Raw genomic sequence first — 112,546 nt, forward strand, 5'->3', positions numbered from 1 at the left:
AATAGAGGTCGTCGAAGGCGGTGGCGACGGACGGGCCGCCGACGATGACGCCATGATGGGCCAGGAAGACGATATCGGCCTTCTGATCCGACTTGGCCGAGCTGGCGATGCGCTCGCCTTCCTTCTCGCCCGAGGCGAAGCCGCCGAATTCGTCGTTGTAGGCGGTGCGGCCGTAGAAGCGGGCGGCCGTCTGATGCGCCATTTCGAGCCGGCCCCCTTCGATCATGGTGAGGCTGGTGGCCCAGGGCATGTGGGTGTGCAGCAGGCAGAGATGGCGCGGATTGGCACGGTGGCCGGCAATGTGGATGTTGCGCGCCGTCGCCTCCAGCTCGCCTTCGCCCTCCAGAATCTGCCCCCGTCCATCGACGAGAAGTAGATCGGCCGGCCGCATCTCCGACCAGTGGACCCCATAGGGATTGAAGAGATAGCGCTCTTCGGCGCCGGGGACCTGCACAGAGAAGTGGTTGCAGATGCCCTCATTGAAGTCGAACTTCGCGGCGAGGCGGAAGGCGGCCGCGAGTTCGCGGCGATAGACGTCGATATCAGGCATTGCATTTGTCCGATCACGGGATGGAAAGCTTCCTTATCCCGTGATGCCAGGCGAACGGCAACGGCTATGTTGCCGCATTGCCCTATGTGGCCGTCCGGCCGCCCCTACTGGCTGCCGATCAGGATACCGGTGAGCAGCACCAGGATGCCTCCGAGGACGACCTGCACGATCGCGGAGGTGAAGGGCGTGGCCATGAAGCGGGTACGGATCCAGGCGATGGCGATGAGCTCCAGCACGACCACGCAGCCGGCGACGCCGGTCGCCACCCAGAAATCGGGGATGAGGTAGGGCAGGGTGTGGCCGAGGCCGCCCACCGTGGTCATCACGCCGCAGGCCGCACCACGTACCCAGGGATGGCCGCGCCCGGTGATCTCGCCATCGTCCGACAACGCTTCGGTCAGGCCCATGCTGATGCCGGCGCCGATCGAGGCGGCAAGGCCCACCAGGAAGGCGTCCCAGGAGTTCAGGGTGGCGAAGGCTGCGGCGAAGATCGGAGCGAGGGTGGAGACCGAACCGTCGATCAGGCCGGCCAGGGCAGGCTGCACGATCTGCAGCACGAACAGGCGCCGGGAGGTCTCGTCCTCGCTACGCTTCTGGTCGGCGGGAAGCTTGGACTCCAGTGTCTCGGCCAGGCTTTCATGGCGCTTTTCCTCTTCGGCGAGATCGGCCAGCAGGGTACGGATTTCGACGTCATGAGCCCGTTCCGCCGCCTTGGCGTAGAATCGGGCGGCTTCCAGCTCCATGGTCTCGGCCTGCTCGCGCACGGTCTCGATACGCAGATTGTCGAGCAGCCAGATCGGGTTGCGCTTGAGGAAGCCGCTGACGTCCTGGCGGGTGATGTAGGGCAGGGTATCGCCGAACTTGGCCGTATAGGTCTCCAGCAGGCGGTGGCGATGGCCATGCTCTTCCTGCGCCATCGCCTCGAAGATCTTGGCCGAGCCGGGAAAATCGGCGCGCAGGCGATTGGCGAATTGTAGGTAGATGCGCGCATCCTCCTCCTCGTTGGAGATGGCGAGCGCCAGGATCTCGGCCTCGTTCAGGTCGGAAAAGCGTTTCATGGCGAACTCAGATTAGAATAATTCTAAATTAAGCCTCTTCTACCCCGCCAGTCGGTTTCTGTCGAGACAAATCCCTCATCCCGGGAAACCAGGCTGCACGAGCAACGCCGCCAGCATCGAGCCCACCAGATAATTGAGGAGCAGGCCGATCAGCACCACCGCGATCGTGTAGATCGGCGCCTTCATGGCGGGGAGCCGCATCAGCACGGGAGCGCCGATGAACAGGAGATAGACGCTGTAGAGACCGACGATGGCGAGCAGGGCCAATGCCGGAATGATCGTGAAGATGTTGGCGAGCCAGGCCGCCGTCATGCTGTAGGCGGCAAGCTTGAAGGCGCTGAGGAAGTCGGACCTGCCGCCGAAATGGGGCGCCAGCCGGTCGATCACGATCGCCATGACATGGAGCATGGCAAGGGTGATCCCATAGCGCAGGACGGCCAGCAACAGGCCGCTGGCCAGGCCGATGCGGGCGCCTGCGATGCCGATCAGCGAGGTGCCGATGAAGCCTGCGATCGGCCCGATGGCAGCGAGATAGAGGACATAATCCCGATAGATGCGCTCGACGCTGGTCGCCTCGCCGGCGATATTTCGCCATTCCGCTCCCGGCGACAGCAACAGGTTTCGGGCTCGCGCCACGATATCCATGACCATGGGGATGACATCTCCGATCGACCGCTCCCTCTGCATAGCACGGGGCGCGGCGACGTCATGGTCCGTCGCGGGTGCTTGGGGAGTTATCCAATACCGTTCAGGGCGCAGAGCAGCTTCATGCGATGGGCCGCCTTTTCGGGATCGATGAGGAGCTGGGCCTTGTCCGCCAGCCGGAAGATGTCGGCGTAATGCGCGATGCCGCGCGCCGATTCGGCGCCGCCCACCATGCGGAAATGCGACTGGAAGCCGTTCAGCCAGGCCATGAACACCACGCCGGATTTGTAGAACTGAGTCGGCGCCTCGAAGAGGCGGCGCGCCAGGCTCACGGTCGGATCGAGGATGACGCGATAGCCTTCCTCGTTGCCGGCGGCGAGCCGGTCCATCGCCGCGGCGGCGGCCGGTGCGATCGGATCGAAGATGCCGAGCAATCCATGCGAAAAGCCCTGCAGGTCGCCCTGGATCAGTTCGGCATAGTTGAAATCGTCGCCGGTATACATCACCACGCCCTCGGGCAGCAGCCGGCGCAGGGTGATTTCCTTTTGGGCGTCGAGCAGGGAGATCTTGATGCCGTCGATCTTGCCGGCATGGCTGCGGATCAGTTCGAGCACCGTCTGCATTGCGGGCTCGAAGGCCTGCGAGCCCCAATAGCCTGCGAGCGCCGGATCGAAGGCTTCGCCGAGCCAATGCAGGATGACCTTGTCGCTGACCTGGCCGATCAGGCGGCCATAGACGGCGAGATAGTCGTCGGGGCCCTTGGCGACACGGCAGAGCGCCCGGCTTGCCATCAGGATGATGCGGCCGCCATGCTTCTCGACATGGGCGATCTGCTCCTCATAGGCGCAGATGACGTCGTCGAGCGTCTCGGCGCCCTCGGGGGCGAGCTGGTCGGTGCCGGCGCCGCAGGCCAGATCCGCCCCAGGAACGCCCCGAGCCTCGGCCAGCGAACGCTCGATCAGCTCGGCGGCGGCGGGCCAGTCCAGGCCGAGACCGCGCTGGGACGTATCCATGGCCTCGGCGATCTTGAAGCCGAGCCCCCACAGGTGATGGCGGAAACGCAAGGTCGCATCCCAGTCGATCGCCGGTTTGCGCCAGGGATCATCGAGCCGGCGAGGATCGGCGACGACATGGGCGGCAGCGTAGAGGGTGCGCGGGAAATTGCCGGCATGGACGAGGGGATAGGGAGAGGAGGGGCCATAATGGTAGGCCTCCAGCCCGCCATCGACAGTGGGCAATATCAGTGCGCTCATCGGGCTCTCCTCGTTCCTCTCTCATCCGGCTTCTTCGACGTCCCGGCGATTTTACCGGTCGCGGGATTGTCGCGCAGAATCTGCTCGAAAGCAGGATCCAACACATCGTCCCAGGATGTCGGTGAAAATTGGCCAAGGCGTCGCGACCTTGGGGACAAACATGTCAATTAGAACGTTCCAAAGTCAAGAATATTTCACTTTGGATAAGATTTATGCTTTTGCATCAATAGGTTCCCCTCCAATCGAAAGCGGTATTGACAGAGCTGTAGGAACGTTCCAAAAATATTGCTCACCGGCCCGGTTAGAGGCCGGCCGAGGGAGCGCGAGGATGGGCGGAGGCAAGCGCGGCGTAAGCCGGGCCACGACGATCATCGATATTGCCAGGGCCGCTGGCGTGTCGAAATCGACCGTGTCGCTGGTGCTCAAGGAATCCCCGCTCGTCAAGTCGGCCACGCGCGATCGCGTCATCAGGGCCATCGACCAACTCGGCTATGTCTATAATCGCTCGGCCGCAAGCCTGCGCACCGCCCGTTCGAGCTTCGTGGGCATGGTGATCTCCGACCTGATGAACCCCTTCTTCACCGAGCTTGCCGTCGGCATCGAGGACGGGCTGCACAATATGGGCTTCGTGCCCATCCTGGCCAACACCAACGAAGACGTCGAGCGCCAGACCCGCGTGCTGCAATCCCTGCGCGAGCATGGGGTTGCCGGCATCATCATGAGCCCGGCTCGCGGTACAGATGTCTGGTCGCTGGCCGAGACCCTGCCGCGCTCCCTGCCGATGGTGCTGACCATGCGCCGCGTCGAGGGCAGCAGCCTGCCCTATATCGGCCCCGACAACCGCACCGGCGCGTGCGAGGCCGTGAGCCACCTGATCAATCTCGGCCATCGCTCGATCGCCTTTCTCGGTGGCTTCGGCACCATGACCACCCAGAATGAACGCATTTCCGGCTATCGCGACGCGATGATCGCAGCCGGCCTGCCGCTGCGCGACGAACTGATCTTCGAAGCGATGCCGACGCGTGCCGGCGGCGCCGAGGCGATCACCGCGGCCTTGGCCAGCATCCACAAGCCGACCGCCGCCTTTTGCTACAACGACATCGTGGCGATGGGAGCGACCCGAGCCCTCGGCTTGCGCGGCATTCGTGTCGGCATCGACTTCGCCGTGATCGGCTTCGACGACATCGTCGAGGCCGAACACAATGCGCCGCCCCTCACCACCGTCAATGCCGATACCAGGATCATGGGCACGCGTGCGGCCCGCAGCCTGCTGGGCCTGATCGACGGAGCCGATCCCGAGGCGATGTCCTTCATCGGCACGACCCGCCTTGTGGTCCGTGAATCCTGCGGCGCTCATGGACGTACCATCCTCAAGGAGACGGCATAATGGCCCAAGGCGTAACGAGAAGAGGCTTGCGCTGGGGAATCGTCGGCGCCACGACGATCGCCAAGGAATGGATGATCGGGGCCATCCGCGAGACGGGCGGCGAGATCGTCAGCGTGATGTCCTCCGATGCCGAGCGCGGCAAGGCCTATGCCAAGGCAAACGGCATCCCCCACTCGACCCGAAGCCTGGCGACCCTGCTCGCCAAGGATATCGATGCCGTCTACATCGCCACCACCAACGAAAAGCACAAGGCGCAGACCCTGGCCGCTGCCAAGGCCGGTATCCACGTGCTGTGCGAGAAGCCGCTGGCGCTCAAGCTGTCCGATGCGCACCGCATGGTCGCCGCCTGCAGGGAAGCCGGCGTCGTCATGGGCACCAACCACCATCTGCGCAATGCCGCCGCCTTCCGCGCCATGCGCGAGGCCGTCGCCTCCGGCAAGATCGGCAGGCCGCTGTTCGCCCGGGTCTTCCATGCGGTCTATCTGCCGCCCCATCTGCAGGGCTGGCGCATTAGGGATGCCAAGGCCGGCTCCGGCGTGGTGATGGACATCACCGTGCACGACGCCGACACGCTGCGTTTCGTGCTCGGCGAGGAACCGGTGGCCGCGACGGCCTTTACCCAGCAGGGCGGCATGGGCGGCGCCGGCATCGAGGACGGCGTCATGGGCGTGGTGCGCTTCGAAAGCGGGCTGCTGGCTCAGTTCCATGACGCCTTCACCACCGCCTACGCCAATACGGGCTTTGAAGTGCATGGCAGCGAGGGCTCGCTGATCGGCACCAATTGCATGACGCAAAAACCCGTCGGCGAGGTCGTGCTGCGCAATGCGTCCGGCGAACACAAGCTGCCGTTGGAACCCGAAAACCTCTATGTCCGCAGCGTCGCCAATTTCCAGAACGCCGTGCGCGGCAAGGGAACGCCGTCGGCCACCGGCGAAGACGGCATCCGCTCGATGGCACTGGCCCTGGCCGTGCTGAAATCGGCCCAAACCGGCCGCGAAGTCGCCGTCGAGCCGGGGCTCTGATCCGATGGCCTTCCCGAAAGTCCTTTCCGCCGACCAGGCTGCCGCGCTCATTCCCGACGGTGCCGTGGTGACCGTGTCTTCCTCCTCCGGCCTGGGCTGCCCGGACACGATGCTCGCCGCCATCGGCCGCCGCTTCGATGCAACAGGGCACCCGCGCAACCTCACCACGTTGCACCCCATCGCGGCCGGCGACATGTGGGGCATCAAGGGCGTCGATCATATCGCCAAATCAGGCCTGCTCGCCCGCATCCTCGGCGGCTCCTATCCGTCCGGCCCCTCTTCGGCCGAGCCGCCGGCGATCTGGAAGATGATCACCGGCAACGAGATCCCCGCCTACAACATCCCCTCCGGCATTCTGTTCGACATGCATCGCGAGGCGGCTGCCAAGCGGCCGGGCGTGCTCACCAAGATCGGCTTGGACACCTTCGTCGATCCGGCTCGCGAAGGTTGCGCCATGAACGAGCGGGCGGCCGAGACGCCGATCGTGCGCAAGGTCGAGTTCGACGGCGAGGACTGGCTCTATTTCAAGACCATCGTGCCCGAGGTCGCCATCATCCGCGCCACCACGGCCGATGAGCGCGGCAATCTCTCCTATGAGCATGAAGGCGGCTATCTCGGCCCGCTCGACCAGGCGCTGGCCGTACGCAACAATGGCGGCATCGTCATCGCCCAGGTGAAGCGCCTTGCCGAAAGCGGCACGCTCAAGCCCCAGAATGTGCTGGTGCCGGGCGTCCTGGTCGATACCATCGTCGTCGCGCCGGACCAGATGCAGACGACGCAGACGCCCTACGAGCCGGCAATCTCGGGCGAGATCTTCCGCCCCCTGTCGAGCTTCGAAATCCCCGAATTCGGCGTTTCCAAGGTGATTGCCCGCCGGGTGGCGCAGGAATTGCGCCATGGCGATGCCGTCAATATCGGCTTCGGCATTTCGGCCAATGTGCCGCGCATCCTCATCGAGGAGGGGCGGCATGGCGAGGTGACCTGGGTGATCGAGCAGGGCGCCGTCGGCGGCGTGCCGCTGCTCGATTTCCAGTTCGGCTGCGCCTCCAATGCCGAGGCGATCATGCCGTCGCCCTATCAGTTCACCTATTTCCAGGGCGCCGGCTTCGATGCCTCGCTGCTCTCCTTCCTGCAGATCGACCGCGAGGGCAGCGTCAACGTCTCCAAGCTCGGCGTGCGCCCGCATGTGACGGCGGGGGCGGGCGGTTTCGTCGACATCACCGCGCGGGCCCGGCGCATCATCTTCTCCGGCTTCTTCACTGCCGCGGCCGGCCTTGCCGTCGAAAACGGCGCGCTGGTGATTTCCAGGGAAGGCAAGGTCAGGAAGCTGGTCGAGGCCGTGGAGCACGTCTCCTTCTCCGGCCGCCGTGCGGTCGCGCAGGGACAGGACATCACTTATGTCTCCGAGCGCTGCGTGCTCAAGCTGACCGATAAGGGGATCGTGGTCACGGAAATCGCGCCCGGCGTCGACCTCCAGCGCGACGTGTTGGCCCAGGCCGAGTTTCCGCTCGGTGTCGCCGACGGCCTCAAGGTGATGGATGCTGCGCTGTTCCGGCCGGAGCCGATCGGATTGGATCTGGGGGGAGGACAGCTGTGATGGGTCGGCGTTTTCACCCTTCATCCCCCTGCCGGGACCTTCTCCCGCAAGGGGAGAAGTCATTGGATTGGGTAGGGTGGTCGCGTTTGGTCGGCTTTCAACCTGCTTTTCGCCATCCAAATAAACCTCCTTCTCCCCTTGCGGGAGAAGGTCCCGGCAGGGGGATGGGGGGTGTGAGCGCGACACCGTCGAGGATTCGATATGTCTGACCCCATCCGCCTCGACATCGAAGACAGCATCGCCATCATCACTTTGGCGCGGCCCGAAAAGCTCAACGCCCTCGACGAGGCGATGATTGCCGGCCTTGCGGCAGCGGCCGAGCGTATCGATCGGCACGGCTCCATCCGGGCCGCGATCCTCACCGGTGAGGGCAAGGGCTTCTGCGCAGGCGGCGACATTGCCGCCTGGGGCAAGGTTTCGCCCCTCGACATGGGCCAGCGCTGGGTGCGCGACGGCCATCGTGTCTTCGACGCCCTGACACGGCTGCGCGCGCCGCTGATTGCCGCGATCAACGGGCATGCGCTGGGCGGCGGCCTCGAACTGGCGGCAACGGCCGATATCCGCATTGCAGAGGAACAGGCCAAGTTCGGCCTGCCGGAGACCGGTATCGGCATGGTGCCGGGCTGGTCCGGTACGCAGCGCCTCGTCACCCGCTTCGGCGCGGCCGCGGTGCGCCGCCTTGCCCTGACCGGCGAGATCGTCACGGCCGAGCGGGCCCTGCAACTCGGCCTGATCGACGAGATCGCACCCAGGGGGCACGGGCTCGAGCAGGCCCGCGAACTCGCGCGCAAGATCTCGGCGCGCGCGCCCGTCGCCAACGCCGTGGCCAAGCAGATGATCAATGCGGCGGAGGGCGAGGATGCCGCCGCCGCCATCGAGATACTCGCCGGATCGCTGGTTTCCTACACCGACGATCTCAAGGAGGGCGTCGCCAGCTTCGTCGAGAAGCGCCCGCCCCAGTTCAAGGGACAATGACCGTGACGATCGCCGTCCGCCTCGACAAGGCCCGTTTCGCCGCAGCGCTCGCCGGCATTCCCCGCGAGCATCAGCTTTTCATCGCCGGGACCTTCGGGCCTGCCGCCGAGGGGAAAACCATCGAACGTCTCAGCCCCGGCCATGGCGAACGGGTGGGCCTCTATCCGCAGGCGGGCGCCGCCGATCTCGATCGTGCCCTGGCTGCCGCGCGCAAGGCCTTCGACGAGGGGCCGTGGCCTTCGATGACCGGCGCCGAGCGCTCGCGCCTCATCCATAAGGTGGCCGACCTGATCGAGGAAAGGCTCGAGATCTTCGCCACGCTCGACAGCCTGGAAGCCGGCAAGCCGATCAGCCAGGCCCGCGGCGAGATGGCCGGCGCCGTCGACATCTGGCGTTATGCGGCAGGCCTAGCCCGCGACCTGCATGGCGAGAGCTACAACACCATCGGTGCCAACAAGCTCGGCCTGGTGATGCGCGAACCCATCGGCGTGGTCTCCATCATCACGCCCTGGAACTTCCCGTTCCTGATCGTCAGCCAGAAGCTGCCTTTCGCCCTTGCGGCCGGCTGCACGGCGGTGGTCAAGCCGAGCGAGATGACCTCGGGCTCGACCCTGCTGCTCGGCCATCTGCTGGCCGAGGCCGGCCTGCCCGAAGGTGTGGTCAACATTCTCTCCGGCTACGGCCCCGAGATCGGCGGGCCTATGACCACGGATCACCGTGTCGACATGGTCTCCTTCACCGGCTCCACCCGGGTGGGCAAGGCGGCGATGGCGGCGGCCTCCGGCACGCTGAAGAAGCTCTCGATGGAGCTCGGCGGCAAGAATCCGCAATTGATCTTTCCCGATGCCGATCTCGACGCGGCGCTCGATGCCGCCGTGTTCGGCTCCTATTTCAATGCCGGCGAATGCTGCAATGCCGGCAGCCGCCTCTTGGTGCACCACGACGTCGCGGCCGAGTTCGAGGCCGAATTCGTCAAGCGCTCGCGCGAGGTCGTGGTCGGCGACCCGCTGGATCCGGCCACGCTCGTCGGCGCGCTGATCTCCCCGCAGCATCTCGCCCAGGTCGAGGGGCATGTCGCCGCCGCCAGGGCGGAGGGGGCCGAGATCGCGCTGGGAGGCAGCCGGCTCGAGAGTGATGCCGGCCAGTTCATGGCGGCCACGGTCGTCGCCGGCGCGCGCGCCTCCATGGCGATCGCCCGCGACGAAGTGTTCGGGCCCGTGGCGACGGTGATGCGCTTCGCCCGTGCCGAGGAGGCCATTTCCATCGCCAATGGCGTGGATTACGGTCTGTCGGCCAGCGTATGGAGTCGGGATTTCGACACGGCGGTCGGGGTCTCCAGGCGACTCAAGGCCGGCACGGTATGGACCAACACCTTCATGGACGGCGCTGCCGAGCTGCCCTTCGGCGGCTTCAGGCAATCGGGGATCGGACGAGAACTCGGCCGCAATGCCGCGGCTGACTACACCGAGGAAAAGACGATGCATCTTCATTGCGGACCGCGTACGGCCTGGTGGCTGCCACGGTAGGCGATTGAGACGTCGCCGGAACGTATCCGGCAATCATGGTCATGGGAGGATTAGATGACCGTTCGTACCAAACTGATCGCAGGCGTGGCGCTTGCCGCTGCAAGCCTTGGACTTGCGAGCCTGGGCCTTGCCGGCGCGGCGCAGGCGCAGACCAAGGAAGTGCAGATGCTGCACTGGTGGACCTCCGGTGGCGAGGCCGCGGCCCTCAGCGTGCTCAAGAAGGATCTCGCCGCCGAAGGTTATGCCTGGAAGGACGTGCCGGTGGCAGGCGGCGGCGGTGACGCTGCCATGACCGCGCTGAAGGCCATGGTCGCCAACGGCAACAACCCGACCGCATCGCAGATGCTCGGCTATACCGTGCTCGACTATGCCGCCGCCGGCAAGATGGGCGACCTGACCGAGCTTGCCAAGTCCGAAGGCTGGGACAAGGTCGTGCCGGCGCCGCTGCAGAAGTTCGCCGTTTCCGACGGCAAGTGGGTCGCGGTTCCCGTCAATGTCCATTCGGTCAACTGGCTGTGGATCAACAAGGCGGTGATGGACAAGATCGGCGGCACCGAGCCGAAGACCTTCGACGATTTCATCGCGCTGCTCGACAAGGCCAAGGCGGCCGGCGTGACGCCGCTCGCCCTCGGCGGCCAGGATTGGCAGGAAGCCACCATGTTCGACTCGGTCGTGCTCTCCACTGGCGGCCCCGAGTTCTACAAGAAGGCGATGAACGACCTCGACGAAGCCTCGCTGAAGTCGGACACCATGAAAAAGGCCTTCGACAACCTGGCCAAGCTCAAGGCCTATGTCGATCCGAACTTCTCGGGCCGTGACTGGAACCTGACCACCGCCATGGTGATCAAGGGCGATGCCCTGGTGCAGGTGATGGGTGACTGGGCCAAGGGCGAGTTCAAGGCTGCCAGCAAGACCCCGGGCACCGACTATATCTGCATGCGCTTCCCCGGCACCGACGGGAGCGTCGTCTACAACTCCGACATGTTCGGCATGTTCGCTGTTCCGGACGATCGCAAGGAAGCCCAGGTCGCGCTCGCCAAGGCGACGCTGTCCAAGTCTTTCCAGTCCTCCTTCAACGTGGTCAAGGGCTCGGTTCCGGCTCGTACCGACGTGCCGGATACCGACTTCGACGCCTGCGGCAAGAAGGGCATCGCCGATCTGAAGAAGGCCAATGACGGCGGCACCCTGTTCGGTTCGCTCGCCCAGGGTTATGGCGCCCCGCCCGCCATCGCCACTGCCTACAAGGACGTCGTGGACAAGTTCTTCAACGGCCAGATCAAGACCTCGGACGAGGCCGTCGCCCAGCTCGTCAAGGCCATCGACGAAGCCAAGTAAGCGTGGCCGAGAGCTCTTGTGACATCGAGAGCCACGGAATTCGAGATCGTCATCCCGGCGCCACCTGCGGTGGCGCCGGGATGACAGCGCGCCTTTTGCGGGTTGGGCTCAAAGAACAAAAAGCGGGGAACCTTCATGACATTGGCTACGACGAGCGCGCCGCCTCGCCCGGGCTTGCGCGAGAAACTTCAGGACGCCTTGCCCAAGATCGTGCTGGCCCCGAGCTTCGCCGCGATCCTGGTGTTCGTCTACGGGTTCATCCTGTGGACGATCTATCTGTCCTTCACCAATTCCAAGACCTTCCCGAGCTATGAGCTGACGGGAGGCCTCGCTTATCAGCGCCTGTGGGGCTGGACCTTCGAAAGCGATCCGCCGTCCAGCTGGTATTATTCGATCACCAACATGGCGGTCTTCGGCGTGCTCTATGTCGGCATCTGCATGGTGCTCGGCCTGTTCATCGCCATCCTGCTCGACCAGCGGATCAGGGGCGAGGGCATATTGCGCCCGATCTATCTCTATCCGATGGCGTTGTCCTTCATCGTCACCGGGGTCGCCTGGAAATGGTTTCTCGACCCCGGCCTCGGCCTGGAGGCGACCCTGCACAATCTGGGCTGGACCAGCTTCCATTTCGACTGGATCAAGAACAAGGACCGGGTGATCTACACGGTGGTGATCGCCGGCGTCTGGCAGGCTTCCGGCTTCGTGATGGCGATGTTCCTGGCCGGCTTGCGCGGCGTCGACGGCGAGATGCTCAAGGCCGCCCAGATCGATGGCGCCTCGACCTTCCAGGTCTATTGGCGCATCGTCATCCCGATCCTGCGCCCGGTCTTCCTGTCCGCCTTCATCGTGCTCGCCCATATGGCGATCAAGTCGTATGACCTTGTGGTCGCCCTGACCTCGGGCGGGCCGGGGGGCTCGGCCTGGCTGCCGTCCAACTTCATGTATGAGTACACCTTCAAGCGCAATCAGATGGCGATCGGCTCGGCCAGCGCCGTGATCATGCTGATGACGATCAGCGCCATCATCGTGCCCTATCTCTATTCCGAGTTGCGGGAGAAGAAGTGATGAGCGCCGCCACCCGGGACGTTTCGGGGCCGGTCGGCTCCAATTGGGTCAGCCGCGTCGTGATCTACGGCCTCCTGCTGATCTTCGCCTTCGTCTATCTCGTGCCCCTGTTCGTGATGCTGACCACCTCGTTCAAGACCATGGACGAGATCCAGGGCGGCAATATGCTCGCTCTGCCGACGTCACCGACGGTGCAGCCCTGGTTGAAGGCCTGGAACGAGACCTGCGTCGGCCTCACCTGCGCGGGGATCAAGGGCTATTTCTGGAACTCGATCAAGATGGTGGTTCCCGCCGTGGCGATCTCCACCATACTCGGCGCGCTCAACGGTTACGTGCTGACGAAATGGCGGTTTCCCGGCCACAAGCTGGTCTTCGCCATGATGCTGTTCGCCTGCTTCATCCCGTTCCAGTCGGTGCTGCTGCCGATGGCGACTGTGCTCGGCAAGTTCGGCGGTGTCGGCTCCTTCCTGCAGTCGGCCATCGGCACCTCGCTCGGCTTCGGCTCCTCCACCTTCAACCTCGTCTTCGTGCATGTGGTCTATGGCCTCGGCTTCACCACCTTGTTCTTCCGCAATTACTACGAGGCGTTCCCCAACGAGCTCGTGCGGGCGGCGATGGTCGACGGCGCCTCTTTCTTCCAGATCTTCCGGCGCATTCTCCTGCCTAATTCGATCCCGATCTTCGTGGTCACGGTGATCTACCAGTTCACCAACATCTGGAACGACTTCCTGTTCGCCTCCGCCTTCGCCGGCACCGGCGACGTGATGCCGATGACGGCGGCGCTCAACAACGTGGTCAACACCACCACCGGCGCGGTCGAATACAACGTCAACATGGCGGCCGCGATGATCGCCGCCCTTCCCACCCTCTTCGTCTATATCGTCGCCGGCCGCTATTTCGTGCGTGGCCTGATGGCGGGCGCTGTGAAAGGCTGACCCAATGGCGTTCCTGGAAATCAACAATCTCAAGAAGCGCTACGGCGCCGTCGAAATCCTCAAGGGAATCAATCTCGACCTCGACAAGGGCGGCTTTCTCGTGCTGGTCGGCCCCTCCGGCTGCGGCAAGTCGACCCTGCTCAACACCATCGCGGGGCTGGAGAACATCACCGAAGGCGAGATCCGGGTCGACTCGAACAAGATCAACGACCTGCATCCCTCCAAGCGCGACATCGCCATGGTGTTCCAGAGCTATGCGCTCTATCCCAACATGACGGTGGGGCAGAACATCGCCTTCGGCATGGAGATGCGCGGCGTTCCCAAGCCTGAGCGCGACAGCGCCGTGGCGCAGGTCGCCAAGACGCTGCAGATCGGCCATCTGCTTGACCGGAGGCCCTCGCAGCTGTCGGGCGGCCAGCGCCAACGTGTCGCCATGGGCCGGGCCCTGGTGCGCGATCCCAAGCTCTTCCTGTTCGACGAGCCGCTCTCCAACCTCGATGCCAAGCTGCGTGTCGACATGCGCGTCGAGATCAAGCGCCTGCATGCCACCACCGGCAAGACCATCGTCTACGTGACCCATGACCAGATCGAGGCGATGACGCTGGCCACCAAGATCGCCGTGCTCAAGGATGGCGAGTTGCAGCAGGTGGGTACCCCCGCGGAGATCTACAACAAGCCCAACAACCTCTTCGTCGCCGATTTCATGGGGTCGCCCGCCATGAACCTGATCCAGGCCAAGGCGGCGCGGGAAAACGGCCGGACGGTGCTGAAGATCCTCAACAAGAGTGGAGGCGGCGTCAGCCTGCCGGTGCCCGAAGAGATCGCCGGCGAGCCACTGGAGGATGGCCGCGAGCTGATCTTCGGCATCCGGCCCGAAGCGATCACCGACCATGACAGCGCCGATCGCAATTCCAGGGCGATCGAGACGGTGAGCGCGGTGGTCGACGTGGTGGAACCTGCGGGGGCCGACACCTTCGTCGTCACCCATCTCGGCGGCAAGGAGGTGACGGCGCGCATGCGCTCCGACGCCGCGGTGGCGCCGGGACAGGAACTGCCCTTCGCCTTCAATCTCGACAAGGCCGTGGTGTTCGATCCGGCGAGCGGGAAGAGGCTGTAATTCACTCGTTACACCACTTCCATGCGGATACGAGGTAGCTGAAGGGTTGAGCGAGATGGCAGGCCAAAGAATATGGCTGGACGTTTGCGCCTCCTCGCCCCGTTTACGGGGAGAGGATAGAGGTGAGGGGCTGCGCAATCCTCTATTCTGCACGCGCTATAAGGCCCCTCATCCCTCGCCCTTGCGAAGCAAGCGCGGACTTCTCCCCGCAACAACCGGGCGAAGGACGCGGCCGGCGTCGCGTTCTTCATCACCTGCGAGCGCCGATTGGAATCTGCATGCCTTCGCCTGATATCGTCATCATTGGCGCCGGCATGGGCGGAGCGACGATCGCTCATGCCCTGGCGCCGAGCGGGGCGGAGATCCTCATTCTCGACAAGGGTGGCCAATTGCCGGACAGGCCCGAGAACCGGGATGCCCGCGCCATCTTCCAGCGGGGTTTCTTCCGCCCCGAGGAGAGCTGGTACGACAGCGACGGCCGGCCGTTCAATCCGGGCAATTACTACTGCAATGGCGGCAACTCGAAATTCTACGGCGCGGTGCTGCTGCGCTACCGCGCCGAGGATTTCGACGGCATCGCCCATGCCGACGGCGATGCTCCTGCCTGGCCGTTCCGCTATGGTGAACTCGCGCCTTACTACGATGAGGCCGAGCGGCTCTTCAAGGTGCGCGGCAAGGCCGGCGAGGACCCCACCGAGCCGCCTCGCAGCGGCGACTTCGCCTTTCCGCCTGTGCCGGACGAGAGGGCGATCGCCGAAGTGCGTGAACGCCTTTCCCGCATCGGGCTGAAGCCGTTCTCCCTACCGCTCGGCGTCGATATCGACACCTGGCTCTCCCATGGCCGCACACCCTGGGACGCCTTTCCCGATGCGCGCACCGGCAAGATGGATGCGGAAACCTGCGCCCTGCTGCCGGCGCTCGAACATGCCAATGTCCGGCTGAAGAACCATTGCGAGGTGCGCCGCCTGATCCCGGCCTCCGACGGAAGGCGCATCGAGGCGGTGGAATATCGGGAGGCGGGTGAACTCAAGCGCGTCACACCGCGCCTCGTCGTGCTGGCCGCCGGGGCGGTGCGCTCGGCGGCGATCCTGCTGGCATCGTCGCCCGAGGGGCTCGCCAACCGCTCCGGCATGGTGGGCCGGCATTTCATGAACCACAACCTGTCGGCGATGATCGGCGTCGATCCGCGCTTCACCAACGATTCGATCTACCAGAAGACCTTCGGGCTCAATGATTTCTATCTCGGGGACGGCAAGGGCGGTCCGCCGCTCGGCAATGTCCAATTGCTCGGCCGCGTCTCCGGGACAATCCTGAAATCGGACCTGCGCAAGGTGCCCGAATTCATGCTGAACGCGGTTGCCCGCAAGACCATCGACTTCCTGATCATGAGCGAGGACCTGCCGGATCCCTCGAGCCGTGTCCGGCTGGACGGTGAGAAAATCGTGCTGGAATGGCGCCGCTCCAACATGACCGCGCATGAGGGGCTGAAGGGGGTGATGCGCCAGGCGCTGAAGCAGGCCGGCTTTCCGATCGTGCTTACCCACCTGTTCGATCGCAAGACCCCTTCGCATCAATGCGGCACCATCCGTATCGGCGTCGATCCCCGGGAGGCGCCGCTCGACCCCTTCGGCCGGGCCTTCGACCACCCCAATTTGTTCGTCGCCGATGCCTCGACCCTGGTAACCTCGGCCGCCGTCAATCCGTCGCTGACGGTGGCTGCCCTATCCCTGCGGACCGCCAAACATATTCGTGAACATGCATATTCGTGAAACGGAGCTGAACCGATGAGCCGTCCCGTTGTTCTCGTCACCGGTGCCCGTCGCGGCATCGGCCTTGCCATCGCGGTGGCCTTCGCCGAAGGCGGCTATGACATCGCCTTCACCGATATCGTCGACAATGACGACATCGACGATGCCGAGTTGGCGATCGGCCAGGCAGGCGGCGCGGCGCTGTTCTTCCAGAACGATGTCGCGGACCTCGCCAGCCATCAGGGCCTGGTCGACGAGGTGCTGTCGAGCTATGGCCGGCTCGACTGCTTCGTCTCCAATGCCGGCATCGGCTCGCCGGTCCGAGGCGACCTGCTCGACCTCGAACCCGGCAATTTCGACCGGGTGATGAACGTCAACATGCGCGGGGCGATGTTTCTCAGCCAGGTGGTTGCCCGCACCATGCTGAAGCTGCCGCCGCCGCAAAAGCCCGTGCGCAACCGCTCCATCCTGTTCATCACCTCGGTCAGCGCCGAAATGGCCTCGCCCGAGCGGGCCGACTATTGCGTCTCCAAGGCGGCGCTTTCGATGTGGGTGAAGAATCTCGCCGTCCGCCTGGCGCCGGACAGCATCCCCGTGTTCGAGATCCGCCCAGGCGTGATCCGCACCGACATGACGGCCGTGGTCGCCGACAAGTACCAAGCCGTGATCGACCAGGGCGTGGTGCCGGCCCGGCGCTGGGGGGAGGGCGCTGACGTCGCCCAGATGGCGCTGGCGCTCGCCGGCAGCTCCTTCGGTTTCGCCACCGGCAGCGCCATCGCCTGCGACGGCGCGCTCTCGATATCGAGGCTGTGATGACGCCCGGGTGCGCGGACATCTTGTCCGCCCTTCCAATCCACAAGCGCACCGTTTCCAAGAGCGGGCAAGATGCCCGCGCACCCGGAGAGCGCGCGCCATGACCGACTACATCATCGTCGGCGCCGGTCCCGCCGGCTGTGCCCTGGCGGCAAGGCTGAGCGAGGATCCGGGCGTCAAGGTCCTCTTGATCGAGGCGGGCGGGCGAGACAGCCACCCCTTCTTCCACATGCCGGCCGGCTTTGCCAAGATGACCAAGGGCATCGCCAGCTGGGGCTGGTCCACAGTGCCCCAGAAGCATCTGGATGGGCGGGTGCTCTGGTACACCCAGGCCAAGGTCTTGGGCGGCGGCTCGTCCATCAATGCGCAGATCTATACCCGCGGCAATCCGAGCGACTACGATCTGTGGGCCTATGAGCATCGCTGCGCCGGTTGGAGCTATGCCGAGGTCCTGCCCTATTTCAAGCGGGCCGAGGACAATCAGCGCTTCATCGACAGCTACCATGCGGCCGGCGGGCCGCTCGGCGTCTCCATTCCCATCAATCCGCTGCCGATCAACGAGGCCTTCATCCGGGCCGGCCAGGAATATGGCCTGCCCTACAATGCCGATTTCAACGGCGCCAGCCAGGAAGGCGTGGGGCACTACCAGGTGACGGTGCGCGATGCCAGGCGTTCCTCCGCCGCGGCAGCCTATCTTAAGCCGCTCAAGGGCAAGCGGCCGAATCTGAGCATCCGTACCGACGTGATGGTGACCCGCATCCTGGTCGAGAAGGGGCGGGCCGTCGGTGTCGAGATCGCCGGGCAGGGCGGCAGGAGCGAGCTGCGCTGCGAGCGCGAGGTCATCGTGTCCTCCGGCGCCATCGGCTCGCCGCGCCTGCTGATGCTCTCCGGCATTGGTCCGGCCGCGCATCTGGGCGAGGTCGGCATCGAGGTGGTGCACGATCTGCCGGGCGTCGGCGAGAATTTGCAGGACCATCTCGACCTCTATGTCATCGCCGAATGCACCGGCGACCACACCTATGACAATGTCGCCAAGCCGCACCGCACCGCCTGGGCCGGGCTGCAATATCTCTTGTTCAAGAAAGGGCCGGTGGCCTCCACTTTGTTCGAGACCGGCGGCTTTGCCTATGCCGACAAGGGTGCCCGTTCGCCCGACATCCAGTTTCATCTCGGTTCGGGTTCGGGCATCGAGGCGGGCGTCGCCCGGCTGCGCAATGCCGGCGTGACGCTGAATTCGGCCTTCCTGCAGCCGCGCTCGCGCGGCACCGTGCGGCTCAGATCCGCCGACCCGGCCGATCATCCGCTCATCGATCCCAATTACTGGTCCGATCCCTACGACAAGGCGATGTCACTGGAGGGGCTGCGCATGGCGCGCGAGATCCTGCGGCAGAAGGCACTCGCCCCCTTCATCCTGGCCGAACGCATGCCGGGCCCCGACAAGGTCAGCGAGGCGGATCTGAGCGACTATGCCTGCCGGACCTGCAAAACGGACCATCATCCCGCCGGCACCTGCAAGATGGGGATCGACGATATGGCCGTGGTGACGCCCGAACTCAAGGTGAGGGGGCTGGAAGGATTACGCGTCTGCGATTCCTCCATCATGCCGATCGTCAATTCCTCCAACACCAACGCGCCGACCATCATGATCGGTGAGAAGGGGGCCGATCTCATTGCCGGCAAGCAGCCGCTCCCCGCCGTCAATTTCGGACCCCAGCGTGTTTTCCAGAGATAGGCTTCTCGTTCAAGAAATCGCGTTAAAACAAAGAGTTAGAGAAAATGACGATTCGTGGAAAGTCATTTTGAACTGAGTAGGAGAGCACCATGATCCGCCATATCGTTCTGGCCCGGCTGCGGACGGATCTGCCGCAGGCCGAGACCGAGGCCTTGCAGGCCGCCATCCGCGGTATGAAAACCGAAATTCCGGGCATCCTGCAGATAGCGGTCGGTGCCGACAACAGCCCCGAAGGCCTGGCGCGTGGCTATGGCCACGCCTTCACCGTGGACTTCGTCGATGCTTCGGCCCGCGACGCCTATCTGCCCCACCCGCATCACGCCGAGGTGGCCAAGGCGCTCGTCGCCGCGACGCAAGGCGGTGTCGATGGCCTGCTGGTGCTCGACTTCGAAGCCTGATCGCGAGTTCGAGCCCGTCTCTATCCTCCGGCCGGGTACTCGGCCTGGCTGAGTGGAGTGCCGGGGCCACAACTCCCTGTTAACTGCGATATCAAGCGCCTCTCGCATTGCCGAGGGGCTTTTTGCGCTGGTTTCGGTGAATCTGGCGGGCGTTCTCGCGCGGATGTACGCCTTTCGCCTTATTTCCGCCGCTGCTTGAGAAGCATGATCCCGCCCGGTCGTAAGGGTGTGGCTTGGCTTCCTGCACAATCTCTGATAATGAGAATGAACGTTCATTCTCATTAGAGGTTGCGATAGTGGCGATCGAAGCAGGGGTGGCACCGCCGCTGCCCGCGGGTGCAAAGGGAATCGACGCGCGTCGAAATCACATTCTCGATGCCTTCGAGGTGTGCATCCAGCGCACCGGATTTCACCGCACCACCATGCAGGACGTTGCCAGGGAAGCCGGCATGAGCGCCGGCAATCTCTACCGCTACTTTTCCTCCAAGGAGGCTTTGGTGTCGGGCCTGATTGAGCGCGATCGCGAACGTTTCAGTGCCGATTTCATGAATGTGGCGCGTTCCAGCGATGTCATGGGGTCCTTCATCGCGCTGGGGCGCAAGCATTTCCTCGAAACGCCGCGCGAGCGCTGCGTTCAGTTCATGGAGATCTGGGCGGAAGCCAGTCGCAACCCGCAGGTCGCGGAGATGTGTGCGGCGGTCGACAGGGAGGTGAACGACTTCATGGTCGCGATCCTGAATGCGGCCAAGACCTCCGGCCAGATCCCTACATCGGTGGACAGCGCCGCCGTGATCACCGTGCTTTCGGCGATGGGAGACGGGCTGTTCACCCGCCGCGCCCTCGAACCCGATTTCGACGTCGAGGAAGGATTCCGGCTTTTGGTGAACGTCATGGACGCCTTGCTGTCGGGAAAGATCGAGCTCGACCGTCCTTTGTCTGCGATTTCAGATTCTTCGGGCGCACCGCCCGTTTCGGAAGGAAACCCTCATGTCCGCGGTTGAAAAGCAGAACCGGCCCGTGCGCGATGGCGAGCGGCAGCGGCGGGAGGAAGGCTATGCCGACGAGGCGAGCCTGGCGGCGATGCGCCTGTCCGGCCGGTCCCATGCGGAGGCGGGGGAATATCGCCGCACGCCTTGGTATACCAAGCTTACCATCCTGATGCTCGTCGTCATCATCGCGGCAGCGGTTCTCTATGCCTATCGCGAGCCGCTGATGGCCCGTCTCAACCCGCCGCCGCCGCCCGTGGTGGTCACCAAGCCGCCGGCCGTCACCGTAACCTCGGCCGTGACCGGCGCCATCACCGAGCATGCCGTGGTGACCGGCAATCTGGTGGCCCGCGAGGAAATCATGGTCTCTCCCCAGATCGAGGGCTATGCCGTCGACAAGATCATGGTGGAGGAAGGAGACCGCGTGAGTGAGGGCCAGGTGCTGGCCGAGCTCTCGACCACCACCATCGATACTTCGCTCGCCCAGAACGAGGCGCAGACCGCCAGGGCGGAGGCTGCGATCGCGCAGGCCGAGAGCGCCATCGCCGAGGCCAAGGCCAATCAGGACCAGACCGCCAGTGCCTATGCGCGTTCCAAGGCCCTGGTCCGGACCGGCAACACCACGGCCGAACAGCTCGACCAGCGCGAAGCCGCCGCCAAGATGGCGGATGCGCGGGCGGCATCGGCCGAACACGCTTTGACCGTGGCCAAGGCCGACAAGAAGCTCGCGGATGCCCAGCGTTCCGAATTGATGGTGCGGCTCGAGCATACCAAGGTGCGCGCGCCGGCGGCGGGCGTGATCAGCCGGCGGGCCGCCCGCATCGGCGCGATCGCCTCGGCTTCCGGCGACCCCTTGTTCCGTATCATTCGCGACGGCGACATCGAGCTCGAAGCGGATGTACCGGAGGCGACTTTGGCGCGGATGCGGCCCGGCATGACGGCCGAGGTCACCACCGCGGGTCGCAAGGAGCCTTTCACGGCCCGCGTGCGCCTGGTTTCGCCCGAGGTCAATTCGGTCACGCGCCTGGGCCGTGTGCGCATCGCCATCGACCAGGCCCCGGGGCTGACGATCGGTGCCTTTGGCCGCGCCAGCGTAGCGGTTGCCAGCCATACCGGCGTGCTCGTGCCGCAATCGGCGGTGCTCTATACCGAGGATGGCGCGACGGTGCAGATCGTGCATGACGGTGTCGTCGCGACCACCCCGGTCAAGCTTGGCCTGCGTACCGAAAAGCAGGCCGAGGTAGTCGAGGGCGTCAAGGCCGGCGACACGGTGATCGCCACCGCCGGCACCTTCGTGCGTGACGGCGACAAGGTCAGCGCCGTCGCGGTGGGCACCGCCCAGCCCGGCACCGAGTCCAAGTGAGGCGCCGATGTCTTTCAACGTCTCCGCCTGGTCCATCCGCAATCCGGTGCCTTCGATCGTCCTGTTCGTGGTGCTGATGGCGCTTGGCTGGGTCTCGTTCCAGAACTTGCCGATCACGAAATTCCCCAATATCGACATTCCCGTGATCACCGTGACGGTGACCCAGGTCGGCGCCGCGCCTTCCGAGCTGGAAACGCAGGTGACGCGCAAGATCGAGGATGCCGTCACCAGTGTCGCCGGCGTCAAGCATGTGCAGTCGACCATCACCGACTCCACCTCGACGGTCGCCATCGAGTTCTGGCTGGGCACCAACACAGACCGTGCCCTCGACGACGTCAAGGATGCGGTGACCAAGATCCGCACCGAACTGCCCCGCGACATCGAGGAGCCGGTGGTCGCGCGCCTCGAAATCGAGTCGCAGTCGATCATGACCTATTCCGCCACGGCGCCCGGCATGACGCTGGAGCAGCTGTCCTGGCATGTCGACAATGTGGTGAAGCGGGATCTGCAGAGCCTGCGCGGGGTGGGCCGCGTCGACCGTATCGGCGGCGTGACGCGTGAAATCCGCGTCGCCGTCGATCCGGATCGGCTGCTCTCGCTCGGCATCACCGCCGCCGACGTCAATCGCGTGCTGAAGGCGACAACGGTCGATCTGTCGGGCGGCAAGGGCGAGGTCGGCAATCGCGAGCAGGCCATCCGGACCCTGGCCGGTGCCCATACGATCGACGAGCTCAAGGAGACCAAGATCACGCTGCCCGGCGGCCGGCAGGTACGGCTCAACGAGATTGCCGACATCACCGATGCCTATGCCGACCAGACCTCGTTCGCGCGCATCAACGGCTCGACGCCGATCGTCGCCTTCTCGGTCTTCCGCTCCAAGGGCGCCAGCGACACCACGGTCGCGGCGGCCGTCGCCGCCAAGATCAAGGCCCTGCACGACGCCAATCCGGAAGTCAGCTATGCGGTGGTGGATGACGGTGTCGCCTCGACCTATGGCAATTTCGAAGCGGCGATGCAGACCCTGGTCGAAGGCGCCATTCTCGCCGTCATCGTCGTGCTGATCTTCCTGCGCGACTGGCGGGCCACGCTGATCGCAGCCATCGCCCTCCCGCTCTCGGCCATCCCGGCCTTCTGGGCGATGAGCATGATGGGCTTCTCGCTCAACCTCGTCAGCCTGCTCGCCATCACCCTGGTCACGGGCATTCTGGTCGACGACGCCATCGTCGAGATCGAGAACATCGTCCGGCACATGAAGATGGGCAAGTCGCCCTACCGCGCCTCCATCGAAGCGGCGGACGAGATCGGCCTCGCCGTGATGGCGATCACCATGACGATCATCGCCATTTTCGCGCCCGTGAGCTTCATGGGCGGCATCGTCGGCCAATATTTCAAGCAGTTCGGCCTGACGGTGGCGGTGGCGGTGTTCTTCTCGCTGCTGGTGGCACGCCTGATCACGCCGATGATGACGGCCTATTTCCTCAGGCCGCACGCCCATGTGGAAGCACGGGATGGCCGGATCATGCGGGCCTATACCCGCTTTCTGGAAATGACGCTGGCGCGCTGGTTCTCGCCCTACCTGACCATCGTCGCCGGCTTCGGGCTCCTGGTGGTGACGTTCGGCCTGATGGGCCTACTGCCTCAGGGTTTCATTCCGCCCGAGGACAACGCCCGCGTCGTCATCTCCGCCGAGCTTCCGCCGGGCGGCAAGCTCGAGAATACCCAGGCCAAGACCGACGAGGTGGTCGCCGCCATCCGCAAGATCCCGGAAGTCGAGCAGGTCTTCGTCATCGGCGGCACCTCGCCGACCGGGCAGCTCGACCCGCGGCGCGCCGCGATCTATGTCAAGCTCACCAAGCGGGAGACGCGTGCGCGCCATCAACTCGCCATCCAGGACGACATTGCGCGCATCCTCACCGCCATTCCCGACATGCGGGCCTGGCGCGTCAACGACAATGGCGAGCGCGACGTCAACCTGGCGCTAAAGAGCAATGATCCCAAGGCCCTCGCCTTGGCGTCGTCGCGCCTGGAAGGCGCCATGCGCCATGTGCCCGGCTTCAACAATGTCGCCGCCAATACCGGTCTCGAACGGCCGGAAGTGCGCATCCTGCCGCGAACCGACGATGCCGCCCGCTACGGCATCACCACTGAACAGATCTCGGAAGCGGTGCGCGTGGCGACCATCGGCGATATCGACGCCAATTTGGCCAAGTTCAATGCCGGGGACCGGCTGGTGCCGATCCGTGTGCAGCTGACGGAGGAGTCCCGCGGCAATCTCGGCCTGATCGAGGCGCTGAGCCTGACCACCGCCTCCGGCGGCAGCGTACCGCTGTCGGCGGTGGCGGATGTCGAGTTCGGCCAGGGGCCGACCTCGATCGAGCGCAACGACCGCGAGCGGCAGATCAAGATCGGCGCCGACCTGCGCAAGGGGCTCGAGATCGGTGAGGCGCTGGAATTGGCGATGGCCCTGCCGGAGGCCAAGAACCTGCCCAAGGGCGTGGTTTTCGCGCCGACCGGTGACGCCGAAGTGATGGCCGAGGTGTTCTCGGGCTTTGCCATGGCGATGGGGACGGGCCTGCTGATGGTTGCGGGCGTGCTTGTGCTGCTGCTCGGCAGCCCCTTCCACGCCATCACCATCCTGCTCTCGCTGCCGCTGTCGCTGCTCGGGGTGGTCCTGGCGCTGCTCGCCACTCACAACTCGATCTCGATGCCGGTGGTGATCGGCATCCTGATGCTGATGGGTATCGTCACCAAGAACGCCATCATGCTGGTCGACTTCGCGGTGGAGCGGGTCAAGCACGGCATGCACCGCCACGACGCCATCATCGATGCCGGGCGCAAGCGCGCGCGGCCGATCGTGATGACCACCATCGCCATGGTGGCCGGCATGGTGCCGACGGCCCTGGGGCATGGCGACGGCGGCGAGTTCCGGGCGCCGATGGCGATCGCCGTGATCGGCGGCCTGATCGTCTCGACCCTGCTGTCGCTGATCTTCGTACCGTCCTTCTATGCGGTCATGGACGATCTCACCCGCGGCATTTCCTTCCTCTTCGGCCCTCTGGTGGGGCCGAAGGACGAAACACCGGCAGCCGGTGCGCCGGCCGCCCTGGATGGCGGCCATGGCGGCAGGGGCACGGCCGCGGCGGCGGAATAGAGCGGAAACATCCAATGTCCTCCAGCCGCTTTGGACATTTCGTCGGCGCCCCGTTCGGGGCGTCGGTCATTACCAACTCCTCACGATTCGGCAGGCGCCGGCATCATCGAAAGCGACGATAGGGACTGTCATGAACTTCATGCCCTTGCCGGACCGCGATCCAACCCCTCGCGAAAGAGCTTATCTGACGGCCCTTGAAGCAGGGGAACTGAGGCCCTCCATCAGCGGGCAGGCCGGACATATGTGCCGGAAGTTCGGCTGGTGCGAGGCCGTCTTCCAGCTGCCGGATGGTTCGCGGAAAACACGATCGGAATTGCCCAGCCAGATGGATTCGATCGCGGTGATCAAGGCGGGCTACCGCGCCATCGGCTATTGCCTGACCCCGCGGGGCCGGGCGGCCCTGGCGAAGCCCGCCGCAAACAAATAGCGAATTTGCCGGCGGCTTGTCCTACAGCCAGTTCTTCCAGCGGAACAGCACATAGGGAGCGATGGCGACCACCACCATCAGGATCAGGGCCATCGGATAGCCATGCGCCCATTTGAGCTCCGGCATGTACTCGAAATTCATGCCGTAGATCGAGGCTACCAGCGTCGGCGGCATGAAGATCACGGCCATCACCGAAAAGAGCTTGATGATGTTGTTCTGTTCCAGATTGACCAGGCCGAGCGTGGCGTCGAGCAGGAACTGGATCTTGCCCGACTGAAAGGTCGCGTGCTCCTCGAGTGACTGCAGGTCGCGCAGCGTCATCTTGACCTCCTCGCGCAGTTCCGAGGGCACCTTGGCGGCCTTGAGGCCCGCCGAGAACCACAGCAGCACCCGCTCGATCGAGACCAGGCTTTCACGCGATTTCGAGACGAGGTCGCCATGCCGGCCGAGCGCCTGCAAGGTGCGCTGCAGGGTGGCGTTGCGATTGCTTTGCTTGACGGCATCCTTGAATACGCCGCGCGAGAGCGCATCGAGCCGCTCGCCGGTTTCCTGCAGCACCTCAGCCGCACGGTCGATGATGGCATCGATCAGCCCGGCCATGATCGCCTCGGGGCTGCCGCCGCAGCCGCCGGCCTTGACCGCGTGGCCGGTATAGGTGGTGAAGGATTTCGGCTCGCTGTAGCGCACAGTCACCAATACGTTGGCCGTGAGGATGAAAGTCACCGCCGAAATGTCCGGCTCGCTGGTGTTGACGTTCACCAGGAGACGGGTGGTCATGTAGCGCGTGCCGTTCTCCGACCAGATCAGTTCGGAAGGTTCGATATCGTCCATGTCCTCGTGGGTGGGTATGGCGATGCCGAGCAGCGTCTCGACCTGCTGGTCCTCCTCGCGCGTCGGGTTGAGCAGGTCGATCCACAGGACGTCCCCCGCGAGGGGCTCACCGGGTTGCAGCGTATGGGGCAACAGCCTGTCCTTGGTCGTCGGGCACAAGCGATGTGTGATGATCATGGCAGGCCCTGCGACAAGGGTATGAGGGTTGACCATCCCGCTAGCGGGGAAAGAGGGCGCCGGCGTGATTTCAATCGGTATCGGTCACGGCCAGCAGAAAAAGCCGCCGACAGCGCTTGTCAAGCACGACGAAAGTCTCATCCCAGGCAATGTCGTAGAACCAGTCGGTCCAGGCCTTGCCGCTGGTATAGACCGCGATCTCGTCGAAGCGCAGCTCGAACAGGGCATCGCAGAAGCGCAGGGCCAAGGTCTTTTCCGGCATGCCCGAGCCGGTGGCGTGCCAATAGGCGCCGCCATGGTAGAGCGCCCTGGCGAGCAAGCCGTCGATCTCCAGGGCGTCACGAGGTTCCAAGCCGATGTCGGGAAGCGGTACGGCAGTATCGATCCTCAGATCCGGCAGGCCGGCCCGGATGGCCGGGTGGACCAGGAGACGCGCTAGAATGCCGTCGAGATGCAGCTGGCCGCGTGCGACGTACCAATCCAGAGCCGGTTCGGCGCCGATCTCGAAAGCCGCAAACAGGGCGCCGCCATTGCAATGCGTCTGCCGAAACCGGGCGAGCACATCGTCGATCGCCGCAGCCATGTGGGTGATGGGCACGATCGCGACATCCGCCAGGGCACGCTCCAGCTCGGCTTTCGTCGGCCGCCGGCCGATATCTCCGGATCCCGAGGGTGTCAGGGTTCCTACCATGCTCGATTCCGTCGCATCATCTCCGCGCGGGGCGGCCTGCCGTCGATTCAGCAGCCGCCAGAATGAAGCACGATGCCGGGCCTGTCGCGCTCAATTTGCGCGAGGCGGCGTGCCCTTGGGCGTATTCTGAGGCTGGGACCCGCCCCTGAAGACTATCGGGAGCCGGAGCGAGAAGCTCTCTCCCGTCACATTGGCCGGCGGTTTGGGGAGGGGCGTGGCCCGCTTGGGCGCTTCCAGCGCGGCCTGGTCGAATTCGCTCCGGCCGGACCCCTGGATCACCGTGGCCGAATGCACCTGCCCGTTGCGGTCGAGGACAAACTGGATCGTGACCTGTCCGGATGGCAGGGGCGGAGGCACCTCTCCCTCCTTCAAGGGGGGCTGAGGCAGGTTCGGAAACCGGGTGCTGGCCGCCACCTGCCTGAGCAGGGCGGCATGCCAGCTCCTGGCATCGGTGATCGGCGGCGGGGCGGGAGCCGGCTTGGATCGGGCCCAAGCGGGAGAAGCGGCCAAAAGCGCTCCCTGGGGCGCTCCGAGCAAGGCCAGGATCAGCGCGTAACGTCGGAAGGCAGACATGGTTGTTCCGGGAAGCTGAAGCGCCTTGCGGCTGGCGAAATCGCCAAGGGTCGCAAAGACGCGTTGAACCGACGAGCGAGAGCAAAACAGCGTTTCCATCCAAACGCGCCATGCTCCGGGGAATACACCCTTGTTGCCTTTCCAGGGGAATTGCAAGCTTTTGATTTTACTATGGAATAATTCTCATCGGGGCGATCATTCGGCGAAAGCCGGTCATCCCTCGATTTCCTCGCGCAGCATTTCCAGGGTCAGCCATTCCTCCTCAGCCTGCGCCTTCTCGGCATCGAGTTTGGCGAGCTGCTGGCTGAGCTCGGCGAACTTTTTCGAATCCCTGGCGAAAAGATCGGGGTCGTCAAGCCGCTCCTGCAGGTCCGCGGCCTTGGCGGCAAGCTGGTCGATCTTGCCGGGCAAGGTCTCGAGAGCGTGCTTTTCCTTGAAGGAAAGCTTGCGCTTGCCGGTTCGCTCCGGTGCCGAACTGGGCGCCGCACGGTCCGCCGCAGCCGGCCTGGGCGTCTCGGCCTTCTCCGCCGCCTTGCGGGCGACGCCCGCACCGCGCTGGGCAACCATGTCGCTATAGCCGCCGGCATATTCCGTCCAGCGCCCGTCACCTTCGCTCATCAGGATCGAGGTCGAGACCCGGTCGAGGAAATCACGGTCATGGCTAATGACGATGACCGTGCCTTGATAGTCTCCGATCATCTCCTGCAAGAGATCGAGAGTCTCCAGGTCGAGGTCGTTGGTCGGTTCGTCCAGCACCAGGAAATTGGAGGGCTTGGCCAGGGCGCGCGCCAGCATCAGCCGGCCGCGCTCGCCGCCCGACAGCACGGAAACCGGCGTGCGCGCCTGCTCCGGCGGGAACAGGAAGTCGCGCATATAGCCGATTACATGCTTGCGCTCGCCGGCGACTTCGACATAGTCGGAGCCCCCGCCGGTGAGCGTGTCGCTGAGGGTGGTCTGTGGGTCCAGGCTCTCGCGGCGCTGGTCCAGAGTCACCATCTGCAGGCTTGCGCCCAGCTTCACCACGCCACTGTCCGGCGGGATGGCACCGGTCAGCAGGTTGAGCAGGGTAGTCTTGCCGGCGCCGTTGGGGCCGACGATGCCGATCCTGTCCCCACGGGCGATGCGGATGGAGAAATCCCTGACGATCGGCGGGCCGCCCCAGTCCTTGTTCACGCCGATCGCCTCGACGACGAGCTTGCCGCTTTCCTCGCCCTCCGTCATCGTCAGCTTCACCGCTCCGGTGACGCGACGGGCATCGCGGCGCTCCTGTCTGAGGGCGGCGAGATTGGCCATGCGGCGGACATTGCGCTTGCGCCGGGCGGTCACGCCATAGCGCACCCAATGCTCCTCGGCGACGATCTTGCGGTCGAGTTTCTGACGGTCGCGCTCCTCTTCTTCCAGCACCTGGTCGCGCCATTCCTCGAAAAAGGCGAAGCCGCGATCCGTGCGCCGGGTCTGGCCGCGGTCGAGCCAGACGGTCGCGCGTGACAGGTTCTCGAGGAAGCGCCGGTCATGGCTGATCAGCACCAGGGCCGAGCGCAACGAGCCGATTTCCTTTTCCAGCCACTCGATGGCCGGCAGATCGAGATGGTTGGTCGGCTCGTCGAGCAGCAGGATGTCCGGCTCGGGGGCGAGCACGCGGGCAAGCGCCGCGCGGCGGGCCTCGCCACCGGAGAGGTTCTCGGGGCTCTCCTCACCGGTCAGGCCGAGTTCGTTGAGCAGATAGAGGGCGCGATAATTATCGTCGCCCGGTCCGAGGCCGGCCTCGACATAGGCGAGCGTGGTGGCAAAGCCGCTGAAATCCGGCTCCTGCGGCAGATAGCGCACCGTGGCGCCGGGATGCACGAAGCGCTCGCCGCGATCGGCCTCGATGAGGCCTGCGGCGATCTTGAGCAAAGTCGACTTGCCGGAACCGTTGCGGCCGACGAGGCAGAGCCTCTCGCCCGGGGCGATCGACAGATCGGCTCCCTCCAGGGTCGGGGTGCCGCCGAAGGTGAGATGGACGTCGCGCAGGAAGAGCAGGGGAGGAGCCATGCGCGCCTTGTGCAGGCGGGCGCGGGACGGGTCAAGCCTTCATTGGCAACGCCATGCGCTCAAAGGCACATCGCATTCAACCTGCGGGGGGTAGATGAAGCCAATGTGAACGGACGGCCGTTCACGAGAACGCGATATAAAGAAATCCGGAACGTTGCAGCAAAGGCACAGCCGAACACTCAAGTCTTGCTTATTGTATGCGGCGGTTCTCCCGATCCCAGTAGGATGTGTAATGTCGTCTCTCTCCCGCCGCGCCTTTCTTGTGGGCGCTTCGCTAGCTGGACTGGGCTTCAGCCTGGCCAGTTGCGTGACCGATTCAGCCGCAATCAAGCCGGTGGTCGTCGCTTCGGCCGACCCGGCAACGCTGCCGGCGGTGCCGGTAGATGGCCGGCCGACCGATGAAATCACGCAGCCCGAACAGCCCCTCACCCCCGAGGGTACTTATGACTACAAGGCGATCTACGGTCAGATGACCGACGGTAAATTCGTCGTGCCGGCCGTTGATACCAAGCGTATCGGCCCGCAATTCTTGCGCGCCGAGGTCGATTATCCGACCAGCGAGCCGGCGGGCACCATCATCGTCGATCCCAGGGCGCATTATCTCTACTACGTCATGGGCGGCGGACGGGCGATGCGCTACGGCGTCGGCGTCGGCAAGCAGGGCTTCGGCTGGTCGGGCACGGCGGAAATCCGCTACAAGCGCGAATGGCCCGATTGGTATCCGCCCAAGGAAATGATCGCCCGCCGTCCCGATCTCAGGCCGAGCCTCACCCAGCTGCAGAGCGGTGTCGGTGTACGCGGCGGACCGCGCAACCCGATCACCGGACGTGCCATGTATCTGTGGCAGAACAACAAGGATACGCTCTATCGTATCCATGGCACCAACGAGCCCTACAGCATCGGGCACAATGCTTCCTCGGGCTGCATCCGCATGATCGTCCAGGACGCGATCGACCTTTACAAGCGCGCGCCTCTCGGCGGCCGGGTGGTGGTCCTCGGTCCCGGCATGTCGGAAGCCTGAGCGGACGTCGATTTCACCACATTGCTGTGTTTGTGCAAGGCCGGGCTTTATGTCCGGCCTTTGCCTTATGAGCTCGACCCTGCCTGCCGGGGCGTCTGAAGGGAGGGCGCAGATAGTCTCGCCTTTCTCTGGTGTACGTACATCAAATCGCCGTTGCGCAGTCCGGAAGGATTTGCCATGGTGAGGCAAGCCGAGGGACGGGTCAGACAAATGGTCCCAGGCCGAAGGGGCGAGCCAGCATGCCAGCGGCTCTGGACCTGCGGCCCGAAGGCATCACCTTAGGAGACGCAGCATGGCGGCCACGATCAAGGGACCGGCGATCTTTCTCGCCCAGTTCGCGGGCGACGCCGCGCCCTTCAATTCGCTCGATTCCATCTGCAAATGGGCCGCTTCGCTCGGCTATAAGGGTGTGCAGATCCCGAGCTGGGACGGTCGTCTGTTCGATCTGAAGAAGGCGGCTGAGTCGAAGTCCTATTGCGACGAGGTCGCCGGTATCGTGGCCAGGCATGGCCTCGCCATCACCGAATTGTCGACCCATCTGCAGGGCCAGCTCGTCGCCGTGCATCCGGCCTATAACGAAGCCTTCGATGGTTTCGCACCGCCGGAAGTGCGCGGCAAGCCGAGGGAGCGCCAGGCTTGGGCCGTGGAGCAGCTGAAAGCTGCCGCAACCGCCTCGCGCCACTTGGGCCTCGATGCCAGCGTTACTTTCTCCGGCGCCCTGGCCTGGCCCTTCGCCTATCCCTGGCCGCAGCGGCCGGCGGGCCTCATCGACGAGGCGTTCGGTGAGTTGGCCAAGCGCTGGAAACCCATCCTCGATGCCTATGACGCCGTGGGCGTCGATGTCTGCTACGAGCTGCATCCCGGCGAGGACCTGTTCGACGGCGCCACCTTCGAGCGCTTCGTCGACCGGCTGAAGGGGCACAAGCGCGCCAACATCAATTACGATCCGTCGCATTTCGTGCTGCAGCAGCTCGATTATCTCGCCTTCATCGACATCTATCATGAGCGTATCAAGGCCTTTCACGCCAAGGATGCCGAGTTCAACCCGACGGGGCGCCAGGGCGTCTATTCGGGCTATGCCTCCTGGACCGACAGGGCAGGGCGCTTCCGCTCGCTGGGCGACGGCCAGGTCGACTTCACCGGCGTCTTCTCCAAGCTCGCGCAATATGACTATGCCTCCTGGGCCGTGCTCGAATGGGAATGCTGCCTCAAGCACCCCGAAGACGGCGCGGCGGAAGGAGCGCCCTTCATCGCTGCCCATATCATCCGGGTGACGGAGAAGGCTTTCGACGATTTCGCCGGCGGCGGCACCGATCGCAAGGCGGTGCGGCGCATGCTCGGCCTTGGCCGGTAGGCGGGCGGTTATTTCAGGGAGACAGCAGATGGCGATCGAGGGCCGTTCGGACAGCAAGGCAGGCGGGCGCGTGCGCTATGGCATGGTCGGCGGCGGTGAGGGCGCCTTCATCGGTGCGGTGCATCGCCTCGCCGCGCGCATGGACGATGATTATGTGCTGGTGGCGGGCGCCCTGTCGTCCACGCCCGAGAAGGCCCAGCGTTCGGGCGAGGCACTTGGCCTCGATCCAGGCCGGATCTATCCCGATTTCGAGACGATGGCGCGCAAGGAAAAGCGCCGCAAGGACGGCATCGAGGCTGTCTCCATCGTCACGCCGAACCACATGCATGCGCCCGCCGCCGAAGCCTTCATCAAGGCCGGCATCCATGTCATCTGCGACAAGCCGGTGACGACGACGCTGAAGGATGCCTTGCGCCTGAAGAAGCTTGCCGCCGACAAGGGCGTGATCTTCGCGGTGACGCACAACTACACCGGCTATCCCCTCATCCGCGCCGCACGCGAGATGGTGAAGTCGGGGCAATTGGGTGCCATCCGCCTGATCCAGGTCGAATATCCGCAGGACTGGCTCACCACTCCCATCGAGCAGAGCGGCCAGAAACAGGCTGACTGGCGCACCGATCCCAAGCGTTCCGGCGCCGGCGGCGCCATCGGCGATATCGGCACCCACGCCTTCAACCTGGCCCAGTTCGTGGGCGGGCTGGAGGTTTCGGAATTGCTGGCCGAACTGACCACCTTCGTGCCCGGGCGGGCGCTCGACGACAACGTGCAGATCCTGCTGCGCTATGCCAATGGCGCCCGCGGTGCGTTGTGGGCGAGCCAGGTGGCGCCCGGCAACGAAAACGGCCTGATGCTGCGCGTCTATGGCGAGAAGGCCGGCTTCCATTGGCGTCAGGACAACCCGAACTATCTCTATTTCACCCCGCATGGCGAGCCGACCCGCATCATTACCCGCGGCTCGGCTGCAGCCGGCGAGGACGCCGCGCGGGTGACGCGCGTGCCGCCCGGCCATCCCGAAGGCTATCTGGAGGGCTTCGCCAATATCTATGCCGAGATCGCCCGTGCCATCCGGGCCGCCCGCAGCGGCGAGGCGCTCGATCCGGCCGTACTCTTCCCCGGCATCGACGACGGCATCGCCGGCATGGCGTTCATCGAGGCGGCGGTGAAATCCTCCAAGAAGGGCGGCGTCTGGGTGAAGCTGTAGGATGCCGTTCGCTTAACCGTTTTCGAATTGCACAACCTTGGTCATTGCCGGGCTCGACCCGGCAATTCAGCGCCTTGTGGCTTCTGGATAACCGGTCAAGCCCGGCTATAACAAATCGAAGCGCATTCCCGATACGTGAATCGCCCTACACCAATGACAATGAACTTTGCCGACCGGGACCAGCACGCCAGTCATCCCCTTCCCCTCGCGGCGCTCGGCCGGAATGACGGATCGAACATCACTGTCATTGGCATGAGACCCGCTATCCGGCCCTGACCTCGGCGGAGACGACGAGCGTCTCGATCCGGCGCAGGAGTGCCTCGTCGGCCTCGATCTGCCAGGTCAGCAGGTGGTACCAGTTGAACCCCGCCCATAATGCGATGCGTTCGTCGATCAGTTGGGCAGGAAATTCGCCGCGCGCCGCAGCCCGCTCGAAGAGATGGCGCGTTGGCCGGAACAGCACGGGCAGAAACTCGTTGCGCAGACGCGAGCCCGCCGCCTCGCTCGCTTGGGCCTCGGCGAGCAGCGCCCTGAAGGCGCCGCCTGGCGGTGTCCGCCAGAAACGCCAGAGGTCGGCGGTGTGCTGCACCAGATCCTCGATCAGGCTGCCTGTATCCGGCAGGCTTATCGCCCGGGCCTTTTCGGCGCCATACGCCGCCATGAACAGATCGGCCTTGGTCGGCCACCAGCGATAGACGGTGGCCTTGCCGGCACCGGCTCGACGGGCTGCCTCCTCGATGGAAAATCCGGCATAGCCTCGATCCGCCAGAAGCTGTCGTGCGGCCTCGATGATGGCGGTCTCGGTCTGCGGATTGCGGCGGGCGCCGATCGAGCGGCGCCTTGGCTGCGTGGCTTTCGTCTCCATGTGGTGCCTCCCCATCTTGACATAACGAAACGTATCGTTTTATTCAATGGTAACGATACGTATCGTTTCGTTAATTGGCAAATACATGCCATCGGGCGCCTGCCGTGAATCATAAGCATCAAATGGAAAATACCGTCGCCGCCGCCGCTGTCCGGCAGGCTGCTCCCGCCCTGGTCCTGACCCTGGCGATCGCAACCGGGGCCATCGTCGGCAATCTCTATTATGCCCAGCCTTTGGTGGCCAAGATCGCGCCGGCGATCGGCATAGGCCCGGATCTCGCCGGCGCCATCGTCAGCCTCACCCAGATCGGTTACGGCCTCGGGCTCATCCTGCTGGTGCCTCTGGCCGATCTCGTCGAAAACAAGGTCCTGGCCCTGGCGACGCTCGTTTGCGCGGCTGCCAGCCTGCTCCTCGCGGCGGGTGCGCAAGGCGCCGTGGCCTTCCTGTTCGCATCGCTCGCCATCGGCATATTCTCGGCCGGCGCCCAGATCCTGGTGCCGTTCATCACGCATTTCGTTCCGCCCGAGCGCCGTGGCCGCGCGGTCGGCCTGGTGATGGCCGGTCTGATCACCGGCATCATGCTGGCAAGGCCGGCTGCGCTTTTCGTGGCGGCCTATCTGGATTGGCGGGCGGTCTTCCTCGCATCCGCCATGCTGATGATCGGGATCGGCGCTGTCCTGTGGCGCATGATGCCGCGGTATCAGCCGTCCGGCACCAGCCATTACGGGGCCGTGCTGGCCTCTCTGCCCGGCCTGGTGCGGAACACGCCTATCCTGCGCCGCCGCGCCCTCTATCAGATGCTGCTGTTCTGCGCCTTCAACCTGTTCTGGACCGCAGCGCCGCTGATGCTGACGGAACGGTTCGGCATGTCCGACTATGCGATCGGGCTCTTCGCCCTTGCCGGGGCGGGTGGGGCCCTGGCCGCGCCGCTGGCGGGACGCCTTGCCGATCATGGGCATGGCCGCATGGCGACCTATGGCGCGATGGCGGCCCTGGCGCTGGCCTTTCTCGCAACGGCCCTTGGCGAACACATCCTGTCGCTTCTGGTGCTGATCGTCGCGACGCTGGTCATCGACGCGGCGGTGCAGACCAACCAGATCGTCAGCCAGCGCACCATCTTCTCGACGGCTCCAGCTGTTCGGGCGCGCATCAATGCCCTCTACATGACGACGGTGTTCATCGGCGGAGCCTTGGGGTCGCTGATGGGTACGCTGACATACCATGCCGGTGGCTGGATGCTCACGGCCGCGACCGGCGCCGTACTCGGCATTGCCGGTCTGGTTGCCTTCGCAACGGAACGGCTCGAGCATCGCCCTCCCGACGAAGGAGGGCCGCGATAGCGCCTAGCCGCTCTTGCGCAGCAGCTTGCTCAGCGTGCCGGCGATGCCATCGCGGAAGGCGAGCACGCAGATGACGAAGACGGCGCCCTGGGCCACCGTCACCCAGGAGCCCAGCGGGGCGAGATAATGTTCCATCGTCACCACGACGAGGGCGCCGAGCATGGGGCCGAACAGAGTGCCGGTGCCGCCAACCAGCGCCATCAGCACCACCAGGCCGGACATGGTCCAATGGACGTCCGTGAGCGAGGCGATGCGCACCACCAGCGCCTTGGTGGCGCCGGCGACGCCGGCCAGCGTTGCCGAAAGCACGAACATCAGGAGCTTGAAGCGTTCTGCGTCATAGCCCAGCGAAAGGGAGCGGGGTTCGTTGTCGCGGATTGCCTTCATCACCTGGCCAAAGGGCGAGTGCACGATGCGGTGGATGGCGAACAACCCCGCGAGCACGATCACGGCGACCACGATATAGAGGACGCGGTCGTCGGAAAGGTCGATCGCACCGAAAAGCCTGCCCCGCGGCACGCCCTGAATGCCATCCTCGCCACCGGTGAAGTCGGCCTGGGTGGCATAGAATTGCACCATCTGCGCCAGGCCGAGCGTGATCATGGCGAAATAGATGCCCTGGCGGCGGATGGCGAGCGCCCCGACCACCAGGCCGAGCAGAGCCGCCACCACGGCGCCCGAGAGGATGGCGAGCTCGGGTGTCAGTCCCCAGACCTTGGCGGCATGGGCACAGACATAGCTCGCCAGCCCGAAAAAGGCGGCATGACCGAAGGAGAGCAGGCCGCCATAGCCGAGCAGCAGATTGAAGGCGCAGGCGAACAGGCCGAAGCACAGCACCTGCATGACGAAGAAAGGATAGGCCACGAACGGCGCCACGGCGATCAGTGCCACCATGGCCAGAGCGACGAAGCGCTCGTCCCTGACGAGGCTGGGGAGGGAGAGGGAGCCGGCCATCACGAAGACCTTCCGAACAGGCCGGCAGGGCGTACCAGCAGTACAAGCACCATCACCACGAAGACCACCACCGAGGAGGCCTGCTGGTAGAAATTATTGACGACGCCTTCGATCAGGCCGAGCAGGAAACCGGTAATGATCGAGCCCATGATGGACCCCATGCCGCCGATCACCACCACGGCGAACACCACGATGATGCGGTCGGCGCCCATATTGGGGCTGACATTGGTGGTGGTCGCAGCCAACACGCCGGCAAGTCCGGCGAGGGCGACGCCGAAGCCGTAGGTGAGCGTCCGCAGGCGCGGCACGTTGATGCCGAAGGCTTCGACCAGAGTGGGATTCTCGGTGGCCGCACGCAGATAGGCGCCGATTTTCGTCTTCTCGATCACCAGCCAGGTGGCGAGGCAGATGGCGAGCGAGAAGGCGATGACGAAGACACGGCTCTTGGGCAGGAACATGAAGCCGAGATTGACGGCTCCCGTGAGCGAGGGAGGCGTGCTGTAGGGCACGCCCGAGACGCCATAATAATTGCGGAAGACACCCTGGATGATCAGCGCCAGGCCGAAAGTGAGCAGCAGGCCATAGAGGTGATCGAGTTTGTATATTCTGGAAATGAAGACCCGCTCGATGGCGATGCCGACCAAGCCGACCCCGAGCGGCGCGAGGACGAGCGCAGGCCAGAAGCCGATGCCGGCATAATTGAGCAGCATCCACGCCGCGAAGGCCCCCATCATGTAGAGGGCGCCATGGGCGAAATTGATGACGTTGAGCAGGCCGAAGATGATGGCAAGGCCCAGGCTGAGCAAAGCATAGAAGGACCCGTTGATCAGGCCCAGCGCGAGCTGGGCCATGATACCTTGCAGGGGAATGCCGAAAATCGTCGTCACCTTATGGGTCCTTCAGCGCGAGGGTGCGTGGAGTGCCATTCATTGTTGGGCCGCAGAACCTCTCAGTCCCTCCACCCCACACCCGGAACTCACTTCACCAGCGGGCAGCCGGCCTTGTCCATGGGCTGGAAGGCCTCGGCGGCGGGGATGGTGGCGAGCAGCTTGTAGTAGTCCCACGGTCCCTTGGATTCGTCGGGCTTCTTGACCTGGAACAGATACATGTCGTGGGTCACGCGGCCGTCCTTGCGGACCTCGCCCTTGCCGAACAGGGGATCGTCGGTCGGCGTCGCCTTCATCTTGGCCATCACTGCCGCAGCGTCCTTGCTCTTGGCCGCCTCGATGGCCTTGAGATAATGCAGGACGCCGGCATAGACGCCGGCATGCACCATGGTCGGCATCTTGCCGCCGCTCTGTTCGGCGAAGCGCTTGGACCAGGCACGGGTGCCGTCGTTGAGATCCCAGTAGAAGGCTTCCGTCAGAACCAGGCCCTGGGCCGCCTGCAGGCCGAGCGCATGCACGTCGGAGATGAAGATCAGCAGGCCCGCCAAGCTCTGGCCGCCCTGGGTGATGCCGAATTCGGCGGCCTGCTTGATGGCGTTGACGGTGTCGCCGCCGGCATTGGCAAGGCCGATCACCTTGGCGCCGGAGGACTGGGCCTGCAGCAGGAAGGAGGAGAAGTCGGAAGTCGGGAAGGGGGCCTTGATCGAGCCGAGCACCTTGCCGCCAGCAGCCGTGACGATGGCGGTCGCATTCTCTTCCAGCGACTTGCCGAAGGCGTAGTCGGCGGTGATGAAGAACCAGCTGTCGCCGCCCTGCTTGACCATGGCGCCGCCCGTGCCCTTGGCCAGGGCATAGGTGTCATAGGTCCACATCAGCGTGTTGGGCGTGCATTGCTTGCCGGCGATCTCGGTGGACCCGGCGCCGGAATCGATGAAGATCTTGTTCTTTTCCTTGGTGACCTGGCTGACGGCGAGCGCCACCGAGGAAGTCGGCACGTCGAAGATGGCATCGACGCCGTCCTGATCGTACCATTGCCGGGCGATGCCGGCCCCGATATCGGGCTTGTTCTGGTGGTCGGCCGAGACGATCTCGACTTTCAGGCCTTTCTCGGCGGCCTTGAAGTCTTCGACCGCCATCTTGGCGGCGATCACCGAACCCTCGCCGGAGAGGTCGGCATAGACGCCCGAACGGTCGTTGAGGATGCCGAGCTTGACCGCGATGTCCTCGGCGCTGGCCGGCCCCAGCGCCGAGCCCGCGAAGACCGCGGCGAGGGCTGCTGCTGCGAGCAAGGTCCGTTTTGAAATCATAAGCGTCTCCCGTTCAGCTTTTTGATTGGCGTCACACGCCCAGATAGGCGTGCAACTTGTCGCTGTTGGCTTCCAGCTCTGCATTGGGGATCATGTCGATCACCTTGCCCTGCTCGACGACATAGTGGCGGTCCGCCACTGTCGAGGCGAAGCGGAAATTCTGTTCGACCAGGATGATGGTGAAGCCGCGCTGCTTGAGGCTGGCGATGGTGTGCCCGATCTGCTCAACGATCACCGGCGCGAGCCCTTCGGTGGGTTCGTCGAGCAGCAGCAGGTTGGCGCCGGTGCGCAGGATGCGGCCGATGGCCAGCATTTGCTGCTCGCCGCCCGAGAGCTTGGTGCCCTGGCTGGTGAGGCGCTGCTCGAGGTTGGGGAACAGGCTGAAGATCTCGGCCACGCTGAGGCCCCCGGGCTTGACCACCGGCGGCAGTTCGAGATTCTCCTTCACCGACAGGCTGGAGAAGATGCCGCGCTCTTCCGGGCAATAGCCGATGCCGAGCCGCGCGATGTGGCGGGAGCCGAGGCCGATGGTTTCCTGGCCGCCGAACCGGATCGAACCCTTGCGTTTGGCCATCACGCCGATGATCGATTTCATCGTGGTGGTCTTGCCCGCGCCGTTGCGGCCGAGCAGCGTCACCACCTCGCCGGCGTTGACGTCGAAATCGATGCCGTGCAGCACATGGGACTCGCCATACCAGGCCTCCAGGCCGCGCACTCGAAGCAGGGGATCGGGCTTGTTCGAGGAATCAGGCATGGCCGCTCCCGATATAGGCCTCGACCACGCGCGGGTCGCCGGAGACGGTTTTGTAGTCGCCCTGCGCCAGCACCTTGCCGCGCGCCAGCACGGTGATGGTGTTGGAGAGGGTGGCGACCACCGAAAGATTGTGTTCGACCATCAAAATGGTGCGGCTTGCCGCGATCTTGCGGATCAGCTCGGTGGTGCGCTCGACATCCTCGTGGCCCATGCCGGCCATCGGCTCGTCGAGCAGCAGCATTTCCGGATCGAGCGCCAGCGTCGTCGCGAGTTCCAGGGCACGCTTGCGGCCATAGGAGAGTTCCTTGGCCGGCGTTGGGAGGAAGGATGACAGGCCGACGCTGTCGGCGAGTTCGGCGGCTTCCTGGTTCAGCTCGGCGAGGATCCGTTGCGAGCGCCAGAAATCGTAGGAATGCCCGCGTCGGCGCTGCAGGGCGATGCGGATATTGTCGTTCACGCTCATTTCGCCGAACACGGCCGAAATCTGGAAGGACCTGACAAGGCCAAGCCGGGCCACGGCGGCCGGCTTCATGCCGGTAATGTCCTGCCCCTTATAGGTGATGCGTCCGGCGGACGGAGAGAGGAACTTGGTCAAGAGATTGAAACAGGTCGTCTTGCCCGCGCCGTTCGGACCGATCAGAGCATGGACCGTTCCGCGCAGGACCGAGAGATCGACGCCGTCGACTGCCCGGAATCCCCTGAAATCCTTGGTCAGGCCTTCGGCTTTCAGGACTGTATCTGTTGCCATCAAGCGGAGCGTTTCCCTGGGGCGTGTCGCCAGTTATGGGTTCGGGTTTGACGGGAACTCATCGGCCAAAGCGCCCGCCGCTTCGCGGTGAGGTGAAAAATGGTCGTCTGCAGCGTCGCTTCGCTTGCCAAGACGAAAGTCTTGGCAGCGCTGGCTCCTCCCATCCAGCCATTTTTGACCTCATCAAACGCCAAACCATAACTGGCGACACGCCCTAGCGCTTCTAATCTTGCTTGGTTCTAGTCTTGGCCGTCCGGGCAAGCTTCGTCAATGGCGATATGGCATCATTACTGACGTTAAGATAGGCACCTGCATATGCGGGCGGGGATACAGGAATATGACGCAAGGCGGGGATGCGCTCGCCCGGGCATGGTCGAAGGTGTACCGCGCTGGCCATCGCGGGAATGTTCAGTACAGGTGGGTCGCAAGAGTTCCTGGGTCCACCGCTGCGGGCGATAGTTTTGCTTGCAATGTTTAGGATTAAGTGGTCAACTAAACAAATAAGCAAACTGCGAGCCGGCAGTTGCCGGCCGTCACAAGAGTGCGGGGCGGAGGCGTGGCAATGGACAGCCAAGCAAGAGAGCAGCTCATTCGCGCGGTTGCGGCAACCATATTCCAGCATTCCGAAGAACTCACCGCGCTCGATCAGGCGATCGGCGACGGCGATCATGGCCTGAATCTCAAGCGAGGCTTCGAAGCCGTCACAGCCGAGCTGCCCGGCCTTGCCGAAAAATCCTGGCCGGATCTGCTCAAGGCCGCCGGGATGGCGATGGTGATGAAGGTCGGCGGCGCGTCCGGCCCGCTCTTCGGTACCTTCTTCATGGAGCTGGGCAAGACAGTGGGGGCCGAGCCCGACAGGGCCGCGGTGGTCGCAGCCTTCGGCAAGGCCGTCGAGGCCGTGAAGGCGCGTGGCCGCTCGGAAGCCGGGCAGAAGACGCTGCTCGATGTCCTCGTCCCGGTCCAGGCCGCTCTTGCTGCCGGCGCCGATGCCGCCGCGATCAAGGCGGAGGCGATTGCCGCCGCCGACAAGACGGTGCCGATGCAGGCGATCCGCGGGCGTGCATCTTTCCTCGGCGAACGCTCCGTCGGCCATATGGACCCGGGCGCCCGATCCTCCTCGCTAATCATCGCCACGGTGGCGGACGAACTCAACAAGCAGGGGCTGATGCCATGACCGTGAGCCTGGTGATCGTATCGCATTCGCCCAAGGTCGCCGAAGGCGCCGCCGACATGGTCAGGCAGATGGTGGGCGATAGCGTCCGCGTCGCCTGGACGGGCGGCGACCCCGGCGGCGGGCTCGGCACCGACGTCGCCAAGATCATCGCCGCCATCGACAGTGTCTGGTCTGAGGAAGGCGTTGCCGTCCTCGTCGACCTCGGCGGTGCCGAAACCAATGCCGAGATGGCCGTCGAGATGCTCGACGAACACAAGCGCGACCTCGTGGTCATCTGCAATGCGCCGGTGGTGGAGGGAGCGGTCATCGCCGCGACCGAGGCCTCCGGCAATTCCTCACTGGCCGCGGTTCGCTCCGCTGCCGAAGATCTCTACGGATAGGATTGATATGCCGGACATGAACGGAGCATTGACGGGCAAGGCCGAGCTGACCAACGCAATCGGGCTGCATGCCAGGCCGAGCGTGAAGCTGACCCAGCTCGCCAAGAGCTTCCAGTCGAGCATCGAACTGGCCACCGATGCGGCGGGACCCTGGGTCGACGCCAAGAGCCCGGTCAAGGTGATGCGGGTGAAGGCGCCCAAGGGCACCGTGCTGCATTTCGCCGCGAACGGACCCGACGCAGAGGCGGCGCTGTCGGCCATTCTGGGACTAATCGAGGAAAAGTTCGGGGAAGAGTGACGATGCCGGAGCATTTTCCAGAAAAGTTGCTAGGCTTTTCGATCAAGAAAATGCGTCGAAACAAAGAGTTGAAGACGAATTGCGGTTTAGCGAGATCGCGATTCTCTTCAAAGGCTGGGGGCTGTCATGACTGAGCGGCGGATGACGGGACGTCCTGCCTCGCCGGGGCTGGCTTCCGGCCCTGTCTTCATGATCGGCAAGCCGAAGCTCCGGGCCGAGAAGGCTTCGGCAGCCCAGGAAGACGGCGAGACCATCCTGCGCAACGCCATCGATGCGGCGCTGGTCGATCTGGTGTCGCTGGTCGAGACGGTCGATGAAGAGGGGGCCGACATCATCGGCTTCCAGATCGCCATGCTCGAGGATGAAGCCCTGTCGGAGGGCGCCTTCGACGCGATCGCCGTCGGCGTGCCGCCTGTCCACGCCTGGCGTTCGGCCCTCGATGCGGAGATCGCCGATTACGAACGCAGCGAGGATGCCTATTTCCGCGCCCGCGGCACCGACCTTGCCGATATCCGCGACCGCGTGCTCGCCCATCTCACCGGTGTGGCGGAAAGCGAGAAGGTGCCCCCCGGTTCCGTGCTGGTGGGCGAGGATCTGCCACCATCCCTGTTCCTGTCGGTCGACTGGAGCCGGGGCGGCGCGATCGCCCTGGGAGCAGGCTCGCCATCCTCCCATGTCGCCATGCTCGCCCGCAGCCGCCGTGTGCCGATGGTGACCGGGCTGGGTGTGCTCGGGGAGGCGAGCCAGGCCATCGTCGATGGGGCGGCGGGAACGGTGACCTTCGATCCCGACAGCGCCTCGCTCGCCGATTTCGGCCCGGCCCTCGCGCGCCGGCACGAGGCCGATGCCCGGGCGGAAACGATGAAGACCGAACCGGCGTTCCTGCCCAACGGCACCCGGGTCGACATCATGATCAACGTCGCTTCGCCGGATGACCTCAAAGGCATTTCGCCGGAGATCTGCGACGGCATCGGCCTGGTGCGCAGCGAGTTCCTGTTCGAGCCGGGGCGCCCCCTGCCGGACGAGGAGGCGCAATATGCCGCCTATGTCGCCATCGCCGCCTGGGCTGACGGGCGTCCGGTAACCATCCGCACGCTCGATGCCGGCGGCGACAAGCCGATCCCCGGGGTCACCAGCGACGGCGAATCCAACCCCTTCCTGGGCCTGCGCGGATTGCGGCTGTCCCTCGCGCGGCCGGAAACCTTCCGCGTCCAGCTCAGGGCCCTGGCGCGGGCCAGCCTACATCATGAGATCCGCATCATGCTGCCGATGGTAACGGTGCCGGGAGAATTGGCCGAAGCGTCCGCCCTGCTCGACGAGGTGGTGGCCACCCTCATTGCCGAAGGCACGCCCTGCCGCCGGCCGCCGCTCGGCATCATGGTCGAAGTTCCCGCCGCCGCGCTCGGCGCCCTGCGCTTTCCCGCCGATTTCTATTCGATCGGCTCCAACGATCTGACGCAATACACCATGGCCGCCGCCCGTGACATCGCGGACGTCGCCGGCCTCAACGATGCCGGCGATCCGGCGGTGCTCGAATTGATGGCCCGCACGGTCGGGGCCGGCAAGGCACGCAAAGTCCCGGTTTCGATCTGCGGCGATGCCGCGGGCGAACTGCGCCTGGTGCCGAAGCTCATCGGTGTCGGCCTGACCTGCCTGTCCGTGCCGCCCGCTTTGGTGGGGGCCGTCAAGGCCGCAATCGCGGATCTCAAACATGTCTGATGCCCGCGATGCCAGCACGCGTTCGATAGCGGCCTACAAGGCGCTGCTACGGCGCGCGCTGGACAATCGCCCTTCCGGCACGAGGCTGAAACTGGCGGCCGCTCTCGGCACCAACAGATCCTTCATTTCGCAGATCACCAATCCCGGCTACCCCATTCCGATCCCGGCCCAGCATCTCGACGTCATTTTCGAGGTCTGCCACCTCGCGCCGGCGGAGAGGGCGGAGTTCCTCGAGGCCTATCAGGCCGCCCATCCGGGCCGGACGCAGGCCCAGGGTAAGCCGGCACAGGGGCGCAGCCTGACGCTGACCCTGCCGGATCTCGGCGATGCCAGGCGCAACCAGGCGATGGACAAGGCTATTCTCGATTTCGTCGCGAGCCTGGTCCAGTACACGCGTACACTCGATCGCAAGAGCAGGGGGGAGGAGGAGCCGGCGCTGGATCAGCCATAGCATTTTGCTCGAGGCATTTTGCGATTTCACGGGATCGCCTTGAACCGCAAAGATGCATCGAAACAAAGAGTTACCGCGCAAATGCGCTTCTAGGTTGAATCCGGATATCGGTTCCTGCAGCGGCCCGATCAACGAATGAACGAAGGGAGGCCCATGGAATGAAAAAGCTCATCAATGCAGTCGACGACGTGCTGGCGCAGAGCCTGGATGGGTTCGCGGCGGCCCACGCCGACATCGTCACCTTGGGCGAGGAGCGCAAATTCGTGCGCCGCCGCCAGGTCAAGCCCGGCAAGGTGGCCCTGATTTCGGGCGGCGGGTCCGGCCATGAGCCGCTGCATGCCGGCTTCGTCGGCTTCGGCATGCTCGACGCCGCCTGCCCCGGGCAGGTCTTCACCTCGCCCACGCCCGACCAGATGATGGCGGCGGCCGAGGCCGTCGATGGCGGAGCGGGCACGCTCTATATCGTCAAGAACTACGAGGGTGACGTGATGAACTTCGCCATGGCGGCGGAGATGGCGTCCGGCCCGGTCGAAAGCTTGATCCTCGATGACGACGTCGCCGTGGAGAACTCGACCTGGACCACCGGCCGGCGCGGCGTCGCCGGCACGCTGATCGTCGAGAAGATCGTCGGCGCCGCTGCGGAGCGCGGTGACGATCTCGCCAGCCTCAAGGCGCTGGGTGCGCGCGTCAACAGCCATACGCGCTCGATGGGCGTGGCGCTCACCTCCTGCACCGTGCCGGCGGCCGGCAAGCCGACCTTCAGCCTCGGCGAGGACGAGATGGAGATGGGTGTCGGCATCCATGGCGAGCCCGGCCGGCGGCGGGTCAAGCTGGCTTCCGCCGATGCCATCGCCGAGGAGATGCTGGGCGCCATCGTCGGCGACCTCTCGCTGACTTCGGCCACCGAGGTGCTGCTCTTCGTCAACGGCTTTGGCGGCACGCCCCTGATGGAGCTCTATCTGATGCAGGATCGGGCACGCAAATGGCTCGACGGCAAGGGCATCAAGGTCGCCCGCTCGCTGACGGGTTCCTATGTGACCTCGCTCGACATGGCCGGCTGTTCGCTGACGCTGTCCGTGCTGGACGAGCAGGCCAAGGCGCTGTGGGACGCGCCGGTCCACACGCCGGCCCTGCGCTGGGGTATGTGAGGGACCGTAGACGTAAACCTGGCAAGGTGAGGCGCGGCCAGCCCTTCCCGGCTTCGCGGGGAAGGCTGGTCGCGCCCCTATTGGAAAGGTTGTGACCCTCAACCTGCCAGCACTTCCTCCGTCGAAGCAAGCTTGGCGTAGCCGAAGGCGAGCGAGGCCATTGCGGCGGCGTGGACCTGCGCCGCCGGCACGGTGACGCCACCGAATTCCAGATCCCGCGTGGCCGCCGCATCATGAGCGACCGTGACCGCATAGCCGAAATCGGCTGCCGCCCGCGTCGTCGCCTCGATGCACATATGGCTCATCGCGCCGGCTACCAGCACGTCGGTGACACCGGCATCGTCGAGCAGCTTCTTGAGTTCGGTCTGTCTGAAGGAGTTGGGAAAATTCTTGACGACGACCGGTTCGCCGGCGCGGTTGGCCACGGCCTGGTTGATCTCCGCCCCCGGGGTGCCGGCGACGAAGAAAGGGGCGTCCGGCCTGACCGCTTCATGGCGGACATGCACCACGAGTTCATTCTTGGCCCGGGCTGCCCCCAGGAGGCGCGCGGCATTGGCGGCTGCCGCCTCGATGCCGGTCAGGGTCCATTTGCCGCCCGGGAAATAGTCGTTCTGAATATCCACGAGGATCAAGGCGCGTTTGGACATGGGGTGTTGCTCCAGTTTCAAAAGACGTTGTGATTGCTGGAATAGGACGGCCAGGGCAGAATGCCGATTGGCACATGTGACAAAAATCAGGGCGAAAGTGACAAATGACGCCGGCTCCTTCCGAGATCGGCCTGCTGGCCTATCCCGATGTTCAATTGGCCGCGCTCTATGGCCTCGCCGATCTGTTTTTCATCGCCGACAGGATCGCCCGGGAGCGCCGGGAGGCCGCCGGCCCGCTGCTGCGGGTAAGCCGCTGGGAGTGCGATGCCAATGGCCGGATTCACAATCGTGACGGTGCGGACAGTGCGATCCCGAGCATGATCATCGTGCCGCCGAGCCTGGCAAAGCCGCCGAGCGAGGCCTGGACCGCCAGCCTGGCAGCCTTTTTGCGCCGCTGTCACGCAGGCGGCAGCGTGCTGGCCTCCGTCTGCATCGGGGCGTTCCTGCTCGCCGAGACCGGGCTGCTGGACGGGCGTCAGGCGACCACCCATTGGAGTTATGCCGATGATCTCGCCGAGCGTTTCGACAAGGTCCGGGTGGATTCGGCCAAGATCGTGATCGACGACGGCGACATCATCACCGCCGCGGGATTGATGTCCTGGACCGATCTCGGCCTGAAGCTGGTGGAGAAACTGCTCGGAACCAGCGTGATGGTGGAGACGGGACGCGCCATGCTGGTCGACCCGCTGGGGCGCGAGCAGCGCCATTACAGCGTGTTTTCGCCTCGGCTCAACCATGGCGACGAGGCCATCCTTTCGGTTCAGCACTGGCTCCAGCAGGCCTATGCCGGCGAGGTCGACGTCAACGCCATGGCGGCCAAGGCAGGGCTGGAACGACGCACCTTCCTGCGCCGCTTCGGCAAGGCGACCGGGCTCAGGCCGGTTGAATATTGCCAGCAATTGCGTGTTGCCAAGGCTCGCGACATGCTGGAGACGACCCGGCTTTCCTTCGACCGTATCGCCTGGAATGTCGGCTACGGCGATCCGGTCTCCTTCCGCAAGATCTTCGTGCGCACCATGGGATTGACCCCGGGCGACTATCGCCGCCGCTTCGGGGCGGTGTGAACTTGGGGTGTGTCACACCCGGACAAGTGTACTTCGGGGTACAGCGGCGGGATTTCGCGTCAACTATCAAGATGGCAGCGAAGGTTCGGATTGTGCTCGGGGGATTGGCTGTGCGCAGGATCCGCGTTCTGATCGCAGGGTTGCTTTTCTGGACGCTGCTCGGCCCGGCTCAGGCCGGTATTGCCGACGACATCTATGCCCAGGGCAAGTATGTGGAAGCCTTCGGGCTCTACAAGGTGCAAGCCGAAAAAGGCGATGCGGGTGCCCAGTTCAAGATCGCCATGATGCTTCATGAAGGCCAGGGCGTTGCGCGAGACAACGTCCAGGCCGCAGCCTGGATGCGCAGGGCCGCCGATCAAGGCAATGCCGATGCGCAATACGCTCTTGCCTCCCTCTATCGCAAGGGGGACGGCGTGCCCCAGGATTATGGCCAGGCCGCCTCCTGGTATCGCAAGGCTGCCGACCAGGGACACGCCGGGGCGCAAAATGACCTCGGCTTTCTCTATGTCAAAGGCTGGGGGGTACCACAGGATTTCGGCCAGGCCCTGAAACTGTTTCGCAAGGCGCTGGCGCGGGGGGATGCCGACGCTCAATTCAATCTCGGCACTCTCTACGAGCGCGGCCAGGGCGTGGCACGCAATAGTGCCCAGGCGGCTGCCCTTTTCCGCAGTGCCGCGGCACGGGATCATGTCAAGGCGCAGTTTGCGCTCGGCACCCTCTATGCCGAGGGGCGGCAGGATTTGGCACAGGACTATGGCCAAGCCGCCTTCTGGTTCCGCCGTGCCGCCAACCGGGGCAACGCCGAGGCACAATACAGTCTCGGCCAAATGTATTTTCAAGGCAATGGCGTAACACGCAGCGACAGCCAGGCGGCCGATTGGTTCCGCAGGGCGGCAGACCAGGGCCTAGCCGCTGCGCAGAACAGTCTAGGTTTCCTTTATGCCGAGGGCCGGGGCGTGCGGCAGGAATTTGGGCAAGCTACCGCCTTCTTCGGCAAGGCCGCCGAGCAGGGGCATGTCGAGGCGCAGTTCAATCTTGGCCTCAGCTATGCCAAGGGCCTGGGCGTGCCTCAGGCCTTCGATCAGGCGGCCTTGTGGTATCGCAAGGCTGCGGATCAGGGCCATGCCGGTGCTCAAACCAATCTCGGCCTGCTCTATCACAATGGCCAGGGCGTGGCCCGGGACTACGAGCAGGCGGCAGCGTGGCTCGGTAAGGCGGCGGCCCAGGGCGATGCCGATGGCCAGAATAGTCTCGCCGCGCTCTATGTCGAGGGCCGGGGCGTCAAGCAGGACTATCGCCGGGCGGCCGACCTTCTCAGCAAGATCGCCGAAAAGGGGCACGCCGGAGCGCAATATAATCTAGGCTCCCTTTATGAAAAAGGGTTGGGTCTCGCCCAGGATTACGGACAGGCCGCGTTCTGGTTTCGCAAGGCAGCGGATCAAGGAGATGTGGGGGCACTCAACGAACTGGGTTCTCTCCATGCCTTGGGGTATGGAGTGGCGAGGGATTATGCCAAGGCTGCCGAACTCTTTCGCAAGGCCGCTGATCGAGGCCTTGCCAAGGCGCAGTATAATCTCGGTATTCTCTACTGCAGTGATGGGGGGATGCCACGAGACTATGGCCAGGCAGCCTTCTGGCTGAGCAAGGCTGCGGACCAGAACGATCTCAACGCCTTGGTGGACCTGGGCGTGCTTCATGCCAATGGCTGGGGGGTGAAGCAAGACTATGCCCGAGCCAGGGATCTCTATCGCAAAGCCGCCGCTCAGGGCTTGGCCAGGGCGCAATATTATCTCGGCGATCTCTATGAGAACGGTCGCGGGGTGCCGCGCGACTATGTCCTGGCCGGCGGCCTCTATCGCAAGGCGGCCGAGCAGGGCGATGCCGAAGCACAGAACAGACTGGGCATCCTTTACGCCAATGGCTGGGGCGTCACCCTGGACCTGGAACAGGCGGCCGCGCTCTACCGCAAAGCTGCCGAACAGGGCAATGCCAAGGGGCAGTTCAATCTCGGCACGGCTTATCTGCAAGGCAAGGGCGTCGCACGAAGCCAAGATGACGCGGCCCTCTGGTTTCGCAAGGCGGCCGAGCAAGGCGATCCCCTCGCCCTGAACGCCCAGGGTGTCCTCTATGTCAATGGATGGGGGGTGGCGCGGGACTATGCCCAGGCCGCGGCTCTTTTTCGCAAAGCCGCTGACCGGGGCAATGCCCAGGCGCAATTCAATCTCGGTCGCCTCTATGCCACCGGGCAGGGGGTGGGGCAGGACTATGCCCAGGCCGCGGCGCTCTATCGCAAGGCTGCCGACCAGGGTGACGTCGATGCACAGAACGACCTCGGGGCGTTCTATGTCTACGGCCAGGGCGTGGTACGGGACCCAGCGCAGGCCGCAGCGCTCTACCGCAAGGCAGCGGCCCAGGGCCATGTCACCGCACAGGTTAATCTCGCCGCCCTCTATGTCTACGGCCAGGGCGTTCCACAGGACTATTACCAGGCTGCCTTCTGGTTCGGTAAGGCAGCCATACAGGGTGACGCCGCTGGGTCGGACGGTCTCGGCACCCTCTATGCCAATGGCTGGGGCGTGCCGCAGGATTACGCCATGGCTGCTGACCTCTATCGCAAGGCTGCCGATCAGGGGCGTGCCAGCGCGCAATACGCGCTCGGCACCCTGTATGCGCGGGGGCTGGGTGTAGCCCGCGACAAGCAGCAGGCTTTGTTCTGGTTTGGCAAGGCTGCAGACCAGGGCCATACCAAGGCGAAGGCTGAGCTGCAGGCGGAAAAGTCGGCGGCACCGAAGCCCTGAAGCAAAGCCCGTAGATTTCCTGGCAAGCAAGGATAACTATACCTGCAACGGTGCAGGCGCCAGACGTTACAGCTGTAGTTAATCCGTCATATTCCAGCTTCTGAAGAGCTTGGCGTAGCGATGTCCGGCCAGAACGGATACTCAAGAACCGCCAGGCCTCGCGCCGAGACTGCGACCGGCCGGCGCGGTCCTTGAATATCGAGTTGGCAAGTCCGGGAGACAGCACAAGGTGCTTTGATGGATTCGATAATCGGAACTTCTGAGCAGATACTGCATGCGCTCTACATGATTGGCATTGTTGCAGAAGCCGTTACGGCGGCGTTGGCAGCAGGAAGGCGGTCCATGGACTGGATGGGCGTGGCCATGCTCGGCCCGGTCACAGCTCTTGGAGGAGGGGCCGTCCGGGACGTACTTCTCGGACACCATCCACTCTCCTGGGTTGAGCATCCATCCTATCTGCTCATCACGGCAGGGGCTGCCTTGGCGACGATTGCCGTCGCCAGGCACGTATATCATCTGCGTAAGATCTTTCTGTTTCTCGATGCCGTTGGGCTGGTTGTCTTCACCGTGATCGGTTGCAACGTTGCCATTGCGCTGGGGCTGCCCGTCGTGATCGTGATCGCATCAGGCATGATCACAGGGTGCGCAGGAGGTGTTTTGCGGGACATTCTCTGTGCGGATATTCCGCTTCTCTTTCGCGCCGAGCTTTATGCAACGGTCGCAATTCTCACAGGTGTCCTCTATGTGGGCGGTCAATGGGTTGGACTGGCCCACGATATTTCAATCGCGCTCGCAATGATCGCGGGCTTGGCCCTTCGTATCCTGGCTCTTCGCTTTGGATGGAGTATGCCGAAATTCGTTTATACTCATACGCTGCATTAATCCGCCTTCGTCGAAGGAAAGAGTCCGAAGACATACCTAAGCTGGACCAATCTTTTGGTTCAGACCGATGCCGCAGGGATTTGGCAAGTTGGCCTAGAGCAAAGCGCGTTCAAGCGTGAACGCTAATCTGCTCTAACTCATTGTTCTGACGCGTCTTTGCGATTCTAGGTGACTCCGTCTAATCGCAAAACGCTATAGGCGTCTCTGCCTGGTCAGGAGCCGATTGCCGGTCTGTTCCGGGTTTCCCGGGTGATAGCGTGTTAAGCCCGCTGGGCTTGGCTACGGCTCAATTCTTAAGGCTCAATTCTTAAGGCTCGCTTCGATCAGCATGTCGGCGATCACGGCGACCGAACCGGCCGGCCCGCCCTCGTGGAAGATCTGACCGCTGACGAAAGCACCTTCGATCAGCAGCAGCAGCCCGTCGGCGAGCAGGCCCGAATCCCTGGCGCCCATGCGCTCCGCCATGCCTTTCAGGCGCTCGCGCAGCAGCACCTTGCCGCCCTCGGCGACCATGCGGGCGGGGTTGTCCTCCTCCGGATATTCCACGGCGGCATTGCTCAGCCCGCAGCCGCGGTAGCCGGCCTGGGTGGCCCTTTCGCCGAGACCCGTCAGGTAGTTGCGCAGATGGGTCCGTGGATCGTCCTCGAAGCCGACGCCCGCGCCCTCGAAGCGAGCCCAGAATTCGGAGTCATAGACCCGGACATAAGCAGCCGCCAATTCGTCCTTCGAGTTGAAGCAGCGGTAGAGCGTGGGCTTGGTCACCCCCGCTTCCGACGCGATGGTGTCAACGCCGACGGCTCGGATCCCTTCTTTGTAGAAGAGTTCGCGCGCAGTCTTGAGGATGCGGTCCGCCGCCCTCGGCTGCGGTGAGGGACTGACATTTTCCGGTCCGGCCATTTGCCTCTTTCCAATATTCGAGAACGATGTTACAGACCGGTACGTATCAAGTCAATCTCGACACCTACAGGTCTCCCGATGCAGCGCGTCAGCCGCCGGCCCTTTGGCCAGAATTATGCATTCGTCGTCGTTGCCGTCATCTTTCTTTCCCTGCTGGTGGCGGCCGGCGTGCGCGCCGCGCCCGGGTTGCTGCTTCAGCCCCTGCACAAGGCCTTCGGCTGGGGCATCGATACGATCTCGCTCTCCGGATCGATCGGCATCCTGCTCTACGGCCTGGTCGGCCCCTTCGCCGCGGCCCTGATGAACAAGTTCGGCATCCGCCGGGTGCTGGTGATCGCGCTGACGCTGATGGCGGGCTCCATCGGGCTCAGCCTGTTCATGACCCAATCCTGGCAGTTGATCGCCACCTGGGGCGTGCTGTCCGGGCTCGGCTCGGGCTGCGTCGCCATGGTGCTGGGCGCCACCGTTGCCAATCGCTGGTTCAAGACCAATCGCGGCCTGATCATGGGGCTGATGGCGGCGAGCGCCGCGACGGGCACGCTGATCTTCCAGCCCGGTCTCGCCAAGCTTTCCGAGATCGGCGGCTGGCAATGGGTGGTGGCGGCGGTGGCGATCGCCTGTGCCGTACTGGTTCCGCTGGCCTTCTTCCTGGTGCCCAACCAACCCAGCGACATCGGCCAGCGCCCCTATGGCGCCGACCCCTCTGCGCCGGTCGAACCGGTACAAGCGCAGACGGGCCTGATCGATGCCTCCCTCGGTGCGCTGGTGCGGGCGGCCCGTACGCGCACCTTCTGGTATCTGTTCGCCACCTTCTTCATTTGCGGCTTCACCACCAACGGCCTGGTTGGCATGCATCTGATCTCCTTCTGCGGCGACATGGGCATCCCCGAGGTGCAGGCGGCCGGCCTGATGGCGATGATGGGGATTTTCGATCTGTTCGGCACCACCTTCTCGGGCTGGCTGACCGATCGCTATGATCCGCGCAAGTTGCTCTTCATCTATTACGGCCTGCGCGGCATCGCCCTGATCTACCTGCCCTTCAGTGGCTTCAACATCTATACGCTCACCATTTTCGGCGTGTTCTACGGGCTCGACTGGATCGCCACCGTGCCGCCGACCGTTCGTCTGACCAACGAGGCTTTCGGCGATCGCGATGCTCCCGTGGTGTTCGGCTGGATCGCGGCGGGCCACCAGATCGGCGCGGCCAGCGCCGCGGCCCTGGCCGGCTATATGCGGGTGCTGCAGGGAAGCTATGTCGAGGCCTTCCTGTTCTCGGGGCTCACCGGTATCGTGGCTGCGCTGATCGCGCTGCTGATCGCGCGCCAGCGCGTGACGGCGGTTGCGGTGGCCTGACGGGTACGGCCAGAAAATTGCCGGCCGCGTCAAGCTGCCGGTTTGCGTCGGGCATTTGTTAGACTAATGTCCGCCCAGTTTCGTTATCTCTAGGATCTTTTCGATGACACTGCATGCCCGTAACTTCATCGCCGGCGAATGGGTCGCCTCGTCCGATCTCGCACCGGACGTGAATCCCTCCAACACGGCCGAGATCGTCGGGCACTTCCCCCGGGCGACCAAGGCCGAGGCCGAAAAGGCCATTGCCGCCGCCAAGGCCGCGTTCCCGGGCTGGAGCCGCTCGACGCTGCAGGAGCGCCACGACGTGCTCAAGCGCATCAGCGACGAGATTCTGGCGCGTAAGGACGAACTCGGCGCCATCCTGTCGCGCGAGGAAGGCAAGACCCTGCCCGAAGGTATCGGCGAGGTGGCGCGTGCCGGCCAGATCTTCGGATTCTTCGCCGGTGAAGCCTTGCGCCTGGCCGGTGAGATCATTGGCTCGGTGCGTCCCGGTGTCGGTGTCGAGGTCACGCGCGAAGGCGTCGGCGTGGTCGGCCTGATCACGCCCTGGAACTTCCCCGCGGCCATTCCGGCCTGGAAGATCGCGCCGGCGCTCTGCTACGGCAACACCGTGGTGCTGAAGCCGGCCGACCTCGTGCCGGCCACCGCGCATGCCCTGGGTGAGATCATCGCGCGCTCCGGCCTGCCGGCCGGCGTGTTCAACCTGGTGATGGGCCGCGGCTCGGTGGTCGGCGAGGCGCTGCTGTCCTCGCCCGACGTCGACGCGATTTCCTTCACCGGCTCCGTCGGCACCGGCCGCAAGATCGCGGCGACCTGCGTCGCCTCTTCGCCGATGAAGAAGGTGCAGCTCGAAATGGGCGGCAAGAACCCCTTCGTCGTGCTCGACGATGCCGACGTCAAGGTGGCGGTGGAAGCCGCCGTGAACGGTGCCTTCTTCTCCACTGGCCAGCGCTGCACGGCCTCTTCGCGCCTGATCGTCACCGACGGCATCCACGATGCCTTCGTTGCCGCGCTGGTCGAACGCCTCAAGGGCGTCACCGTCGACGATGCCATGAAGGCCGGCACCCATATCGGTCCGGTGGTCGACCAGAGCCAGCTCGACCAGGATCTGAACTACATCAAGATCGGCAAGGAAGAGGGCGCCACGCTCGCCTTCGGCGGTGATCTGGTGAAGCGCGAGGCGCCCGGTTTCTATCTGACGCCGGCTCTGTTCACCGGTGCCAGCAACGACATGCGCATCGCCCGCGAGGAGATCTTCGGGCCGGTCGCCGCCGTGGTGCGCGTCAAGGATTATGACGAGGCGCTGGCCGCCGCCAACGACACCGAATTCGGCCTCTCCGCCGGCATCGCCACCACCAGCCTGAAATACGCCACGCATTTCAAGCGCAATGTCCAGGCCGGCATGGTGATGGTCAACCTGCCGACGGCGGGCGTCGACTATCACGTGCCGTTCGGCGGGCGGAAGGGCTCGAGCTACGGCCCGCGCGAGCAGGGCCGCTACGCCGCCGAGTTCTACACCACGGTGAAGACCAGCTATACGCTGGCCTGAGGAGGCTCGTCTTCCGTCAACTTTGCGAGGGAGCGCGCGAGATTAGCGCGCGCTCCTTCCTCCAGCTTTTCGGCGAAGAGATCGCTGAAATAAAGCCGCCGCCGAGCCCTGAAACGTTGCAGCACGGCAGCCCGCCCGGTGCGCCAGGCTGCCTCCGGCACATGGGCATATTCGCGTCGCACCGCCGCCTCATAGGCATCGAAGCGTGCAGCCTCCGCGCCGAGGATCTGCAGGTCGAGATCGAGGAAATAGGCCATATCCGATTGTGGCCGGCCGGCCAGGCCTGCAAGCTCATGCCTCCGGGTCGCCAGGATCAGTGCCGCGACCTGCTCCAGCCTTTCCTGTTCCAGTTGCCCTGCGAGAACCTCCCGGGCGAGGTCGGCGCTGCGCTCCTCATTGTCCGGCGACGCCGCATCATAGACCGCGTCGTGGAACCAGATCGCGAGTTCGACAGCCTCGGCGTCATGGAGAAGCGGACGGCAATCCTGAAGGCCCGCCAGCATGGCCTCGATGTGGCCGAGACCGTGATAATGCCGCCGCGGGTCCCGGTAGGCCGCGAGCAGATCGACAAAAGCCGGTTCCGGAATGGCGGGCGGCCTGGGAGGACGATCACCGGCTTTCATGGCAGCAATTCCCGATGCGCCTATTCGGCAAGACCGGCATTATCATCGCGCTCGTCAATGGCGCCATATGCAATCTTGCCGCTCCCTGCTTTCGAGCTCGGCTCTCGCCCTGGATCGCCCGCCCGCCACTCGGCGTCAGTCGTAGAAGCCGGGCGACTGCTTGAAGCCCGGCCAGGCATCCGGGTCATGGCCGGTGACCACCTTGGCGTCCGTCTTCGCCGCCAGGGCGCGCAGCTTCTGCACGGAGCGTACCGTATCGACCGTCGAGGCGAGGAAGCCGGGCAGGGCCTTCTCGTTCCAATGGTCGAGCGTATAGGCGGCATCGACCGCCAGCAGGATGGCGCCGCTCTTGGGCAAGGTGACCAGGAAGGATTGGTGGCCCGGGGCATGGCCGGGGGTAAAGATCATCTTGAGCGTGCCGTCGCCGAACAGATCGTAGCCATCGGTGGCCTCGGCCTCCAGGAACTGCCATTTCAGGCCCGGCCGATCGAAATCGTTGCGGATATAGCCGCCGGCGGCGAACCAGTCCGGCGCATAGGCATATTCATATTCACGGCGCTGGACGACATGCACGGCATTGGGGAAACGGCCGATCGCGCCTGTGTGGTCGAGATGCAGATGCGATTGCACGACATGGGTGACGTCTTCGGGCCGGATGCCCATGGCGCCGAGCTTCTGCACGCAGCCATCGCTTTCCTGCATCACCGGCCAATAGGTCTTGGAGATGCCGCCCCAATAGCCGCGCGGATCGCTGGCGCACTCGACGGCATTGCCGCCATCGATCACCACCAGCCCCTTGGGATGCTTGAGCAGGTACCAGGGGACGGGGATCTCGTAGTCGGTATTGGCGCCCTGGTTCATCTTGATGTTGTGCAGCTTGCACTTCAGTGTGCCGCACTGGAACATGTGCAGTTCGATCTCACCCATCGTTTCCTCCTGTTCGTTCTTCCGTCCGGCCCGCCTACCAGTTGCGCAGGGATTGGCGCATCACGGCCTCGATTCCGGCGGCATCGATGGCCTTGGGGGCGCCAACCAGGAGGCGCTGCTGCTTGAGCGCGCCCTGCACCAAAGCGGGAATGTCTTCCTCGCCATAGCCGAGCTCGGCGATGCCCGACGGCGCTCCCACCGCCTTCATCAGCCGGATCAAGGTATCCGGCAGCGTGTCCCGGCCGGGATTGGCGATCGGCCCGGCATTGAGGAGCTCGGCAGCCTGGATATGCTTGTCGGGGGCCGCATCATAGGTGAAGCGGAACACCGCCGGTGAGGTCACGATCACCGAGAAGCCGTGCGGCACGAAATTATGGCTCGTCTCGTAGCCCGGTGCGCTGTAGCTGTGCTTGAGGCCGGCGAGGGGATAGGCGCAGGCGTGCGGGATGTGTACGCCGGCCGTGCCGAAGCCGATGCCCGCCATGGTGGCACCGAGCATCATGGTGCCGCGCGCCTCCAGGTCGTTGCCGTCGCGGACGGCGCGCTCGAGGAAGCGCCCGCCGAATTCGATCGCCTTGAGGGACCAGATGTCGGCCACCGGATTGCTGCCCTGATAGGGCGGCCGGTCGTCGGGCGTCGCCGGGCGAGGCCTGGCGTCGAAGGGGCGGGAGATGAAGGATTCCACCGCGTGACAGACGACGTCGAGGCCGCAGGAGGCCGTGACCGCTCCCGGCGTGGTGCGCGCCAGTTCGGGATCGACGATGGCCAGCGTCGGCCGCATATAGCGATGCGAGATGCCGGTCTTCATCTTGAGTTCGGGAATGTCGAGCACCGCCACCGTGGTCGCCTCGGAGCCCGAGCCGGAGGTGGTCGGGATGGCGATCAGGGGGCGCAGCGGAGAAGGTGGCTTGCGACCGCCGCCGACGGGTGCGTTGACGTAGTCGATGATGGCGCCGCCATGGCTGCGGATGAGATTGGCGACCTTGGCGGTGTCGATTGTGGAGCCGCCACCCAGGGCGACGAAGCCGTCGACGTCCCGGGATGCGGCGAAGGCGGCGGCTTCCCCAAGCGACTCGATGGTCGGCTCGACCAGGATGTTCTCGAAGACACTGATCTCGACACCGGCGCGCGCGATGATATCGGTGACGCGTTCGGTCATTCCCAGCCGGCGCAACCGCGGGTCGGCGACCAGCAAAATCTTGCGAAGCCCGAGGCGCTTGAGTTCCCAGTCTAGTTCTTCGACGGCGCCATTGCCGAATTTGAGCTGCGTTGCCTCCAGGGTGAAGACGGTCTCGTTCGCGCCCCGATCATTGGGTGCCATCGTCATGTCCTCCTGCGCCGGCGATCGTTCCGCTGAGGCCAGGCGGCGGAGCCGCGCGGCCAGTCGTGATCGGCTCATGTGTCCTGACTTGCGTAGTTGGCCGGAGGCTTCCACAATGATAGAAATATGTCAATATCACATAGTGACATGGTCATATGATGAATTTGACGTTATGATGTTTTGAGGCGCGTTATCGATCCGCGTAACGTTACCAATCCGGGCGATAGTCCGCTCGATCACCCACGAGGAGGCGCATTTGGCCCTCAAAGAGCGAATGCACCCGGCCCCGGAATCCGAGGGGGCCGCCGGCGACGGGAATAGACGCATCGGCAGGCCCCTGCAGCTGGCTGATCGGGTGGTCGCGGCGCTGCAGGAGGACATCGAGAAGGGACGCTTCGAAGCCGGCGCCCGCCTGCCGACCGAGCCTGAACTGGCGGCCAGCTTCGGCGTGAGCCGCACGGTGATCCGGGAGGCGGTGTCTCGTCTCAAGGCCGATGGCATCGTGGTCAGCCGCCAGGGAGCCGGGGTCTTCGTCAGTGATGCCCCCCTGCAGCGCTCCTTCCGCATCCGCGACGCCGAAGTCGGCAGCGGCGTTGCCTTGCGCGAGATCTTCGAGTTGCGCCTGTGTCTGGAAGTGGAGGGCGCCGGGCTTGCCGCCGTTCGCCGCTCGGAGGCCGATCTCGTCTTGCTCCGGCATTGGCTGCAGGAAATGGATCGCACCAAGCTCGGCCAGGATCTCGGCGCTGGCGCCGATATCGAATTTCATCGTGCTGTCGCGGTGGCGAGCGGCAATGGCAAGGTTGCCGATTTCCAACGCTATCTGTCCCTGCTGCTGCACCAGAGCGTGACCATCGCCCGCAACAATACCCTGCAGAAAGGCCCGGCTCACGTCGACAGCGTCATCGGGGAACATGGCGACATCTACCGCGCCATCGAGACCGGTTCGGCTGCGAATGCGCGTAGCGCCATGCGCCGCCATCTGCTGCTGGCGGCGGCTCGGCTCGGCGTGATCGGAGAGGAAGAGGCGGCGCTTCTGGCTTAAAGCGCCGTCATTCGTCGTAGCCGCCGGCCGGCACGTCCTGGATCGAGCCCGTATAATCCTCGGAAGGCGGTGGTGCGCCGCCTGCACCGCGCTGCGCGGCGGCAACCCAACCGGCGGGAGCGCGGGGACGGCAGACGCTCTTGCTGCGCACGCCGTGGCGGGCGAGATCGAGATGCAGATGGTTGTCGTGCAAAGGTGCGCCGGGGCCGAGCACGGTGGTGAATTTGGCGCAGGCACCAAAGGCGATGTCGCGCCAGAAGCCGCGCTCCTGGGCCGAGCCGCGCCAGCCGGTCAGGATGCGTGTCTCGCGGCCGTCGGCCAGCTTGAAGCCCTTGACGTCGACGGCATTGGCGAAAGCATGCTCGGACATGCGGCCGAAATGGCCATTGTTGCGGCGCCGGCAGGAATAGCTGCCGAACGTCGTCATCTCCACGATCGGGGAGCCGAAATTGGCCATCGCCGCCGGCTGCACGTCCTGGACCAGCCAGCGCGTCATGGCGGGGATCATCGAACAGGACAGCACCAGGCTGCGGTCCATCGAGACCGAGAAGGGGCCGCCGTCGGCGATGCGAACCGGACCGGGCGATGGGGTGGCCCGGTAGGACATCGGAGCCGATGCGTCGCCGTCCCCGATCGCACCCGTCTGGTCGCCGACCGATGCGGGCGGCAGCAGTCCATCCGGAGCGTCCGAAGGCTGCGGGGCATATTGCGGCTGGGGCGCATCATTGGGCTGGGGCGCCACGGTTGCCGGCGCGCGGGGCTGCAAGGCAGCGTAGACCGGCGCGGCAGGTGCCCCGGTGGTGTTCAGGGCGGTGACGCGGAAGGGATGGTCGACGCCGCAGACACCGGGGCCCTCGATGGCCTGCGCAATGCGAATGCCGGCTGTTTCCCGGACCTCGCCGGAAGCAAGACATTGGGCCTCGACCTGTGCACGCCAGGGCTCTCGCTCTTCGAGATTGAAGAACGATCCGCAACCAGCCAGGCTACCCAGAACCGTACCCAGCACGAGAGAACACGCAACGCGACGCAACATGGCCGCAGCTTAAGGGGTATTTTCAAAAAGAAGCGTTAACCGCACGATCGGATCGATTTCAGCGCTGCAGATTGCTTCCGCGATGGCCAAGTGCGGCAAAAGCGTGTATGCCGCTTTACCTTATCCAAAGAGCAAAGTGTCATCATGCTCGCGGACGATGATCTGCCTTTGGCGAACTATATCGCGGTCGTCCTCGCTGGCGGCGAAGGGCGGCGTATGGGCTGCAACAAGCTGTTGCTCGATATTTCTGCCCGCCCGATGATCCGCCATGTCGTCGAGACCATCCGCGGTGTTATCGCCGATGTCGTTGTGGTGACCGGCTATCAGCAGGAACGCATCGAGGAGGCGCTGATCCGCACGCCAGTCGAATTCGTGGATTCGCCGCCTTCCGAAGGTGCGGCGACGGCGATCCGGCGTGCCTTCGAGCGGGCCCGCCTGTTGGCGGGCACGAGAAATTGCGACGGTATCATATTATGTGTTGGCGACCAGCCGCGCCTGACGGAGCGTGAAATAGCAGGCTTGATCGAGCAGTACCGCGCCGGCGACCAGCGCAAGGCGCTGGTTCCGTTACGTGGCGAGCGACGGGGTTACCCTGTGATCGTACCGACGGATTTTGACGTGGAGAGCATTGATCTATCGAGTGAAAGTCTGATTGCGGATTATCCCGACCAAATCGCAGCTTTTCCCACGCGCAATCCTGTCTATGATTCGAGCTTGGACACGCCGGAAGATTTTCGAACCTTTTTTGCGATCTCGGAACTTCGTTAGCACGTACTTTAATACCTAAAATGCTCCGTACCGAGTTGCGTTTGTCCGACTAGCCGCAGGCAAGAAATGGCCGAGTGTGGACGTAAACGCTAGTTTTTTTGTGTTAAACTTTTGGAACAAAATCCAATACGGAAATATTGGCGTCTCATTTTTTGAAACAGTTTGTATTTAACTCTCGATATATTGAATTAATTCCCAAAATATTGGGAATATGCGGCTAGTCAATTTTGCGTATGGGCCTATACTTGTGAGGCTAATCCACATTCGTAGGGCGCATATCTTTGTATACCGCTTATGCAAGTCTTGCCCATTGGCACGGTTGACGCTAAGGGCAGGGTACTAGAGCTCTTTCCCAGCCGCGAGGTCCGCAATGCCATTCACGCTCACCCCCGAAAATACTCTCCCGGTGGACGGTGTCGCCGGGACATTGATCGGGCGTGTCTGGCTGCCGGATGCCGAGGGACCAGCCGTCGTGGTTGCCAAGGAGGATGGCCTGCACGATATCACCTCCAGCTTTCCGACGGTCAGGGATCTTTGCGAGGCGCGAAATCCGGCCCAGGCTGCCAAGGCGGCACCCTCGACCGAAATCGGCTCCCTGGCCGAAATCCTTGCCAATACGCCCCCCACCGGCCGCGACTTGCGCAAGCCCTGGCTGTTGGCGCCCATCGATCTCCAGGCCATCAAGGCGGCCGGCGTCACCTTCGTGGTTTCGATGCTCGAACGGGTGATCGAGGAAAAAGCACGGGGAAACTCGGCCGCGGCCGCTTCCCTTCGAGCGGAGATCGTCAAGCTGGTCGGTGACGACCTCGCGCGTTTGCGCCCCGGCTCGGCCGAAGCAGCACGGCTGAAAGAAGTACTGATCGCCCAAGGCGCCTGGTCGCAATATCTGGAGGTGGGCATCGGGCCGGATGCCGAGATCTTCAGCAAGGCCCAGCCCATGGCGGCCGTGGGCACGGGCGCCGATGCCGGCCTTCATCCCAATTCCACCTGGAACAATCCCGAACCCGAAGTGGTGCTGGTGGTATCCTCGGCCGGCAAGATCGTCGGTGCGACGCTGGGCAACGATGTCAATCTGCGCGATTTCGAGGGACGGTCGGCCCTGTTGCTCTCCAAGGCGAAGGACAACAATGCCTCGGCAGCGGTCGGTCCCTTCGTGCGCCTGTTCGATTCCACCTTCTCGCTCGACCATGTCAGGCGCGCCGACGTGACGCTGGAAGTGCGCGGCCCCGAAGGCTACCGGCTGACGGGCATGAGCTCGATCTCCAAGATCAGCCGCGATCCCGGCGATCTCGTCTCCCAGATGATCGGCGTCAATCATCAATATCCCGATGGTGCGGTGCTTTTCCTGGGCACCATGTTCGCCCCGATCGACGACCGTGACGAGAAGGGCAAGGGCTTCACCCACAAGATCGGCGACGTCGTCACCATCGCGGCCCCGGAACTCGGCTCGCTCACCAATCGCATGGTACGCAGTTCCGATGCGCCGCCCTGGACTTTCGGTGCCAGCCATCTCCTGCGCAACCTGGCCAAGCGCGGCTTGCTGTGATCGCCATAGGCGGGTTCCAGCTTAACGGCCGATCGGGCTGAGGATCAAAGGGGGCTCTCTTTCGAGCGAGCCTGCTGCCGTCAGGCCAGTTCCTGCGAGCGCAACTGCTCCGGCGGATGGCCGGCGGCTACGAAGCCCCGGACTGTCAGGCCGATCTTCCAATTCTTCTGCTTGCCGGTGATCGAGAAGAGATTGTAGGAGGCCGGCCAGCGGGCACGCTCCGGCGCGGCCGAGGCCGAGGGCGTGCACACCACCGGTATCGGCCCCTTGGGGCCCTTGATGCGATGCACCAGCCCGGTATGGATATGCCCGTGCAGGACGAGTTCCGCCCCGGTGCGGCGCAGCACGGCGTTCAGCCGGTCGCAATCGATCAGCATCGCGGTCGGCCCGGCATCCTGACGCCGCACGGGATGATGCAGCATGACCACGCGGCAATAGCCCTCATGTTCCAGATGCTCGAGGATGGGGCCGAGCTTGGAGATCTGGCGCGGGCCGAGCTTGCCGGTCGCCATGAACGGCGCGGTCGGAATGGCGCTGGACAGGCCGACGAGAGCCACTTTTCCGCGGATGCGCACATAGGGAAAGCGTTCGTCCTCCTCGAGCGGATGGGCGCCGGTATTGTCACCGCGCATCCAGGGATCGAAGGCCGAGAGCAAATGGAGGGCGCCGCCCTTGGTGTAGGCGTCGTGATTGCCGGGTACCAGCGAGACGAAGTCGGGGGCACCGACGGTTTCGAGAAAGGCACGGGCCGCCGGATATTCGCCGGGCAAGGCGAGGTTGACTACATCGCCGGTCAGGGCGATGTGGTCGGGTGACTGCGCATGCAAATCCGCGAGGAGCTGCTGCAATACGTCCATGCGGTGGACATCGCGGCGCCCTCGGTTCCAGTTGATCCAGCCCAGAACCCGCTTTCCCGCCAGTTCCTTGGCCCTGGCTCGCGGCAACGGCCCGATATGGGGGTCTGAAATATGCGCGAGCTTGAACATGAGGAGGCAATCGGAAGGCGAGGTATCAAGAAGCGACAATCGATGACGCTAGCGTGGCCATATGACCTGCCTCTGTCAACGCAAAACGCCTGCGCGTTTTTTGCGAACGGCAGGCGTCATCTGGGTTGAGATCATCGACCGCCGGCAAGTGGCGGGACGATCGTTAAGCTTTGCTGAAGGTCAACAATGCGACAGTGTCGCGGGTAGCCTGGGTCTTGGCATGGATACGAACGGCGCTGGCAAGCAGCCGGAAATAGGTCAACATCGAACTCTACCGGGGCGAAGGCCCCTGGGTCTCCTCTATTAGGGTGGCGCTCCAATAGCGTAAAAACAGGTATTTTACCAGCCGGTAAAGGCTGCTTGCCGCGCTGGACAGCCATGCGCGGGCGGGATGGCGGGAGATGAGAAGTGTTTTGACCCCGCCGTTTTGAAAAAGGCCTTGCCGCTTCATTTCCAATCACTGAGCACGGCGGATGATTTCTTCCTCGATTACATTGCGACAGAAGGTCGGGCGTCTGGTGACTCCGCTTTTCATGATCTATTCCCGAATGCAGCGCGGCATGACTTTGGGCGTGCGCGCTGCCGTGCTCGACGGGCAGGACCAAGTCTTTCTGGTGAGGCATACTTATGTGCCGGGCTGGTATCTACCGGGCGGAGGCATCGAGACGGGGGAAACCGCGCTGGAGGCCCTGGCCCGCGAGCTCGAGGAGGAGGGGCACATCCGTCTTGAAGGACCTCCTGAGCTGCAGGGGCTCTATTGGAACCGGGAGGTCAGCGGACGTGACCACGTCGCCTTCTTCGTGGTCCGGCACTACACCCAGACGCAGCCCCGCCTGCCGGATCGTGAGATCGCCGAGGCCGGTTTCTTCTCCCTCGATGCCTTGCCGGAGGAGACCACCAAGGCGACACGCCGCCGGCTCGACGAAGTGGCGGGACGGCGCCAGCCGGACGGCTTGTGGTGACAGGCTGCCCCATGCCGGCGGCATTCCCAGCGTGCCGGTTCTCGGAATGGCACAATTCGTGCCCCAAAATGGCATCCGATCGATAAATCCGGTTGTAAGGCGCCCGCTTTTGCTGTACGCGCCGGCCATGATGACGAAGAGCCTTCAGCTGCGACGACGAACCGTGGTTTCGCCCCACTCCCTTTTGCGCGCCTGAACGGTCGAACCGGCGGGCGCCCCCTGCCTGCCGGAACCATCGCAATGCCTGAAATCGCCATCGACCTCACCCCCGAGACGCCTGACGACGGCGCCGTCATCGACAAGCTGCATGAACGGGCCTTCGGTCCCGGCCGCTTCGCCCGCACGGCCTTTCGCCTGCGCGAGGGAGTGCCGCCCCATCCCAAGCTGTCCTATGTGGCGCGCATCGGTTCGATGATCGTGGGTTCGATCCGGCTGACGCCGATCCATGTCGGGGAGGCCTCGGCCCTGCTGCTCGGACCCCTGACTGTGGAGCCGGCCTTCCGGTCGCGCGGCATCGGGCTGACGCTGATGCAGGCCAGCCTGACCGAGGCCGCCAAGATCGGCCATCGGCTCGTCATCCTGGTGGGCGACGAGCCCTATTACAGCCGGGTCGGCTTCAAGCGCATCGCGCCGGGACGCGTGGTGCTGCCCGGTCCGGTCGACCCGCTTCGCCTCCTGGTGAAGGAACTGGTCGAGGGAGCCTTCGAAGGGGTCTCCGGCGCTGCGCGCGGCGGCTGATCAAGGCCGCGACTTTTCAAGACATCGCACTTGTCATGCGGTCGTGCGTACAGCTTCCTCCAGGATCGCCTGGCGTTGCGAGCTGTCACGACTGAAGCCGCCATCGATCCAGGCTTGTTCGGCGCGGGCGAGAATGCGGCCGATGCGCGGGCCGGGCTTGATGCCGAGCTGTGCGAGATCCCTGCCGCTGAAGGGAGGGGCGGGAACGCTCCAATGCTCAGGTAAAGCCAAGGCCTCGGCAAAATCAGCTTCGGCGTGATGTGCGGCCGTGACCAGCATAGCGTCGCGATAAAGCTCGGAACCGAGGCGATAGAGCCATTCCCTGGCCTTGGGAAGCGGGGGGGCGTGCCTGACGCGCTCCAGCACCAGGGCAATCGTTGTCAGGCGCTTGGCCTCGGCGTTGGAAAGACGCAGCCGCCCCGCCAGCCTTTCGGCATCATGGCGCGTGAACAGGCCGAGAGCTGCCAGCCGCCGGATCGCATCGGGTTCCGCCCCGCTCCGGGTTTCCAGGTCCGTGAGGCGTTGAAAAGCTTCGACACGGGCAATGCCTCCCAACAGAATGCCGAGAAAGCCGGCAGCGTCGATCTCGGCGAGGACCTCTGCCGCCCGTGGCGCCGTGAGCAGTTTGAGAAGCTCGGCCCTGATGCGTTCGGCCGAGAGCCGGCGCAGGCCGCCGCGCCCGCGTATCGCCGCCTCGAAACTCGCTTTGTCCAGCTGTCCCTTCCCGAAACGGGCATGAAAGCGAAAAAGGCGCAGAATGCGCAGATAATCCTCGGCGATGCGCCGATCGGCATCGCCGAGGAAACGTACCCGCCGCTCGGCGATGTCGGCGAGGCCGCTGGCATAATCGTGCAGCCGGCCGTCCGGAGAGAGCGAGAGGGCGTTGATGGTAAAGTCGCGCCGGAAGGCATCAGCCCGGAAATCGCGGCCGAAATGCACCACGGCGCGGCGGCCATCGGTCTCGATGTCCTCGCGCAACGTCGTCACTTCGAGAGGATGGCCATCGATGACCACGGTCACGGTGCCGTGCTCGATGCCGGTGGGCACCACCTTCCAGCCCTGCGCTCGGGCGCGGGCCTGGGTCTCCACGGGCAGGGCCGTGGTAGCGATGTCCCAGTCGGCGACGGGCTCGCCGAGCAGGGCGTTGCGCACGGCGCCTCCCACCACCCGCGCCTCTTCCCCGTCATGATTCAGGGCCGCGAGCAGCGTCGACAAGGGCGGCTTGTCGAGCCAGGGGAAACGCTCATCCATCCGATCAGGCATCCAAAAGCATCTTCCAGGAAAGTCGCCGGGCTTCCCAGCTGAGAAAATGCGTCAAAACAACAAGTTAGTGAAAAAATCCGATTCGGAGAATGCACTTCGCTCTATCGCGTCTCGGGCTGGATCAGCTTGCCATTTTCCATATGCGCAGGGGTATAGCCGCTTCCGGCAGGAGCTCCGCCATAGTGGGCGAAGAGCGCCAGACCGACCGCCATGCATATCACGCCCAGCGCAATCAGCCGCAGCAGCGGCATTCCCGTCCGCTCGGGGAGCCCGGGCCGCTTGCCGCGCAGCAGCACCCAGGCCCCATAGACCAGGAAGGGCAGGATGAACAGCACTGCCTCGAACAGGAAAGGCCGGAACATGAGGGCGTATCGTCAGCTATGGTTTCGGGTTTGACGGGAACGATTTGGCCGGGGAGAACCAGCCTCAGCCATAGATCCGCTCATAAAGGGTATGGATGATCCCCGCCGTCGCCCCCCAGATATAGTGCCCCTGCCAGGGAATTGCATAATATTGGCGCATGGCGCCGCGCCATTCCCGGCTTTCGGAAAGGTGATTGGCCGGATCCATCAGGAAGGCCAGCGGGCATTCGAACACGCTGTCGACTTCGGCGGGATTGAGGTGCAGCACCATGCCCGGGTCGGCCAGGGCTACCACCGGTGCGATGCGGTAGCCGGAACCCGTGAGATAGAGATCGAGATAGCCGACCGGCTTGACCAGGCTGGCCGACAGGCCGACCTCCTCCTCGGCCTCGCGCATGGCGGCTGCCAGCGCGCTTCCATCACCGGGATCGATGCGCCCGCCCGGAAACGCGATCTGGCCCGAATGGTTGCGCAGTGCGCTCGAGCGATGGGTAAGCAGCACCGTTGGCCCGCCGGGCCGGTCGATGAGGGCGATCAGCACGGCTGCCGGCTTGGCGGGCGCGGCGGGCAATTCGGCAAGCAGGCCGGGAGAGAAGCGGTGGTCGCCATGATCGGGCACGCTGTCGAGATGCAACCCCGCCGGCGGCTCGGCGGCAAGCCGGTGCCGGGCTCGTTCGAGAAAGGCCTCGAGCTCGGGGTGATGGGTCGAAGGGGGCAGGGCGGTCAGCATGTCAGGGGGCGGTGTCCGGGGGGGCGGCACCGATTTCGTCGGCAGGGGCCATGGCAAAGAAACTGCCGCCCGAGGCGACGCCGAACATGGCGACGCCGTCGATCTCCCGGACTTCGCCGAGATCGGCAAGATCGTAATACAAGGCACGGTTGACCCGCGCCCACAGGCCGGCCCGCACATGCACATAGGGCTTCAGCCCCTCGGACGCGCCGATCTCGAACCGCATGGGATGATCGGGGCCGGCCTCGGTCCAGTCGTCGACATTGGTTCGGAAGGACAGGATTTGCCCGCCAGCGCCCGTTTCCACGCGCATTTCCACGGCAACGAAAGGCACGTCGTCCACCGCGATGCCGACGCGCTCCACTGGCGTCACCAGCACATAGCGATCTTCATCGCGGCGCAGGATCGAGGCAAACAGCTTGACGAGCTCGATCCGCCCGATGGGACTCTTCATGTAGTGCCAGCTGCCATCGGCCGCGATGCGCATGTCGATATCGCCGCAGAACGGGGGGTTCCACAGGTGCACCGGGCGGGCCCCGGCATGCTTGCCGGTTTCCTTGACGGCCTTGGTCAATCCGGCCAGATCGGTCTGGACCATATTCGAGAACACTCGGTGATAAAACGGACGTGAAAACGACAGAGAAGCTCTCGCTCCTGCCTTAGTTGCTCTCTAGTATCCTGCGATACAAGGGAATCGCGCAAGCTTTCCCATTATCCAGCGCCCCTGTCCGGCGCGTTTCCTGCGAGGCATGATGACGGCCGATACCGCCACCAATCTCGACGAAGCCATCATCCGCTCGGCCGAAACCACGGCGGATCTGATCAAGCGGGCCCGCGAAGCCGTGCATGGCGTCATCTTCGGCCAGGAGGCCGTGGTCGATGGCGCCCTGATCACTTTGCTGTCGGGCGGGCACGGCCTGCTCGTCGGCGTGCCCGGGCTTGCCAAGACCAAGCTGGTCGAGACGCTCGGCGTGGTGTTGGGGCTCGATGCCAAGCGCGTGCAGTTCACGCCGGACCTGATGCCCTCGGACATACTCGGCACCGAGGTGCTCGACGCCAGCGAAAATGGCAAGCGCAGCTTCCGTTTCGTGCGCGGGCCGGTTTTCGCCCAGTTGCTGATGGCGGACGAAATCAACCGCGCCTCGCCGCGCACGCAGTCGGCCCTGCTGCAGGCGATGCAGGAATATCACATCACCGTGGCGGGCGAGCGCCATGACCTGCCCAAACCCTTCCATGTCCTGGCGACGCAGAATCCCCTCGAGCAGGAAGGCACCTATCCCCTGCCGGAAGCCCAGCTCGACCGGTTCCTGATGCAGATCGACGTTCCCTATCCGGACCGAGAGGACGAGAAGCGCATTCTGCTGTTCACCACTGGCGCCGAGGAAGCCCCGGCGCGGCCTGCCATGAGCGTGGAGGACCTTCTGGGCGCGCAACGCCTGGTCCGGCGGCTGCCGGTCGGCGAATCCGTGGTCGAAGCCATCCTTACGCTGGTGCGCTCGGCCCGTCCCGGCGAGACACCCGACCTTGCCGGGAAGATCGCCTGGGGTCCGGGCCCGCGCGCCAGCCAGGCCCTGATGCTGGCGGTGCGCGCACGTGCCCTGGTGCAGGGCCGGTTCTCTCCTTCGATCGACGATGTCATCGCGCTCGCCGAACCCGTGCTCAAGCACCGCATGGCCCTCAGCTTTGCTGCCCGAGCCGATGGCGAGAGCGTCGAGGGCGTGATCGGACGCCTCGCGCGCAAATTGGGCTGAGCGGATGGCGGTTTCCACGCGGCTGATCGACGAGCACAAGGCGGTCAGGTCCGCCGGCCTGCAGCAGGCGGCGCTCGATCTGGCCGAAGCCATGCCCAGGCTTGCCCTGGAGGCGCGCCGCGTGGCGGCGACGGCGCTGCATGGCCTGCATGGCCGGCGCCGGGCCGGGCAGGGCGAGAATTTCTGGCAGTTCCGCCATTTCGCGCCCGGAGAGGCGGCCGCCAATGTCGACTGGCGCCGCTCGGCGCGCGGCGACGAACTCTATGTGCGCGAGCACGAATGGGACGCGGCCCAGACCCTGTGGCTGTGGGTCGACCGTTCGGTCTCGATGAATCTGGCGTCCAATCTGGCGCAGACCTCCAAGCTCGAACGGGCGCTGGTGCTGTGCCTGGCTTTTGCCGATCTCCTCGTGCAGGGCGGTGAACGCGTCGGGCTGATCGGCCTGGCGCGGCCGACCTCGCAGCGGGCGATCATCGAAAAATTCGCTCTCGCCTTGATGGCGGCGGCCCCGCCCGCCGCGGCGGAGCGCGGCGGCCTGCCCGAGCGGATCGCGCTCGGGCCCCGCAGCGAGGCCATCCTGATCGGCGATTTTCTCGACGAGCCTGAAGTAACGGGCGGCACCATTGCCGCCCTGGCGGCCCGCGGTGCGCGCGGCCATCTCCTGGTCGTCGCTGATCCGATCGAGGAGACCTTCCCGTTTGCCGGCCGCACCGAACTGATCGATCCCGAGACGGGTGCGAAATTCCAGGCTCCGCGGGCTCAGGACATTCGCCAGGCCTATGAGGCCCGGCTTGCCGCCCATCGCGACGCCTTGCGGGCGATCACGCACCGTTATGGCTGGAGCATGACGCTGCACCGCACTGACAAGCCGGCCTCGCAGGCCGTGCTGGCCCTGCATCCGCTGCTGCAGCAGGGGGAGGGGATATGAGGGCGGCGACTGAGAGGCTCAATCCTCCGAGGCTTGATCGATGCTAGGTTCGCTGGCTCTCGCCTCGCCCTGGATGCTGGCGGCCCTGGCCTTGCTGCCGGCGATCTGGCTCCTGCTGCGTCTGGTGCCGCCACGGCCGCAGCGCGTCGACTTTCCACCCTTGCGCCTGCTCTACGGCTTGTTGCCGCGCGGGCGGGTGGCGGCGCGCTCGCCCTGGTGGCTGACGGCTCTGCGTCTCATCCTGGCGGCCCTGGTGATCGCCATGCTGGCCGTGCCGACGCTTCGGCCTTTCAATCAGTCCGGAGCGACGCGTGTGACGCCGCTCTTGTTCCTCGTCGACAATGGCTGGGGCTCCGCCGCGACCTGGACCAAGCGGCGGGATGTGATCCAGGCCGCGCTTGCCGCAGCCGAGCAGGATCGCCGCCCGGTCGCCCTGGCCGCCCTGGCCGAGCCGCTCACCGATCTGTCGCTCAGCCCCGCCGCAAGCCTCGGTCCGCGCCTTGCGGCGCTCGCTCCGCAGCCCTGGCAGGCCAATCGCGGCGCCTATGCGCCCGCCATCGCCTCCTTCCTGCGCGCGGCGCCGGAAGCCGAGATCGTGTGGTTCTCGGACGGCCTGGCCGGCGATGGCGACAATGGCTTTCTCTCCGCTCTGTCGGAAGCCGGCAAGCAGGGACGCGTGACGGTCTACCGCGACGATGCCCGCAGTTCCCTCGCCCTTGCCGGTGCGGCCAATGCGCCGAGCGGCATCTCGGTGCGCGTCCTGCGCATGGGCAAGCTCGACCGGGCCTTGTCCGGCACGGTCAGGGCTGTCGACCTCAAGAACCTGCCGGTCGGCCAGGCCGATTTCAGTTTCCCGGCAGGCGCCGGCGAGACGACCGCGCAACTCGACCTGCCCGTCGACATCCGCAACGATGTGGCGCGGCTGGAAATCGTCGGCGACGCCTCGGCCGGTGCGGTGCAGTTGCTCGACCGCACCTGGCGACGCCGTACGGTCGGCATCGTCTCGGGGCAGGACAAGGATGTCAGCCAGCCCTTGCTGTCGGCGAACTATTATCTCACCCGGGCGCTCGAACCCTATGCCGATGTGAGGACCGCCGAGGGGACGTCTCCGGCCGAGGCGATCGGCCGCTTTCTCGACGACAAGCTGCCGGTTCTGATGCTGGCCGATGTCGGCAATCTCGGCGATGCCGAGGTCAAGCTCTCCACCTGGATCGAGAATGGCGGCGTTCTGGTGCGCTTCGCCGGATCGCGTCTCGCGGCCGCCGAGAATACGCTGCTGCCGGTGAAGCTGCGCCAGGGCGGGCGTACCCTGGGCGGGACGCTCTCCTGGGAGAAGCCGCAAAAGCTGGGCAGCTTCGATGCCAACGGTCCCTTCGCGGGCCTTGCCTTGCCGGACGACGTCAGCGTCAAGCGCCAATTGCTCGCCGAGCCCGATATCGATCTGCCTGGCCGGACCTGGGCCGCCCTGGCGGACGGCACGCCGCTGGTCACGGCCGAGAAACGGGGCAATGGCGTCATCGTGCTCTTTCATGTGACGGCCGACACGACCTGGTCCAATCTCGTCTTGTCGGGAAGCTTCGTGGAGATGCTGCGCAAGGTGGTGGGGCTTGCCAAATCTGCGCCGGTCACGGGTGCTGTCGCAGCGCAGGCGGGCGCCGCGGCCCCGGTCTATGCGGCGCCGAGCCGGACGCTCGACGGTCTCGGAGCCTTCCAGGTTCCGCCGGCGACCGCCCAGCCCGTGCGGGCGGACCAGCCCGGCATCGGCCGCCCCGATCATCCGCCCGGCTTCTACGGGCCGCCCGACGGCCTGGTGGCCGTCAACGCATTGCCCGCCAATGCCGTGTTGAAACCCCTGGACTATACCGCCGTGAATGCGTCCCTGGCCGATTATACGGTTGCCAAGCCGATTGCCCTCGGGCCTGCCCTGCTGCTGGTTGCCCTGGCTTTGTTGCTGGCCGACGCGCTGATCGTCTTCTTCATGGCGGGCGGCTGGACGCGCCTTGCCCGCCCCGGCGTGGGGTCGGCGGCCCTCGTCGTGCTGGCGCTTTCCCTCTCCCTGTTGGCACCGCCCAATGCGCAGGCGCAGAACCGTCCCTTCGATGCTGCATTGAAGACGCGCCTTGCCTATATCGTCACCGGCGACAAGGAAACCGACGACACCAGCCTCGCCGGCCTCAAGGGCCTGACCGCCTATATCGCCGAACGCACGGCGCTGGAGCCGGGACCGCCCGATGGCATCGATCCCGCCAAGGACGAACTCGCCTTCTATCCGCTGATCTACTGGCCGATCGTGCCCGGCAAGGAACCCCCGCCCCCGGCGGTGATGGCGCGCATCGACGCGTTCATGAAGTCGGGCGGCACCATCATTTTCGATACGCGCGATGCCCTACAGCAGGATGCCGGCGGGGCTGCCACGCCGGCCGGCGAAACGCTCAAGCGCCTGCTCTCCGGGCTCGACATCCCCGAGCTCGAACAGATTCCAGCCAAGCACGTGCTGACCAAAACCTTCTACCTGCTCGACAAGTTCGTCGGGCGCTATGACAATGGCGAGACCTGGGTGCAGGCCACCGCGCCGACATCCGAGGACAGCGACAAGCCCGTCCTGGGGGGAGACGGCGTATCGCCCTTGATCATCACCTCCAACGATCTGGCCGCGGCCTGGGCCGTCGATGCCCAGATGAATCCGCTCTTTCCGGTTTCCACGGGGCTGGAGCGCCAGCGTGAGCTGGCCTATCGCGCCGGCGTCAACATGGTGATGTATGCCCTGACCGGTAACTACAAAGCTGATCAGGTGCATGTGCAGGATCTCCTGGAGAGGCTCGGACGCTGATGAGCGATTTCTCCCTGCAGTTCCTGCCGCTGCTGTCATGGCCGGTCGTCATCGGGGTGGCCGTGCTGGCGGCTGCTGTCGCGGCGCTGTGCCTGCTGGCGCGCCTGCGCGGGGCCTGGCTTCGCACGCTGGTGTTGGGCCTGTTCGTCCTCTCTCTCACAGGCCCCATCCTGACGCGTGAGCAGCGCGCGGTGCTGCCCAATGTGGTGGCCCTGGTGGTCGACCGTTCCGCCTCCCAGTCGCTGGACGAGAGGACGCGGCAGACGGACGCGGCGCGCGACGAACTGAGCCGGCAGATCAAGGCGCTGGGCAATACCGAGTTGCGCGTGGTCGAAGCGGGCGGCGGCGTCAAATCCGGTGCCGACGGCACCCAGCTCTTTGCCCCCTTGGCGACGGCCTTGTCCGACGTGCCGCCGGATCGCGTCGGTGGCGCCATCCTGCTGACGGACGGCGTGGTCCATGATGTGCCGGCACGCGCGGCCGCGCTCGGTTTCAAGGCGCCGCTCCATGCCTTGATCACCGGCCGGGAGGACGAACGCGACCGCCAGATCAGCCTGGTCGAGGCGCCGCGCTTCGGGCTGGTGAAGCAGGCCACCACCATCCGCTTCCGCGTCGTCGATCGCGGTCCGAACATGCCCTCGACGGCGGGCGTGATCCTGCGCCGCGATGGCGAAGAGATTGCACGGACCACCGTGCCGGTCGGCGAATTGTCCTCGCTGCAGGTGCCGATCGAACATGCCGGCGTGAATGTGGTCGAACTCGAAGCCGAGACCGTGCCGGGTGAACTCTCGTCGGTGAACAACAGGGCCGTGCTGCAGATCGAGGGCATTCGCGAGAAGATGCGTGTCCTGCTGGTCTCGGGCGAACCCAATGCGGGCGAGCGCACCTGGCGCAACCTGCTCAAGGCCGACGCCAATGTCGAGCTCGTGCATTTCACCATTCTCCGGCCGCCGCAGAAGGGCGACGGCACCCCGATCAACGAACTCTCCCTGATCCAGTTTCCGACCCATCGTTTGTTCGACGAGGAGATCAACCGCTTCGACCTGATCATCTTCGACCGCTATGCGCAGGAAGGCCTGCTGCCGGCCGCCTATTTCGACAATATGACGGAGTTCGTGCGCAATGGCGGCGCCATCCTGCTCGCATCGGGCGCCGATTACGCCTCCGAGAACAGCCTGTGGGGCACAGGCCTTGCCGAGATCCTACCGGCCTCGCCTTCGGGCAACGTGCTCTATCAGCCCTATCGGCCTGAGATCAGCCCGCTCGGCAAACGCCATCCGGTGACGCGCGACCTGCCGGGCGGCAACGTCAATCCACCGGCCTGGGGCCAGTGGTTCACCACGGTGGAGACCAAGCTGCGCGAAGGCAGCGCCGTGATGACCGGCGCCCGCGGCGATCCGCTTCTCGTGCTGGCCCATCAGGGCAAGGGGCGGGTGGCCCTGCTGCTGTCCGACCACGCCTGGCTGTGGGCGCGCGGCTATGAGGGCGGCGGGCCCCATGTCGACCTGCTGCGGCGCCTGTCGCATTGGCTTTTGAAGGAGCCCGATCTCGATGAGGAGGCTCTGCGCGCACGGGCCGTCGGCCGCGACATCACGGTGGAGCGCCAGACCATGGCGGAGACGGCGGCGCCCGTCGAACTGACCGGCCCGAATGGCGAAAAGGTCCGGCTCGCCCTCAAGCCGGAGAAGCCCGGCCTGTGGAGCGCGGTCTATTCCACCGACGTGATGGGGCTGTGGCGGGCAGAGGATGGCGCCTTGCAGGCGATCACCAATGTCGGCCCCGCCAACCCGCGGGAATTCCAGGACCTGCTCTCCACGCCGGATCGGCTGAAGGGCATCGCCGGCGAGACCGGCGGCAGCGTGGAGCGCCTCGCCACTGCGTCCGGCCTGTCGATACCGGCGGTTCGCGCGGTCGGCGCCGGCTCCGCCTATGGCGGCAGCGGCTGGATCGGCCTCAAGCGCAGCGAAGCGTCGGTCGTGCAGGGCATCGACACCATCCCGCTCTTCGCGGGCCTGCTGGGCCTTGCCTTGCTGCTTGGCGGCGTCACCCTGCTCTGGGCTCGCGAGGGCCGGTAGCTTTCTGAAGCGGAATGTGTTTCCGCAAACAGGTCCCCTTGACCCCTCATCCCCCTGCCGGGACCTTCTCCCTTTGCAGGAGAAGGTCCCGGCAGGGGGATGAGGGGAGCTTGAGTCTTACCCTTGCGATTCGACTCTTGAGCCGGGAGGCCCTAAATTGCAGATGCAGGTTTCCGACCGGGCCTGCCTCAACGGAATGGGCCGAGGATACGAGAATGCGTAGCGACGAGATCCGGCCAAGAACGCTGGCCAAGCGCCATGCAGACCGACGGTCGCAGACGTCGCTGGGGTTCCGGCGCGAGAGCTTTACTTTGCCGCGTGAGGAAGCACGTGCCAAGGCGCGCGATCTGTTTACCCGCTATCCCAAGGCGGCCTATATGACAGAGATCGAATACTGGGAAGAACTGCCGGACGGACAGATCTTCGTCACCATGCGCCATTTGCCGACGGCCGACTGAGACGGGCGGTTTTCGCAGGTTGGGCCAATTGACCTTCGTCGACATCGCTGGCAGGGTGACATCATGTTCAGATTCATTCGATCGCACTCGCGGCTGATCTCGTCCGACCCCCCGGGGCCGCGTTGCAGTCGCATGCGCTGAACTCTCTCCGCCATCGCGTTTCAACCAGGGCCCCGCCATCCGGCAGGGCCTTTTCGTTTGCTCCTGCCGCTGCGCGTCGCCAGCATCAGGAGGCAACATTGCTGGACATCGCTTTCATTCGTAACAACGCCGCTGCCGTCGCCGAAGCGGCCCGGGTCAAGGGCATGAGGGTGGATCTGGATCGGATCCTTGCCCTTGATGCCGCCTTGCGTCGCGACAAGACACGGCTCGAGGCCCTAAGGGCGGAGCGAAATCGGATCACGGCCCAGTTCTCCGGCGGCTCTGCGTCTTTGCGCATGGCTGGTGCCGAACGTTCCAGGGCGATCGCGGGCGAGCTTTCCGCCCTTCAGGCACATGCCGGCGAGACGGAACAGGTTCTGCGTGATCTCCTGATGGCGGTTCCTAACCTGCCATGGCGAGGGGCGCCGGTCGGGCCGGACGAGAAAAGCAATCGGGTGGTGCGTACCGTCGGTGATCGGCCCGACTTCGCCTTCGCGCCGCTCGATCACGTCGCCATCGCCGAGAGGCATGGCTGGATCAATCAAGCTCGGATTGCTCGAATTGCTGGGGCTCGCAGTTACGTGTTGAAGGGGCGCCTGGCTTTGCTGGAGCAAGCGCTGCTGTTCGACACGTCCCGCCGCCTCGCCCGCGAGGGATTCCAGCCTATCTCCGTTCCGGCCCTGGTTCGCGGAGAAGCCTTCGTCAATACCGGCCATTTTCCTTTCGCCAGGGAAGATACCTTTGAGCTTCCGCGCGACGGCCTATATCTCGCAGGTACGGCCGAGATCGCGCTGACTGGCCTGCATGGCGGCGAGATCATCGAGGAGCGCGATCTTCCCTTGCTCTATGCGGGCCTTTCTCCCTGCTTCCGTCGCGAAGCCGGCAGCGGCGGACGCGACGTGCGCGGTCTGCTCAGGGTCCACCAGTTTTATAAGGTGGAGCAATATGTGATCTGCCGCGACGATCCCGAGGAATCCGCCTATTGGCATGCCCGGCTGCTCGCCAATGCCGAGACCATCCTGCAGGCGCTGGGCCTGCCCTATCAGGTCGTCGAATGCTCTACGGGGGACATGGGCCCCGGCAAGGTGCGGATGAATGATATCGAGACCTGGGTGCCGAGCCTCGGGCGCTACAGGGAAACCCATAGCTGCTCCAGCCTGCATGAATGGCAGGCTAGGCGAGCCAACATCCGCTGGCGGGATCGGCTAGGGCAGGTTCGATTCTGCCACACGCTGAACAACACCGCCATCGCGACGCCACGCATCCTGGTGCCCTTGATCGAGAATCACCAGACGCCACAGGGACAGGTCCGAGTACCTGCCTTCCTGCGTACCTATCTCGACGGGGAGGAATTGCTGTGACGAGGATCAGCCCGGCCGGCATGGACTGGATTACAGCCTGTCCAGCAAGTCGGGCAGCTCCGCCAGGAAGGCGTCGCGTGCCTGCAGTCCGGCCCTCGGATTGCTCCTGCCGTCCATCTGCACCTGGCGGACGAAAGCAATATTGCGGCCGTCCCTGTTGGCCCAGCCCACGAACCAGCCATAGGCATGATCCAAGTCGAGCTTGCCGTCGGAACGCCGGGGCGCGCCCGAGCCGGTCTTGCCGTGAATTTCCCAGCCATTGGGCAGGGGCGCCAGCACCAGGATGCGGGCGGTCATGTCGTAGGCGTGATTCGAAACCGGCAATTGGTGACGCACCATCCGCTCCAGGAAGTCGAGTTGCTGGAGCGGCGTGATCTTGAGGGACGAGCTCAGCCAGGCCTGGGTGAGGCCGTTCTGCTTGCCCGGATCGCCCGAGACGTCCCGATTGCCGTAATCGAATTCAGCGACGTAGCGCTTGAAACGCAGCTTGCCGAGGCTGCGGGTGATCTGCTGCGAATACCAGACCACCGAATTCTTTATCCAGCTCGCCGGATCGGTGGTGGTGCGCCATTCCGGCAGCCAGTCGGCATAGCCTTCGCGAAAAGGTAGGGCAGGCACATGTTCGTTCTTCAGCAGGCCCGAATCGTAACCCATCAGGCTGATGGCGATCTTGAAGGTCGAAGCCGGCGTGATCGGCTTGTCGCAGCTCCCTTCCTGCCTGAGCAGCTTGCCGGTCGCGACGTCGGCCAGCAGCGTGCAGGCGCTGGCGACGGGTGCCCCCGACGGCTGGGCCAAGGCGCCGCCGCCTCCAGCCGATATCGTCGAGAAGACAGCGGTGGCAAGAGCCACCAGAGCGGTCGTCGGGCGGGGCATGCGGCAGGGTCTCCGAGGGGCGACACGCATCTGTCAGAGACATTGTGGCCCGATCTTGTCGATGGCAGCAACGGGCCGCATCGCGCCTGGAGACGAAGTGCGATTCGAAGTGATTCCGTCAAATCGCAAAACGCTTTTGCTGAAGGACAGGCTGCGGGCCTATCCCCCTGCAGCCCGATGATAGGAAGAGGGCAGGCCCTGGCAGGTCAGGGCCATTTCACAGTGGGGGGCATCGAGGACAGGATCGAAGCGACATTGCCGCCGGTCTTGAGGCCGAACAGCGTGCCACGGTCATGGAGCAGGTTGAATTCGACGTAACGTCCGCGGCGCACCAACTGCTCTTCGCGCTCGGCTTCCGTCCAGGGCTTTTCGAAATTGCGCGTCACGATCTCGGGATAGATGGCGGCGAAGGCGCTGCCGACTGTCTGGGTGAAGGAGAAATCGGCCTGCCAGTCGCCGCTGGCCAGCCCATCATAGAAAATGCCGCCGATGCCGCGCGGTTCGTTGCGATGCTTGAGAAAGAAATAGTCGTCACACCATTTCTTGTAGCGATCATAGTCGGCGACCGCGTGTGCCTCGCAGGCCCGGCGCATGGCCTCATGAAAATCGCGGCTGTCCGGGTCTTCCTGCGTGCGGCGCCTGTCGAGCATCGGCGTCAGGTCGGCGCCGCCGCCGAACCAGGCCTTGGTGGTCACCACGAAACGGGTATTCATGTGCACGGTGGGCACGTGAGGGTTCCAGGGGTGGGCGATCAGGGAGATGCCGGAGGCCCAGAAGCGCGGATCTTCGGCGGCGCCCGGAATGTCGGTGCGAAATTCGGGCGAGAACTCGCCGTGGACGGTCGAACAATGCACGCCCACCTTCTCGAAAACCCTGCCATGCATCATCGCCATCACGCCGCCGCCGCCGGGGCGGCCGGTGTGGTCGGTGCGTTGCCAGGGGGTTCGCTTGAAGCGTCCCGCGGCAGTACCGGCCGGAAGATCGGGCTGGGCCTGAGCCTGGGGCAGCGTGTCCTCGAGTGTCTCGAAGGCGGCGCAGATCTGATCGCGCAGGAGCTCGAACCAGGCACGGGCCTCGGCCTGACGGGGGGCGATCTCGGGGGAAAGGGGGGCGGAACCGGGCTTTGTCATGCTGCCTCTATAGTCCGTTTCCACCGGCAGGCAATTGCGCAGGATCAATGAAAGCCCGCAGGAAGCCGGTGTTCGATCAAGGAGAATCTGCCGTGGACGGGAAGCCATCCGTCTGGCGCAGGGCCTCGCCCAGCACCATGGCGGCGGCAACGGCCACGTTCAGCGAGCGCAGCCCCGGACGCATCGGCACGAACACCCGCGCATCGGCCGCGGCATGAACCGCATCGGGTACGCCCGCTGATTCCCTGCCGACCATGAGGATGTCGTCGGGCTGAAAGGCATGGCCGCTCAGGGACACCGCGCCCTTGGTCGTCAGCAGCACCAGGCGTTGTCCGCTCGCGGCCCGCCATGCCTCGAAAGCCGGGAAGGAAACATGGCGGTCGATGGTGAGATGGTCGAGATAATCCATGCCCGCGCGGCGGAACGCCCGGTCCGACACGGGAAAGGCGGCCGGCTCGATGATGGCGGCCTTCACGCCGAGGCAGGCGCATAGGCGCAGCATCGTGCCGGCGTTCTGGGGGATGTCGGGCTGAAACAAGGCGAGGGTGAGCGGCATGGGCGATCGGCAGAGCAGGAACGGAAGCGTTCTTCATAGGGTACGCTGCCGGCATCGGGGATAGAGAATCTGCATTTATGGCGTTGATGTCATGCGACATAGCGCCATTTGCGGGCTGCACGATCTAGACAACTTCGCAACAGAGTGGCATGAGCCCCTTGATAAGGTTTGCCCCAGTTTCGCCGCGATCCGGTTTGGCGCGGCTGGGGTGGCCGAGATTTGGCAGAGTATGGATGGTGCGGGGCTGATACGTCCGGTTCCTCCATCATCCCGGCGGCGGCCGGGATGCGACGTATGAGAAGGATCGATCCGTGGCAGTCACGAACGAACACGCCGCAGAGCCCACTCGTCGCGATTTCATTTACATTGCCACCGGCGCGGTCGGTGCTGTGGGTGTCGCTGGCGCAGCTTGGCCTTTCATCAGCCAGATGAATCCGGACAAGGCGACCATCGCGGCGGGCGTGCCGGTCGAGGTCGACCTGACGCCGATTCCCGAGGGGCAGTCTGTGAAGATCTTCTGGCGCGGCAAGCCGATCTTCATTCGTCACCGCACCAAGGCCGAAATCGCGGCGGCCGAGGACGTCAAGCTGACCGACCTGAAGGATCCCCAGGCCGATGCGGACCGGGTCAAGAAGGACCAGGCGCAATGGCTGGTCGTGGTGGGCATCTGCACGCATCTGGGCTGCATCCCGCTGGTCAACGAGGGCTCCTATCACGGCTGGTTCTGCCCCTGCCATGGTTCGGTCTACGACACCTCGGGACGCATCCGTCAGGGTCCGGCTCCGCTCAACCTGGAAGTTCCGCCCTATAATTTCGAGAGCCCGACCAAGATCATGATCGGCGCCGAATCGAACGCACAAGCTTAAGGTCACAATTCATGAGCGGAACCTCGACCTGGACTCCGAAATCCAGCCTTGGACGGTGGTTCGAGAGCCGCCTGCCGATCGGCGGGCTCGTCCACTCCTCGTTCATCGCCTATCCCACGCCGCGCAACCTCAACTATATGTGGACCTTCGGCGCCATCCTGTCCTTCATGCTGGGTGCGCAGATCCTCACGGGTGTGGTGCTGGCGATGCACTACGTCTCCGATTCGAGCCTGGCCTTCACCTCGGTGGATCTGATCCGTCGCGACGTGAACTGGGGCTGGCTGATTCAGAAGCTGCACGCCAATGGCGCCTCGATGTTCTTCATCGCCGTTTATCTCCACATCGCACGCGGCATGTATTACGGCTCCTATAAGGGCCCCCGCGAAGTGCTGTGGCTGCTCGGCGTCGTCATCTTCTTGCTGATGATGGCGACCGGTTTCATGGGCTATGTGCTGCCCTGGGGCCAGATGTCGGGCTGGGGCGCTACCGTCATCACCAACCTGTTCTCCGCCATCCCCGTGTTCGGCAAGTCGATCGTGACCTGGCTGTGGGGCGGCTATGCGGTGGGCAACCCGACCCTGAACCGCTTCTTCTCGCTGCACTACCTGCTGCCCTTCATGATCGCGGGCGTCGTCGTGCTTCACATCTGGGCGCTGCATGTGGTCGGCCAGAACAATCCGGCCGGCGTCGACATCAAGACCCCGAAGGATTCGGTGCCCTTCACGCCGCATGCGACGCTGAAGGACGCCTTCGGCATCGCCTGCTTCCTGATCTTCTTCATGTATTTCGTGTTCTACATGCCGGATTATCTGGGTGATCCGGAGAACTACATCACCTTCGATCCCGGCAAGACGCCCGCGCATATCGTGCCCGAATGGTACTTCCTGCCCTTCTACGCGATCCTGCGTTCCATTCCGGACAAGCTGCTGGGCGTCATCATGATGTTCGCTGCGATCGTCATGCTGGCGCTGCTGCCTTGGCTCGACACGTCGAAGGTGCGCTCGGCGGTCTATCGCCCGGTGTTCCGCTGGGTGTTCTTCGTCTTCGTGGCGATCTGCATCGGTCTCGGCTGGATCGGCTCGCAGCCGCCGGAAGGCTCGAAGGTGGTGATCGGCCAGATCCTGACCGCGCTGTATTTCGCCTACTTCCTCATCGCCTTGCCGTTGCTGGGGTTGTTTGAGCAGACCAAGCCGGTTCCCGCTTCGATCGCCGATGCCATTCTGGCGAAATCGGGCGGCATCCCCCTGCCGGCCGCAAACACCGCCGAATCGCAAAGCAAGGGTTGAGGGGCGAACGAGATGATTGAGATGTTCAAACCTTCACGCATGGCCGGCCTGGCGGTCGCCCTCGCCACCCTGTTCGGGGCTGCCGGTCTCTCCCAGCCCGCCTGGGCGGAGGGGGGCGAGCAGCCGACCCGCCAGCAGTGGAGCTTCGCCGGCCCGTTCGGCCGGTATGACCAGGGCCAGCTGCAGCGCGGCTTCAAGGTCTATCGCGAGGTCTGCTCGGCCTGCCATAGCCTGCACCGCGTTGCCTTCCGCACCCTGTCCGATCCCGGTGGCCCGGGCTTCACCGAGGGACAGGTGAAGGCCCTGGCGGCCGAATACACCGTCATGGACGTGCCCAACGACAAGGGCGAGGTGCTGGAGCGCAAGGGACGTCCGGCGGATTACTTCCCGCTGGTCTATCCCAACGATCAGGCCGCCGCCGTCGCCAACAATGGCGCGGTGCCGCCGGACATGTCGCTGCTCGCCAAGGCGCGCGGCGTGAAGTCCGGCTTCCCCGGCTTCATCTTCGACATCTTCACCCAGTACCAGGAGCAGGGGCCGGATTACATCCACGCCCTGATCACCGATGGTTATCTGAAGGATGACGAGAAGCCCCCCGAGGGCGTCACCATTCCGCCGAACGGGCATTACAACAAGATCTTCGGTGGCTCGATCGGCATGGCCAAACCCCTGGCCGATGGCCAGGTGGAATATACCGATGGTACGCCGCAGACGGTCGACCAGTACACGCGCGACGTCGCCGCCTTCCTGGCCTGGGCGGCCGATCCTTCGCTGGAGAAGCGCAAGCAGACCGGCTTCGTGGTCATCATCTTCCTGATCGTGCTGGCCAGCCTGCTCTACTACACCAAGAAGAAGATCTGGGCCGACGCCCATTGAGGCTTCGTCCGATCGCTGATTGAGCAAAGCCGGGGATCATCGATCTCCGGCTTTTGCACGCCGCCTTTCATGTAATACCGGCGGTCGCGATGTTTGACTCTCGCGTCATTGCGAGCGTAGCGAAGCAGTGACGGGCCTGGTCGGTCAAGCTGCAATACCGTTGGTGTAAGGTGGTCTTAGCCTCGCTGCCCGGCCTCGTTTCCTGGTCCTGGCCTCGACTCTTGGCGCCGGGCATGGTCTTTTTCGGCATCAAATCCGCGCAGGGCAGATCATGACCGCCACGACAGAACTTTCCGGCTCGACCGCCCGCATCCTCAAGGATGCGATCCGTACCATTCCCGACTACCCCAAGCCGGGGGTGGCGTTTCGCGACATCACCACCTTGTTGGGCGATGCCTGGGCTTTCCGGCGGGCCGTGGACGAACTGGTGCAGCCTTGGGCGGGGGCCAAGATCGACAAGGTTGCCGGGATCGAGGCGCGTGGCTTCATTTTGGGAGGCGCGCTTGCCCATCAGCTTTCCTCCGGCTTCGTGCCGGTGCGCAAGAAGGGCAAGCTGCCGCATGAGACCGTGCGCATCGCCTATTCGCTGGAGTATGGCCTCGACGAGATGGAGGTCCACAAGGATGCGGTGAAGCCGGGCGAGCGGGTCATCCTGGTCGACGACCTCATTGCCACAGGCGGTACCGCGGAAGCCGCGGTCAGGTTGTTGCGCGAGATCGGCGCCGACGTCCTGGCGGCGGTCTTCATCATCGACCTGCCCGAGTTGAAGGGGGCCGACAAGATCCGGGCGCTCGGCGTACCTGTGCACACGCTGGTGTCCTTCGAAGGCCATTGAGGCTTGGGGCGGCTCTCCGGGGCCGCCTGTCCATCCGGCGGGCGTGGCGTTTGCGGGCTGGTCCGAAGACAAACCCCCGTGTTGCTTGCTTTTCGGCCACGATGCGTCTAAGAGAACCCCGTTCCGCGACCAGACACCCCTGGAGGCAATGCGGAACGAACGAACCGGCCGCGCCTGCGGCCTTTTTCTTTGAACAACCCTGGGAATATACAATGTCCGTGAAGCAGATTTCCGCCACGGCTCGCACGCAAGTGGGCAAGGGGGCCGCGCGTGCCGTTCGTCGTGAAGGCAAAGTGCCGGCCGTGATCTACGGTGCCGGCAAGCCCCCCGTTTCCATCGCGCTCGATGCCAAGGAAGCCAACAAGCTGGTCTATGCCGGCCACTTCCTCACCACCGTGTTCGAGATCGAGGTTGATGGCAGCAAGACCCGCGCCATTCCGCGCGACTATGCTCTCGACCCGGTCAAGGACACCGTCGAGCATGTCGACTTCCTGCGCGTCGATGTCGGCTCGCGTCTGCGCGTCGATATTCCCGTGCATGCCGTCAACGCTTCGACTTCCGTGGGCGTGAAGCGCGGCGGTGCCGTCAACATCGTGACGCACTCCCTCTCGGTTCTGGCTCCCGCCGACAAGATCCCCGATTCGATCGATGTCGACGTGGCCGCTCTCGATATCAATGATTCGGTCCATGTCTCGCAGATCAAGCTGCCGGAAGGCGTTTCCTACGCCGGGCAGGACGATGCGACGCTGGTCTCGATCGTGCCGCCGGTCGGCGAAGAGGCTGCTCCCGCCGCCGAGGCGGCTGCCGAGCCCGCCGACGCTGCCAAGAAGTAATCCGGCTGCATATTCCATTGCTGCGATGGCCGGGCTTGTCCCGGCCATTCGTGCTTTCATAGCGTTTGGCGATTTGATGGAGTCACCAAGAATCGCAAAGACGCGTTCGAACGAGGAGCTGGAGCAAAACAGCGTTTTCGCTTAAAGGCGCTTTGCTCCAGAGACGATCATGCGTCTGTTCGTCGGGCTCGGTAACCCGGGCGCCAAATATGCCGCCAACCGGCACAATATCGGCTTTCTCGCCATCGATGAGATCGCGCGGCGCCATCGCTTCGCGCCCTGGCGGTCGCGCTTTCAGGGCCAGATCAGCGAGGGCAGCGTCGGTGGCGAGCGGGTCATGCTGCTCAAGCCCCAGACCTACATGAACGAAAGCGGGCAGTCGGTCGGCGAGGCCATGCGCTTCTTCAAGATCGGCCTTGCGGACCTCACTGTCTTCCACGACGAGCTGGACCTGGCACCTGCCAAACTCAGGGTGAAGGTCGGCGGCGGCAATGCCGGCCATAACGGCCTGAGATCGATCACCGCCCATTGCGGCAACGACTATCGCCGCGCCCGCCTCGGTATCGGTCATCCCGGTGACAAGGCGCTGGTGCATCACTTCGTGCTCAGCGACTTTGCCAAGGCGGAATGGCCCTGGGTCGAAGATCTGTGCACGGCCTGCGCCGATGCGGCCCCGCTTCTGGCGGGTGGCGAGGATGCGAGCTTCCAGAACAAGGTCCATTTGTTCATGGAGGCGAGGGGCCACGGTGCGGCCAAGCTGGCGGGAGCGTGAGCGGCAGGAGCTATTGGGTGTGCCGATCTCCAGATCGGCATGATCAGCGCGAGGGATGCCGATCTGGAGATCGGCACACCAACTGTGCTGACCATTGACGTTGCGCTGCTTCCTATCTACCCAGCACCCTAACGGATTTCGTCGGCGGCACGAGCGCGCCGGCTACAAGATGAACGAGCGATCACCATGGGTTTCAAATGCGGAATCGTCGGCCTGCCCAATGTCGGCAAGTCGACCCTGTTCAATGCGCTGACGCAGACCGCGGCAGCGCAGGCGGCCAACTATCCCTTCTGCACCATCGAGCCCAATGTCGGCGACGTGGCGGTGCCCGACGAACGCCTGGAGAAGCTCGCCGCCATCGCAAAATCCGGCACGATCATTCCCACCCGCCTGACCTTCGTGGACATCGCCGGCCTGGTGCGGGGCGCCTCCAAGGGCGAGGGTCTCGGCAACCAGTTTCTCGGCAATATCCGTGAATGCGACGCGATTGCCCATGTGGTGCGCTGCTTCGAGGATGGCGACGTCACCCATGTCGAAGGCAAGATCGACCCGGTGGCCGACATCGAGACCATCGAGACCGAGCTGATGATCGCCGATCTCGACAGTCTGGAGCGCCGCGTGGTGGCGCTGGAGAAGAAAGCGCGCGGGGGCGACAAGGAAGCCAAGGAAAGCCTCGACCTGATCAATCGGGCCCTGGTGCTGCTGCGCGAAGGCAAGCCTGCCCGTCTGGTCGAGGTCAAGCCGGAGGAGCGGCGCGCTTTCGACATGCTGCAGCTCCTCACCGCCAAGCCGGTGCTCTATGTCTGCAATGTCGAAGAGGCCTCGGCCGACAAGGGCAATGGCCTGTCCGACAAGGTGAGGGCCCGCGCTGCCGAGGAGGGCGCCAAGGCCGTGGTGGTCTCCGCCAAGATCGAGAGCGAGATCGCCATCCTCCCGCCCGAGGAGCAGAAGGACTATCTCGACGCCATCGGCCTGAGCGAGCCCGGCCTCAACCGGGTCATCCGCACCGGCTATGAGCTGCTCGACCTCGTCACCTATTTCACGGTGGGCCCCAAGGAGGCCCGGGCCTGGACCATCACCAAGGGCATGCGCGCCCCGCAGGCCGCCGGCGTGATCCATTCCGATTTCGAGAAAGGTTTCATCCGTTCCGAAACCATCGCCTATGCCGACTATGTCGCTCTCAACGGCGAAGCGGGTGCCAAGGAAGCCGGCAAGTTCCGCCTGGAAGGCAAGGATTATGTGGTCGCCGACGGCGATGTTCTGCATTTCCGCTTTGCGACTTGAGTGCAAATAAATCGCGCTCAATCCGAAGATCTTGAAAAGATCTTTGTTTGTCTGTGATCCGGCATAATTTAGTATTGTGACATGCCAATTGGCGGTTCTTGATTGAATGTTGCCGATTGACAGAAGAAAATCGATTTATCTGTGCTATGATGGCGTGAGTGTTCGTTCGTGACAGGGGCGGGGGCCATGCAATCCAACGAGCCGCCACGCAAGACGCCGGGCGAGCGGGCCACCATTCATGACGTTGCCCGGCTCGCCAATGTTTCGCCCGCCACCGTTTCCAAAGTGCTGCGCGGCCTCGGCGCAGTGAAGGCCGAGAGCGTGGCGCGCATCCATGCCGCGGTGCGGGAGCTCGGTTTTCGGGTCGACCCGCTGGCGGCCAATCTGCGCCGCTCGCGCCGCTCGATCGTCGGCCTGATCGTTCCGGACTTCCGCAATCCGTTCTTTGGCTCGATGGTGGCCCATTTCGAGCGCCTGGCGGAGGGCAGCGGCTATCGTCTGGTGACCGTTTCGAGCGCCGAGAAGACCGAGCGGGAGGCCGCCCAGACCGAGGCACTGCTCGACTGGCGGGTCGCCGGCATGATCGTCGTGCCAACGGATGGGCGTCCGGCTGCCGAAGCTTCCTTGCTCGATCAGAAGGTTGCCACGGTCCTGCTCGACCGTGTTCCCGACGAGACCGGCTTCGATCGCGTCAGCGTCAACAATGTCGAGGCCAGCGCAGCCGTCATCCGAGAGCTCGTGGCCCGCGGGCACCGGCGTATCATGCTCGGCCCTTCTTCGCTGGACCTCACCAATATGCGCGATCGCGTCAACGGCGCGGTGGCCGCGGCGCAGCAGGCCGGCATCGCCGACGATATCGAAGTCCTGCTGTGCGGCCCCGATGTCCCCTCGGCCCTGGAAGCGATGGCTTCGCGCTTCGATCGGGGTGGGCTGCCGACGGCCATCTTCACGCTTTACAGCCCAGCCACGCTCGCGGCGTTGCGGGAGGTCGAGAGGCGGGGCCTCGTCATGCCTCGCGACCTGTCGATTGTCGGGTTCGACGACATCGAGTGGATGCAGGTGACGCACCCGCCGATCGCCGCAGTGATACAGCCGGTGCAGGCGATCGCCGAGGTGGCCTGGGCCCAGCTCATGCAGCGCCTTGCCGAACCCGGCGGGCCGCCCCGAACGGTCGAGGTGCCCTGTGAGCTCGATTTGCGGGGCTCGGTAGCCGGTCCGCGTGCCTGATCGAACGATCCGACGATCGATCTATTCCGCCGCCTGCGCCAGTCCGGAGAGTTCGGCCTGCAGATGGGCGATCAGCCTGTTTGTTGCCGCTTCCACCGGGCCGTCATTGCTGATGATGAGGTCGGGGGCGAGGGTGTCCTCGCGATCGATCTTGCGGGCCAGGCGGGCGCGGATCATCTCTTCGCTCTCCCGGCCGCGGGCGGCCAGGCGCTGAGCGATGATCTCGGCCGGCGCGGTGACCAGCACCACGCTGAGGCCGGCGAAGCGCTGGCGCGCTTCCGGCAGGCTGGAGCGGGAGAGGTTGCACACGGCGTGGCGTCCTTCCTCGGTTGCGCGCCGTACCTCGAGGGGCAGGGCATAGCTCAGGCCATGCGCGCGCCAGGAGAGTGAGAACCCTCCCTCGGCTTCCAGTTCGGCAAAACGCTGCTCGCTGAGCGTCTCGTGGTCTTCCGCCGAATTGACTTCCCGCGTGATGATGCGGCGCGGGAAGATCAGGCCGGGATGGCCGCTGAAATGGAGACGGGCTGCGTCGATCAGGGTGTCCTTGCCCGCTCCGCTCGGCCCGACGATGGCGATCAGCTTGCCGAGGCGCGGTTTGGGCTGGATCAGGGCGGGCTCGTCGGTCATGCCGCGATCCTGCCCTCGCTCCAGACACGGCGGATGATCGGCGTGGCGCCGGACCCCGAGGTGACCTGGGTCACGCGCACCAGATCGGCCCGCCGCCCCGTTTCCAGGCGGCCGCGATCGTTGAGGCCCGTGGCGCGGGCCGGGGTGTCGCTCACCATGCGCACGGCCGCCGGCAGATCGATCGATGGCACCCGCTCGGGCAGTTGGAAAGCAGCGAGCAGCAGGCTGGCAGGCACGTAATCGGAGGAAAGAATGTCGAGCACGCCCTCGCCGGCGAGGTCGGCCGCCGCGATGTTGCCGGAGTGGGAGCCGCCGCGCACGACGTTAGGCGCGCCCATCATCACGCTGATGCCGGCCGCGTGCGAGGCGAGGGCGGCTTCGAGCGTGGTGGGGAATTCGGCGATGGCGACGCCGTCCGCCACCGCTTCCTCCACATGGCCGGCGGTGGCATCGTCATGGCTGGCGAGCACGATGCCGTGTTCGCGCGCCAGCGCCACCAGGTTCGTGCGGCTGTGAACCGCGAAGCGAGCATGCCTGTCGAGCTTGGCCTTGATGTAGCTTTCGACATCGGTTTCCCCGCGCACGCGGCGCGGGAAATAGAAGTTCATCCAGGTGTCGAGATCGCGGAACTGGCGCTGGCCGGGGGTATGATCCATCAGCGAAGCCAGGTGCACGGGATAGAGTTCCCGGAAGGCCTGGAAGGCCGTGAGAACGTCGGGCGTGGCGAGTTCGCAGCGTATATGGGTGCGGTGCTCGACGCGCAGATGGCCATGCTGGCGTGCCTCTTCGAGGGCGCCCGCCAGAGCCGTGCCCTCCTTGGAAATGGTGCCTTCTTCCGTTTCGGATCCGAGGCGGATGGAGTCGAACACGGTCGTGATACCCGCCGCCGCGATTTGCGCGTCATAGGCCATCACCGCGCTGAGGGCATGCCAGCGCACCGAGGGGCGCGGCGAGTAATGGGCTTCCAGGTGGTCGGTATGAAGTTCCACCAGGCCGGGCAGGATATGGTCTCCCGCCATGTCGAGACCCTTTTCCGGTGCTTCTCCCTCGCCGATCTCGGCGATACGGCCCTTGTCGACGGCGATCCAGCCCTTGTCGATCACGCGGTCGGCCAGGACGAGGCGGGCATTCGAGAGAACAAATTGCTCAAGATCAGGCATGGTTGAAACGTCCGTTCAGGCGGCAAGAGAGGCTACGGAAAACCGGGTGACGTCGACGACTCGGTCGGCGACTTGGCTACGCACATCCTCATCATGGAAGATGCCGACAATTGCGACGCCATTTTGTTTCTTGGCGGTGACGAGGTCGACGACGACCGCCCGATTGGCGGCGTCGAGCGAGGCGGTCGGCTCGTCGAGGAGCAGGAGCGGCCGGTCGGCGGCGAGGCCCCGTGCGATATTGACGCGCTGCTGCTCGCCGCCCGAGAAGGTTGCAGGCGGCAGGCCCCACAGCCGTTCCGGCACGTTGAGCCGGTGGAGCAGTTCCTGGGCGCGCCTGGTGGCTGCGTCCTCGGCCAGCCCGGTCTCGCGTGCCGCTTCCGCCACGATGGCGAGGGCGGGAACGCGTGGGATCACGCGCAGGAACTGGCTGACATAACCCATGGTGCGGCGGCGCAGTGCAAGCAGGCGGCGGGGTTCGGCGGTGGCGATATCGACGACCTCGTCGCCTTCCCGCAGCAGGATCGCGCCGGTATCGCAGCGATAATTGCCATAGATCATCTTGAGGATCGAGGATTTGCCTGCGCCGGACGGCCCGCCGAGCACGACGCATTCGCCCGGGGCAACGGCGAAGTGCACATCCTGCATCACGCCGATGCTCTGGCCACCCTGGAGATGCAGGGTGAAGCTTTTGGAAACGCCTTCGAGGGTGAGGATGGGGGAGGTCATGCTGCCAGCACCGAAGAAACCAGAAGTTGGGTGTAGGCCTCGTGCGGATCGTCGAGAACCTGGTCGGTCAGGCCCGTCTCGATCACCCGGCCCTGCCGCATCACCATGATGCGATGCGATAACAGCCGTGCGACAGCGAGGTCATGCGTGACGATGACGACCGCAATGCCGAGATCGGCGACGAGGCCGCGCAGGAGGTCGAGCAGGCGGGCCTGCACCGAGACGTCGAGGCCGGAAGTGGGCTCGTCCATGAAGACGAGGCGGGGGCGGGTCACCAGGTTGCGGGCGATCTGCAAGCGCTGGCGCATGCCGCCGGAAAAGCTGGCAGGGGTGTCGTCGATGCGATCGGCCTCGATCTCCACCCGGCCGAGCCAATCCAGCGCCGATTCGCGAATGCGTCCATAGTGCCGCGCGCCCACCGCCATCAGGCGCTCGCCGACATTGGCGCCAGCCGAGACGCCCATGCGCAGCCCGTCGCGTGCATCCTGGCGCACGAAACCCCAGTCGGTGCGCAGGAGAAAACGCCGCTCGGCCTCGCTCAGCGCAAAGAGGTCGCGGACGGCGCCATCGCGCATGCGATAATGCACCGACCCGGCGGTGGGCTCGACTTCGCTGGACAGGAGGCCGAGCAGGGTCGATTTGCCCGAGCCGGATTCGCCGACCACGGCAAGGACCTCGCCCTCATAGAGGTCGAAGGAGACGTCGGCGCAGCCCAGGCGCATGCCGTAATGCTTGGTGAGCCCGCGTGCCTGGAGCAGGGGGGAATCGTTGTGGGTCATGCGGCTTTCTCCGGCAAGGACAGGCGGAAGGACACGCCGTGGCGCTCGAAGCCGAGCGAATCGTAGAAGGCATGGGCGCGGCTGTTGTGCAGGCTGGAGGCGAGAATGGCCTTGTAGCAGCCCTTCTCCTGCGCCAAGCGGAAAGCGGCCTGCAGCATGAGCCGGCCGATGCCTTCGCCTTGTCGATCGGAAGCAACCACGACATTCTCGACGACGGCAAAGGGAGTGCCGCGCCGCGCAAGGTTGTCGACGGCCATCAGACAGAAGGTGCCGACGACCATATCGTCCTGCTCGGCGACATAGAGCCCGTAGTCGGGATAGAGGCCGAGGCGCTCGAGCTTGGCCCCGGCTTCCTCGATCGTCAGGACGTTGTCGCCGTTGAAATCGGGCTGTCCGTAGAGGGCGAGCACGGCCGGCAGGTCCGCCTTGCCGCCGACGCGTACGGACAGAGGAGGGGCGACGCTCATGGCCCGGTCTCCCCGGGAGCGGGGACGTCCTCGTCCGCTCTTGGAAACGATGGGCTCGACGAGGATGTCTGCGCTCCCAGGGGCGATGCGCCCAGCATCTCGCCCTTGTGCCCGGCGGCTCGCCTCGTCTCGCAATGGTCGGTATCCGAACACACGAACATGCGGCCGCCGCGATCGTCGAGCACGACCTCGTCGAGATAGACGCCCTGTGCAGCGCACAGGGCGCAGGGCTGCTTGAAGCGCTGTACGCTGAAGGGATGGTCCTCGAAGTCGAGGCTCTTCACCCGCGTATGCGGCGGCACCGCATAGATGCGCTTCTCGCGCCCGGCGCCGAAGAGCTGCAGCGCCTCGCAATCGTCGATCTTGGGATTGTCGAATTTCGGCGTCGGCGAGGGATCCATGACATAGCGCCCGGCCACCTCCACCGGATAGGCATAGGTGGTGGCGATATGGCCGTGGCGGGCGATGTCCTCGTAGAGCTTCACATGCATCAGGCCGTAATCGGCGAGGGCATGCAGCTTGCGGGTCTCGGTTTCGCGTGGCTCGAGGAAGCGCAGCGGCTCGGGGATCGGGACCTGATAGACCAGGATCTGGTCGGGCTTGAGGGGGGCTTCCGGCACGCGGTGGCGGGTCTGGATGATGGTGGCATCCTGGGTGGCGGTGGTGGTGGCGACGCCGGCCGTCTTGGCGAAGAAGCGGCGGATCGAGACGGCATTGGTGGTGTCGTCGGCGCCCTGGTCGATCACCTTCAGCACGTCGTCGGGGCCGATTACCGCAGCCGTCACCTGAACGCCTCCGGTGCCCCAGCCATAGGGCATCGGCATCTCGCGCGAGGCGAAGGGCACCTGATAGCCGGGAATGGCGATGGCCTTGAGGATCGCCCGACGGATCATGCGCTTGGTCTGTTCGTCGAGATAGGCGAAATTGTAGCCGTCGGGATTGGTATCGCGGGCGGGATGATCTGATGGGGTGCTCACGCTGCATCCTCCTGCCGGGTTTCGGCCAGCGCCGCCTCGCGGCGCTCGGCATGCTCGGCCCTGAGGCGTCTGACAAGGTCGAGCTCGGCCTGGAAGTCGACGTAATGGGGCAGTTTCAGATGCTCGACGAAGCCGGTCGCCTGCACGTTGTCGCAATGGGACATCACGAATTCCTCGTCCTGGGCGGGGGCGGTCCTCTCCTCGCCGAACTCGCGCGCCCGCAGCGAGCGGTCGACCATCGCCATCGACATCGCCTTGCGTTCGGCCTGGCCGAAGACGAGGCCATAACCGCGGGTGAATTGCGGCGGAGCCTCGGCGGAGCCGGCGAACTGGTTGACCATCTGGCATTCGGTGACGGTGATCGACCCCATCGGCACGGCAAAGCCGAGTTCCTCGGGTACGAATTCAACCTCCACTTCCCCGAGCCGGATTTCGCCGACGAAGGGATGGGTGCGGCCAAAGCCGCGCTGGCTGGAATAGGCGAGCGCCAGGAGGAAACCTTCATCCCCGCGGGCGAGCGCCTGCAGCCTGAGGTCGCGGTCGGCCGGGAAGGCCAGGGGTTCGCGGGTGAGGTCGCCGACCGGCCGCTCGGGGTCGGGGGTAGCATTGCGCTCGATCAGGTCCTCGCCGCCGAGGAGGTCGCTGACGCGCGGCGTCTTCTCCTCCGCGGCGGGCCTTTCCTCGGGCGGGTCGACCTCGGCGCCGGCGGCCAGCATGAAGTCGAGCAGGCGGTGCGTATAGTCGAAGGTCGGGCCGAGTACCTGGCCTCCCGGCAGATCCTTGAAAGTCGCCGATATGCGCCGGCGGATGGCCATGTCGTCGGTGTCGACGGGCACGCTGACACCGAAACGCGGCAAGGTGGTGCGATAGGCGCGCACCAGGAAGATCGCTTCGACCAGGTCCCCCCGGGCCTGCTTGATGGCGAGGGCGGCCAGGTCGCGGTCGTAGAGCGAGCCCTCGGCCATCACCCGGTCGACACCGAGCGTGAGCTGTTCGCGGACCTGGTCGGTCGAGAGGTCGGGCACCGCCTTGTCGCCGCGCCGGACATGGGCGAGCAGGCGATGGGCATTGTCGATGGCTTCCTCGCCACCCTTGACGGCGACATACATCAGGCTTCTCCACGTATTTGGGACGAGCGCGGCAGGCCGGCGATCCTGCCCGGCGCCGTGAAGACGATATCGACGCCGCGTGGAAAGGCGGCATGGTTGGCGGCAAGCTGCCGGCGGAAATCGGCGGGAAGCGGCGCGAGCGCCAGACCTAGATCCGTCAGGCCTGCATCGGCCTTGATGCCCGGCCCGGCAAAGGCGAGATCATGGCCGGGTTCGAGCCGCTCCAAGGCGATCAGCAGCGTGGTCGAGCGGTCGGGATATTCGTCACTGCCCTGGGCGAAATGGGCAAGGTCGGGACAGGCGGCCGCGTCCGCGATGAGGGCAAAGGCCGCCTCTTGCGGATCCTCCGTCAGGCGGGCTCCGGTATGGAAAGTGAGATAGGCCCGCACCGCCGGTGTCCGCAGCCCGGCATCGAGCCAGAGCGGAGCCTCGTGATCGGCCAAGGCAAGGGCGAGGCCGGCTAGTTCCGGCGTCAGCGGCGGCGGCGGCATCAGGCCCGTTTCAAGGGGCTGGGGACGGGCCGGCCGGGCCAGCGCATTCATGCAGGCCCGGAAGATCGCCTGGGATTCGAGGGCCGCATCCGCAAAGCCGGGCGCGAGATCCTGTGCAAGGCGCATCATCAGTCCTCTCCCCGCACCATGGTGAAGAAATTGACCCGGGTTGCCGCCGTCTGCCGGGCTGAAACATCCGCTTCGGCATTCAGCCGGGTAGCCACCGGTCGCAGGGCCCGCTCGACCGCCTCGCGGCGGGTTTCGTCCTGCCAGAGGGCGTCGAGCAGGGCGGCGGCGCTGGCCTTGGCGCTGTTACGGCCGAGATGATAGGCAAAGCCGACAGGCCCGTTCTCGATCCGGACGGTGGCGCGCGAGGTGCTCGCCTCGCCCAGGTTGAAGGCGGCGCCGTCGCCGCCGACCCGGCCTTGCAGCATGACCAGGCCCGTTACGGCCGGTCGCAGTGCTGCATGAGCCGGCAGGGGGGCCAGTGCCGAGAGGGCCTGGTCGAGTTCGGCACCGGTGGCGTGGGCGCACAGATGCATGACGGCCTGGCGTGCCTTCAGTCCGGCAGCCGGTTCGGCCGCCATCTGGCGATGACGATCTGGAGAGGATTCATTCATATCGAAACCATTGCTCGGCTCTGGGTCACAACAGGCTGGCGAAGCATGTTGTCTAGTGATATAGACAACTATATGAGAAACCTTGCAACGCTTCCATGACAAAACCAGTGCCACCTCGAAATTTTTCGCCGCCAGGCTCTGCGGGCGATCCCGCCGCAGCGGAAGCCGCCGTTTCCAGAGGTGACGGCGGCGCCATGGATGGCGCCGTTTTTCGCGGAGACGGCATCGCCGCCTGGCGCAAGATCGCGGATCTCCTCGAGGCAGAGATCGTCGGCGGCATGTTGGCCCCCGGCACGCAATTGCCGACGGAGGCCGCGCTGGCCGCCCGTTTCGGCGTCAACCGGCATACAGTGCGCCGGGCGCTCGGCGAACTGGCCGGCAAGGGCCTGGTGCGCACCGCGCAGGGCAGGGGGACCTTCGTCGAGCTTTCCCGCCTCGCCTATCCGATCGGCGAGCGCACGCGTTTCAGCCAGAACATGGCGCAGGAAGGGCGCGAGGCCGGGGGCATCGTGCTGGAGGCCGTCGAAATCGAGGCCGATCCGCGCCTTGCCGGGTTGCTGGACATCGCGCCGGGCAGCCCGGTGCTGAGACTGCTGACCCTGCGTTCGGCTGATGACGTGCCCATCGCCTTCGGCAGTTCATATTTCCCGCTGCCACGCTTTGCCGGCTTCGCCGAGGCCTATCGGCGCCTGGGGGCGGTGACGCCGGCCCTGGCGGCATGCGGCGTCGACGACTACAAACGGCAGGCAACCCGGGTCGGCGCCCGCTTTGCCTCTCCCGAGGAGGCCGCCAGGCTCGATATTGCGGTTGGCCGCCCTTTGCTGACGGTCGAAAGCGTCAATGTCGATCTCGATGGCATACCGATCCAGGCGACCTTCGGCCTGTTTGCCGCTGACCGGACCGAGATCGTGCTCCAGAGCTGACGAAATGGAACGTCGATCTTCAGATCGGCAAACGTGGAACACCGCACTTGCCGGCAAGCGGAATTGTCGATCTGAAGATCGACGTTCCAGGAGGTCTTACCCGCGATAGTCGTGCCTGTTGCCGCGCGGATCCGTTACGATATAGCCGTTCTCGCCATCGTCGAGATAACGCGGCCCGATCGGCACCTTGCCGTGTCCGCCGGGAATGTCGAGCACATAGGTGGGCTGGCCGAGGCCGGTGAGGCTTCCGCGCAATTGCCGCATCACCGCCTGGCCCTCGGCGATGGTGGTGCGGAAATGGCCCGTGCCCTTGGCGAGGTCGCCATGGTGCAGATAGTAGGGCTTGATGCGCAGGCCGAGCAGAGCGCGGAAGAGAGCCGATAACTCCTCGGCGCTGGCGTTCACGCCCTTGAGCAGCACGGTTTGGCTGATCATGGCGATCCCCGCCTTCACCAGCCGCGTGCAGGCCTCTCCCGCGGCAGGCGTAAGTTCGCGAACATGATTGGCGTGCAGGGCGACGAACACGCCCTTTGGGCTGTCGAGACTTTCGATGAGCTCGGCCGTGATGCGTTCGGGCGCCACCACCGGCACGCGCGTATGGAACCGGATCACGCCGATATGGTCGATGGCCGACAGCGCCTTCACGATCCGGCCGATGCGCCGCGGCGATAGCGCGAAAGGATCGCCGCCGGTGACGATGACTTCGAAGATGGCCGGATTGTCGGCGATATAGGCCACGGCTGCATCGAGCTCGCTGCTGGCGAGCATTTCGCCTTCCGGCCCCACCATCTCGCGTCGGAAGCAGAAACGGCAATAGACGGGGCAGACATGCAGCGGCTTGAGCAGGACGCGGTCGGGATAGCGATGAACGAGCCCCTTGACCGGCGAGAAGGCGTCGTCCCCGATCGGGTCCGAGAGCTCGTCGGCACTCCAGACCAGTTCACGGCCGGTCGGCACGAACTGGGCGGCGATCGGATCTTCCTGTGGCGAGCCCTGAATCAGCTCGGACATTGCCGGCGTGATGGCAACGGAAAAGCGCCGAGCGACGTCCTCGATGTCGAGGCGTTCGAGCGGCGAGACGAGGCCGGCAGCCTCCAGATCGGACGCGCTCCTGAGACTGGAATGCTTGTTCATGTGATCGTTTGGGCCGGGAGATCCGTTTCGGTCAGTCCCGGAAATCCTGTAAGGTTTCAAAATCCGGCCCAGTTCTTAAACCGTCTGGCTCCCTTTCGAAAGGCGAAAGGCAGGAATCGCCGGGGCAACCCTATGAAGCCTCTACGGTAATCCCGGACGCGCCATCGACAATCGTCAGGGTCTTTGCGGCTGGCCGATGATCGCGAGCCGCAGGCGCGACGAGATCACGTCGATGACGGCAACGGTGACCAGGATCATGAAGATCAGCACGCCGAGGGGCGGCAGATCGAGCACCCGCAGCAATTCGGCGAGATACTGCCCGACGCCGCCGGCCCCGACGATGCCGATGATGGTCGCCGAGCGCACATTGGATTCGAAGAAATAAAGCACCTGGCTTGCCATCACTGGGAGGACCTGCGGGATCAGGGCGAAGCGGATGCGGTGGATGCGGTTGCCGCCCGTGGAGAGCACGCCCTCGCTCGCCCTGTTGTCGGTGGTCTCGATCGCCTCGGAGAACAGCTTGCCCAAGGCGCCGAAGTCCACGCAGATGATGGCGAGAACGCCGGCAAAGGGACCGAGACCGACGACACCCACCCAGACGAGCGCCCAGATCAGCGCATCGACGGAGCGGATCACGTCGAGGCCGCGGCGCACCGCGAACCGGACGAACACATTGGGAATGACATTGCGGGCTGCCAGAAAGGCCACGGGTGCGGCCAGCACGGCCGCGGTGAGCGTGCCGGCAAAGGCGATGGCAAGCGTTTCGGCGAGAGCCTTGACGAAGAACCAGAACTTGCCCTCGTCGTTGGGCGGGAACATCTGCACCACGAAGGTGCCGAGACGGGAAAGACCGCTGAGGAACCGATCCGGCGTGACCTCGAGCCGGATCATGGCGACGACGGCAAGGGCGAGCAGGATGGCGATCACGCCGCCCGCCAGGAAACGCGTCCGCCAGGAAGTTTCGAAATGGGCGCGATGGCGGGCCGCGACGGAGGCGAGCCTTTCGGAACCGAGAGGGGGCAGCGGGCTTGCCGAATGCGGCGCCGGGCCGTTGACGCGGTTGTTCATGGTGTCGCCTCCTGACCGATCAGGCGGTGGCGCAGCTTTTCGGTGGCGAGGTCGATGATGAAGACGGTGACGATGATCATCAGCAAGATGGCACTGACGTCGGCATAGGCGAAGGTGCGGATGGCCACCAGGAGTTCCTGGCCGATGCCGCCCACGCCGATGAAACCCATCACCCCGGCCTCCCTGACATTGATCTCGAAGCGGAGCAGGGAATAGGAGGCAAAGTTCGGCAGGGTTTGCGGCATCACGGCAAAGCGTATGCTCTCCAACCAGGAGCCTCCGGTGGCGACAGTACCCTCGACCGGCTTCATGTCGACATTCTCGACGACTTCGGCAAACAGCTTGCCGAGCGCGCCCATGGTGTGGATGGCGAGCGCCAGCGCGCCGGCCATCGGTCCGGACTTGAAGGCGATCAGGAAGATCATGGCAAAGACGATGGTGGGTACCGTGCGGCAGAACTCGAGCCAGCGGCGGACCACGGCGCGCAGAAGCCGGCTACGCGTCAGGTTCGCGGCGGCCATGAAGCACAGGACGAAGGCGCCGAGCACGCCGAGCAGCGTGCCGAGATAGGCGACGAGCAGCGTATCACCGAGCAGCACCAGCCACTTGCCGAAGCCCCAATACCACTCCCTGACGTCGCCGGCGAAGTTGCCGAGACTGAGGGGCGGGGCGATACGGCTGAAGAAGGAGGTGAAGTTGCCGATATGCGTCCACAGGAAGCCCGGACGGATCGACGCCACATGCGCCGACAGAGCGTAGAGGGCGATGCCGGCTGCCACGGCGAGCCAGATCCGTCGCTTCCTGACGGCAACAGTTGCCTGATAGGCCTGCAGCAAGGCCCTGGCCTGCGCCTCCGGCAGACTATTGATAGCCGGCAATGTTATATCCTCCTGCCTGGACGAGCCGGCGGCCCTCGGTGAAACCCGCCTGTGCAAAGGGCGCGCACCTTGCAGTGCGCGCCCTCTCTTGTGGTCGTGACTGGCCTTACTGGGTCTTGCGGAGCGTGTCGTTGAATTTCACCATGTCGACGATCGGCTGGTATTCCTTGGCGCTGATCGCGGTGAGTTCGAGATCCTTGCCGTCAGAAAGCTTGTCGAAATTGGCCTTGTCGTTCTTGGCGTAGTCGATCAGCGCGGTGGCGATCTTCTTCTTCAGCTCGTCGGGCAGGGAGGCAAGCACCGTATAGGGCCCCTCGGGCAGGAAGGGGGTCTTGTAGATGATGCGGAAGTCGGCCTTGGTCATCGGGGTGCCGTCATCCTTCTTGAGGATGCCGCGGCTGAGCATGCGGGTGAGATTGGAATCGTCTTCCGAGTTCCAGCTGTTGGCCGCGGCGTCGGCGGTACCCTGGGCGAGGGCGAGCACCGCATTGTCATGGCTGCCGGCGAAGACGACGGAGGAGAAGAACTTGTCGACGTCGATGCCCTGGCTGTGCAGGCCGAAGCGCGGCGCATTGTTGCCGGAGGTCGAGTTGGGATCGACCAAGGCCAGCTTCTTGCCCTTGAGATCCTCGATGGTCTTGTAGGGGCTGTCGGCTTTCACATAGATCACGGAGTAGTAGCCGGTGAGGCCGTTGTTGTGGCGGGGAACGGCGACCGGCTCGGTGGCGACGCCGGTGATGATGGCGCGGGCATAGGAAGCCGGGCCATACCAGGCGATCTGGGCAAAGCCGGCGCGCTGGGCCTCGATCACCGCCGCATAGTCGTTGGCGATGTTGAGTTTGACCGGCACGCCGACCTGCTTGGCGATGTAGTCGGCCAGCGGCTGGTAGCGGTCATTGGTGGTGGAGGCGTTTTCGGCCGGGATGACGGCGAGCGTCAGTTCCGGATACTGGGCCTTCCAGTCCTCGGCATGGGCGGCGCTGGCGGCAAAGCTCATGGCTGCTGCGGCAAGGCCGAGCAGCGTGCGGCGCGAAAGCATAGGTCTCTCCTGTCGGAAACGATTTGTTCTTGCGGCTCTGAAAGAGAGCGAAGCCGGCCTGTCAGGCGGCGGCGCTGGCAGGGCGAGCCTGACCTGCCCATTTCACGTCGGCATCGGCGTCCATCACCTCGCCGGCCTCGAGGCCGTAAAGATCACGCGCGGCATCGGCCGTCAGCGCCGCGGGGGCCCCGTCGAACACCACCCGGCCGGCGGACATGCCGATCAGGCGGTCGCAATAGCCGCGGGCGAGATCGAGCGAATGGAGGTTGCAGATGACGGTGATGCCGAAATGCTTGTTGATGCGTAAGAGCGCATCCATCACGACCTTGGTATTGCGCGGGTCGAGCGAGGCGATCGGCTCGTCCGCCAGGATGATCGAGGGTTCCTGCACCAGGGCACGGGCGATCGCCACGCGCTGCTGCTGGCCGCCGGACAGGCTGTCGGCACGCTGGCCGGCGAGATTGGCGATGTCGAACTGCTCCAGCGCGGCGAGCGCCATGGCCTTGTCTTCAAGGCCCCAGAGCTGCAGCACGGCGCTGGCCGTCGAGACCTTGTTGAGGCGGCCCATCAGCACATTGGTGAGCACGTCGAGGCGCCCGATCAGGTTGAACTGCTGGAAGATCATGGCGCAACGCGCGCGCCAGTCCCGCAAGGCCTGCCCGCGCAGGGCCGTGACATCGACGCCGTCGAAGGAGATCGTGCCTTCGCTCGGGTCGACGAGGCGGTTCAACATGCGCAGCAATGTCGACTTGCCGGCCCCCGAACGCCCGATCACACCGATGAAGGCGCCGGGCGCAATTTCCAGATTCACATCGGCGACAGCCGTCTTGCCGCCGAAGCGCCTGGAAACTCCTTTGATCGCCAGCATGAACAGATCCCTTCTCGTGCAGGTTTCCGGAGTCGGTAACGCCGGGCCATTACAGAGGGATGGCAGTTCAATGATGTTTCGGTGACGATCCCCCGCGGATGTCGCGGGCAATTGCGACAGGCCGGGGGCGCAGATCGTTTCTTGTCATGGCGCTGTCGCAGGAGAATGGGAAGCAGGGGGCTTTCCAGCACCGGTGAATTGCCTTGCCAAAACTCAGCCCCACGCCTTTCGTCGACCCGACCGCTTCGATTTCAGCGAGCCGGCTCGGGCGCTACACCGAGGTGGGTCCGCGGACCAGCCTGACCGAAGTCGAGCTCGGCGACTATTCCTATGTCGTCAACGATGCGGACATCGCCTACAGCCATATCGGCCGTTTCGTCTCCATCGCGGCCCATACGCGCATCAATCCGGGCAATCACCCGATGGCCCGAGCAAGCCAGAGCCATTTCAGCTATCGCGCCTCGGCCTATTTCGAAGGCGAGGAGGACGAAGCGGATTTTTTCGCCTGGCGACGGCAGCACGGCGTCGATATCGGCCATGATGTCTGGATCGGCCACGGGGCGATCGTGCTGGCGGGGCGCCGCATCGGCAACGGCGCCGTGGTAGGGGCGGGCGCGGTGGTCACCCGCGACGTCGAGGCCTATGCCGTCGTCGCCGGCAATCCGGCGCGGCCGATCCGCCGCCGTTTCGAGGGCGCGATTGCCGACCGCCTGCAGGCCCTGGCCTGGTGGGACTGGCCGCACGAGGCACTGCGCATGGCCCTTCCGGACTTCCGCAATCTGCGGATCGAAGCCTTCCTCGACAAGTATGAGGCTCTTGCCGTTGAGGGCCTAATCGGTCCATCCTGAGGGCATGGCTGATACATTGCTCCATTTTGAAGATTTCCCCGTCGGCGAGATCGCGACCTACGGGTCGTACAAGCTGACGCGCGAGGCCATCCTCGCCTTCGCCAGGGAATATGACCCCCAGCCGTTTCATCTCGACGAGGAGGCGGCAAAAAGCACCATGCTGGGCGGGCTGGCCGCTTCCGGCTGGCATGCCTGCTGCATTTTGATGCGGCTCAACTGCGATGGCTTCATGCTCACCTCCACCTCGATGGGCGCGCCGGGCATTGACGAGGTCAAGTGGCTGGCGCCGCTTCGGCCGGATGTCACGCTGAGCGTTCGCCGCACGACCCTGGAAGCCCGTGTCTCCAAGAGCCGCCCGGAAATGGGCCTGGTGAAGTTCCTGTTCGAATTGATCGCAGACGACAAGACGGTGGTGACTACCCAAACCGGCTCCATCATGTTCGGCCGGAGGCAGGCGGCATGAAATATTTCGAGGATCTTGCCGTCGGCGATACCGACGAGATCGGCGCCTTCACCTTTTCGGCCGAGAACATCAAGCGCTTTGCGGCCCTCTACGATCCCCAGCCCTTTCATGTCGACGAGGCCGCGGCCGCGGCCAGCCATTTCGGCGGCCTGGTGGCGTCGGGCTGGCAGGTTGCCGCTGTCTGGATGAAGCTCCTGGTGGCACATCAGGAGGTCGAAATCGCCAGGGCGCGCCAGCTCGGCAAGCCGGTGGTCAAACTCGGCCCGTCACCCGGCTTTCGCAACATGGTCTGGGCCAGGCCGGTGCGCGCCGGCGATACGCTGCGCTACAGCGTGGAAGTTACCGGCAAGAAGGAGAGTGCCTCCCGGCCCGAATGGGGCATCGTCTCCATGCTGAGCTCGGCGCTCAACCAGCATGGCGAGCAGGCTTTCCGCTTCGAAGGCACCGTCTTTTGGGAAAGGCGCGGGTAGAGCTCACATAAACGAACGGGTCGAAATGGCTCGGCCTTTGTCATTGCCGGGCTTGACCCGGCAATCCAGTTCCTCCGTCCAGACGGCGAGGAAGAGGCGGCTGGATGCCCGGGTTAAGCCCGGGCATGACAAAGCCGGTGTTTCAATTACTTCTGGGCAATGGCGAAAGCCGGGCCGAACTGTGAGGCCGCTCCAGCTCCGCATAGAACGCGTAGCCGCGGTAGAGGTCCCTGGTCCGGAGCTGCAGGTCCCCGCGGCTTGCGAGATTCGCCAGAGCTGCCGGCAATGCGGCGATCGGATGGACGTGGAAGCGCGCCAGCCAGGCAAAGAGCGCTCGCTTGAACCAGCGCGGCAGGCCCTCCTGCTGGCCGAAATCCACGATCAGAAGCCGGCCGCCCGGTTCCAGGGCTGCGGCGGCCCGCTCCAGCACCGCCTGCCAGTCGGGGATCATCGAGAGCGTATAGGAGATATAGATGCGCTCGAAGCCTTTGCGCCCGAATTGCTCGGGCGAAAAGCGGGTGGCATCGGCCTGGGCCACGGTGACACGGGGCAGCCCATTGCGGTCCAGCGCATGCCGCGCCGTTTCGAGCATAGCGGTCGAAATGTCGAAGCCGGAGAGCGGCGTGGCGGGGTAGCGCCTGGCCACGGCGATGAGGTTGCGGCCGGTGCCGCAGCCGATTTCGAGAATGGCATCGCCGGCGGCCGGCTTGAGCGAGGCGATCAGCTGGTCCCGGCCGAGCAGGTAATATTTGCGCGTGAGATCGTAGATGTAGCGCTGGTGGCGATAGATCCGGTTCATCGCCGCCGCGGCATCGCCCGTCTGCATCTCGATGCTCAATGGAGGGCTCGCAGCTCATAGAGATGGAAGCCGCCATAGATGGCGGAGCGGTCGCGCGCGGTCCAGGCCCGGCACCGCTCGCGGTCATAGGACCACCGCGCCAGCAGGTCGGCGGGAATGCGGCCCGGCAGCAGGCTTTCCTCGGCCGCGGTGCGGAAGATCACGCGGGCGCCGGGACGGGCCGTCCGGGTGATTTCGCTCCACAGCTTGGTGAGGATGACATCGGTCATCCAGTCCTGGGCGTCGAGCAGCACATAGGCGTCGAGACTGGCCGCCGGCTGGGCCTTGAGATGGTCGATCAAATTGACGTGGCGGACCTCGATGCGGTCGGCGCGCCCGCGCACGGCCTCATAGGCGGCCTGCTGGAGATAGGGCGGCACCGGCCCGTCGCCATCGGGCTTGTAGCCGCGGCCGAAGGCCTGCCAGGCGAAGTAATTGTCCTTGAGGTCGAAGTCGCAGGCCAGGCGCTCCAGCCTTTCGCGCAGCACGTCGGCGATACCTTCGCCGTCGCCCGCGGCGCCGGCCAGGGCGTCATACTGCTCCGGCGGGATGCCGAGGCCGTAGAGCGAGGCCCTGCGACGGGTAAGCCATTTGATATGAGGGCGATCGAACAGGGGAGCGATGCGCTCGTCGAAGACGCGGCGCTGCTCGGCGAGGTCGCGGGCGGCGAGCAGGTCGGCCGGATCGATGCGGTGCAGCCGCCCGATCAGATGTCCCAAGCCGATGAAACGGCCGAGCAGGCCGTAGCGATAGAGGTTCTTGCCGAAATAGCCGATGCGGCGGCGCCCGAGCAGGTCACGGCCGTCCCAATAGGCGCGTGTCTCGGCATCGAGATGGGTGCGCAGCGCCGTCTCGTAGATCGAAATGTTGCGGCGCTGCCCGGCTCGCGCAAAGAAATCGTAGAAGGCGGCATGATCGGGCAGGTGCCGGGCAGCCGCGATCTTGAGGCGGTTGAGTGCGATGTGGTGGCGGTTGAGATCGACGGCGGTGATCGCGGCCGGACCGGCCTTGAGATAGCTCATCACATTGCAGCCGCCCGAGGCGATGGCGACCAGCCGGTCGTCGGGCTTGAGAGCCAGCGCCTCCATGTCGATCTCGGGATCTTCCCAGATCTGGGCATAGACGAGGCCGCTGAAAGCCAGGGTGAAGAGCCGGTCCTGCAAGCCACGCAGCGACAGCAGCCGATGGTGTTCGACGGCCTGCTTGACATGGCCGTTCCTTGGCTGGCGCTGACCCTTGGCTCGAGCTTGCGCCCCGATGCTGTTCACATCCGTCATCCCCAGCCGCTCCTTTGTCGAATCCAGGTTGCGAGTTGGGAGTCGCGGATAAGACCTTGGGATGACGGGGGGATGACAGGAGTGGGCTAAAGCGACGTGGAGGCGACGGATCCGTCAGGCCGCACCCGTTGCCCCCACACGCTCCTGGCCGAGTGCCGCCGCCATCAGGGTCTGGGTATAGGCCTCGCGCGGCGCATCGAAGATCTGGGCGGTGGCGCCTTCCTCCACGATGCGGCCCTCCTTCATCACGACGACATAGTCGGACAAGGCCCTTACAACCGAAAGGTCGTGGCTGATGAAGAGGTAGGACAGGCCATGCGTCGCCTGCAGCTCGCGCAGCAGTTCGACGATCTGCTTCTGCACCGAGCGATCGAGCGCCGAGGTCGGCTCGTCCAGCACCACCACCTTGGGCTTGAGGATCATGGCGCGTGCGATGGCGATGCGCTGGCGCTGGCCGCCCGAGAATTCGTGCGGATAGCGGTTTCGCGCCATAGGATCGAGCCCGACCTCGGTCAGGGCCTGGACGGCCCGCCTGTCCCGCTCGGCAGCCGACAGGCCGGGCTCATGCACCCTCAAGCCTTCGGTGATGATGGATCCCACGGACATGCGGGGGGAAAGCGAGCCATAGGGGTCCTGGAACACCAGTTGCAGGGCTCGCCGCAGCGGGCGCATCTCGAGCACGCTCGCTCGCGAGATGTCCCGGCCATCGAAACGGACGTTGCCTTGGGCGGAATTCATCCGCAGCAGGGCACGCCCCAGGGTCGACTTGCCCGACCCCGATTCCCCCACGATACCGATGGTCTGCCCCTGCTGCAGGCGCAGGGAAACATCATCCACCGCCTTCAGATCCATGGCCTTGTGGCCGCCGAACAGGCTGCCGCTGAGATGATAGGTGACCCGGATGTTGCGACCCTCCAGCAGCACCGGGGCATCGGGGCGGGGCGGGTCCTTATGGCCCGACGGCTCGGCCGCCAGCAGCATCCTGGTGTAGTCGTGCCGGGGATTGTCGAAAACCTCCTGCGTGGTGCCGGTCTCCACCACCTCGCCGCGGCGCATGACATAGACACGATCGGCAAACCGCCGGACGATGTTGAGGTCGTGGCTGATGAAGACGATTGACATGCCCAGGCGCTGCCGGAGCTCGGCGAGCAGGGACAGGATCTGCGCCTGCACGGTGACGTCGAGCGCGGTGGTCGGTTCGTCCGCGATCAGCAGGTCGGGATCGTTGGCGAGCGCCATGGCGATCATCACGCGCTGGCGCTGGCCACCCGACATCTCATGGGGATAGGCATCGACCCGCCGCTCGGGATGGGGAATGCCCACGAGCTTGAACAGCTCCACCACCTTCTTGCGGGCTTCCTTGTAGCTGCCGCCGCGGTGATGGACGATCGGCTCTGCCACCTGGCGCCCGACCCTGTAGAGCGGGTCTAGCGAGGTCATCGGCTCCTGGAAGATCATGGTGATCTTGTCGCCGCGTATCTTGTTGAGCTCCTTCGCCGGCAGGCCGATCAACTGCCTGCCGCGATATTTGGCCGATCCCCGCACCTGGCCGTTGCCGGCCAGCAGGCCCATCAGGGCCATCATGGTCTGGCTCTTGCCGGACCCCGATTCGCCCACGATGGCGACGGTCTCGCCGCGCTTCACCGTGAGGTCGATGCCCTTGACGGCCTTGACCGTCCCATCGGGGGTACTGAAGTCGACCTCCAGGCCGCTGACGTCGAGGAGGGTGTCGATCGTGCCCTGGTCCGAGAGTGTCTGTTGCATCGGGCTTCCCTTGAGCAAAATGCGGCTAGGCCGAACCGCCCCCGCGTTTTTTTAACGTGTTGATATCGGCAGCATTTTGCGGTTCAAAGTGCCTCCGTCTGAAAGAAAAACGCTCTAGCGATCCTTAGGGTCGAAGGCGTCGCGCAGGCCGTCGCCGATGAAATTGAGGCAGAACAGGGTGGTGACCAGGAAAATGGCCGGGCAGATCAGGAGGTAGGGGGCCGCCTCCATGGAATCGGCGCCTTCCTTGATCAGCGCGCCCCAGCTGGTGAGCGGCGCCTGCACGCCGAGGCCCAGGAAGGAGAGGAAGCTCTCGAGCAGGATGATGCGGGGGATGCGCACCGTCAGGAACACCAGCACCGGGCTCAGCGTGTTGGGAATGATGTGGCGGCGGATCACCGCCCCTTCGCTGAGCCCCAGGGCATGGGCCGCCGAGATGAAGTCGCGCCGCTTCAGCGACAGGGTCTGGCCCCGCACGATACGGGCCATGTCCAGCCATTCGATGGCGCCGATGGCGACGAAGATCAGCCAGAAGTCGCGCCCGAAGGAGGCCACCAGCAGGATGACGAAGAACATGAACGGGAGCGAATAGAGAATCTCGACGAAGCGCATCATCAGATTGTCGGTGCGCCCGCCGATATAGCCCGACACGGCGCCATAGGTGACGCCGATGACGAGACTGACCAGGCTGGCGAGCAGACCGACGAGCAGCGAGACCTGGCCGCCGATCATGATACGGGTCATGAGATCGCGGCCATTGCCATCCGTGCCCAGCAGGAAATACTGGCCATTGATGTCGCCCTGCATGACGACCGTGCGGCCATCGTCGCGGGTTTCGCTGACCTTGGTGTTCCGGAACTCGTCGATGCGGTCGACATAGCGGGTGGCGCGCGGATCGATTGCCCGGCTCGACGTCAATGTCGCCGTGAACTGGGTGCCCGAAGTTTCGAAGGACTGCACCTGCAGACGGGCCTGGGAAGCCGCCCGCTTCATGGCCTCCTCGAGCGTGGCGTGCTTGGGATAGGGCGAGAGGCTGGGGGGAACCTTGACGTAGGATCCATAGACCTGGTCGTAGCCATGGGGCGAGAAGAACGGGCCCAGCACGGAAAAGAGCACGATGGCCGTAAACACGAACAGGCTGACCATGGCGGCCTTGTTGCGGCGAAGGCGCAGCCAGGCAAGTTCGAAAAGGCTGCGGCTGCGGGGGAGCGTATCAGGAGCCAGGATTGTCTCAGTCATGGCGCACCCTCGGATCGAGCCAGGCATAGATGAGGTCGACGATCAGGTTGAAGACGATGATGAAGACCGAAACCAGCACCACGGTCCCCATCACCAGCGTGTAGTCGCGGTTGAGGGCGCCCTCGACGAAATCCTTGCCGACACCGGGAATGCCGAAGACCTTCTCGACCACCACCGAACCCGTCAGCAGCGAGGCGGCGGCGGGAGCAAGATAGGTGACGATCGGCAGGATGCCGGCGCGCATCGCATGGGCAATGATGGTCAGCTTGGCGGGCAGGCCATAAGCCTTGGCTGTGCGGATATGGTCGGCATGCAGGGCTTCCAGCATGGAGCCGCGCATCAGGCGGGCAAAGGTCGCCAGCTCCGGCAGCGCCAGCGTGATCATCGGCAGCAGCAAATAACTGAACGAACCGTCGCCCCAGCTTCCGGTCGGCAGCCAATGCAGGATTTGTCCGAAGACGAGGGCAAGGACCGGGCCGATGACGAAATTGGGAATGGTGATGCCGATATTGCCGATCGCGGTTACGGCAACATCCACAATCGAATTCTGGCGCAGCGCAGCAATGGTTCCGATCAGAATCCCGCCGACGACCGCCAGGAGCAGCGCCATACTGCCGAGCTGCAAGGAATATGGCAGTTTTTGGAGTATGATTTCAGAGACCGTATAGTCGCGATAGACATAGCTGGGGCCAAAATCGCCGTGCAATACGTTCCAGATGTAGCTTAGATATTGTTGCCATACCGGGTCATCGAGATGATAGACCCGGTTGAGGTTTTCCATGGTCTGCGGCGGCAGGGGGCGGGCGAGATTGAAAGGCCCCCCCGGCACCTGGCGCATCAGGAAAAAGGAGAGCGTGACGATCACGAAAAGGGTCGGGATCGCGCTCGCCAGACGCTTCAGCACGAATGAAAGCATGACATTGCCTCGGATTGGCTGTCCGCGAAGCGTTCAGGCCCGGCATCAGCGAGGCGAGCACGCTTCTCCAGCCGTGGATGAGAGGCAGGAGGGCGGGCCTCCTGCCGTCTCACATGCGGCATTTCATTCCTTGGTGAGGAAACGCGTGCCGTGGTGGTTGGCGAGGTTGTCGTGCCAGCCCTTGATCTTTTTGGAGACCAGCCAGGGATCGTTATAGACCAGCAGAGGCGTGACGGAGGCGTCGCGCAGCAGCATGGCTTCCGCGTCGTGCAGGATCTGCATGCGCTTGGCCACATCCCGTTCGGTGAAGGACTTGGCCATCAGGGCATCGAATTCGGGATTGTTGTAGTGACCGTAGTTGAAGACCTTGTTGGTGGAGACGCCCAGGGTCAGGAAGTTCTCCGGATCGGCATAGTCCGCGACCCAGCCGGCCCGGGTGACGTCGAAGCTGTTGCCTTGCTGCAGATAGGCGTAGTGGGATTTGAGATCGGAATTGAGCATGGTGACCTCGGCGCCGAGGCCCTTCCACATGTCGGCGATCGCCGTGGCGACCTTCTTCCAATTCTCGTTGGTGTTGTAGCGGATCTCGATCTTGAGCGGCTTGCCGCCCGGCCCGTAGCCAGCTTCCTTCAGGAGCTCCTTGGCCTTGTCCTCGCGGTCGAGCTGAGGCGTGTCGGCGAAATCGGCCTTGGCCGGCGTGTAGTTGGCGATACCCTCCGGGATCCAGCTGTAGAGCGGCTGATAGACACCGTTCAGCACCTCATTGGCCAGGAAGTCACGGTCGATCGCCATGGCGAAGGCTCGTCGAACCCGGATGTCGTCAAAGGGCGGCTTGCGGGTGTCGAAGGCGTAATATTCGCTCGACGTCGATGGCGAGACGTGAACCTCGTCGCCGACCTTTTCCTGCAGGAACTTGCGCTGATCGGCCTGGAATTGATAGGCGAGGTCGAGTTCCCCGGCCAGGAAGCGGCGCTGGATGGCGGCTTGGTCCTCGCTCGGATAGGCGACGACGCGATCGATCTTCACATTGGCCGCGCCCCAGTAGTTGGGGTTCTTGACGAAGGTGAGGTGATCGCCGGGCACCTGCTCGGTGACCATATAGGCGCCGTTCGACACCAGCTTGCCCGCCTTGGCGAAATCGCGGCCATATTTCTCGACATTGGCCTTGTTCACCGGCACGACGCTTTGATGCGTCAGGAGTTCGGGAAAGAACGGGATGGGGCTTTCCAGGGTGATTTCCAGCGTGCCGGCATCGATGGCCTTGACGCCGAGTGTATCGGGCGCCGCCTTGCCGGTGTTCACCGCCTGGGCGTTCTTGATCGGATAGGCGAGGCTGGCATATTCGCCGGCTTCCTTGGGATCGAGATTGCGCCGGAAGCTATAGACGAAATCGTCCGCCGTGACCGGATCGCCGTTCGACCACTTGGCGTTGGATCTCAATTTGAAGGTGTAGACGAGCCCGTCCGGCGAGACCGTCCAGCTTTCGGCAACGCCGGGAACCACCTTGCCGCTGCCGTCATAGGAGGTGAGCCCCTCGTAAAGGTCGTCGATGATGAACTGCTCGATATTGGTGGTGGTGTGGATGGGATCGAGCGATTGAGGTTCGCCGCCCAGACCCTTGTTCAGCACGGTTTCGGCCGAGGCCGACAAGGCCGTGCCGCTGAGCAAGCCCACGGCGAGCAATGCGCCGAACAAACGCGTTTTCAAGGCTGTCATTCTGATGTCCCCTCTGAAGCCAGTTGTTCCGGCTATTGGTTGAAGGCCGGCAGTAAAGGCCCTCGCATTCGCTACGGCAACCCGCGATTTTCGACGGGGAGAGGAAGGGTAGAGCTGCTCGGCCCGCGTGCAGGGGGATAGTATGGCGAGCGGTATAGTGATCGTCTGAAAATTGCGAATAGCCGGGACACGACGCAATATTCGTCATAACCGACCGCGCTTTGTGTCCCTCGCATTGCGGAGACTGATGGAATTCAGCTCTGGCTGAAATATGGGGATAAGCCGTGCACAACCTGGCCGCGAGGAGCGCGACAGGAGCCGGGCATTGCCGAGCGCTGCGCAAATGGGAGCATGCTCAGCGCTTCTTCCGGGTGTTGCGGATAAGATGCCCATAGGCGCCAACTTAGTGGAGTTTGGCGCGTGTCTGGTGGGTCGATCTCCAGATCGACCATCCTGGAAACGCCGTGCTTGCAGGGTGGGAAAATTCCGATCTGGAGATCGGCACACCGCGTTTCGGGCGCCTCTACTCGCTAAGTCGGGCTATGAGCAAGATGCCCGTGCACCCCGAATGCGTCGCCGCCGTTAGGCCGGATTCAGAGCCGCGCCCGATCAGTTGAACAGGCTGGAAACGCTCTCTTCATGCGCGGTGCGGCCGATGGCTTCGCCGATGAGCGGCGCGATCGAGATGACGCGGATGTTCTGGGCCACGCGTACCGCCTCGGTCGGCATGATCGAGTCGGTGATCACCAATTCGCGCAGCTTGGAGGAGGCGATACGGGCGACTGCGCCGCCCGAAAGCACGCCATGGGTGATATAGGCCAGCACGTCCTTGGCGCCGCGCTCCAGCAAGGCCTCGGCGGCGTTCACCAGCGTGCCGCCGGAATCGATGATGTCGTCGATCAGGATGCAGGTGCGGCCCTTGACGTCGCCGATCACGTTCATGACCTCGCTCTCGCCGGCGCGCTCGCGGCGCTTGTCGACGATGGCGAGAGGGGCATCGATGCGCTTGGCGAGAGCGCGGGCGCGCACCACGCCGCCGACGTCGGGCGAGACCACCATGAGCTTGTCCAGCTCCATGCGGGCCTTGATGTCTCGCTCCATCACCGGTGCGGCAAAAAGATTGTCGGTGGGAATGTCGAAGAAGCCCTGGATCTGCCCGGCATGCAGGTCGAGGGTCAGCACCCGGTCGGCGCCGGCATGGGTGATCAGGTTGGCGACCAGCTTGGCCGAGATCGGCGTGCGGCCGGAAGCGCGGCGATCCTGCCGGGCATAGCCGAAATAGGGGATCACCGCCGTGATGCGCCGGGCCGAGGAGCGGCGCAGGGCATCGGTGATGATCAGCAGCTCCATCAGATGGTCGTTGGTGGGGAAGGAGGTCGACTGGATGACGAAGACGTCCGCACCGCGGACATTTTCCTGAATCTCGACGAAGATCTCCATGTCGGCGAACCGCCGCACCGAGCACTTGGTCAGAGGGGTCTTCAGATAGGTCGCAATCGATTCGGCCAGTGCACGATTCGAATTGCCGGCGACGAGCTTGATCTCGCCCGAACCGTGGCCCCTGTCACCTGCCGCCATGAAGCCGGCTCCCACTTTGAGAAAAATGCACCCGGCTCTTAGCAATTGACCGCCCCGCATACAATGGGGGCGTCACAAGGAGTTCACACTTGCATGGCTGGAATGCGTGCAGATTGGGATGATTTTCCGCTGTTCCGGTGCCCGGATGCCATCCGGATCAGCGCATCTGCAGTCCGGCATCGGCCCCGTTCAGCACCTCGCTGCCATTCTCGGTGGTCAGGCTGGTACGCCCGAGGCACATGGCGGTGCCGCTGTCGGAATCCATCAGGATCATATGGGCGAACATCACCATGCCCGGCTCCAGCACCCAGTCATTGCCCTCATAGAACATCGGCTTGTCCATCCAGGATGGGGTGAACTTGGCGCCGAGAGAATAGCCGCAGGCGGCAAGCCGGTGCTCCTCCAGCCCATGCGAATCCATCACCCGGGCATGGGCGGCGAAGACGTCGCCGGCGGTGCGTCCCGGCCGGATCTCGGCCTCGCAGGCGAGCAGGGCCTCATGCGCGGCGGTGTAGAGTTCGCTGTGACGCGGCGAGACGTCCCCCACGGTGATCGTGCGCATCAGCGCCGCGTGGTAGTGCCTGTAGACGCCGGCGAATTCCAGCGTGATCTGGTCGCGCTCGGCGAGCTTGCGGCGGCCGCTCTTGTAGCGGCAGAGCAGGGCGTCGCGTCCCGAGCCGATGATGAATTCATTGGCCGGATAGTCGCCGCCAGCCGAGAAGATGGCATTGTGCTGGGCCGCGAGGATGTCGCCCTCGTCGGCGCCCGAAAACACGGCGGCGATGCCCGCCGCGTCGGCGGCGTCCGAGAGGCGGGCCGCTTCGCGCACATAGGCGATTTCGGCGGCCGATTTGACGGCCCTGAGATGGGGGACGACATCGGAGGCATCGACCAGTTCGAAGTCGCCGGCAAAGGCGGCCTCCAGCTTGCGGCCATTGGCATGGGTGAGGCCGTAGGAATCGAATTCCACGCCGATGCGCCCGCTGCTCACGCCGAGATCGCGGGCCATGTCGAGCAGCTGCTGGGCCGGCGTCGCATCCTTGCGATCGGTCCAGATGCGGATATCGGTGAGGATGGAGGTGTGCTGGGCCTGGCGCAGATCCGCCGTGCGGGTGAGCAGCGCCATCGTGCCGTCGGCCCGCACCAGCAGGGACTGGAAGAAGCAGAAGCCGAATGTGTCGTAGCCGGTCAGCCAATACATGCTCTCCTGGGCGAAGAGCAGCATGGCATCGAATTTTTGCGCGGCCATAGCCGCCTGCAGGCGCTTCAGGCGCGCAGCGAATTCATCCGTCGAGAAATGCAGCATGGCAGATCCTGCCTCGAAGCTTGTTGCCAAAGCGTTTTGCGGTTTGGTCGTTTCACCAGGAATCGCAAAGACGCGTCGAACCAAAGAGTTAGAGCAAACAAGCGTTCACGCCTGAACGCGCTTTGCTCTAGCGACCCACCAGCGCGATCGCATGCAGCAGGCGGCCATAATCGGGTTCCTTGCGATGGGTCACCCGGCGATAGGAGAAGAAGCGCTCCTCGTCCTGATAGGTGCACAGCGCCATGTCCTCGAAGCGGCCGATGCCGGCGGCGGTGAGGCGCATGCCGATATAGGCCGGCAGGTCGAACATGGCGTGCCCGGCATTGGGGCTCGGACCGAAGAAACGCTCGTTGGCCGCGTCGGCTTCCAGGAAGCGAGCCTTGAACTCCGGCCCGACCTCATAGGCCGACCGCGAGATCATGGGACCGAGCACAGCGACGATGTCGCCGCGCGTGGCGCCGAGGCCCACCATGGCGTCGAGCGTGGTTTCGAGCACGCCGGTGAAGGCGCCCTTCCAGCCGGCATGGGCCGCGCCGATCACGCCGGCCCTGGCGTCGGCGAACAGCACGGGGCCGCAATCGGCCGTGGCGACAGCGAGGGCGAGATTGCGCTCGCGCGTCACCATGGCGTCCACCTTGGGAGCGTGCTCGCGCGACCAGGGCGCCGTGACGGTGACGACGTTGGGCGAATGCACCTGGTAGC

Annotated in this window: 104 protein-coding genes and 1 pseudogene (2 of these 105 only partly in view); 54 read left to right on the forward strand and 51 right to left on the reverse strand. The window is 64.7% G+C overall.

What is annotated here, in order from left to right:
• The 4 genes from C5L14_RS08130 to C5L14_RS08145 form a co-directional block, all read right to left on the reverse strand.
• Window positions 1-550: the 5' portion of an aldolase gene (locus tag C5L14_RS08130; protein ID WP_105861536.1), read on the reverse strand. 167 nt of this gene lie to the left of the window's left edge; only the first 550 of its 717 coding nucleotides appear in the window; it begins with the start codon at window positions 548-550; its stop codon lies beyond the left edge, outside the window.
• Window positions 551-654: 104 nt separating this feature from the next.
• Window positions 655-1,608 carry an iron exporter MbfA gene (gene mbfA / locus C5L14_RS08135; protein WP_105861537.1) on the reverse strand — a complete coding sequence of 318 codons (954 nt, stop codon included), beginning with the start codon at window positions 1,606-1,608 and terminating at the stop codon, window positions 655-657.
• A 75-nt stretch (window positions 1,609-1,683) separates the two neighbouring features.
• Window positions 1,684-2,259 carry a Yip1 family protein gene (locus C5L14_RS08140; protein ID WP_181161082.1) on the reverse strand — a complete coding sequence of 192 codons (576 nt, stop codon included), beginning with the start codon at window positions 2,257-2,259 and terminating at the stop codon, window positions 1,684-1,686.
• Window positions 2,260-2,342: 83 nt separating this feature from the next.
• Window positions 2,343-3,506 carry a dihydrodipicolinate synthase family protein gene (locus tag C5L14_RS08145; RefSeq protein ID WP_105861539.1) on the reverse strand — a complete coding sequence of 388 codons (1,164 nt, stop codon included), beginning with the start codon at window positions 3,504-3,506 and terminating at the stop codon, window positions 2,343-2,345.
• A 328-nt stretch (window positions 3,507-3,834) separates the two neighbouring features.
• Between C5L14_RS08145 and C5L14_RS08150 the strand changes: the two genes are divergently transcribed.
• From C5L14_RS08150 to C5L14_RS08230, 17 genes are all read left to right on the forward strand, one after another.
• Window positions 3,835-4,893, forward strand: a complete 1,059-nt coding sequence (locus C5L14_RS08150) for a LacI family DNA-binding transcriptional regulator (protein WP_105861540.1) — start codon at window positions 3,835-3,837, stop codon at window positions 4,891-4,893.
• Entirely contained in the window at window positions 4,893-5,915 is a 1,023-nt protein-coding gene (locus C5L14_RS08155; RefSeq protein ID WP_105861541.1) for a Gfo/Idh/MocA family protein, read from the forward strand. The genes C5L14_RS08150 and C5L14_RS08155 overlap by 1 nt, the downstream gene beginning before the upstream one ends.
• 4 nt (window positions 5,916-5,919) lie before the next feature.
• Window positions 5,920-7,512 (forward strand): acyl CoA:acetate/3-ketoacid CoA transferase, encoded by a 1,593-nt coding sequence (locus C5L14_RS08160; protein ID WP_105861542.1) that lies wholly within the window; start codon window positions 5,920-5,922, stop codon window positions 7,510-7,512.
• A 201-nt stretch (window positions 7,513-7,713) separates the two neighbouring features.
• A complete protein-coding gene (locus tag C5L14_RS08165; protein WP_105861543.1) occupies window positions 7,714-8,487 on the forward strand; it encodes an enoyl-CoA hydratase/isomerase family protein in 774 nt (257 codons plus the stop codon).
• Complete coding sequence (locus C5L14_RS08170) at window positions 8,484-10,013, forward strand: aldehyde dehydrogenase family protein (protein ID WP_105861544.1); 1,530 nt, start codon at window positions 8,484-8,486, stop codon at window positions 10,011-10,013. Before C5L14_RS08165 ends, C5L14_RS08170 begins: the two co-directional genes overlap by 4 nt.
• 54 nt (window positions 10,014-10,067) lie before the next feature.
• Complete coding sequence (locus C5L14_RS08175; RefSeq protein ID WP_105861545.1) at window positions 10,068-11,348, forward strand: ABC transporter substrate-binding protein; 1,281 nt, start codon at window positions 10,068-10,070, stop codon at window positions 11,346-11,348.
• A gap of 135 nt (window positions 11,349-11,483) precedes the next feature.
• Window positions 11,484-12,413, forward strand: coding sequence for a carbohydrate ABC transporter permease (locus C5L14_RS08180; protein WP_105861546.1), 930 nt, complete (start codon window positions 11,484-11,486; stop codon window positions 12,411-12,413).
• Window positions 12,413-13,348, forward strand: coding sequence for a carbohydrate ABC transporter permease (locus C5L14_RS08185; RefSeq protein WP_105861547.1), 936 nt, complete (start codon window positions 12,413-12,415; stop codon window positions 13,346-13,348). The genes C5L14_RS08180 and C5L14_RS08185 overlap by 1 nt, the downstream gene beginning before the upstream one ends.
• 4 nt (window positions 13,349-13,352) lie before the next feature.
• Complete coding sequence (locus C5L14_RS08190) at window positions 13,353-14,465, forward strand: ABC transporter ATP-binding protein (protein ID WP_105861548.1); 1,113 nt, start codon at window positions 13,353-13,355, stop codon at window positions 14,463-14,465.
• Between the two features lie 278 nt (window positions 14,466-14,743).
• A complete protein-coding gene (locus tag C5L14_RS08195; protein ID WP_105861549.1) occupies window positions 14,744-16,234 on the forward strand; it encodes an FAD-dependent oxidoreductase in 1,491 nt (496 codons plus the stop codon).
• A gap of 15 nt (window positions 16,235-16,249) precedes the next feature.
• The gene (locus tag C5L14_RS08200) at window positions 16,250-17,026 is read left to right on the forward strand and encodes a 3-ketoacyl-ACP reductase (RefSeq protein WP_105861550.1); all 777 of its coding nucleotides are present in this window, start codon (window positions 16,250-16,252) and stop codon (window positions 17,024-17,026) included.
• 100 nt (window positions 17,027-17,126) lie between these two features.
• The gene (locus tag C5L14_RS08205; RefSeq protein ID WP_105861551.1) at window positions 17,127-18,758 is read left to right on the forward strand and encodes a GMC family oxidoreductase; all 1,632 of its coding nucleotides are present in this window, start codon (window positions 17,127-17,129) and stop codon (window positions 18,756-18,758) included.
• Window positions 18,759-18,847: 89 nt separating this feature from the next.
• Window positions 18,848-19,156, forward strand: a complete 309-nt coding sequence (locus C5L14_RS08210; RefSeq protein ID WP_105861552.1) for a Dabb family protein — start codon at window positions 18,848-18,850, stop codon at window positions 19,154-19,156.
• A 233-nt stretch (window positions 19,157-19,389) separates the two neighbouring features.
• Entirely contained in the window at window positions 19,390-20,157 is a 768-nt protein-coding gene (locus C5L14_RS08215; protein WP_105861553.1) for a TetR/AcrR family transcriptional regulator, read from the forward strand.
• Window positions 20,144-21,505, forward strand: a complete 1,362-nt coding sequence (locus tag C5L14_RS08220; RefSeq protein ID WP_105861554.1) for an efflux RND transporter periplasmic adaptor subunit — start codon at window positions 20,144-20,146, stop codon at window positions 21,503-21,505. The genes C5L14_RS08215 and C5L14_RS08220 overlap by 14 nt, the downstream gene beginning before the upstream one ends.
• A 7-nt stretch (window positions 21,506-21,512) precedes the next feature.
• The gene (locus C5L14_RS08225; RefSeq protein WP_105861555.1) at window positions 21,513-24,656 is read left to right on the forward strand and encodes an efflux RND transporter permease subunit; all 3,144 of its coding nucleotides are present in this window, start codon (window positions 21,513-21,515) and stop codon (window positions 24,654-24,656) included.
• A gap of 130 nt (window positions 24,657-24,786) precedes the next feature.
• Window positions 24,787-25,083: a hypothetical protein gene (locus tag C5L14_RS08230; protein WP_105861556.1), complete on the forward strand. Its 297-nt coding sequence runs from the start codon at window positions 24,787-24,789 to the stop codon at window positions 25,081-25,083.
• 21 nt (window positions 25,084-25,104) lie between these two features.
• Here the strand turns inward: C5L14_RS08230 and C5L14_RS08235 are convergent, their stop codons facing one another.
• The 4 genes from C5L14_RS08235 to C5L14_RS08250 form a co-directional block, all read right to left on the reverse strand.
• Window positions 25,105-26,127, reverse strand: coding sequence for a magnesium transporter CorA family protein (locus C5L14_RS08235; RefSeq protein WP_105861557.1), 1,023 nt, complete (start codon window positions 26,125-26,127; stop codon window positions 25,105-25,107).
• A gap of 34 nt (window positions 26,128-26,161) precedes the next feature.
• A complete protein-coding gene (locus C5L14_RS08240; protein WP_105861558.1) occupies window positions 26,162-26,782 on the reverse strand; it encodes a hypothetical protein in 621 nt (206 codons plus the stop codon).
• A 90-nt stretch (window positions 26,783-26,872) separates the two neighbouring features.
• Window positions 26,873-27,355 carry an energy transducer TonB family protein gene (locus tag C5L14_RS08245; RefSeq protein ID WP_181161083.1) on the reverse strand — a complete coding sequence of 161 codons (483 nt, stop codon included), beginning with the start codon at window positions 27,353-27,355 and terminating at the stop codon, window positions 26,873-26,875.
• Between the two features lie 213 nt (window positions 27,356-27,568).
• Window positions 27,569-29,389: an ABC-F family ATP-binding cassette domain-containing protein gene (locus tag C5L14_RS08250; protein ID WP_105861560.1), complete on the reverse strand. Its 1,821-nt coding sequence runs from the start codon at window positions 29,387-29,389 to the stop codon at window positions 27,569-27,571.
• A 232-nt stretch (window positions 29,390-29,621) separates the two neighbouring features.
• Between C5L14_RS08250 and C5L14_RS08255 the strand changes: the two genes are divergently transcribed.
• The 3 genes from C5L14_RS08255 (at window position 29,622) to C5L14_RS08265 (ending at window position 32,965) form a co-directional block, all read left to right on the forward strand.
• On the forward strand, window positions 29,622-30,410 hold the full coding sequence (locus C5L14_RS08255) for a L,D-transpeptidase (RefSeq protein ID WP_105861561.1): 789 nt from the start codon (window positions 29,622-29,624) through the stop codon (window positions 30,408-30,410).
• Between the two features lie 292 nt (window positions 30,411-30,702).
• On the forward strand, window positions 30,703-31,764 hold the full coding sequence (locus C5L14_RS08260; protein WP_105861562.1) for a sugar phosphate isomerase/epimerase family protein: 1,062 nt from the start codon (window positions 30,703-30,705) through the stop codon (window positions 31,762-31,764).
• Window positions 31,765-31,792: 28 nt separating this feature from the next.
• A complete protein-coding gene (locus C5L14_RS08265; protein WP_105861563.1) occupies window positions 31,793-32,965 on the forward strand; it encodes a Gfo/Idh/MocA family protein in 1,173 nt (390 codons plus the stop codon).
• A 262-nt stretch (window positions 32,966-33,227) separates the two neighbouring features.
• Here C5L14_RS08265 and C5L14_RS08270 read toward each other — a convergent pair whose 3' ends face one another.
• Window positions 33,228-33,830 (reverse strand): TetR/AcrR family transcriptional regulator, encoded by a 603-nt coding sequence (locus C5L14_RS08270; protein ID WP_105861564.1) that lies wholly within the window; start codon window positions 33,828-33,830, stop codon window positions 33,228-33,230.
• A 122-nt stretch (window positions 33,831-33,952) separates the two neighbouring features.
• On the opposite strand from C5L14_RS08270, the gene C5L14_RS08275 reads away from it, so the two are divergent.
• Window positions 33,953-35,170 (forward strand): MFS transporter, encoded by a 1,218-nt coding sequence (locus C5L14_RS08275; RefSeq protein ID WP_105861565.1) that lies wholly within the window; start codon window positions 33,953-33,955, stop codon window positions 35,168-35,170.
• Between the two features lie 3 nt (window positions 35,171-35,173).
• Here the strand turns inward: C5L14_RS08275 and C5L14_RS08280 are convergent, their stop codons facing one another.
• The 5 genes from C5L14_RS08280 to C5L14_RS08300 form a co-directional block, all read right to left on the reverse strand.
• On the reverse strand, window positions 35,174-36,124 hold the full coding sequence (locus tag C5L14_RS08280; RefSeq protein ID WP_105861566.1) for a branched-chain amino acid ABC transporter permease: 951 nt from the start codon (window positions 36,122-36,124) through the stop codon (window positions 35,174-35,176).
• Complete coding sequence (locus C5L14_RS08285) at window positions 36,124-37,011, reverse strand: branched-chain amino acid ABC transporter permease (RefSeq protein WP_105861567.1); 888 nt, start codon at window positions 37,009-37,011, stop codon at window positions 36,124-36,126. The genes C5L14_RS08280 and C5L14_RS08285 overlap by 1 nt, the downstream gene beginning before the upstream one ends.
• An 89-nt stretch (window positions 37,012-37,100) precedes the next feature.
• A complete protein-coding gene (locus C5L14_RS08290) occupies window positions 37,101-38,318 on the reverse strand; it encodes an ABC transporter substrate-binding protein (RefSeq protein WP_105861568.1) in 1,218 nt (405 codons plus the stop codon).
• A 31-nt stretch (window positions 38,319-38,349) separates the two neighbouring features.
• On the reverse strand, window positions 38,350-39,072 hold the full coding sequence (locus tag C5L14_RS08295) for an ABC transporter ATP-binding protein (protein ID WP_105861569.1): 723 nt from the start codon (window positions 39,070-39,072) through the stop codon (window positions 38,350-38,352).
• Entirely contained in the window at window positions 39,065-39,820 is a 756-nt protein-coding gene (locus C5L14_RS08300; protein ID WP_105861570.1) for an ABC transporter ATP-binding protein, read from the reverse strand. Before C5L14_RS08300 ends, C5L14_RS08295 begins: the two co-directional genes overlap by 8 nt.
• 562 nt (window positions 39,821-40,382) lie before the next feature.
• Here C5L14_RS08300 and dhaL point away from each other — a divergent pair.
• The 6 genes from dhaL to dhaK all read left to right on the forward strand — a co-directional run bounded on the left by dhaL (window position 40,383) and on the right by dhaK (window position 44,990).
• On the forward strand, window positions 40,383-40,994 hold the full coding sequence (gene dhaL / locus C5L14_RS08305; protein WP_105861571.1) for a dihydroxyacetone kinase subunit DhaL: 612 nt from the start codon (window positions 40,383-40,385) through the stop codon (window positions 40,992-40,994).
• Window positions 40,991-41,374: a dihydroxyacetone kinase phosphoryl donor subunit DhaM gene (gene dhaM, locus C5L14_RS08310; protein ID WP_105861572.1), complete on the forward strand. Its 384-nt coding sequence runs from the start codon at window positions 40,991-40,993 to the stop codon at window positions 41,372-41,374. Before dhaL ends, dhaM begins: the two co-directional genes overlap by 4 nt.
• A 16-nt stretch (window positions 41,375-41,390) precedes the next feature.
• The gene (locus C5L14_RS08315) at window positions 41,391-41,672 is read left to right on the forward strand and encodes an HPr family phosphocarrier protein (RefSeq protein ID WP_209430483.1); all 282 of its coding nucleotides are present in this window, start codon (window positions 41,391-41,393) and stop codon (window positions 41,670-41,672) included.
• 126 nt (window positions 41,673-41,798) lie between these two features.
• Window positions 41,799-43,391 (forward strand): putative PEP-binding protein, encoded by a 1,593-nt coding sequence (locus tag C5L14_RS08320; protein WP_105861574.1) that lies wholly within the window; start codon window positions 41,799-41,801, stop codon window positions 43,389-43,391.
• Window positions 43,384-43,842 (forward strand): hypothetical protein, encoded by a 459-nt coding sequence (locus C5L14_RS08325; RefSeq protein WP_105861575.1) that lies wholly within the window; start codon window positions 43,384-43,386, stop codon window positions 43,840-43,842. The genes C5L14_RS08320 and C5L14_RS08325 overlap by 8 nt, the downstream gene beginning before the upstream one ends.
• Before the next feature lie 158 nt (window positions 43,843-44,000).
• A complete protein-coding gene (gene dhaK, locus C5L14_RS08330) occupies window positions 44,001-44,990 on the forward strand; it encodes a dihydroxyacetone kinase subunit DhaK (RefSeq protein ID WP_105861576.1) in 990 nt (329 codons plus the stop codon).
• Between the two features lie 98 nt (window positions 44,991-45,088).
• On the opposite strand, the gene C5L14_RS08335 is transcribed toward dhaK, so the two are convergent.
• On the reverse strand, window positions 45,089-45,637 hold the full coding sequence (locus C5L14_RS08335; RefSeq protein WP_105861577.1) for a cysteine hydrolase family protein: 549 nt from the start codon (window positions 45,635-45,637) through the stop codon (window positions 45,089-45,091).
• A gap of 104 nt (window positions 45,638-45,741) precedes the next feature.
• Here C5L14_RS08335 and C5L14_RS08340 point away from each other — a divergent pair, with 104 nt between their 5' ends.
• The 3 genes from C5L14_RS08340 (at window position 45,742) to C5L14_RS08350 (ending at window position 50,381) form a co-directional block, all read left to right on the forward strand.
• A complete protein-coding gene (locus C5L14_RS08340) occupies window positions 45,742-46,701 on the forward strand; it encodes a GlxA family transcriptional regulator (protein ID WP_105861578.1) in 960 nt (319 codons plus the stop codon).
• 110 nt (window positions 46,702-46,811) lie between these two features.
• Entirely contained in the window at window positions 46,812-49,499 is a 2,688-nt protein-coding gene (locus tag C5L14_RS08345; protein WP_181161084.1) for an SEL1-like repeat protein, read from the forward strand.
• Between the two features lie 237 nt (window positions 49,500-49,736).
• A complete protein-coding gene (locus tag C5L14_RS08350; protein ID WP_105861580.1) occupies window positions 49,737-50,381 on the forward strand; it encodes a trimeric intracellular cation channel family protein in 645 nt (214 codons plus the stop codon).
• A gap of 300 nt (window positions 50,382-50,681) precedes the next feature.
• Here the strand turns inward: C5L14_RS08350 and C5L14_RS08355 are convergent, their stop codons facing one another.
• Window positions 50,682-51,278, reverse strand: coding sequence for a TetR/AcrR family transcriptional regulator (locus C5L14_RS08355; protein WP_105861581.1), 597 nt, complete (start codon window positions 51,276-51,278; stop codon window positions 50,682-50,684).
• Window positions 51,279-51,356: 78 nt separating this feature from the next.
• Here C5L14_RS08355 and C5L14_RS08360 point away from each other — a divergent pair, with 78 nt between their 5' ends.
• Both C5L14_RS08360 and C5L14_RS08365 read left to right on the forward strand, forming a co-directional pair.
• Window positions 51,357-52,631 carry an MFS transporter gene (locus C5L14_RS08360; RefSeq protein ID WP_105861582.1) on the forward strand — a complete coding sequence of 425 codons (1,275 nt, stop codon included), beginning with the start codon at window positions 51,357-51,359 and terminating at the stop codon, window positions 52,629-52,631.
• Between the two features lie 103 nt (window positions 52,632-52,734).
• The gene (locus C5L14_RS08365; RefSeq protein WP_105861583.1) at window positions 52,735-54,180 is read left to right on the forward strand and encodes an aldehyde dehydrogenase family protein; all 1,446 of its coding nucleotides are present in this window, start codon (window positions 52,735-52,737) and stop codon (window positions 54,178-54,180) included.
• Here the strand turns inward: C5L14_RS08365 and C5L14_RS08370 are convergent.
• The 3 genes from C5L14_RS08370 to C5L14_RS08380 form a co-directional block, all read right to left on the reverse strand.
• A complete protein-coding gene (locus C5L14_RS08370) occupies window positions 54,165-54,803 on the reverse strand; it encodes an HD domain-containing protein (RefSeq protein WP_105861584.1) in 639 nt (212 codons plus the stop codon). The two genes, C5L14_RS08365 and C5L14_RS08370, sit on opposite strands and share 16 nt — an antisense overlap.
• A gap of 135 nt (window positions 54,804-54,938) precedes the next feature.
• Entirely contained in the window at window positions 54,939-55,730 is a 792-nt protein-coding gene (attM, locus tag C5L14_RS08375; RefSeq protein WP_105861585.1) for an AttM family quorum-quenching N-acyl homoserine lactonase, read from the reverse strand.
• A 34-nt stretch (window positions 55,731-55,764) separates the two neighbouring features.
• On the reverse strand, window positions 55,765-57,051 hold the full coding sequence (locus tag C5L14_RS08380) for a hydroxyacid-oxoacid transhydrogenase (protein WP_210203215.1): 1,287 nt from the start codon (window positions 57,049-57,051) through the stop codon (window positions 55,765-55,767).
• 256 nt (window positions 57,052-57,307) lie between these two features.
• Here C5L14_RS08380 and C5L14_RS08385 point away from each other — a divergent pair, with 256 nt between their 5' ends.
• Window positions 57,308-58,093 carry a FadR/GntR family transcriptional regulator gene (locus C5L14_RS08385; protein ID WP_146126865.1) on the forward strand — a complete coding sequence of 262 codons (786 nt, stop codon included), beginning with the start codon at window positions 57,308-57,310 and terminating at the stop codon, window positions 58,091-58,093.
• A 7-nt stretch (window positions 58,094-58,100) separates the two neighbouring features.
• Here the strand turns inward: C5L14_RS08385 and C5L14_RS08390 are convergent, their stop codons facing one another.
• Window positions 58,101-59,099, reverse strand: a complete 999-nt coding sequence (locus C5L14_RS08390) for an extensin family protein (RefSeq protein ID WP_181161085.1) — start codon at window positions 59,097-59,099, stop codon at window positions 58,101-58,103.
• A gap of 171 nt (window positions 59,100-59,270) precedes the next feature.
• Between C5L14_RS08390 and C5L14_RS08395 the strand changes: the two genes are divergently transcribed.
• Both C5L14_RS08395 and C5L14_RS08400 read left to right on the forward strand, forming a co-directional pair.
• Window positions 59,271-59,894, forward strand: coding sequence for a nucleotidyltransferase family protein (locus C5L14_RS08395; RefSeq protein ID WP_105861589.1), 624 nt, complete (start codon window positions 59,271-59,273; stop codon window positions 59,892-59,894).
• Window positions 59,895-60,264: 370 nt separating this feature from the next.
• On the forward strand, window positions 60,265-61,440 hold the full coding sequence (locus C5L14_RS08400) for a fumarylacetoacetate hydrolase family protein (RefSeq protein ID WP_105861590.1): 1,176 nt from the start codon (window positions 60,265-60,267) through the stop codon (window positions 61,438-61,440).
• Between the two features lie 80 nt (window positions 61,441-61,520).
• Here C5L14_RS08400 and C5L14_RS08405 read toward each other — a convergent pair whose 3' ends face one another.
• A complete protein-coding gene (locus tag C5L14_RS08405) occupies window positions 61,521-62,426 on the reverse strand; it encodes a metallophosphoesterase family protein (RefSeq protein ID WP_105861591.1) in 906 nt (301 codons plus the stop codon).
• A 533-nt stretch (window positions 62,427-62,959) separates the two neighbouring features.
• Here C5L14_RS08405 and C5L14_RS08410 point away from each other — a divergent pair.
• Window positions 62,960-63,388, forward strand: a complete 429-nt coding sequence (locus C5L14_RS08410; RefSeq protein ID WP_245443308.1) for an NUDIX domain-containing protein — start codon at window positions 62,960-62,962, stop codon at window positions 63,386-63,388.
• Between the two features lie 240 nt (window positions 63,389-63,628).
• Window positions 63,629-64,126 (forward strand): GNAT family N-acetyltransferase, encoded by a 498-nt coding sequence (locus tag C5L14_RS08415; RefSeq protein WP_105861593.1) that lies wholly within the window; start codon window positions 63,629-63,631, stop codon window positions 64,124-64,126.
• A gap of 33 nt (window positions 64,127-64,159) precedes the next feature.
• On the opposite strand, the gene C5L14_RS08420 is transcribed toward C5L14_RS08415, so the two are convergent.
• The 4 genes from C5L14_RS08420 to C5L14_RS08435 all read right to left on the reverse strand — a co-directional run bounded on the left by C5L14_RS08420 (window position 64,160) and on the right by C5L14_RS08435 (window position 67,079).
• Window positions 64,160-65,377 carry a CCA tRNA nucleotidyltransferase gene (locus C5L14_RS08420; protein ID WP_245443309.1) on the reverse strand — a complete coding sequence of 406 codons (1,218 nt, stop codon included), beginning with the start codon at window positions 65,375-65,377 and terminating at the stop codon, window positions 64,160-64,162.
• Window positions 65,378-65,490: 113 nt separating this feature from the next.
• On the reverse strand, window positions 65,491-65,751 hold the full coding sequence (locus C5L14_RS08425; protein WP_105861595.1) for a DUF6111 family protein: 261 nt from the start codon (window positions 65,749-65,751) through the stop codon (window positions 65,491-65,493).
• Between the two features lie 64 nt (window positions 65,752-65,815).
• Window positions 65,816-66,481, reverse strand: a complete 666-nt coding sequence (locus tag C5L14_RS08430; RefSeq protein WP_105861596.1) for a CoA pyrophosphatase — start codon at window positions 66,479-66,481, stop codon at window positions 65,816-65,818.
• Window position 66,482: 1 nt separating this feature from the next.
• Window positions 66,483-67,079: a DUF1285 domain-containing protein gene (locus C5L14_RS08435; RefSeq protein WP_105861597.1), complete on the reverse strand. Its 597-nt coding sequence runs from the start codon at window positions 67,077-67,079 to the stop codon at window positions 66,483-66,485.
• Window positions 67,080-67,233: 154 nt separating this feature from the next.
• Between C5L14_RS08435 and C5L14_RS08440 the strand changes: the two genes are divergently transcribed.
• The 6 genes from C5L14_RS08440 (at window position 67,234) to serS (ending at window position 76,025) form a co-directional block, all read left to right on the forward strand.
• On the forward strand, window positions 67,234-68,232 hold the full coding sequence (locus C5L14_RS08440; RefSeq protein ID WP_105861960.1) for an AAA family ATPase: 999 nt from the start codon (window positions 67,234-67,236) through the stop codon (window positions 68,230-68,232).
• A 4-nt stretch (window positions 68,233-68,236) separates the two neighbouring features.
• On the forward strand, window positions 68,237-69,160 hold the full coding sequence (locus tag C5L14_RS08445) for a DUF58 domain-containing protein (RefSeq protein WP_105861598.1): 924 nt from the start codon (window positions 68,237-68,239) through the stop codon (window positions 69,158-69,160).
• A gap of 40 nt (window positions 69,161-69,200) precedes the next feature.
• Window positions 69,201-71,990: a DUF4159 domain-containing protein gene (locus C5L14_RS08450; RefSeq protein WP_105861599.1), complete on the forward strand. Its 2,790-nt coding sequence runs from the start codon at window positions 69,201-69,203 to the stop codon at window positions 71,988-71,990.
• On the forward strand, window positions 71,990-74,065 hold the full coding sequence (locus tag C5L14_RS08455; RefSeq protein WP_105861600.1) for a hypothetical protein: 2,076 nt from the start codon (window positions 71,990-71,992) through the stop codon (window positions 74,063-74,065). The genes C5L14_RS08450 and C5L14_RS08455 overlap by 1 nt, the downstream gene beginning before the upstream one ends.
• Before the next feature lie 215 nt (window positions 74,066-74,280).
• A complete protein-coding gene (locus C5L14_RS08460) occupies window positions 74,281-74,523 on the forward strand; it encodes a hypothetical protein (protein ID WP_105861601.1) in 243 nt (80 codons plus the stop codon).
• 239 nt (window positions 74,524-74,762) lie between these two features.
• Window positions 74,763-76,025: a serine--tRNA ligase gene (gene serS / locus C5L14_RS08465; RefSeq protein ID WP_105861602.1), complete on the forward strand. Its 1,263-nt coding sequence runs from the start codon at window positions 74,763-74,765 to the stop codon at window positions 76,023-76,025.
• Window positions 76,026-76,055: 30 nt separating this feature from the next.
• Here serS and blaOXA read toward each other — a convergent pair whose 3' ends face one another.
• The 3 genes from blaOXA to C5L14_RS08480 form a co-directional block, all read right to left on the reverse strand.
• Window positions 76,056-76,898 (reverse strand): class D beta-lactamase, encoded by an 843-nt coding sequence (gene blaOXA, locus C5L14_RS08470; protein ID WP_105861603.1) that lies wholly within the window; start codon window positions 76,896-76,898, stop codon window positions 76,056-76,058.
• A gap of 206 nt (window positions 76,899-77,104) precedes the next feature.
• Window positions 77,105-78,028, reverse strand: a complete 924-nt coding sequence (gene hemF / locus C5L14_RS08475; RefSeq protein ID WP_105861604.1) for an oxygen-dependent coproporphyrinogen oxidase — start codon at window positions 78,026-78,028, stop codon at window positions 77,105-77,107.
• Between the two features lie 76 nt (window positions 78,029-78,104).
• Window positions 78,105-78,584 carry a tRNA (cytidine(34)-2'-O)-methyltransferase gene (locus C5L14_RS08480; RefSeq protein WP_105861605.1) on the reverse strand — a complete coding sequence of 160 codons (480 nt, stop codon included), beginning with the start codon at window positions 78,582-78,584 and terminating at the stop codon, window positions 78,105-78,107.
• A 311-nt stretch (window positions 78,585-78,895) separates the two neighbouring features.
• Here C5L14_RS08480 and petA point away from each other — a divergent pair, with 311 nt between their 5' ends.
• The 7 genes and pseudogenes from petA (at window position 78,896) to C5L14_RS08515 (ending at window position 86,563) form a co-directional block, all read left to right on the forward strand.
• The gene (gene petA / locus C5L14_RS08485; RefSeq protein ID WP_105861606.1) at window positions 78,896-79,450 is read left to right on the forward strand and encodes a ubiquinol-cytochrome c reductase iron-sulfur subunit; all 555 of its coding nucleotides are present in this window, start codon (window positions 78,896-78,898) and stop codon (window positions 79,448-79,450) included.
• 11 nt (window positions 79,451-79,461) lie between these two features.
• Window positions 79,462-81,612, forward strand: a pseudogene (locus C5L14_RS30815) (cytochrome c1).
• A 271-nt stretch (window positions 81,613-81,883) separates the two neighbouring features.
• Window positions 81,884-82,447 carry an adenine phosphoribosyltransferase gene (locus C5L14_RS08495; RefSeq protein WP_105861607.1) on the forward strand — a complete coding sequence of 188 codons (564 nt, stop codon included), beginning with the start codon at window positions 81,884-81,886 and terminating at the stop codon, window positions 82,445-82,447.
• A 212-nt stretch (window positions 82,448-82,659) separates the two neighbouring features.
• On the forward strand, window positions 82,660-83,280 hold the full coding sequence (locus C5L14_RS08500; RefSeq protein WP_105861608.1) for a 50S ribosomal protein L25/general stress protein Ctc: 621 nt from the start codon (window positions 82,660-82,662) through the stop codon (window positions 83,278-83,280).
• Window positions 83,281-83,449: 169 nt separating this feature from the next.
• On the forward strand, window positions 83,450-84,052 hold the full coding sequence (gene pth, locus C5L14_RS08505) for an aminoacyl-tRNA hydrolase (protein WP_105861609.1): 603 nt from the start codon (window positions 83,450-83,452) through the stop codon (window positions 84,050-84,052).
• Window positions 84,053-84,238: 186 nt separating this feature from the next.
• Window positions 84,239-85,336 (forward strand): redox-regulated ATPase YchF, encoded by a 1,098-nt coding sequence (ychF, locus tag C5L14_RS08510; protein ID WP_105861610.1) that lies wholly within the window; start codon window positions 84,239-84,241, stop codon window positions 85,334-85,336.
• A gap of 186 nt (window positions 85,337-85,522) precedes the next feature.
• On the forward strand, window positions 85,523-86,563 hold the full coding sequence (locus C5L14_RS08515; RefSeq protein ID WP_105861611.1) for a LacI family DNA-binding transcriptional regulator: 1,041 nt from the start codon (window positions 85,523-85,525) through the stop codon (window positions 86,561-86,563).
• A gap of 21 nt (window positions 86,564-86,584) precedes the next feature.
• Here C5L14_RS08515 and phnN read toward each other — a convergent pair whose 3' ends face one another.
• From phnN to phnG, 9 genes are read right to left on the reverse strand one after another with little or no spacing between them, the layout of a single operon-like run.
• Entirely contained in the window at window positions 86,585-87,190 is a 606-nt protein-coding gene (gene phnN / locus C5L14_RS08520; RefSeq protein WP_105861612.1) for a phosphonate metabolism protein/1,5-bisphosphokinase (PRPP-forming) PhnN, read from the reverse strand.
• Window positions 87,187-88,350 carry an alpha-D-ribose 1-methylphosphonate 5-triphosphate diphosphatase gene (locus C5L14_RS08525; RefSeq protein WP_105861613.1) on the reverse strand — a complete coding sequence of 388 codons (1,164 nt, stop codon included), beginning with the start codon at window positions 88,348-88,350 and terminating at the stop codon, window positions 87,187-87,189. Before C5L14_RS08525 ends, phnN begins: the two co-directional genes overlap by 4 nt.
• 15 nt (window positions 88,351-88,365) lie before the next feature.
• Window positions 88,366-89,076, reverse strand: a complete 711-nt coding sequence (gene phnL, locus C5L14_RS08530; RefSeq protein WP_105861614.1) for a phosphonate C-P lyase system protein PhnL — start codon at window positions 89,074-89,076, stop codon at window positions 88,366-88,368.
• Window positions 89,073-89,855 carry a phosphonate C-P lyase system protein PhnK gene (gene phnK / locus C5L14_RS08535; protein ID WP_105861615.1) on the reverse strand — a complete coding sequence of 261 codons (783 nt, stop codon included), beginning with the start codon at window positions 89,853-89,855 and terminating at the stop codon, window positions 89,073-89,075. Before phnK ends, phnL begins: the two co-directional genes overlap by 4 nt.
• Window positions 89,852-90,322 (reverse strand): GNAT family N-acetyltransferase, encoded by a 471-nt coding sequence (locus C5L14_RS08540; RefSeq protein WP_105861616.1) that lies wholly within the window; start codon window positions 90,320-90,322, stop codon window positions 89,852-89,854. Before C5L14_RS08540 ends, phnK begins: the two co-directional genes overlap by 4 nt.
• Window positions 90,319-91,299: an alpha-D-ribose 1-methylphosphonate 5-phosphate C-P-lyase PhnJ gene (locus tag C5L14_RS08545; RefSeq protein ID WP_281062567.1), complete on the reverse strand. Its 981-nt coding sequence runs from the start codon at window positions 91,297-91,299 to the stop codon at window positions 90,319-90,321. Before C5L14_RS08545 ends, C5L14_RS08540 begins: the two co-directional genes overlap by 4 nt.
• Window positions 91,296-92,408, reverse strand: a complete 1,113-nt coding sequence (locus tag C5L14_RS08550; RefSeq protein ID WP_105861617.1) for a carbon-phosphorus lyase complex subunit PhnI — start codon at window positions 92,406-92,408, stop codon at window positions 91,296-91,298. Before C5L14_RS08550 ends, C5L14_RS08545 begins: the two co-directional genes overlap by 4 nt.
• A complete protein-coding gene (phnH, locus tag C5L14_RS08555; protein WP_105861618.1) occupies window positions 92,408-93,028 on the reverse strand; it encodes a phosphonate C-P lyase system protein PhnH in 621 nt (206 codons plus the stop codon). Before phnH ends, C5L14_RS08550 begins: the two co-directional genes overlap by 1 nt.
• The gene (phnG, locus tag C5L14_RS08560; protein ID WP_280869739.1) at window positions 93,028-93,486 is read right to left on the reverse strand and encodes a phosphonate C-P lyase system protein PhnG; all 459 of its coding nucleotides are present in this window, start codon (window positions 93,484-93,486) and stop codon (window positions 93,028-93,030) included. Before phnG ends, phnH begins: the two co-directional genes overlap by 1 nt.
• A gap of 227 nt (window positions 93,487-93,713) precedes the next feature.
• Here phnG and phnF point away from each other — a divergent pair, with 227 nt between their 5' ends.
• Entirely contained in the window at window positions 93,714-94,442 is a 729-nt protein-coding gene (phnF, locus tag C5L14_RS08565) for a phosphonate metabolism transcriptional regulator PhnF (RefSeq protein WP_105861619.1), read from the forward strand.
• A 96-nt stretch (window positions 94,443-94,538) separates the two neighbouring features.
• Here the strand turns inward: phnF and C5L14_RS08570 are convergent, their stop codons facing one another.
• The 5 genes from C5L14_RS08570 to phnC all read right to left on the reverse strand — a co-directional run bounded on the left by C5L14_RS08570 (window position 94,539) and on the right by phnC (window position 99,429).
• On the reverse strand, window positions 94,539-95,576 hold the full coding sequence (locus tag C5L14_RS08570; protein WP_105861620.1) for a lysine-2,3-aminomutase-like protein: 1,038 nt from the start codon (window positions 95,574-95,576) through the stop codon (window positions 94,539-94,541).
• Window positions 95,577-95,750: 174 nt separating this feature from the next.
• Window positions 95,751-96,644: a phosphonate ABC transporter, permease protein PhnE gene (phnE, locus tag C5L14_RS08575; RefSeq protein WP_105861621.1), complete on the reverse strand. Its 894-nt coding sequence runs from the start codon at window positions 96,642-96,644 to the stop codon at window positions 95,751-95,753.
• Window positions 96,641-97,522, reverse strand: a complete 882-nt coding sequence (gene phnE / locus C5L14_RS08580) for a phosphonate ABC transporter, permease protein PhnE (RefSeq protein WP_105861622.1) — start codon at window positions 97,520-97,522, stop codon at window positions 96,641-96,643. Before phnE (C5L14_RS08580) ends, phnE (C5L14_RS08575) begins: the two co-directional genes overlap by 4 nt.
• A 106-nt stretch (window positions 97,523-97,628) precedes the next feature.
• Complete coding sequence (gene phnD, locus C5L14_RS08585; RefSeq protein ID WP_105861623.1) at window positions 97,629-98,561, reverse strand: phosphonate ABC transporter substrate-binding protein; 933 nt, start codon at window positions 98,559-98,561, stop codon at window positions 97,629-97,631.
• A 61-nt stretch (window positions 98,562-98,622) separates the two neighbouring features.
• The gene (phnC, locus tag C5L14_RS08590) at window positions 98,623-99,429 is read right to left on the reverse strand and encodes a phosphonate ABC transporter ATP-binding protein (RefSeq protein ID WP_105861624.1); all 807 of its coding nucleotides are present in this window, start codon (window positions 99,427-99,429) and stop codon (window positions 98,623-98,625) included.
• 197 nt (window positions 99,430-99,626) lie between these two features.
• Between phnC and C5L14_RS08595 the strand changes: the two genes are divergently transcribed.
• The 3 genes from C5L14_RS08595 to C5L14_RS08605 are packed head-to-tail and all read left to right on the forward strand — an operon-like array spanning window position 99,627 to window position 101,210.
• Entirely contained in the window at window positions 99,627-100,277 is a 651-nt protein-coding gene (locus C5L14_RS08595) for a chloramphenicol acetyltransferase (protein ID WP_105861625.1), read from the forward strand.
• A gap of 4 nt (window positions 100,278-100,281) precedes the next feature.
• A complete protein-coding gene (locus tag C5L14_RS08600; RefSeq protein ID WP_181161087.1) occupies window positions 100,282-100,740 on the forward strand; it encodes a MaoC family dehydratase in 459 nt (152 codons plus the stop codon).
• A complete protein-coding gene (locus tag C5L14_RS08605; RefSeq protein WP_105861626.1) occupies window positions 100,737-101,210 on the forward strand; it encodes a MaoC family dehydratase in 474 nt (157 codons plus the stop codon). The genes C5L14_RS08600 and C5L14_RS08605 overlap by 4 nt, the downstream gene beginning before the upstream one ends.
• Before the next feature lie 142 nt (window positions 101,211-101,352).
• Here the strand turns inward: C5L14_RS08605 and C5L14_RS08610 are convergent, their stop codons facing one another.
• The 9 genes from C5L14_RS08610 to pgeF all read right to left on the reverse strand — a co-directional run.
• Window positions 101,353-102,048 (reverse strand): class I SAM-dependent methyltransferase, encoded by a 696-nt coding sequence (locus C5L14_RS08610; protein WP_245443310.1) that lies wholly within the window; start codon window positions 102,046-102,048, stop codon window positions 101,353-101,355.
• A complete protein-coding gene (locus C5L14_RS08615; protein WP_105861627.1) occupies window positions 102,045-103,325 on the reverse strand; it encodes a DUF3419 family protein in 1,281 nt (426 codons plus the stop codon). Before C5L14_RS08615 ends, C5L14_RS08610 begins: the two co-directional genes overlap by 4 nt.
• Window positions 103,326-103,439: 114 nt before the next feature.
• Window positions 103,440-105,089 (reverse strand): ABC transporter ATP-binding protein, encoded by a 1,650-nt coding sequence (locus C5L14_RS08620; protein WP_105861628.1) that lies wholly within the window; start codon window positions 105,087-105,089, stop codon window positions 103,440-103,442.
• A gap of 114 nt (window positions 105,090-105,203) precedes the next feature.
• Window positions 105,204-106,328 (reverse strand): ABC transporter permease, encoded by a 1,125-nt coding sequence (locus C5L14_RS08625; RefSeq protein WP_105861629.1) that lies wholly within the window; start codon window positions 106,326-106,328, stop codon window positions 105,204-105,206.
• On the reverse strand, window positions 106,321-107,244 hold the full coding sequence (locus C5L14_RS08630) for an ABC transporter permease (protein ID WP_105861630.1): 924 nt from the start codon (window positions 107,242-107,244) through the stop codon (window positions 106,321-106,323). Before C5L14_RS08630 ends, C5L14_RS08625 begins: the two co-directional genes overlap by 8 nt.
• A 123-nt stretch (window positions 107,245-107,367) precedes the next feature.
• The gene (locus tag C5L14_RS08635) at window positions 107,368-108,960 is read right to left on the reverse strand and encodes a peptide ABC transporter substrate-binding protein (protein WP_105861631.1); all 1,593 of its coding nucleotides are present in this window, start codon (window positions 108,958-108,960) and stop codon (window positions 107,368-107,370) included.
• Window positions 108,961-109,569: 609 nt separating this feature from the next.
• On the reverse strand, window positions 109,570-110,538 hold the full coding sequence (locus C5L14_RS08640) for a ribose-phosphate pyrophosphokinase (protein ID WP_105861632.1): 969 nt from the start codon (window positions 110,536-110,538) through the stop codon (window positions 109,570-109,572).
• A 157-nt stretch (window positions 110,539-110,695) separates the two neighbouring features.
• Window positions 110,696-111,844, reverse strand: coding sequence for a M24 family metallopeptidase (locus C5L14_RS08645; RefSeq protein WP_105861633.1), 1,149 nt, complete (start codon window positions 111,842-111,844; stop codon window positions 110,696-110,698).
• Window positions 111,845-111,971: 127 nt separating this feature from the next.
• Window positions 111,972-112,546, reverse strand: partial view of a peptidoglycan editing factor PgeF gene (gene pgeF / locus C5L14_RS08650; RefSeq protein ID WP_181161088.1) — the 3' portion only. Its footprint extends 214 nt past the window's final position; only the last 575 of its 789 coding nucleotides appear in the window; its start codon lies beyond the right edge, outside the window; it ends in the stop codon at window positions 111,972-111,974.

This window comes from Labrys okinawensis, assembly GCF_002982075.1.
Classification (GTDB): Bacteria; Pseudomonadota; Alphaproteobacteria; order Rhizobiales; family Labraceae; genus Labrys; species Labrys okinawensis_A.

What these genes read in the sequence shown, in the direction of transcription:
- mbfA (WP_105861537.1), bottom strand. Translation starts at nt 1,608, where the DNA reads ATGAAACGCTTTTCCGACCTGAACGAGGCCGAGATCCTGGCGCTCGCC.
- C5L14_RS08140 (WP_181161082.1), bottom strand. Translation starts at nt 2,259, where the DNA reads ATGGTCATGGATATCGTGGCGCGAGCCCGAAACCTGTTGCTGTCGCCG.
- C5L14_RS08145 (WP_105861539.1), bottom strand. Translation starts at nt 3,506, where the DNA reads ATGAGCGCACTGATATTGCCCACTGTCGATGGCGGGCTGGAGGCCTAC.
- C5L14_RS08150 (WP_105861540.1), top strand. Translation starts at nt 3,835, where the DNA reads ATGGGCGGAGGCAAGCGCGGCGTAAGCCGGGCCACGACGATCATCGAT.
- C5L14_RS08155 (WP_105861541.1), top strand. Translation starts at nt 4,893, where the DNA reads ATGGCCCAAGGCGTAACGAGAAGAGGCTTGCGCTGGGGAATCGTCGGC.
- C5L14_RS08160 (WP_105861542.1), top strand. Translation starts at nt 5,920, where the DNA reads ATGGCCTTCCCGAAAGTCCTTTCCGCCGACCAGGCTGCCGCGCTCATT.
- C5L14_RS08165 (WP_105861543.1), top strand. Translation starts at nt 7,714, where the DNA reads ATGTCTGACCCCATCCGCCTCGACATCGAAGACAGCATCGCCATCATC.
- C5L14_RS08170 (WP_105861544.1), top strand. Translation starts at nt 8,484, where the DNA reads ATGACCGTGACGATCGCCGTCCGCCTCGACAAGGCCCGTTTCGCCGCA.
- C5L14_RS08175 (WP_105861545.1), top strand. Translation starts at nt 10,068, where the DNA reads ATGACCGTTCGTACCAAACTGATCGCAGGCGTGGCGCTTGCCGCTGCA.
- C5L14_RS08180 (WP_105861546.1), top strand. Translation starts at nt 11,484, where the DNA reads ATGACATTGGCTACGACGAGCGCGCCGCCTCGCCCGGGCTTGCGCGAG.
- C5L14_RS08185 (WP_105861547.1), top strand. Translation starts at nt 12,413, where the DNA reads ATGAGCGCCGCCACCCGGGACGTTTCGGGGCCGGTCGGCTCCAATTGG.
- C5L14_RS08190 (WP_105861548.1), top strand. Translation starts at nt 13,353, where the DNA reads ATGGCGTTCCTGGAAATCAACAATCTCAAGAAGCGCTACGGCGCCGTC.
- C5L14_RS08195 (WP_105861549.1), top strand. Translation starts at nt 14,744, where the DNA reads ATGCCTTCGCCTGATATCGTCATCATTGGCGCCGGCATGGGCGGAGCG.
- C5L14_RS08200 (WP_105861550.1), top strand. Translation starts at nt 16,250, where the DNA reads ATGAGCCGTCCCGTTGTTCTCGTCACCGGTGCCCGTCGCGGCATCGGC.
- C5L14_RS08205 (WP_105861551.1), top strand. Translation starts at nt 17,127, where the DNA reads ATGACCGACTACATCATCGTCGGCGCCGGTCCCGCCGGCTGTGCCCTG.
- C5L14_RS08210 (WP_105861552.1), top strand. Translation starts at nt 18,848, where the DNA reads ATGATCCGCCATATCGTTCTGGCCCGGCTGCGGACGGATCTGCCGCAG.
- C5L14_RS08220 (WP_105861554.1), top strand. Translation starts at nt 20,144, where the DNA reads ATGTCCGCGGTTGAAAAGCAGAACCGGCCCGTGCGCGATGGCGAGCGG.
- C5L14_RS08225 (WP_105861555.1), top strand. Translation starts at nt 21,513, where the DNA reads ATGTCTTTCAACGTCTCCGCCTGGTCCATCCGCAATCCGGTGCCTTCG.
- C5L14_RS08230 (WP_105861556.1), top strand. Translation starts at nt 24,787, where the DNA reads ATGAACTTCATGCCCTTGCCGGACCGCGATCCAACCCCTCGCGAAAGA.
- C5L14_RS08235 (WP_105861557.1), bottom strand. Translation starts at nt 26,127, where the DNA reads ATGGTCAACCCTCATACCCTTGTCGCAGGGCCTGCCATGATCATCACA.
- C5L14_RS08240 (WP_105861558.1), bottom strand. Translation starts at nt 26,782, where the DNA reads ATGGTAGGAACCCTGACACCCTCGGGATCCGGAGATATCGGCCGGCGG.
- C5L14_RS08245 (WP_181161083.1), bottom strand. Translation starts at nt 27,355, where the DNA reads ATGTCTGCCTTCCGACGTTACGCGCTGATCCTGGCCTTGCTCGGAGCG.
- C5L14_RS08250 (WP_105861560.1), bottom strand. Translation starts at nt 29,389, where the DNA reads ATGGCTCCTCCCCTGCTCTTCCTGCGCGACGTCCATCTCACCTTCGGC.
- C5L14_RS08255 (WP_105861561.1), top strand. Translation starts at nt 29,622, where the DNA reads ATGTCGTCTCTCTCCCGCCGCGCCTTTCTTGTGGGCGCTTCGCTAGCT.
- C5L14_RS08260 (WP_105861562.1), top strand. Translation starts at nt 30,703, where the DNA reads ATGGCGGCCACGATCAAGGGACCGGCGATCTTTCTCGCCCAGTTCGCG.
- C5L14_RS08265 (WP_105861563.1), top strand. Translation starts at nt 31,793, where the DNA reads ATGGCGATCGAGGGCCGTTCGGACAGCAAGGCAGGCGGGCGCGTGCGC.
- C5L14_RS08270 (WP_105861564.1), bottom strand. Translation starts at nt 33,830, where the DNA reads ATGGAGACGAAAGCCACGCAGCCAAGGCGCCGCTCGATCGGCGCCCGC.
- C5L14_RS08275 (WP_105861565.1), top strand. Translation starts at nt 33,953, where the DNA reads ATGGAAAATACCGTCGCCGCCGCCGCTGTCCGGCAGGCTGCTCCCGCC.
- C5L14_RS08280 (WP_105861566.1), bottom strand. Translation starts at nt 36,124, where the DNA reads ATGGCCGGCTCCCTCTCCCTCCCCAGCCTCGTCAGGGACGAGCGCTTC.
- C5L14_RS08290 (WP_105861568.1), bottom strand. Translation starts at nt 38,318, where the DNA reads ATGATTTCAAAACGGACCTTGCTCGCAGCAGCAGCCCTCGCCGCGGTC.
- C5L14_RS08295 (WP_105861569.1), bottom strand. Translation starts at nt 39,072, where the DNA reads ATGCCTGATTCCTCGAACAAGCCCGATCCCCTGCTTCGAGTGCGCGGC.
- C5L14_RS08300 (WP_105861570.1), bottom strand. Translation starts at nt 39,820, where the DNA reads ATGGCAACAGATACAGTCCTGAAAGCCGAAGGCCTGACCAAGGATTTC.
- dhaL (WP_105861571.1), top strand. Translation starts at nt 40,383, where the DNA reads ATGGACAGCCAAGCAAGAGAGCAGCTCATTCGCGCGGTTGCGGCAACC.
- dhaM (WP_105861572.1), top strand. Translation starts at nt 40,991, where the DNA reads ATGACCGTGAGCCTGGTGATCGTATCGCATTCGCCCAAGGTCGCCGAA.
- C5L14_RS08315 (WP_209430483.1), top strand. Translation starts at nt 41,391, where the DNA reads ATGAACGGAGCATTGACGGGCAAGGCCGAGCTGACCAACGCAATCGGG.
- C5L14_RS08320 (WP_105861574.1), top strand. Translation starts at nt 41,799, where the DNA reads ATGACTGAGCGGCGGATGACGGGACGTCCTGCCTCGCCGGGGCTGGCT.
- C5L14_RS08325 (WP_105861575.1), top strand. Translation starts at nt 43,384, where the DNA reads ATGTCTGATGCCCGCGATGCCAGCACGCGTTCGATAGCGGCCTACAAG.
- dhaK (WP_105861576.1), top strand. Translation starts at nt 44,001, where the DNA reads ATGAAAAAGCTCATCAATGCAGTCGACGACGTGCTGGCGCAGAGCCTG.
- C5L14_RS08335 (WP_105861577.1), bottom strand. Translation starts at nt 45,637, where the DNA reads ATGTCCAAACGCGCCTTGATCCTCGTGGATATTCAGAACGACTATTTC.
- C5L14_RS08340 (WP_105861578.1), top strand. Translation starts at nt 45,742, where the DNA reads ATGACGCCGGCTCCTTCCGAGATCGGCCTGCTGGCCTATCCCGATGTT.
- C5L14_RS08350 (WP_105861580.1), top strand. Translation starts at nt 49,737, where the DNA reads ATGGATTCGATAATCGGAACTTCTGAGCAGATACTGCATGCGCTCTAC.
- C5L14_RS08355 (WP_105861581.1), bottom strand. Translation starts at nt 51,278, where the DNA reads ATGGCCGGACCGGAAAATGTCAGTCCCTCACCGCAGCCGAGGGCGGCG.
- C5L14_RS08360 (WP_105861582.1), top strand. Translation starts at nt 51,357, where the DNA reads ATGCAGCGCGTCAGCCGCCGGCCCTTTGGCCAGAATTATGCATTCGTC.
- C5L14_RS08365 (WP_105861583.1), top strand. Translation starts at nt 52,735, where the DNA reads ATGACACTGCATGCCCGTAACTTCATCGCCGGCGAATGGGTCGCCTCG.
- C5L14_RS08370 (WP_105861584.1), bottom strand. Translation starts at nt 54,803, where the DNA reads ATGAAAGCCGGTGATCGTCCTCCCAGGCCGCCCGCCATTCCGGAACCG.
- attM (WP_105861585.1), bottom strand. Translation starts at nt 55,730, where the DNA reads ATGGGTGAGATCGAACTGCACATGTTCCAGTGCGGCACACTGAAGTGC.
- C5L14_RS08380 (WP_210203215.1), bottom strand. Translation starts at nt 57,051, where the DNA reads ATGGCACCCAATGATCGGGGCGCGAACGAGACCGTCTTCACCCTGGAG.
- C5L14_RS08395 (WP_105861589.1), top strand. Translation starts at nt 59,271, where the DNA reads ATGCTCGCGGACGATGATCTGCCTTTGGCGAACTATATCGCGGTCGTC.
- C5L14_RS08400 (WP_105861590.1), top strand. Translation starts at nt 60,265, where the DNA reads ATGCCATTCACGCTCACCCCCGAAAATACTCTCCCGGTGGACGGTGTC.
- C5L14_RS08405 (WP_105861591.1), bottom strand. Translation starts at nt 62,426, where the DNA reads ATGTTCAAGCTCGCGCATATTTCAGACCCCCATATCGGGCCGTTGCCG.
- C5L14_RS08410 (WP_245443308.1), top strand. Translation starts at nt 62,960, where the DNA reads ATGATCTATTCCCGAATGCAGCGCGGCATGACTTTGGGCGTGCGCGCT.
- C5L14_RS08415 (WP_105861593.1), top strand. Translation starts at nt 63,629, where the DNA reads ATGCCTGAAATCGCCATCGACCTCACCCCCGAGACGCCTGACGACGGC.
- C5L14_RS08420 (WP_245443309.1), bottom strand. Translation starts at nt 65,377, where the DNA reads ATGGATGAGCGTTTCCCCTGGCTCGACAAGCCGCCCTTGTCGACGCTG.
- C5L14_RS08425 (WP_105861595.1), bottom strand. Translation starts at nt 65,751, where the DNA reads ATGTTCCGGCCTTTCCTGTTCGAGGCAGTGCTGTTCATCCTGCCCTTC.
- C5L14_RS08430 (WP_105861596.1), bottom strand. Translation starts at nt 66,481, where the DNA reads ATGCTGACCGCCCTGCCCCCTTCGACCCATCACCCCGAGCTCGAGGCC.
- C5L14_RS08435 (WP_105861597.1), bottom strand. Translation starts at nt 67,079, where the DNA reads ATGGTCCAGACCGATCTGGCCGGATTGACCAAGGCCGTCAAGGAAACC.
- C5L14_RS08440 (WP_105861960.1), top strand. Translation starts at nt 67,234, where the DNA reads ATGACGGCCGATACCGCCACCAATCTCGACGAAGCCATCATCCGCTCG.
- C5L14_RS08445 (WP_105861598.1), top strand. Translation starts at nt 68,237, where the DNA reads ATGGCGGTTTCCACGCGGCTGATCGACGAGCACAAGGCGGTCAGGTCC.
- C5L14_RS08450 (WP_105861599.1), top strand. Translation starts at nt 69,201, where the DNA reads ATGCTAGGTTCGCTGGCTCTCGCCTCGCCCTGGATGCTGGCGGCCCTG.
- C5L14_RS08455 (WP_105861600.1), top strand. Translation starts at nt 71,990, where the DNA reads ATGAGCGATTTCTCCCTGCAGTTCCTGCCGCTGCTGTCATGGCCGGTC.
- C5L14_RS08460 (WP_105861601.1), top strand. Translation starts at nt 74,281, where the DNA reads ATGCGTAGCGACGAGATCCGGCCAAGAACGCTGGCCAAGCGCCATGCA.
- blaOXA (WP_105861603.1), bottom strand. Translation starts at nt 76,898, where the DNA reads ATGCCCCGCCCGACGACCGCTCTGGTGGCTCTTGCCACCGCTGTCTTC.
- hemF (WP_105861604.1), bottom strand. Translation starts at nt 78,028, where the DNA reads ATGACAAAGCCCGGTTCCGCCCCCCTTTCCCCCGAGATCGCCCCCCGT.
- C5L14_RS08480 (WP_105861605.1), bottom strand. Translation starts at nt 78,584, where the DNA reads ATGCCGCTCACCCTCGCCTTGTTTCAGCCCGACATCCCCCAGAACGCC.
- C5L14_RS08495 (WP_105861607.1), top strand. Translation starts at nt 81,884, where the DNA reads ATGACCGCCACGACAGAACTTTCCGGCTCGACCGCCCGCATCCTCAAG.
- C5L14_RS08500 (WP_105861608.1), top strand. Translation starts at nt 82,660, where the DNA reads ATGTCCGTGAAGCAGATTTCCGCCACGGCTCGCACGCAAGTGGGCAAG.
- pth (WP_105861609.1), top strand. Translation starts at nt 83,450, where the DNA reads ATGCGTCTGTTCGTCGGGCTCGGTAACCCGGGCGCCAAATATGCCGCC.
- ychF (WP_105861610.1), top strand. Translation starts at nt 84,239, where the DNA reads ATGGGTTTCAAATGCGGAATCGTCGGCCTGCCCAATGTCGGCAAGTCG.
- C5L14_RS08515 (WP_105861611.1), top strand. Translation starts at nt 85,523, where the DNA reads ATGCAATCCAACGAGCCGCCACGCAAGACGCCGGGCGAGCGGGCCACC.
- phnN (WP_105861612.1), bottom strand. Translation starts at nt 87,190, where the DNA reads ATGACCGACGAGCCCGCCCTGATCCAGCCCAAACCGCGCCTCGGCAAG.
- C5L14_RS08525 (WP_105861613.1), bottom strand. Translation starts at nt 88,350, where the DNA reads ATGCCTGATCTTGAGCAATTTGTTCTCTCGAATGCCCGCCTCGTCCTG.
- phnL (WP_105861614.1), bottom strand. Translation starts at nt 89,076, where the DNA reads ATGACCTCCCCCATCCTCACCCTCGAAGGCGTTTCCAAAAGCTTCACC.
- phnK (WP_105861615.1), bottom strand. Translation starts at nt 89,855, where the DNA reads ATGACCCACAACGATTCCCCCCTGCTCCAGGCACGCGGGCTCACCAAG.
- C5L14_RS08540 (WP_105861616.1), bottom strand. Translation starts at nt 90,322, where the DNA reads ATGAGCGTCGCCCCTCCTCTGTCCGTACGCGTCGGCGGCAAGGCGGAC.
- C5L14_RS08550 (WP_105861617.1), bottom strand. Translation starts at nt 92,408, where the DNA reads ATGTATGTCGCCGTCAAGGGTGGCGAGGAAGCCATCGACAATGCCCAT.
- phnH (WP_105861618.1), bottom strand. Translation starts at nt 93,028, where the DNA reads ATGATGCGCCTTGCACAGGATCTCGCGCCCGGCTTTGCGGATGCGGCC.
- phnG (WP_280869739.1), bottom strand. Translation starts at nt 93,486, where the DNA reads ATGGCGGCCGAACCGGCTGCCGGACTGAAGGCACGCCAGGCCGTCATG.
- phnF (WP_105861619.1), top strand. Translation starts at nt 93,714, where the DNA reads ATGGATGGCGCCGTTTTTCGCGGAGACGGCATCGCCGCCTGGCGCAAG.
- C5L14_RS08570 (WP_105861620.1), bottom strand. Translation starts at nt 95,576, where the DNA reads ATGAACAAGCATTCCAGTCTCAGGAGCGCGTCCGATCTGGAGGCTGCC.
- phnE (WP_105861621.1), bottom strand. Translation starts at nt 96,644, where the DNA reads ATGAACAACCGCGTCAACGGCCCGGCGCCGCATTCGGCAAGCCCGCTG.
- phnD (WP_105861623.1), bottom strand. Translation starts at nt 98,561, where the DNA reads ATGCTTTCGCGCCGCACGCTGCTCGGCCTTGCCGCAGCAGCCATGAGC.
- phnC (WP_105861624.1), bottom strand. Translation starts at nt 99,429, where the DNA reads ATGCTGGCGATCAAAGGAGTTTCCAGGCGCTTCGGCGGCAAGACGGCT.
- C5L14_RS08600 (WP_181161087.1), top strand. Translation starts at nt 100,282, where the DNA reads ATGGCTGATACATTGCTCCATTTTGAAGATTTCCCCGTCGGCGAGATC.
- C5L14_RS08605 (WP_105861626.1), top strand. Translation starts at nt 100,737, where the DNA reads ATGAAATATTTCGAGGATCTTGCCGTCGGCGATACCGACGAGATCGGC.
- C5L14_RS08615 (WP_105861627.1), bottom strand. Translation starts at nt 103,325, where the DNA reads ATGACGGATGTGAACAGCATCGGGGCGCAAGCTCGAGCCAAGGGTCAG.
- C5L14_RS08620 (WP_105861628.1), bottom strand. Translation starts at nt 105,089, where the DNA reads ATGCAACAGACACTCTCGGACCAGGGCACGATCGACACCCTCCTCGAC.
- C5L14_RS08625 (WP_105861629.1), bottom strand. Translation starts at nt 106,328, where the DNA reads ATGACTGAGACAATCCTGGCTCCTGATACGCTCCCCCGCAGCCGCAGC.
- C5L14_RS08630 (WP_105861630.1), bottom strand. Translation starts at nt 107,244, where the DNA reads ATGCTTTCATTCGTGCTGAAGCGTCTGGCGAGCGCGATCCCGACCCTT.
- C5L14_RS08635 (WP_105861631.1), bottom strand. Translation starts at nt 108,960, where the DNA reads ATGACAGCCTTGAAAACGCGTTTGTTCGGCGCATTGCTCGCCGTGGGC.
- C5L14_RS08640 (WP_105861632.1), bottom strand. Translation starts at nt 110,538, where the DNA reads ATGGCGGCAGGTGACAGGGGCCACGGTTCGGGCGAGATCAAGCTCGTC.
- C5L14_RS08645 (WP_105861633.1), bottom strand. Translation starts at nt 111,844, where the DNA reads ATGCTGCATTTCTCGACGGATGAATTCGCTGCGCGCCTGAAGCGCCTG.